This is a genomic window from Capilliphycus salinus ALCB114379 (assembly GCF_047276495.1).
Classification (GTDB): domain Bacteria; phylum Cyanobacteriota; class Cyanobacteriia; order Cyanobacteriales; family Microcoleaceae; genus Capilliphycus; species Capilliphycus salinus.
Map to the genome: position 1 here is coordinate 230,685 of NZ_CP178543.1, position 115,343 is coordinate 346,027.

The 115,343-nt window shown below is 43.3% G+C and carries 94 protein-coding genes, 2 tRNA genes, 1 pseudogene and 1 CRISPR repeat array (1 of these 98 only partly in view); of the genes and pseudogenes, 50 read left to right on the plus strand and 47 right to left on the minus strand.

Annotation, left to right across the window (positions count from 1 at the left end):
• Window positions 1-12 precede the first annotated feature (12 nt).
• The 7 genes from ACL6C3_RS01065 to ACL6C3_RS01095 form a co-directional block, all read right to left on the minus strand.
• Window positions 13-789, minus strand: a complete 777-nt coding sequence (locus ACL6C3_RS01065) for a cysteine hydrolase family protein (protein WP_413164502.1) — start codon at window positions 787-789, stop codon at window positions 13-15.
• A 106-nt stretch (window positions 790-895) separates the two neighbouring features.
• Window positions 896-1,321 carry a response regulator gene (locus ACL6C3_RS01070; RefSeq protein ID WP_413164503.1) on the minus strand — a complete coding sequence of 142 codons (426 nt, stop codon included), beginning with the start codon at window positions 1,319-1,321 and terminating at the stop codon, window positions 896-898.
• Entirely contained in the window at window positions 1,314-4,106 is a 2,793-nt protein-coding gene (locus ACL6C3_RS01075) for a 7TM-DISM domain-containing protein (protein ID WP_413164505.1), read from the minus strand. Before ACL6C3_RS01075 ends, ACL6C3_RS01070 begins: the two co-directional genes overlap by 8 nt.
• A gap of 2 nt (window positions 4,107-4,108) precedes the next feature.
• A complete protein-coding gene (locus tag ACL6C3_RS01080; RefSeq protein WP_413164507.1) occupies window positions 4,109-5,110 on the minus strand; it encodes a sensor histidine kinase in 1,002 nt (333 codons plus the stop codon).
• 778 nt (window positions 5,111-5,888) lie between these two features.
• Window positions 5,889-7,643, minus strand: coding sequence for a vanadium-dependent haloperoxidase (locus tag ACL6C3_RS01085; protein WP_413164508.1), 1,755 nt, complete (start codon window positions 7,641-7,643; stop codon window positions 5,889-5,891).
• 73 nt (window positions 7,644-7,716) lie between these two features.
• Window positions 7,717-8,007: a secondary thiamine-phosphate synthase enzyme YjbQ gene (locus ACL6C3_RS01090; RefSeq protein ID WP_413168461.1), complete on the minus strand. Its 291-nt coding sequence runs from the start codon at window positions 8,005-8,007 to the stop codon at window positions 7,717-7,719.
• 277 nt (window positions 8,008-8,284) lie between these two features.
• On the minus strand, window positions 8,285-8,701 hold the full coding sequence (locus tag ACL6C3_RS01095) for an AbrB family transcriptional regulator (RefSeq protein ID WP_413164510.1): 417 nt from the start codon (window positions 8,699-8,701) through the stop codon (window positions 8,285-8,287).
• A 397-nt stretch (window positions 8,702-9,098) separates the two neighbouring features.
• On the opposite strand from ACL6C3_RS01095, the gene ACL6C3_RS01100 reads away from it, so the two are divergent.
• Complete coding sequence (locus tag ACL6C3_RS01100) at window positions 9,099-9,515, plus strand: hypothetical protein (protein ID WP_413164512.1); 417 nt, start codon at window positions 9,099-9,101, stop codon at window positions 9,513-9,515.
• A 40-nt stretch (window positions 9,516-9,555) separates the two neighbouring features.
• On the opposite strand, the gene ACL6C3_RS01105 is transcribed toward ACL6C3_RS01100, so the two are convergent.
• From ACL6C3_RS01105 to ACL6C3_RS01115, 3 genes are all read right to left on the minus strand, one after another.
• Entirely contained in the window at window positions 9,556-10,479 is a 924-nt protein-coding gene (locus tag ACL6C3_RS01105; RefSeq protein WP_413164513.1) for a M28 family peptidase, read from the minus strand.
• 111 nt (window positions 10,480-10,590) lie between these two features.
• Complete coding sequence (locus ACL6C3_RS01110; RefSeq protein WP_413164514.1) at window positions 10,591-12,027, minus strand: protein adenylyltransferase SelO; 1,437 nt, start codon at window positions 12,025-12,027, stop codon at window positions 10,591-10,593.
• A gap of 105 nt (window positions 12,028-12,132) precedes the next feature.
• Window positions 12,133-13,146, minus strand: coding sequence for a hypothetical protein (locus ACL6C3_RS01115; RefSeq protein WP_413164516.1), 1,014 nt, complete (start codon window positions 13,144-13,146; stop codon window positions 12,133-12,135).
• A 114-nt stretch (window positions 13,147-13,260) separates the two neighbouring features.
• Between ACL6C3_RS01115 and ACL6C3_RS01120 the strand changes: the two genes are divergently transcribed.
• Window positions 13,261-14,178 (plus strand): metallophosphoesterase, encoded by a 918-nt coding sequence (locus tag ACL6C3_RS01120; protein WP_413164518.1) that lies wholly within the window; start codon window positions 13,261-13,263, stop codon window positions 14,176-14,178.
• A 287-nt stretch (window positions 14,179-14,465) separates the two neighbouring features.
• On the plus strand, window positions 14,466-14,900 hold the full coding sequence (speD, locus tag ACL6C3_RS01125; RefSeq protein ID WP_413164519.1) for an adenosylmethionine decarboxylase: 435 nt from the start codon (window positions 14,466-14,468) through the stop codon (window positions 14,898-14,900).
• Between the two features lie 117 nt (window positions 14,901-15,017).
• Here the strand turns inward: speD and ACL6C3_RS01130 are convergent, their stop codons facing one another.
• The 5 genes from ACL6C3_RS01130 to ACL6C3_RS01150 all read right to left on the minus strand — a co-directional run bounded on the left by ACL6C3_RS01130 (window position 15,018) and on the right by ACL6C3_RS01150 (window position 20,783).
• Window positions 15,018-17,495 (minus strand): exonuclease domain-containing protein, encoded by a 2,478-nt coding sequence (locus tag ACL6C3_RS01130; RefSeq protein WP_413164520.1) that lies wholly within the window; start codon window positions 17,493-17,495, stop codon window positions 15,018-15,020.
• A 328-nt stretch (window positions 17,496-17,823) separates the two neighbouring features.
• Entirely contained in the window at window positions 17,824-18,156 is a 333-nt protein-coding gene (locus tag ACL6C3_RS01135; RefSeq protein ID WP_413164522.1) for a low temperature-induced protein, read from the minus strand.
• Window positions 18,157-18,305: 149 nt separating this feature from the next.
• Complete coding sequence (locus ACL6C3_RS01140) at window positions 18,306-19,751, minus strand: hypothetical protein (protein ID WP_413164523.1); 1,446 nt, start codon at window positions 19,749-19,751, stop codon at window positions 18,306-18,308.
• Window positions 19,752-20,189 (minus strand): nucleoside deaminase, encoded by a 438-nt coding sequence (locus ACL6C3_RS01145; protein WP_413164524.1) that lies wholly within the window; start codon window positions 20,187-20,189, stop codon window positions 19,752-19,754.
• Between the two features lie 129 nt (window positions 20,190-20,318).
• The gene (locus ACL6C3_RS01150; protein WP_413164526.1) at window positions 20,319-20,783 is read right to left on the minus strand and encodes a DUF2267 domain-containing protein; all 465 of its coding nucleotides are present in this window, start codon (window positions 20,781-20,783) and stop codon (window positions 20,319-20,321) included.
• A gap of 203 nt (window positions 20,784-20,986) precedes the next feature.
• Here ACL6C3_RS01150 and ACL6C3_RS01155 point away from each other — a divergent pair, with 203 nt between their 5' ends.
• A complete protein-coding gene (locus ACL6C3_RS01155; protein ID WP_413164528.1) occupies window positions 20,987-21,241 on the plus strand; it encodes a hypothetical protein in 255 nt (84 codons plus the stop codon).
• 92 nt (window positions 21,242-21,333) lie between these two features.
• On the opposite strand, the gene ACL6C3_RS01160 is transcribed toward ACL6C3_RS01155, so the two are convergent.
• Entirely contained in the window at window positions 21,334-22,242 is a 909-nt protein-coding gene (locus ACL6C3_RS01160; RefSeq protein WP_413164529.1) for a mechanosensitive ion channel family protein, read from the minus strand.
• A 318-nt stretch (window positions 22,243-22,560) separates the two neighbouring features.
• On the opposite strand from ACL6C3_RS01160, the gene ACL6C3_RS01165 reads away from it, so the two are divergent.
• A complete protein-coding gene (locus ACL6C3_RS01165; RefSeq protein ID WP_413164530.1) occupies window positions 22,561-22,929 on the plus strand; it encodes a WGxxGxxG family protein in 369 nt (122 codons plus the stop codon).
• Here ACL6C3_RS01165 and ruvB read toward each other — a convergent pair.
• Window positions 22,926-24,056: a Holliday junction branch migration DNA helicase RuvB gene (ruvB, locus tag ACL6C3_RS01170; protein WP_413164532.1), complete on the minus strand. Its 1,131-nt coding sequence runs from the start codon at window positions 24,054-24,056 to the stop codon at window positions 22,926-22,928. The genes ACL6C3_RS01165 and ruvB overlap by 4 nt on opposite strands.
• A 90-nt stretch (window positions 24,057-24,146) precedes the next feature.
• Between ruvB and ACL6C3_RS01175 the strand changes: the two genes are divergently transcribed.
• Window positions 24,147-24,680: a hypothetical protein gene (locus tag ACL6C3_RS01175; protein ID WP_413164533.1), complete on the plus strand. Its 534-nt coding sequence runs from the start codon at window positions 24,147-24,149 to the stop codon at window positions 24,678-24,680.
• 73 nt (window positions 24,681-24,753) lie between these two features.
• On the opposite strand, the gene ACL6C3_RS01180 is transcribed toward ACL6C3_RS01175, so the two are convergent.
• The 4 genes from ACL6C3_RS01180 to psb35 form a co-directional block, all read right to left on the minus strand.
• Window positions 24,754-26,259, minus strand: coding sequence for a pre-peptidase C-terminal domain-containing protein (locus ACL6C3_RS01180; RefSeq protein WP_413164534.1), 1,506 nt, complete (start codon window positions 26,257-26,259; stop codon window positions 24,754-24,756).
• A gap of 456 nt (window positions 26,260-26,715) precedes the next feature.
• Window positions 26,716-27,390, minus strand: coding sequence for a phosphoribosylformylglycinamidine synthase subunit PurQ (gene purQ, locus ACL6C3_RS01185; protein ID WP_413164535.1), 675 nt, complete (start codon window positions 27,388-27,390; stop codon window positions 26,716-26,718).
• A gap of 34 nt (window positions 27,391-27,424) precedes the next feature.
• Entirely contained in the window at window positions 27,425-27,703 is a 279-nt protein-coding gene (gene purS / locus ACL6C3_RS01190; RefSeq protein ID WP_413164537.1) for a phosphoribosylformylglycinamidine synthase subunit PurS, read from the minus strand.
• Between the two features lie 114 nt (window positions 27,704-27,817).
• Window positions 27,818-28,030: a photosystem II assembly protein Psb35 gene (gene psb35 / locus ACL6C3_RS01195; protein WP_413164538.1), complete on the minus strand. Its 213-nt coding sequence runs from the start codon at window positions 28,028-28,030 to the stop codon at window positions 27,818-27,820.
• 195 nt (window positions 28,031-28,225) lie between these two features.
• Here psb35 and ACL6C3_RS01200 point away from each other — a divergent pair, with 195 nt between their 5' ends.
• Complete coding sequence (locus ACL6C3_RS01200) at window positions 28,226-28,429, plus strand: DUF751 family protein (RefSeq protein WP_413164540.1); 204 nt, start codon at window positions 28,226-28,228, stop codon at window positions 28,427-28,429.
• A 343-nt stretch (window positions 28,430-28,772) separates the two neighbouring features.
• On the opposite strand, the gene ACL6C3_RS01205 is transcribed toward ACL6C3_RS01200, so the two are convergent.
• Window positions 28,773-29,690 (minus strand): histone deacetylase, encoded by a 918-nt coding sequence (locus ACL6C3_RS01205; RefSeq protein ID WP_413168462.1) that lies wholly within the window; start codon window positions 29,688-29,690, stop codon window positions 28,773-28,775.
• 206 nt (window positions 29,691-29,896) lie between these two features.
• On the opposite strand from ACL6C3_RS01205, the gene ACL6C3_RS01210 reads away from it, so the two are divergent.
• Complete coding sequence (locus tag ACL6C3_RS01210) at window positions 29,897-30,403, plus strand: hypothetical protein (protein ID WP_413164541.1); 507 nt, start codon at window positions 29,897-29,899, stop codon at window positions 30,401-30,403.
• Window positions 30,404-30,418: 15 nt separating this feature from the next.
• On the opposite strand, the gene ACL6C3_RS01215 is transcribed toward ACL6C3_RS01210, so the two are convergent.
• Window positions 30,419-30,898, minus strand: coding sequence for an MEKHLA domain-containing protein (locus ACL6C3_RS01215; RefSeq protein WP_413164542.1), 480 nt, complete (start codon window positions 30,896-30,898; stop codon window positions 30,419-30,421).
• Between the two features lie 170 nt (window positions 30,899-31,068).
• Here ACL6C3_RS01215 and ACL6C3_RS01220 point away from each other — a divergent pair, with 170 nt between their 5' ends.
• Window positions 31,069-31,599, plus strand: a complete 531-nt coding sequence (locus ACL6C3_RS01220; RefSeq protein WP_413164543.1) for a pentapeptide repeat-containing protein — start codon at window positions 31,069-31,071, stop codon at window positions 31,597-31,599.
• A 1,018-nt stretch (window positions 31,600-32,617) separates the two neighbouring features.
• Here the strand turns inward: ACL6C3_RS01220 and ACL6C3_RS01225 are convergent.
• Window positions 32,618-34,705 carry an elongation factor G gene (locus ACL6C3_RS01225; RefSeq protein ID WP_413164545.1) on the minus strand — a complete coding sequence of 696 codons (2,088 nt, stop codon included), beginning with the start codon at window positions 34,703-34,705 and terminating at the stop codon, window positions 32,618-32,620.
• Window positions 34,706-35,243: 538 nt separating this feature from the next.
• Window positions 35,244-39,164: direct repeats of the CRISPR family, unit length 37 nt; unit sequence GTTTCAATCCCTCATAGGGATTATAGATGATTTCAAC.
• Between the two features lie 296 nt (window positions 39,165-39,460).
• On the opposite strand from ACL6C3_RS01225, the gene ACL6C3_RS01230 reads away from it, so the two are divergent.
• The 4 genes from ACL6C3_RS01230 (at window position 39,461) to ACL6C3_RS01245 (ending at window position 44,104) form a co-directional block, all read left to right on the plus strand.
• Window positions 39,461-41,131, plus strand: coding sequence for an ABC transporter substrate-binding protein (locus ACL6C3_RS01230; protein WP_413164547.1), 1,671 nt, complete (start codon window positions 39,461-39,463; stop codon window positions 41,129-41,131).
• Window positions 41,132-41,389: 258 nt separating this feature from the next.
• On the plus strand, window positions 41,390-42,289 hold the full coding sequence (locus tag ACL6C3_RS01235; RefSeq protein ID WP_413164549.1) for an SH3 domain-containing protein: 900 nt from the start codon (window positions 41,390-41,392) through the stop codon (window positions 42,287-42,289).
• Between the two features lie 337 nt (window positions 42,290-42,626).
• Window positions 42,627-43,598 carry an META domain-containing protein gene (locus ACL6C3_RS01240; protein ID WP_413164551.1) on the plus strand — a complete coding sequence of 324 codons (972 nt, stop codon included), beginning with the start codon at window positions 42,627-42,629 and terminating at the stop codon, window positions 43,596-43,598.
• Window positions 43,599-43,804: 206 nt separating this feature from the next.
• Window positions 43,805-44,104, plus strand: a complete 300-nt coding sequence (locus tag ACL6C3_RS01245) for a DUF4377 domain-containing protein (protein WP_413164552.1) — start codon at window positions 43,805-43,807, stop codon at window positions 44,102-44,104.
• Between the two features lie 277 nt (window positions 44,105-44,381).
• Here the strand turns inward: ACL6C3_RS01245 and ACL6C3_RS01250 are convergent, their stop codons facing one another.
• Both ACL6C3_RS01250 and ACL6C3_RS01255 read right to left on the minus strand, forming a co-directional pair.
• Window positions 44,382-44,738 (minus strand): hypothetical protein, encoded by a 357-nt coding sequence (locus tag ACL6C3_RS01250; RefSeq protein ID WP_413164554.1) that lies wholly within the window; start codon window positions 44,736-44,738, stop codon window positions 44,382-44,384.
• Window positions 44,680-45,666 (minus strand): aldo/keto reductase, encoded by a 987-nt coding sequence (locus ACL6C3_RS01255; protein WP_413164555.1) that lies wholly within the window; start codon window positions 45,664-45,666, stop codon window positions 44,680-44,682. Before ACL6C3_RS01255 ends, ACL6C3_RS01250 begins: the two co-directional genes overlap by 59 nt.
• A 168-nt stretch (window positions 45,667-45,834) precedes the next feature.
• On the opposite strand from ACL6C3_RS01255, the gene dacB reads away from it, so the two are divergent.
• Complete coding sequence (gene dacB, locus ACL6C3_RS01260; RefSeq protein WP_413168233.1) at window positions 45,835-47,271, plus strand: D-alanyl-D-alanine carboxypeptidase/D-alanyl-D-alanine-endopeptidase; 1,437 nt, start codon at window positions 45,835-45,837, stop codon at window positions 47,269-47,271.
• Between the two features lie 55 nt (window positions 47,272-47,326).
• Window positions 47,327-48,181: a formyltetrahydrofolate deformylase gene (gene purU, locus ACL6C3_RS01265; RefSeq protein ID WP_413164557.1), complete on the plus strand. Its 855-nt coding sequence runs from the start codon at window positions 47,327-47,329 to the stop codon at window positions 48,179-48,181.
• 38 nt (window positions 48,182-48,219) lie between these two features.
• On the opposite strand, the gene ACL6C3_RS01270 is transcribed toward purU, so the two are convergent.
• Window positions 48,220-50,565: a CHAT domain-containing protein gene (locus ACL6C3_RS01270; protein ID WP_413164559.1), complete on the minus strand. Its 2,346-nt coding sequence runs from the start codon at window positions 50,563-50,565 to the stop codon at window positions 48,220-48,222.
• A 45-nt stretch (window positions 50,566-50,610) separates the two neighbouring features.
• On the opposite strand from ACL6C3_RS01270, the gene ACL6C3_RS01275 reads away from it, so the two are divergent.
• The 7 genes from ACL6C3_RS01275 (at window position 50,611) to ACL6C3_RS01305 (ending at window position 61,979) form a co-directional block, all read left to right on the plus strand.
• Complete coding sequence (locus ACL6C3_RS01275) at window positions 50,611-51,354, plus strand: fasciclin domain-containing protein (RefSeq protein WP_413164561.1); 744 nt, start codon at window positions 50,611-50,613, stop codon at window positions 51,352-51,354.
• Between the two features lie 88 nt (window positions 51,355-51,442).
• The gene (locus ACL6C3_RS01280; protein WP_413164562.1) at window positions 51,443-55,579 is read left to right on the plus strand and encodes a filamentous hemagglutinin N-terminal domain-containing protein; all 4,137 of its coding nucleotides are present in this window, start codon (window positions 51,443-51,445) and stop codon (window positions 55,577-55,579) included.
• Window positions 55,580-55,921: 342 nt separating this feature from the next.
• The gene (locus ACL6C3_RS01285) at window positions 55,922-56,683 is read left to right on the plus strand and encodes a Uma2 family endonuclease (RefSeq protein WP_413164564.1); all 762 of its coding nucleotides are present in this window, start codon (window positions 55,922-55,924) and stop codon (window positions 56,681-56,683) included.
• Between the two features lie 291 nt (window positions 56,684-56,974).
• Window positions 56,975-58,294, plus strand: coding sequence for a DNA (cytosine-5-)-methyltransferase (gene dcm / locus ACL6C3_RS01290; protein WP_413164565.1), 1,320 nt, complete (start codon window positions 56,975-56,977; stop codon window positions 58,292-58,294).
• A 120-nt stretch (window positions 58,295-58,414) separates the two neighbouring features.
• Window positions 58,415-59,287 carry a 2OG-Fe(II) oxygenase gene (locus tag ACL6C3_RS01295; protein WP_413164567.1) on the plus strand — a complete coding sequence of 291 codons (873 nt, stop codon included), beginning with the start codon at window positions 58,415-58,417 and terminating at the stop codon, window positions 59,285-59,287.
• A 128-nt stretch (window positions 59,288-59,415) separates the two neighbouring features.
• Window positions 59,416-61,338, plus strand: a complete 1,923-nt coding sequence (locus tag ACL6C3_RS01300; RefSeq protein ID WP_413164569.1) for a prolyl oligopeptidase family serine peptidase — start codon at window positions 59,416-59,418, stop codon at window positions 61,336-61,338.
• Between the two features lie 308 nt (window positions 61,339-61,646).
• Window positions 61,647-61,979: a hypothetical protein gene (locus tag ACL6C3_RS01305; protein ID WP_413164571.1), complete on the plus strand. Its 333-nt coding sequence runs from the start codon at window positions 61,647-61,649 to the stop codon at window positions 61,977-61,979.
• A gap of 691 nt (window positions 61,980-62,670) precedes the next feature.
• On the opposite strand, the gene ACL6C3_RS01310 is transcribed toward ACL6C3_RS01305, so the two are convergent.
• Both ACL6C3_RS01310 and ACL6C3_RS01315 read right to left on the minus strand, forming a co-directional pair.
• Entirely contained in the window at window positions 62,671-63,870 is a 1,200-nt protein-coding gene (locus ACL6C3_RS01310; protein ID WP_413164572.1) for a helix-turn-helix domain-containing protein, read from the minus strand.
• A gap of 306 nt (window positions 63,871-64,176) precedes the next feature.
• Window positions 64,177-64,758, minus strand: coding sequence for a DUF3611 family protein (locus ACL6C3_RS01315; protein ID WP_413164574.1), 582 nt, complete (start codon window positions 64,756-64,758; stop codon window positions 64,177-64,179).
• Window positions 64,759-64,923: 165 nt separating this feature from the next.
• Between ACL6C3_RS01315 and ACL6C3_RS01320 the strand changes: the two genes are divergently transcribed.
• The 8 genes from ACL6C3_RS01320 (at window position 64,924) to ACL6C3_RS01355 (ending at window position 71,091) form a co-directional block, all read left to right on the plus strand.
• A complete protein-coding gene (locus tag ACL6C3_RS01320; RefSeq protein WP_413164576.1) occupies window positions 64,924-65,175 on the plus strand; it encodes a hypothetical protein in 252 nt (83 codons plus the stop codon).
• 202 nt (window positions 65,176-65,377) lie between these two features.
• The gene (locus ACL6C3_RS01325) at window positions 65,378-66,199 is read left to right on the plus strand and encodes a prepilin peptidase (protein WP_413164578.1); all 822 of its coding nucleotides are present in this window, start codon (window positions 65,378-65,380) and stop codon (window positions 66,197-66,199) included.
• Window positions 66,200-66,214: 15 nt separating this feature from the next.
• Window positions 66,215-66,436: a hypothetical protein gene (locus tag ACL6C3_RS01330; protein WP_413164580.1), complete on the plus strand. Its 222-nt coding sequence runs from the start codon at window positions 66,215-66,217 to the stop codon at window positions 66,434-66,436.
• Between the two features lie 410 nt (window positions 66,437-66,846).
• Window positions 66,847-67,797 carry an acetyl-CoA carboxylase, carboxyltransferase subunit beta gene (gene accD / locus ACL6C3_RS01335; protein WP_413164582.1) on the plus strand — a complete coding sequence of 317 codons (951 nt, stop codon included), beginning with the start codon at window positions 66,847-66,849 and terminating at the stop codon, window positions 67,795-67,797.
• 228 nt (window positions 67,798-68,025) lie between these two features.
• Entirely contained in the window at window positions 68,026-68,223 is a 198-nt protein-coding gene (locus tag ACL6C3_RS01340; protein ID WP_413164584.1) for a translation initiation factor IF-2, read from the plus strand.
• Window positions 68,224-68,493: 270 nt separating this feature from the next.
• On the plus strand, window positions 68,494-68,985 hold the full coding sequence (psbV, locus tag ACL6C3_RS01345) for a photosystem II cytochrome c-550 (protein ID WP_413164586.1): 492 nt from the start codon (window positions 68,494-68,496) through the stop codon (window positions 68,983-68,985).
• A 170-nt stretch (window positions 68,986-69,155) separates the two neighbouring features.
• Window positions 69,156-69,683: a photosystem II cytochrome PsbV2 gene (gene psbV2, locus ACL6C3_RS01350; protein WP_413164588.1), complete on the plus strand. Its 528-nt coding sequence runs from the start codon at window positions 69,156-69,158 to the stop codon at window positions 69,681-69,683.
• Between the two features lie 136 nt (window positions 69,684-69,819).
• The gene (locus ACL6C3_RS01355; RefSeq protein WP_413164590.1) at window positions 69,820-71,091 is read left to right on the plus strand and encodes an aspartate aminotransferase family protein; all 1,272 of its coding nucleotides are present in this window, start codon (window positions 69,820-69,822) and stop codon (window positions 71,089-71,091) included.
• Between the two features lie 267 nt (window positions 71,092-71,358).
• Here the strand turns inward: ACL6C3_RS01355 and ACL6C3_RS01360 are convergent, their stop codons facing one another.
• The 7 genes from ACL6C3_RS01360 to ACL6C3_RS01390 form a co-directional block, all read right to left on the minus strand.
• Window positions 71,359-72,195 (minus strand): phytanoyl-CoA dioxygenase family protein, encoded by an 837-nt coding sequence (locus ACL6C3_RS01360; protein ID WP_413164591.1) that lies wholly within the window; start codon window positions 72,193-72,195, stop codon window positions 71,359-71,361.
• 10 nt (window positions 72,196-72,205) lie between these two features.
• Window positions 72,206-72,709, minus strand: coding sequence for a hypothetical protein (locus tag ACL6C3_RS01365; protein ID WP_413164593.1), 504 nt, complete (start codon window positions 72,707-72,709; stop codon window positions 72,206-72,208).
• Window positions 72,710-73,061: 352 nt separating this feature from the next.
• Entirely contained in the window at window positions 73,062-73,925 is an 864-nt protein-coding gene (locus ACL6C3_RS01370) for a CAAD domain-containing protein (RefSeq protein ID WP_413164594.1), read from the minus strand.
• A gap of 20 nt (window positions 73,926-73,945) precedes the next feature.
• Window positions 73,946-75,388, minus strand: coding sequence for a glutamate--tRNA ligase (gltX, locus tag ACL6C3_RS01375; protein ID WP_413164596.1), 1,443 nt, complete (start codon window positions 75,386-75,388; stop codon window positions 73,946-73,948).
• 281 nt (window positions 75,389-75,669) lie between these two features.
• Window positions 75,670-75,743: transfer RNA gene (locus ACL6C3_RS01380), tRNA-Asp, on the minus strand.
• Window positions 75,744-76,037: 294 nt separating this feature from the next.
• The gene (locus ACL6C3_RS01385; RefSeq protein ID WP_413164598.1) at window positions 76,038-77,177 is read right to left on the minus strand and encodes an esterase-like activity of phytase family protein; all 1,140 of its coding nucleotides are present in this window, start codon (window positions 77,175-77,177) and stop codon (window positions 76,038-76,040) included.
• On the minus strand, window positions 77,174-78,766 hold the full coding sequence (locus ACL6C3_RS01390) for a TM0106 family RecB-like putative nuclease (protein WP_413164599.1): 1,593 nt from the start codon (window positions 78,764-78,766) through the stop codon (window positions 77,174-77,176). Before ACL6C3_RS01390 ends, ACL6C3_RS01385 begins: the two co-directional genes overlap by 4 nt.
• A gap of 203 nt (window positions 78,767-78,969) precedes the next feature.
• On the opposite strand from ACL6C3_RS01390, the gene ACL6C3_RS01395 reads away from it, so the two are divergent.
• Window positions 78,970-80,145 (plus strand): aminotransferase class V-fold PLP-dependent enzyme, encoded by a 1,176-nt coding sequence (locus ACL6C3_RS01395; protein ID WP_413164601.1) that lies wholly within the window; start codon window positions 78,970-78,972, stop codon window positions 80,143-80,145.
• Window positions 80,146-80,179: 34 nt separating this feature from the next.
• On the opposite strand, the gene ACL6C3_RS01400 is transcribed toward ACL6C3_RS01395, so the two are convergent.
• Window positions 80,180-80,253 (minus strand) — tRNA-Arg (locus ACL6C3_RS01400).
• 289 nt (window positions 80,254-80,542) lie between these two features.
• Here ACL6C3_RS01400 and ACL6C3_RS01405 point away from each other — a divergent pair.
• From ACL6C3_RS01405 to ACL6C3_RS01420, 4 genes are all read left to right on the plus strand, one after another.
• Window positions 80,543-81,214 (plus strand): Npun_F0813 family protein, encoded by a 672-nt coding sequence (locus tag ACL6C3_RS01405; protein WP_413164603.1) that lies wholly within the window; start codon window positions 80,543-80,545, stop codon window positions 81,212-81,214.
• Window positions 81,215-81,349: 135 nt separating this feature from the next.
• Entirely contained in the window at window positions 81,350-82,381 is a 1,032-nt protein-coding gene (locus tag ACL6C3_RS01410) for a hypothetical protein (protein WP_413164604.1), read from the plus strand.
• A gap of 119 nt (window positions 82,382-82,500) precedes the next feature.
• Window positions 82,501-83,460, plus strand: coding sequence for a transcriptional regulator (locus ACL6C3_RS01415; protein WP_413164605.1), 960 nt, complete (start codon window positions 82,501-82,503; stop codon window positions 83,458-83,460).
• A gap of 110 nt (window positions 83,461-83,570) precedes the next feature.
• On the plus strand, window positions 83,571-83,783 hold the full coding sequence (locus ACL6C3_RS01420) for an Hfq-related RNA-binding protein (RefSeq protein WP_413164607.1): 213 nt from the start codon (window positions 83,571-83,573) through the stop codon (window positions 83,781-83,783).
• Here the strand turns inward: ACL6C3_RS01420 and ACL6C3_RS01425 are convergent.
• Entirely contained in the window at window positions 83,780-86,122 is a 2,343-nt protein-coding gene (locus ACL6C3_RS01425; RefSeq protein ID WP_413164608.1) for a cation:proton antiporter, read from the minus strand. The genes ACL6C3_RS01420 and ACL6C3_RS01425 overlap by 4 nt on opposite strands.
• A 479-nt stretch (window positions 86,123-86,601) precedes the next feature.
• Here ACL6C3_RS01425 and ACL6C3_RS01430 point away from each other — a divergent pair, with 479 nt between their 5' ends.
• From ACL6C3_RS01430 to ACL6C3_RS01470, 9 genes are all read left to right on the plus strand, one after another.
• Window positions 86,602-87,516, plus strand: a complete 915-nt coding sequence (locus ACL6C3_RS01430) for a M23 family metallopeptidase (RefSeq protein ID WP_413168234.1) — start codon at window positions 86,602-86,604, stop codon at window positions 87,514-87,516.
• A 283-nt stretch (window positions 87,517-87,799) separates the two neighbouring features.
• Window positions 87,800-88,690 (plus strand): LPS biosynthesis glycosyltransferase, encoded by an 891-nt coding sequence (locus ACL6C3_RS01435; RefSeq protein WP_413164610.1) that lies wholly within the window; start codon window positions 87,800-87,802, stop codon window positions 88,688-88,690.
• 115 nt (window positions 88,691-88,805) lie between these two features.
• Window positions 88,806-89,699 (plus strand): glycosyltransferase, encoded by an 894-nt coding sequence (locus ACL6C3_RS01440; RefSeq protein WP_413164612.1) that lies wholly within the window; start codon window positions 88,806-88,808, stop codon window positions 89,697-89,699.
• A 92-nt stretch (window positions 89,700-89,791) separates the two neighbouring features.
• A complete protein-coding gene (locus tag ACL6C3_RS01445; protein ID WP_413164614.1) occupies window positions 89,792-90,685 on the plus strand; it encodes a glycosyltransferase in 894 nt (297 codons plus the stop codon).
• A 69-nt stretch (window positions 90,686-90,754) separates the two neighbouring features.
• On the plus strand, window positions 90,755-91,708 hold the full coding sequence (hpsE, locus tag ACL6C3_RS01450; RefSeq protein ID WP_413164616.1) for a hormogonium polysaccharide biosynthesis glycosyltransferase HpsE: 954 nt from the start codon (window positions 90,755-90,757) through the stop codon (window positions 91,706-91,708).
• A gap of 32 nt (window positions 91,709-91,740) precedes the next feature.
• On the plus strand, window positions 91,741-92,964 hold the full coding sequence (locus ACL6C3_RS01455; RefSeq protein ID WP_413164617.1) for a glycosyltransferase family 4 protein: 1,224 nt from the start codon (window positions 91,741-91,743) through the stop codon (window positions 92,962-92,964).
• Between the two features lie 472 nt (window positions 92,965-93,436).
• Window positions 93,437-93,718 (plus strand): 4a-hydroxytetrahydrobiopterin dehydratase, encoded by a 282-nt coding sequence (locus tag ACL6C3_RS01460; RefSeq protein WP_413164619.1) that lies wholly within the window; start codon window positions 93,437-93,439, stop codon window positions 93,716-93,718.
• A 207-nt stretch (window positions 93,719-93,925) separates the two neighbouring features.
• A complete protein-coding gene (locus ACL6C3_RS01465; protein ID WP_413164621.1) occupies window positions 93,926-95,560 on the plus strand; it encodes an HD domain-containing phosphohydrolase in 1,635 nt (544 codons plus the stop codon).
• Between the two features lie 122 nt (window positions 95,561-95,682).
• Window positions 95,683-97,482 (plus strand): iron uptake porin, encoded by a 1,800-nt coding sequence (locus tag ACL6C3_RS01470; RefSeq protein ID WP_413164623.1) that lies wholly within the window; start codon window positions 95,683-95,685, stop codon window positions 97,480-97,482.
• Between the two features lie 22 nt (window positions 97,483-97,504).
• Here ACL6C3_RS01470 and ACL6C3_RS01475 read toward each other — a convergent pair whose 3' ends face one another.
• Complete coding sequence (locus ACL6C3_RS01475; RefSeq protein WP_413164625.1) at window positions 97,505-98,680, minus strand: response regulator; 1,176 nt, start codon at window positions 98,678-98,680, stop codon at window positions 97,505-97,507.
• A 296-nt stretch (window positions 98,681-98,976) separates the two neighbouring features.
• Between ACL6C3_RS01475 and recQ the strand changes: the two are divergent.
• Together recQ and ACL6C3_RS01485 are read left to right on the plus strand one after the other, a co-directional pair.
• Window positions 98,977-101,168, plus strand: a pseudogene (recQ, locus tag ACL6C3_RS01480) (DNA helicase RecQ).
• A 119-nt stretch (window positions 101,169-101,287) separates the two neighbouring features.
• Complete coding sequence (locus ACL6C3_RS01485; RefSeq protein ID WP_413164627.1) at window positions 101,288-102,223, plus strand: phosphoribulokinase; 936 nt, start codon at window positions 101,288-101,290, stop codon at window positions 102,221-102,223.
• Here ACL6C3_RS01485 and ACL6C3_RS01490 read toward each other — a convergent pair.
• Window positions 102,198-102,383 (minus strand): hypothetical protein, encoded by a 186-nt coding sequence (locus ACL6C3_RS01490; protein ID WP_413164628.1) that lies wholly within the window; start codon window positions 102,381-102,383, stop codon window positions 102,198-102,200. The two genes, ACL6C3_RS01485 and ACL6C3_RS01490, sit on opposite strands and share 26 nt — an antisense overlap.
• A gap of 770 nt (window positions 102,384-103,153) precedes the next feature.
• Here ACL6C3_RS01490 and ACL6C3_RS01495 point away from each other — a divergent pair.
• Window positions 103,154-103,714 (plus strand): hypothetical protein, encoded by a 561-nt coding sequence (locus ACL6C3_RS01495; protein WP_413164629.1) that lies wholly within the window; start codon window positions 103,154-103,156, stop codon window positions 103,712-103,714.
• A 48-nt stretch (window positions 103,715-103,762) separates the two neighbouring features.
• Here ACL6C3_RS01495 and aspS read toward each other — a convergent pair whose 3' ends face one another.
• A complete protein-coding gene (gene aspS, locus ACL6C3_RS01500) occupies window positions 103,763-105,562 on the minus strand; it encodes an aspartate--tRNA ligase (RefSeq protein ID WP_413164630.1) in 1,800 nt (599 codons plus the stop codon).
• Between the two features lie 307 nt (window positions 105,563-105,869).
• Here aspS and ACL6C3_RS01505 point away from each other — a divergent pair, with 307 nt between their 5' ends.
• Window positions 105,870-106,292: a secondary thiamine-phosphate synthase enzyme YjbQ gene (locus ACL6C3_RS01505; protein WP_413164631.1), complete on the plus strand. Its 423-nt coding sequence runs from the start codon at window positions 105,870-105,872 to the stop codon at window positions 106,290-106,292.
• Between the two features lie 282 nt (window positions 106,293-106,574).
• Here ACL6C3_RS01505 and ACL6C3_RS01510 read toward each other — a convergent pair whose 3' ends face one another.
• The 3 genes from ACL6C3_RS01510 to ACL6C3_RS01520 form a co-directional block, all read right to left on the minus strand.
• A complete protein-coding gene (locus ACL6C3_RS01510; RefSeq protein WP_413164633.1) occupies window positions 106,575-108,524 on the minus strand; it encodes an alpha-amylase family glycosyl hydrolase in 1,950 nt (649 codons plus the stop codon).
• Window positions 108,525-108,778: 254 nt separating this feature from the next.
• On the minus strand, window positions 108,779-109,288 hold the full coding sequence (locus ACL6C3_RS01515) for a heme-binding protein (protein ID WP_413164635.1): 510 nt from the start codon (window positions 109,286-109,288) through the stop codon (window positions 108,779-108,781).
• A gap of 83 nt (window positions 109,289-109,371) precedes the next feature.
• Window positions 109,372-110,274, minus strand: a complete 903-nt coding sequence (locus ACL6C3_RS01520) for a thermonuclease family protein (protein WP_413164637.1) — start codon at window positions 110,272-110,274, stop codon at window positions 109,372-109,374.
• 77 nt (window positions 110,275-110,351) lie between these two features.
• Between ACL6C3_RS01520 and ACL6C3_RS01525 the strand changes: the two genes are divergently transcribed.
• A complete protein-coding gene (locus ACL6C3_RS01525) occupies window positions 110,352-111,554 on the plus strand; it encodes an endonuclease NucS domain-containing protein (RefSeq protein ID WP_413164638.1) in 1,203 nt (400 codons plus the stop codon).
• A gap of 271 nt (window positions 111,555-111,825) precedes the next feature.
• Window positions 111,826-112,059 (plus strand): hypothetical protein, encoded by a 234-nt coding sequence (locus ACL6C3_RS01530; protein WP_413164640.1) that lies wholly within the window; start codon window positions 111,826-111,828, stop codon window positions 112,057-112,059.
• Window positions 112,060-112,130: 71 nt separating this feature from the next.
• Here ACL6C3_RS01530 and ACL6C3_RS01535 read toward each other — a convergent pair whose 3' ends face one another.
• From ACL6C3_RS01535 to acs, 3 genes are all read right to left on the minus strand, one after another.
• The gene (locus tag ACL6C3_RS01535; RefSeq protein ID WP_413164642.1) at window positions 112,131-112,643 is read right to left on the minus strand and encodes an SH3 domain-containing protein; all 513 of its coding nucleotides are present in this window, start codon (window positions 112,641-112,643) and stop codon (window positions 112,131-112,133) included.
• 219 nt (window positions 112,644-112,862) lie between these two features.
• Entirely contained in the window at window positions 112,863-113,954 is a 1,092-nt protein-coding gene (locus tag ACL6C3_RS01540) for an ISAs1 family transposase (RefSeq protein WP_413160293.1), read from the minus strand.
• A 516-nt stretch (window positions 113,955-114,470) separates the two neighbouring features.
• A protein-coding gene (gene acs, locus ACL6C3_RS01545; RefSeq protein ID WP_413164644.1) for an acetate--CoA ligase crosses the window boundary here: on the minus strand, window positions 114,471-115,343 show its final stretch. The gene runs 1,095 nt beyond the window's last position; the window shows 873 of its 1,968 coding nt (coding positions 1,096-1,968); its start codon lies beyond the right edge, outside the window; it ends in the stop codon at window positions 114,471-114,473.

A 115,343-nucleotide genomic window follows, 5' to 3' on the forward strand; every position in this document is an offset into this window, starting at 1 on the left:
GGCGATAGATATTTAAAGTTGGGCGATAGCTTGTGAAATTCCCTCGGAGTCGCAGATAAAACCAAAACATTGGTTAACATTATAAATCGTCGCCTGCCAACAATATTCCGGTGAAGTTGTGGCGGTGCAGTCTTTGACTAAAATGCAATCGTAGCCCAAAAAATTGGCATCTTGCAACGTTGTCATCACGCACTGATCCGCATTAACCCCGGCAAAAAATAACGTCGTTTTGCCTAAATTCCGTAAAATACTATCGAGGGGCGTATCCCAAAACCCGCTCATGCGGTACTTATCAACCCGAATATCTTGGGGTTTGGGTTCGAGTTCATCCACAACCGCCGCCGCCCAACTTCCGGCTTGTAAAACCGGTGAATTATTCTTCGGTAATGGGGCGCCCAAACCAACACCATCCCCCGTAGGATTATAAACATGAAGTGTCGCCGGACTCAGATTCAATAAATCCGGCCGATTTCCCCAGTTAACCCAAATTACCGGAACATTTGCCGATCGCAAAACGGGGAGAAGTTTCTGCAAGGGTTCAATGGGTTGACGGGCGGGTGTAACATCGACTCCGATATGACTTAACCAACCGTCTGGATGACAGAAATCATTCTGCATATCAATCACTAAAATAGCGGTTTTTGCCAGGTCCAGTCGCAGGTTTTTTGTTTCTGTGGCGAGGGCGATGGGTTGGGGTTCAACGGTTGGACGGGTGAGATCGGCGATCGCATCCGTCACACCCCAAGCGTTGGGAGGAATACCTAAAGTTCGCAGAGAAGAGGAATTCATTGCCCTAAATTTACCGAAGTTTGCGATCTATTTTACCCGTTCAACTGTGGGGGTGCAAGGTTTCCATTCTTCTACCCCAACTTCAAACCCCCGCTATTATATTTAGTTATTCTTCAATGTTTTGTTGAAACTGCCGAAGTTTTTTACTAATTTTTAACTGATTCTCCACCCGGGCAATAACTTCTTCGGTAGCAAAAGGTTTTACAATATAATCAACTCCTCCCATCTTGAAAGCTTTAACTTTATCCATAACATCTTCTAAACCGCTGATAAAAATTACGGGAATATCACGGGTTTTATCGTTGGCTTTGAGTTGCTGACAAACGGTATAGCCATCCATATCTGGCATTTTAATATCCAAAATAATTAAATCGGGAGCTTCGGCCATAGCGCTATTAATTCCCAATTTTGCACCGGGAGCGATCCGGACGCGATAATCCTGTTCAAATAGGGTTTTGGTTAAGAATTTTAAGACGCTAGGATTGTCATCGATGATTAAAATTGATTTTTTTTGAATGCCGTCTTCAGTCATATGCTTCAACCCGTTCGGTTAAATTTAACAGTTGGTCAAACTCGTAATTGTTCAGCAATTGAGTCAATTTTTCAGCCAAGACTGGATGTTCAATACTAATTTTTATAATCAGTTCTGAAGCCAAAATTATATCACCTCTGAGAATCGTTTTATACATTTGCTCCAACCATGTTTCGGGTAAAGGGGCTAAATCTTCGGGGGAAAGCGCTTCCTCGAAAGTGGGGAATAATGGAGGGGATACCGAAGACTGATAAACAAAACGCACGCCTAAATATTGATGTAAACTGTCAAATATTTCGCTATCTGGAAACGGTTTGCGAATTAATCCATCGCAACCGGCATCGTAAATTAAAGTTTCTTTTTCTTCTAAAACGCTGGCGGTAACGGCAATAATTACCGTCGCTTTTCCTGCGGGTGTGGCTTTAATTTTTTGGGTGGCTTGAAAACCGTCGAGAACCGGCATTCTCATATCCATAAAAATTAAATCGGGATGCCACTCTTGCCAAATTTGAATCGCTTCTTGTCCGTTGGCGGCTTCTTTTAGATCAAATTTTAAGGGCTTCAAGAGTTTCAACAAGAGGAGACGATTGGTGTTGTTGTCATCTACAATTAAAATTTTGTGGCGGGGCTGATTCGGTTCCAAGCCGATCACTTTTTGTTGATCGGGTTGGCACTGGGTTTGGTCGCCATTGACTTCAATCAGTTTGATAAAAAAGCGAAAAGTTGTTCCTTGGCCGACCGCACTTTTAACCGCTATTTCACCCCCCATTAACTTAACAAAATTGCAACTGATTGTCAACCCCAAGCCCGTCCCTTCTTGGGATAGGTTGGAATTTTGGCACTGATAAAACGATTTAAAAATGTTTCCCAGTTCTTCTTGAGGAATACCGATTCCCGTATCCTCGACCTCAAAACATAGCCGATTTTCTTCTCGGGTAACTCCCAAAGATACGCCCCCCGAACGGGTAAATTTAATCGCATTTCCCAGAAAATTAATTAAGACTTCTTTTAATTTGGTCTCGTCGGTTTTAATCCATTGGGGAACGTCGGCTTCCCGGCGAACAGACAGGGTTAAACCCTTCTTTTTTGCCGCGAAGACAAAAACGTTTTTCAAGTCTTCAAGCAGCCCGTAAAAATCGATATTTTTTTGCTCGATCATCAATTTTCCGGCTTCAATTTTTGACAAGTTTAAAACGTGATTGATCAAAGTGAGTAAATGTTCGCCGCTGGAATGAATAATATCAATATTTTCTTGATAATCAGGCGGTAAGTCGTCGGAATTCTTCATCAATTGACTAAAGCCTAAAATTCCATTTAGAGGAGTCCGCAATTCGTGGCTCATATTGGCAATAAAAATAGTTTTGGCTTGGTTGGCGGCTTCCGCTTTTTCTTTGGCTTTTCTTAACTGTATTTCTCGGTTCTGCAATTCTTGAGTGCGTTCGTTAACTTTGGTTTCTAAGAGAACATTTTGTTCTCGAATTAACTTTTCATTTTTTTGAGATGTTGCCAGGGCTAAAGTTAGGGCTTCGGTTTTCTCTTTTTTAATTAAATTAATTCGATCTGCCAACGCTAAAGAAAATAATAGAACTAGAATAACAATAGAAGTTAACTGAGTGTCGAACGTCCAGGAATAAGTAGGAATTATCTGAAAAATTGATAAATTGGAAAAGAAAAAAGAAGCAAAAGGAACAATCATCGCCAATAGATAAAGTCGGGCGGGTTGATATCCTTTTCTATAGACTAATAGACTACCGAAAAACAGCAAAACAATAGATAATAAAACCACAACAGTTTGATGTTTATTGACCCAGTAAGGATCGATAGGTAATAGAGCATATAAAATCAATGAATAACATTGTATCCCCACCGCTATCCGATGGAGGATTAAAAAATTATTTTTAAAATTGAGAAAAATTTTGCTAAACTGTAGGACTACTATTAAACCGGGTATTGAGGTCAAAGGAACTATTATTTTGATTGCATAATCGGGCAATATATACTGTTCAAAAAAACCCTGTCGGATCGCTTGAGTTAAAGTTAAGGCTATCACAGACAGCACATAATAAAGATAGCTTTTATCCTGTAAAAAAATAAACAGAACAAAATTATACCCAATCATAATTAAAAGCATCCCATACTGCCAACCCAAAAAAAATAAATTTTGACTTTCCGCCCTAAAAAAAGCTTCTCTTTGCCAAATAAATAACGGAAAATAAAGGGTGCTAACACTGTGTAATTTTAAATAAAACGTTTTCTCTTCTGGGGTGGCGGGTAAATTAAAAACAAAACTATGATGGGGAACATCTCTGGTTTTAAAGGGAAAAGCTTTGCCCGTTTTTTTGACAATAAAACTTGATGAATTGGGGTCAGGAATATAAAAATCAATGTAACCCATGCGAGCATCATCAAGGACCAATAGCCATTTAATTTCGGGATAGGCTTCGTTTTTTACCGAAAATCTGACCCAGAAATTACTCTTAGAAAAACCAAAGTTAGGTGGTTTTTGAGCGTTGGGGATAAATTGAGTTGAATATTCGGGAGAAGTAACATCTTTTAGGGTTAATTTGCGACTCTTATCTTCTAGAATCTCCAAATTTAAGGCGATGGGATATTTGACCGTATGATTGTTTAAAATAACGGCTCTAACTTCGGATTGATGCTGAATGGCATAAGTTTTATTGTGTCCCCAGTTCAATAACAGAACCAATAAAAACACAACTACAGAAACGATTCGTAATATAATTGTTTTGTAGCTTAGGTTGATTTTATTTGGCCAATCCGACATATTTAAGCCACAGGTAACACCACCGTAAAAGTAGAACCCCGTTCGATCTGACTCGATACAGAAAGTTCTCCTTGATGTAATTTTACACTTTTTTCCACAATTGTTAACCCCAGACCACCTCCAGAGCGTTGGCGGCTATTCGTCGCACAGTAAAAAGGCTGAAAAATTCGTTCTAATTCATCTGGAGGAATACCAATCCCCCCATCTACTACGGTAAAAATCCCTTGCTGGTCTTCTACGTTTACATCGAGGGTGATGGTACTTTCTGCATCGGAGTATTGTAAAGCATTGGTGAGGAGATTTTCAAGAATGTAGCAAACCAACTGGGAATCAACCCGGGCGCTTATACTCAGATCGTAATCGGCTAATATCGGCTCTTGAAAAACGGAAAGAATAATCCTCCGCCCGGTAAATTTTGATGTTAAATTATTAATTATATGGCGGCAAATATTGATAATATCCAAAAAATTTCGGTTCAAAGAATATTTATATGAACTCAAACAGTGGATGAGTTGCAGTTGTTTTGATAGGGATTGAATTTCACCGAGGTCTGCATGACAATTGCTCAAAATTTTCTCTAAAGAACTATCCAATTTCTCGGCGAGTTGAAATAATAGCTCGGACTCAAACCACGACGGGGATGTTGTTGGGGGTTCGGTTGAGTTTTTATTGTCATGTTTTGGCGGCGAATAATTAACCCCTACCGGCTCAATTGTTGCGAGTCTTATTTTTCCGTTTTTTAAACTTTGGTAATGGGATTCTAAAATCGCTCTCGCCGTTTTTTTGGTGACTTTTTCTCCAAAAAGAGTTGACAAGTCCGCCCAAAATTTCGCCCCCACCATTTTCACTTGGGAAACGGAACAATAACAGATTTCTGCGAGTTCTTCGTAGGACTGGTTTAACCAAACTCCCCGCAATAAATTGATTTGAATACTATTGAGATGTTGATTCGTGTGTTGAAAATAAAGTTTATCGACTAGATTGATGGCAGCTTCTATCTTCATGCTGATCTCTGGGGTTTTCGAGGGCTTAAACCCATCTTATCAAAAGAGGTATCGGTTGCTGTTCATATGATCACCAATCCGCGATCCTTTGACTCGGGAATCGAGTCATCGCAGGCTCCGGCAATTCATCGCCGGAGTACCGATGACTTTTTGTACTTTTTAAACTTTTTAGATTTTTTCAACCCGCCCTCTCACCCCAATGTTTTTTTCAGCTATTTTCCATACTTTTTAGCCTTAAATTTATCGATGAATTGTGATAATTTAATGAAAGTAGTTCGATTTTTTTGTCGGGTAAAAAAGTTGACGATCAAAATCAATGCAAGACATTACAGTGGCTTTCCGAGCAGATAATGGCAATTATCTCTCCCGTTGTTCGGGTTGTATTCCCGACTTAAAAGAGGAGAGTTTAGTCAAAAAATTTCGGTGCCTTGCAATGTCCTGATCAACCTTAGCCACCAATTTTCTGGACTCCTCTCGATAGACTTCCTGGAGTTTTTCGAGAGGGTTTTTTCTGTTTTAGAGCCAAATTATTTGACATTGAAAAGAAGTTCGGGGCGATCGCACCGCTTCTATCTGTAGAGCCTGCGTTTCCATACCACAGTAGAAGTTGAGATCTAGAATAGAGGCTCAAATAGACTTATCAATGGATAATTGACAATTGATAATTGATCATTAATTAATTAGGTCTTCAACCTGATTAATTAATTATCCATTATTACTTATCCATTATCCATTATTACTTATCCATTATCCATTATTACTTATCCATTATCCATTATTAATTATCAATTATTGAATCATTTCCCCCATTAATAAACCCTTGGGCTTTATTCCACACGGTTTCCCCAACTTTTCGCCCTAATATTCGGCCGTTTAAGTCGGCATCGCGAAAATGAATTCCGCCATATAACCGAGAAATACCCGCTTCGTCGGCGGCGTCCGAAAAAGTCGGCCAAAACAGGGTTATTTCTTGAGTTGGGGTGATACCGGGTTCAAAGTGGGAACTGCCGGCGGGGGCGGTGTAGGAAGCCCCAAAGCGATCGCTGTCGGTAAACCGTTTTAAGACTTCGGCGGCGGCGGCGCTGTAGCTGCTGTGTCCCGAGACATATTCGGGAAAGGGGGGAGTCGGATCGTTAAGGCGCTGGTAGGGGTGCCACTGGCTGCCGTCGAGGGTTTGTGTGCCTTGGCCGGGGCCTCCCCAAGCTTGAATTTGTCGGCCGTTAAACAGGCTGCGAATGGCCGATACGGGCCGAATATAATCATAATACCGTTTGGATTCCCAGGCGGCAATTCCCGCATCAAAAACGGCGTTGGCGAGGGTAAAAAACAGTTTCACATCTTCATCGAGGCTGTGGTTATCCCGTTGGGAAACGTACTGACCAAAACTCATCCATTTACCGGGCGGAAAAGAGGTTCCCGGGCCGTCTTCCCAATATTCGGCGATCATTTTTTGTTTGTCGGTGAGGTTGGCGCTGTAGTCGATAATTTCTTGGACTCGCTGAAGGTATAGCGGCGTGGAAAACTCGGGCGGGGCGGGGGGTCGAAATTGGGAAGCTGCGGTTAAAGCAAAGGGGGTAACGCTCCCCCAGTGAGGCGTGAGAAAGGTTTGTGGGCGACCGTTGGGGTTGTGGAGGGGGACTCTTAGGGGTTGCCAGCGGTTGGGGTTTTGCAGGGTATCTGGGGCGTTAACGGGTTGATAGTTTGTTGGGTCTGCGTAGTTGTTGAGTTGGTTTGATCCGTCGCTGTGGCGAAATTGTAGCAAGGTTTTTGCGGCTTCTCGTCCGATACCGCTTGGGGTTTGGGGGCTGGCGATCGCGATTTTGGGATCGTAACCCAATTGTTGCATTAAGTTATCGAAGATTTGGGTTTGGGTGGGGAATAGGTCGATCAGGGTGTCATAGGCGGCGTAACTGATCGCCTCGCTTTTGTTGGCCAGGGTATTTTCCTCGGGGGGACGCTGCAAACGGTCTCCGAGTTGGGTACCGATGGCGACGGGATCGTAACTGGCCCAGGCGTCAAACATGGCGGTATGGACCATTGCATAGGCGCGTGAGGCGATCGTTGGGCCGGGCTTCGTGTTGCGGACGGCGCTGCGGGCGGCTTCATCCCAGAGGATAACGGTTTGAGTTGTTAGAGAATGGTCTGATTTTTTTGGGTTAATTCCGGGTTGGGCTGTCCTAACAATTTTTTTAGGATTGAGAGGATTAATAGAATGTATCTTCGGGCAATTGTGGGGGGTAAAACTTTCGTTGTATTGTGCTATTGTTGGGTTTGCTGTAATTTGACCTCCGGGGAGGTTGAGATCAAGTCTTGAGCGATCTTTAGCGGATTCTAGGGCTTCGCTGAAGTGGGGAGATTGACTGAAATCTGTTCGTTGACTCCCGCACAAACCGGGCTGACCGTTGGCAAACTGACCGGGCTGTTGGTTCCTCTCCAGTTTGTAGTCAAACGAACCCTTTTCTACTGCAATGATCGCTTGTGAGTAGGGGAAAGGCAAGAAACTCTGAGCGAACAGGTGGCTGAGTTCCAACATAGAATTTAACCATGAGTCTGATCTCTAGACTTCATAGTTTGCCTATTATTAAACATTTGTCAAGTCTCCGGGTTTATTCTCCCATGATTTGAATCGATACGCTGCGTGTTCGCGGCCCGTCTAACTCTAAAAATAACACCGATTGCCAAGTTCCTAAACCAAGTTTTCCTTCTACCACTGGAATCACTTCGCTGGTACTCATCATCATTGCCATTAAATGGGAGTGAGCGTTGATCGGTTCATCGGGGGGAACGTCTCTTAAGTGGAGATCGTTGTGCAGGTATTTGGCGTCAGGAGGGGCTAGGGTTTTCAGGTGGACTTTTAGATCCTCTAATAACCGTTCTTCATCCTCATTAATCGCCAGGGCGGTGGTGGTGTGTCGCTAGAAAATCAGGACTTGACCGTTGCCGATCTTGCTCGACTCTAAACGGCTAATAATCTCCGGTGTAATATTGTAAATCCCTATCCCCGGCTGGGTTTCGACGGAGATCAGCTGATGAATGATCGCCATGCAACGCTTGTCAAAATTAATCTCGATTGATAGATAAATGAACTGAGTAGCCCATACCCCGGAACTTCTGAGGCAGTTGGGCTACAGATTTAACTGTTCTCTTCAGTCAGAGCGAAATAAATCCGTGAAATTATTCTTCTTCGTCTTCGCTTAACTCTTTACCTGATTTGGCATCAACCTGAATTAGATGTATGTGCTTATGACCCAAGCGAATTTCAAATTGATCGCCCGGTTTTAAGCCCATTGCTTGGGTATAGTTTGCCCCAATAACCAGAGAACCATTCTTATGTACACAAGCCCGATAACTGGCTTCTCTACCCCGTCCATCTGTACGACCCGGATCTAACGAAATTCCCTTCGCTGCTAACAGCGCGTCGTAAAATTCCGTCATGTTTGCACGCATTTGCTCGTCTTTTGTGGTGGTGTAATATCCACAAAGTTTCGCTGTCTCTCGCCGGGGCATATTACCAAGCGACTTCACTTTCTGAAGTAATGCTTTTCCTGTCAGTGGAGTTGTTGAAGGTTTCTCTGTTGCTGATTTTGCCATTAGTCTACTCCGAATCTTAGTTGATCAATCCTAACACGTTACTTCGTTATATTTAACATGATATAACTAGAAAGGCATTTTTGTGTCAGATCTTTTCATAATTTCTGATATCTTTGCCTCCCAACTCTCCCGAAAATCTCTAAAAACTGCGATCGCTGTTCCTACTGTTAAAAGTGTACGCTCATTGGGAACCCGAAATCGCCATATCCTTATTTTGTGACATCGCTATCACCCCTAAAGATTCGCTTTGGGATGATCGAACTTTTCGGGGATGCTGTTACATCCGTCATTAAAATTCCGAACAGGAGTTGACTTAAAAATCAAAAAAGTTTAAACTCAATAGACAATCACGGGTCAGCAGTGGAATTCATCATAATAGTGCTTCGGGAGAACTTCCATGAAACTAACGAAAATTGATTTAAGTAAGATTGTGGCGATCGCTCATAATAACGGTCAATTGGGACTGCTGATCGATCGCGGCATAGAAATCGAGTATATCGAAATTCCGGCGCCAGAAGTCGCTTATGATGGACTGCAACAAGTCTCTAATTTTGCTAACAATAGAGCAATTTTAGGAGGGAATCAAGATCCCATTTTATTAGACGGTTCTCTACCCTTAGATAGATGCGAGGAAAGTCGTTTTTTACCCGATCCAGAAGAAGAGGAAGAAGATGAACCCTTGATTGAATTAGAATGTGATGAAGAAGACGGCGAAGAATATTATTATCCCATCGATGTCGAAGCCGAAGAAGACTCACAAGCAGCCATCCCTTGCGATCAATTGCTCAACGTGCAGGTGCCGGGTTATTCTTGATAAACGCCATTTTCTTTCAGCCGAAAAGCGATCGCGACGGTTAACTGACTAATTCTTCAATCACCCGTTCTAACCCCGCCACCACTCTCGCCAAGCGGTCATAATTAACCTGTTCGGGCGTATCATTCCAAGCGTGATAATAAGGATAGCGAAACATCGCCGTATCTGTTACCATCACCGCCGGATATCCTTGCTCCCAAAAAGACCAATGATCGGAATAACTCACCCCCGTAATCATACCCGGAACCGCTGCGGCTTCGCTCGGAAATTGGGTGTGACGGCGAAACGATCCGACCACTTGACGAACCAGAGAAGTGGATTTTAAATGGGTAACAAAGGCGATATAATTCCCCGTCGAGGGATAAAAATTGCCCAAGGGGAAGGGAAAACGCTGGCTACCGAGTTCATCGGAATAATACCCCATCGTCTCCAAAGACAGCATCCCGACAATATTATCCTGACGCTGTTTACAATAACGGGCGTAGACCAAACTGCCCATTCCGTCTGTCATCGCAAAAGGCGGTTCTTCGTTGACAAATTCAACAAATCTCAAAGTCCGTTTCGGTGTTTTGTTGGCAAATAATCGGGCTAATTCCAAAACCGCCGCCGCTCCCGAACCGTTATCATTGGCGCCCGGACATCCGGCAACCGAATCATAATGACCCCCGATGACAATTATCTCATCCGGGCGAACATTTCCTTTAATTTCAACCGCCAAATTTTCAAAGGTTTGATCGTTAACTTGATAGGCTTGACGTTCAACTTGATAGCCGCAAGCGAGAAACTCCGTTTCTAAAAAATCGGCTGAGGCTCTGAGATTAATATAATTGAGATAGTTTCGTTCGCCGATCTCTTGTGCCAAAATTTTGATATCGCGTTCGAGAGCCATTTGTAGCTGTATTTCTGGGGGCGTTAAGGGAGGCAAAGGCCCCCGATAACTTTCACCGGGCATAGAGGGAATCATAGGGTTTACTGAAGTTTTGCGGCTAAACAGAAGCCGGGGAGAACTTTTCAAAAAATCATGTCGATCATATCATTAAAGTTCCGATTTTTTGCGGTCGGCTATCGGCCGGTTTTAATTGCTCCCGCTCCCTTCTTTAATTTGTTTCAACAGGGTATAAAAAGGCTGCCAATTGTCTTCAACACCTATCGGTTCCCAAACTTTTTCAATTTCCGGCCTCAGGGGGACGACGCTCGGATTATACTGGTGTAATCGAGTTTTCATTTCCTGCATTTGGCTCGGGGAGAGCGTTTGTAGATAATGGTGATAAAGCTGTTGCCAACTTTCTAAGTATAATTTTCGCCATCCTTCAAATTCGGGTAATCCTTCGGCTTGACAAATTAGAGTAGAATCATCTTGCCACTGTTGGCAAAACCCCTCAGTTAACAGAGTAAAAAAGTCGTGATAGCCCAAGTCCTTATTTTGAAGCAAATTTAAAGTAAGTTTTAATAACTCCTCCGCTTCCGGTATCGGTAACTGTTCAAAACCCAATTTATTCATCATCAATTGTCGGTAGCTTTCCCGAAACTGACTATCAAATAAATCCAGCCCCGTCTCCAAATCTTTGGCATCAATCGCCATCGATAACGGTTGCTGCAACCGCTCCAAATTTCCCTTACAAACCCAGGGCTGATTCCCATAACAATACAATCCCCCATAATCAAAATAAGCCGCAGTAAACCGGGGGTTATAAGTCGGTATAAACGAATAGGGGCCGTAATCAAAACTCTCCCCGGTAATCGACATATTATCCGTATTTAACACCCCGTGACAAAATCCGGCGGCCATCCATTGGGCGGCTAACGTGGCGACTCGCTGCACCAATTCGGCATAAAATAAAGCGTAGCGATCGCGATCGGTTTGAAAGTGAGGATAATAGTATTCAATCACATGATCCAAGAGTTTTTCAACTAAATCTCGGCGCCCAAAATAATGTAAACGTTCAAAAGTTCCAAAGCGAATATGAGAGCGACTAAAACGGACCATCACCGATGAACGGGTCGGAGAAGGTTCATCGCTGCGGTAGAGTTTTTCGCCCGTTTCGATTAAACTGAGGGTGCGAGAGGTTTTTACTCCCATCCGGTGCAACGTTTCGGCGGCGATGACTTCCCGGATGCCGCCCTTAAGCGTCAGTCGGCCATCGGCGTTGCGAGAGTAAGGCGTTTGACCCGTTCCTTTGGTCCCGAAGTCGTACAGTTCCCCATCGACTCCCCGCACCTGTCCGTAGAGAAAACCCCGACCGTCGCCGAGTTGCGGGTTGTAGACTCCAAATTGATAGCCGTGATAGCACATCGCCAAAGCCGGACGCACGCTTTCAAATTTGCCGAAGGCTTCGATAAAATGATCGTCGGTGACGCGGGCGGGGTCAAGGCCTAACTGGGCGAGTATTTCATCATTGCGGAAACGGAGAATATGCAGGGGAAATTCTGCTGCGGTTACTGGGTCGTAATAATCACCGCCTAAGGCTTCAAATGCGGGTTCGTATTCCAGGAATAGGAAGGGATTCGCCATGAGAAAATCAGACTGCCTGTTTCAATTGTTATATTCTATAAGTGAAAGTTTGTGCTGTTATCTGGACTACCAAAGAATTTAAGGTTTTGTTCGGCGGTTTCCGGTTTAAGTCGCCGATTTCGTCCGATTTAAAATGATAATGTTTGAGCCAATTACCGCACTGCGAGCCAGGGTTTTTCCGTTCGTCTCTCGGAGTTCGATTTTAGTAAAATCAAAGTTTTGGGCTTGATTAAACAGGATTTCGGCTATTTTGTTTTGTTGTTTTTCTTCGAGTTCGTACCAATTTTGACTCAGTTCAACTCGGAGCAAACCGGCCGAAAAATTCCCCCGCACCGAGACAATAATTTCCGGGCTGATTTTGGCTGTTGCTTCGCTCATTTTAGCCCGGATTTTACTCATTAAATACTGTTCCGGTGTTAATTCTAAACTCGAAGGTGAGGTTAAGTTTATCGGTTCGGGCGGGGCAGTTGCTATAATAAAAATGGGGATTTGATTCTGATTTTCCGGCGGGTTTTCTGCTTCGGGGAGGGGTTCGATTTGATCTTCTTGATCTTCTGAACGGGCGGGGGTTTCTGTTAAAATTGGCACTTCGTTTTCTGGGAGAATGGGTTCGTTGGGTTCGACTTGCGCTTCTAAAGGGGGGGCTTCGACAGGGATTTTTTCTAAAGGTTTTTCTACGGGTATTTCGGCGGGGATTTCTTCTAAAGGTTTCTCTACGATTTCGGTTGGGGTGGGGTTTGATGGGTTGGTTTCCGCGATTTCTGTGGTTGGTTCTTCTTGGGGAAATTCTTGGATAATTTGAGCAAAGATAACAATTAAAATAGCACCGATGGCGATCGCCAAAATCGGATCGGGTAAGATGCGATTCACCGCATCGGGAAGAATTCGCCGGATTGGTGATAAAATTCTAGACAGATGATAGCCTAGAGATCGCTTTCTCCGTTCTCGGCTGCGGGAATTTTCGGCGAAAGAAGGATTTTCTAATTGGTTAACAATCCCTTCGAGTTGGTCAATTAAGCCCCGCAAAACCCGAATGGTCAGATCAATCAAAATGTTGCGTTTGGGGGGGCGGGTCGGCCTTTTTTTTGGCTTGGGAGAAGCGAAACGATCTTCAGACATTTTTTATTCCCGGTTAACCGATAAGCGGTATCAAATGCGTTAAACTAAAATGTGGGATTTGTCATCCTAATGTATCATTTTGTTGTCCGTTTTGAAAAGCTCTGTTGTTTTTAAATGAAACGTCGCTATTTTCTTCTCTCAAGTTTTGTTTTTGGAAGTGTACTAGGTTGGAGTTGGCAGTCGGGGAATTCCACAGATTTAATCGAACCAACTCAGACAACCGTTAATCCCAATAAAATTGTATCAATTCCCACCACAGAACCGCTATTAAGGTTTGTTGCTGTCGCCGATACCGGCACCGGTGAAGCCGAACAATATGCGGTGGCTGAAGCGATGACTCGCTATCACGAAAAACATCCTTTTGATTTGGTAATTTTAGGCGGAGATAATATTTATCCCAACGGCGAAATTGAGCGAATAGAAGCGGTTTTTGAGAAGCCTTATCAAAGTTTACTGGAGCGGGGCGTTAACTTTCAAGCCTGTTTGGGAAATCACGACGTTCGCACCCAAAACGGAGATTTACAAGTTCGTTATCCCGGTTTTAATATGAACGGACGTTACTATAGTTTTCGTCGAGATGCTGTAGAATTTTTTGCCTTAGATACCAACAAAAATGCAGAGTGGTCAAATCAAATGGCTTGGTTAGAGGAACAATTGCGGCGCAGCGATGCGGCTTGGAAAGTGGTTTTTGGTCATCATCAAGTTTATTCCTCGGGAATTTATGGGGTGAGTGAAAAATTGATTGAAACTTTAACCCCGTTATTTAAAAAGTACGGCGTTCAACTGTATATTAACGGTCACGAACACAACTATGAACGGACGGGTTCAATTGAAGGAACCACCTATTTAGTTTGCGGTGCCGGCGCGAAAAGTCGAGCCGTTAAACGTTCGGCTTGGACAGAACATTCAACCCGAGAATTTAGTTTTGCGGCGTTTGAAGTTTACCCCGATCAAATCATAGTCCGGGGGATTAATACCCAAAATCAAATCTTCGATGAGGGTGCGATTGTCCAATCTTCGCTGTCCATCTAACTTGGACATTTTCGCCCCGTTAACCCCCGCCCCGAACCCACCACTTTAACTCACTTTCCCAGTCTGTTAAGCTGAATTGGAATTTTGGCCCCAAAACTTTATCAAAAATTATGTCGAAAGAGTGAACATTTTTCCAAAAAAACCCTAAACTAGATAGAGAAGCAAATTTCAACCCGGTATCGCCGCTGTTCATCCTCAAAACTCACCCTTTTGTCGGAGGTCAGAGGTCACAGGCGTTGGATATGCTGAAAATCATCTAAAATCTAGGGGAGGTGGAACCCGAATAAATGAAAAAATTAGGTACTCATTTGATTCTCGATGCGTGGCAATGTCCTGCCGATCTTCTCAACGATCCCGAACGAATTCGGAACTCAATTCTAGAAGCAATTACAGCAGGAAATGCTACTTTGATCGACTTGTGCGTACACCAGTTTAGTCCTCACGGGGTCACGGCAACCGCCACATTAGCCGAGTCACACATCGCCATTCACACTTGGCCCGAACACGGTTATTTTGCCGCAGATTTCTTCTTCTGTGGTCAAGGAGAACCTCGAAAGGCGGTGGAAGTATTAAAGACAGCTTTGCAAGCCCAAAAAGCTGTGTTGAAAGAATTTAAACGGGGGTTTGAACCCGAGACAGAGGCAGCGATAGACAGCGATCATCTCAACCCGAGTGTGATTTCTGAACCGTTAGTTTCCGAAAAAGAAATCTGTCCGGTTTAATCGAGTTCAATCTCAAAATCTTACGACTTCCTCTTTCAATCTAGGAAGTTAAATAGAGAGGGGTAAGATATAGTTCGTAACTCTTCCCCTCAACAGTTTTATCTAAAATTTGCCCGTTCAAGCTTGGGAAAAGTGAGGCTGAAACTGATTGTGATTTAAAGTCAACAGCGTCAGATTTTTAAATAACCAATAATCGCGATAATCAAATAAAACAATATCCAACGCTTCCACAAGATTCACCTCTAAATCTTTATTTTGGATATCCACAATCATCTGATAAATTAATTCAAAGATAATTCGTTGTTCCTTATCGAGAAACACAAAATTTCCGTTATCTGCATTGCGGAATTTTTCCAGAAATTCGGCGCTTTTCTTCGCCGTAACCAACCCTTCGCGGGCTTCCCGACAGAGGTTAAATTGAATTTCGGGATGATTAATGACCAACTCATTCCAGTTGCGAATTCGGTGATAAAATCGAGATCCGCCCTGATGTAAAAACCCCACCGCAAATTTATGAGTGGCGGTTTGAATGACCAAATGTTCGGGAAGAACCCGTCGCCCCAACCGTAAAACATCGAAATCAAGCGGAGAAATAACAGAAACCAAAGATTCGAGAATCGTCGTTAATTTTCCGAGATCGTCGCTTTCGGTAATAATTTGGGGTTTGCTGTAATTTTCTTCTAAACTCAGACGTTGCTGACTTAAATAGTCTTGAACCTGCAATTTAATCGGAGAATTTGGGGGAATATGAGGGGTAATAACCGCAGGAGGGGCGGATAATATTCCCTTTCCATTTTCCGTCATATTTAACGTTTGGGTAATTTGGAGAATCACCTGTTTCATTTGGGCGACATCTGCGGTTAATTGTTGAATTTGTTGTTCAACTTCCGGTTCGAGGGTAGACGTATTGGAGACAGAAGTTAAACGTTTGGGGAGTGAAATTCCTTCGATTTTATAACGGTAATAATCGGCTGCGGTGTTCAGTGTAGCCCGAATTGAAGCCTGTTCTAAAATGCTTTGAATTTCGTCCCGTTCAAACAGTTCGGAAATAGAAATATCTGCCGTTTGTAGCTTTAAATTTAGCAGTTGGATCAGGTGTTGATTGGCGGGTTTGGATAGGAAAATTTGAGATTGAGAAACCCGATCTACAATTGAACCATCAAAGACTTGTTGGAACTGTTGCCAGCGGTCGGGAAACAGATTTAAAATAATTAAACTGTTGGGAACGTGGGTGAAGATTTCTTTAATGGCTTCTCCAAAACTTTGTAAAAGCGCTTCGTTGTGTTTTAAACCGAGTCCTTCTAGCTGATCAAAAATAATAATTAACGGTTCATCCAGCAAAGACAATTTACTAAAGACTTCTAACGCCGCCAATGAGATTTCTTCCCGACTCCAATCTTCTCCCCAACTTTCCAGTCCAACTTTATCGAGTTCTTCCGATGACAGGTCATTTAAAGCCAACCATTGGGTAATAATTTGACGTCGGTTAAAGTCAGTATAGCCGCAAAAACGAATGATTCCTTTGAGAATTTGTGGGGCGTATCCCGCAGAAGAAAAGTGTCGCAACCACCAATCATAAGCCCGTTTTTCGATATGTTGCCAATATTCTCGTTTGGTTTTGGTTTCTTCTTGTCCTAACTCGGTGAATAGGTTGAGATTTCCGCCTTCGATGACTTGCAAGATTTTTTCGTCTTTTTGAATTTTTGCGGTGGAATAGTAATCTTCGCTTTTAATGATTTTAGCAAAACTATTCGCGAGCAGATGTTCGAGTTGAGTGCGATCGCTTCCGGGAACGTTTTGGATTAAAGACTCTAAAATCCGGCTGTATGTATGGAATAAAACCGCATCTTTGTTATTGGGTTGGCGAATAAATAACAGGCGATTGGTGTTGAGTAAATCTTTGGCAAGACGCATCATTAAATGGGTTTTTCCCGAACCCGGTTCGCCAATGACAACGGCACCTTTACTTTGATGATTGGGATCTTGTTTGATATCAATTATGATGGATTTTAATCGCTCAAATTCATCTTGAAAAATAGAGCGAAAATCCACATGATCTTGAAACGGAGTATCGACCCGACTCGAACCAAAGGGATTGGGTCTTTTATGGAGTCTATCCTTTAAAAATTCATTCACCATTCGTCTGTAGAGTTGATAGGTAAACAGGGCATCATATTTGGCACGGTGGGCGGAATCATTATTAAAAATTTTACCGTCTAATTTCAGGTTTAGATGTTTGCTTAATGCTTCTAAAGAATGGCTACCGAGTTCGGGTAAATGACGTTGAGCCAGTTCAAAACTACACTCAAAAACTAAATGGGGGGTTGGAATTCCGACGGCCCGAAAGCTGTTCCGCAAAACTTCAATATCATGTCTGGCATAGTGACAGATAATGGTTTTAGAATAGGCGAGGTTGAGAAAATCGGTAATAATAGTTTTTAAGGGTTTAGTTTTTGGGCTAATGGCGGGATTATTGGGGTGGTTATCCGCCCAAGCTTCATAAATTAATTGTCCTTGATGATCGACAATCGCAATTTCTCGCAAAATTGGCTGTCCTTCGGTATCTATTACAATAAAGTCGGGATGAAATTTCATAATAGTTTTAAGTAGAATTAGGAGTTATAGAGATTGATGCTGTGTATTCTTCACTCAATCCGGATTTTGACAGCAGCAGGGAAATCCTACACTTCAACCTTAGTTTTATTGTGACATAAGTGGTGACGCGGGCCGCAGGCTGTTTACACATTGCAATGAATAGTGAGGATTTGAGAGCCATAAAAATGAAGATAAAATCAACTTGGGCGGCGCGAAAAGACTCCGTTCAATTCAATTCTATTTTTACACACTAAATAGCACCGCCATCATAGCGGTGCAATTAACAATAGGAAGGACTATTTTATTCTACGTTTATAGAATCAGTCATTTATCGTCCGAAAGTTTTCTTCAAACCTTCGTCAATCTGTTGTTCTACAGAAGTTCCGCTAGAAGTTTGAGGTCGCTTCATGTCGTCGCGATTGGCTTCTCCCTGAACTAAGTTTAAACCCGCAGGCGCATCAGCTTTAGATTGATCTAAAGAACGGGGAGGTGTTCTCAGGACATCTTCTGATTTCTTCTGAATGTCTTTCAGCGCATCTTCCCCTTGATTATTGGTGCTATTAGCCGCAGCCATTGCAGGAATTCCGTGAGAAACCACCAACACGAGACACACACAAACTGCAACGAAAATCCGAGTTAAACGCATTAGAATATTTTTCATTATTGTATTCTCCTAAATCGGCATTACAAAACATTTATAGCAAAAATAACTGAGTTTATAACTCTATCAAAGGACAGAGATTTTCTAAAGAGAAATACGGGGGACTTTTCCCTAAGATATTCTGAAAAAAATTAATGCTTTCCCCCGGATTAAAGCCGACCATCCCCAGTCTCGGGGAGTTCTTGCTGTCGTTCTTCTTCCTCTTGACGCAGTTTTTCCGCTTCTGATAATGTCCGTTCCGGGTCATCTTTACGCGCTCGTTGGACATAGTTGAGCTTCAATTCCTCCAAAAGATCGAACAGCCATATTTGTAATTCGGACTGGGTGACTTCATCCTGAAGTTCTTGACGCAAAACGGATTTAAAATTGTCGCTGAGTTTGTTAAAGAGTTCTCGCCCTTCTGCGTCGGAATAAGAGCTAGACAAAACATCATAACTCGCATTGGCTAAATAGTCGGCGAGTTGGTCGATCACATTCACGGGAAGACCTTTTAATCCGGGGATTTGTTGCAATCCTTGATAGAAATCTGATTTCGTTAATGTGCCTTTTAAACTGTGGCGTAATAAGTCTTCGATATCCGGCTGAACTTTGGGTAAAACTTGATAAATAGAAAGTTGTAAAATTCGATCAATAATCGCGTCTATTTTATCAATTTCGCTGACTTGAATATAGGGATCTGGTTCTAAGATTGAACGCGCCATATCTCCCGTTTTTACCGAATCTTTGGCTTGATTAATTAACTGCACCATGATAAATGTTGACACGCGATCGGCCAAATAAGCTGCGGGTTCGTGAGTAATTTGGGCTAAGATTCGTTCTAAATTAAATAAACCCGATTTATGAACTCGCACCGATACGGGTATGACTCGCAACCACCGCCAAGTCGGAAGCAAAAACAGCCAATCATACCAGCGCCGCAGCATCGCATCGAACCAACTCACTCCCGGTTGTCGCCTGGAAATCATCAGGGTTCTACCGAGAAAATCAACCCCTAAAAATAGGATAAAATAAATATCCAGTTTCCAAAAATTATCGACATATTGACCATTTTCATCCACCGGTCTAAAGTAATTGACTTCTAAAAGAGGACGAATTCTTTCGTCAAAAAAAGCTAAAGCCTCTACAATTCCAACTTTCGCTAAATAGTCTTGACTCCAAAATTGGGTAAAGGCTTCTTGAGCGTAGGGCGTCTCAACATGATATTCCATCCGCCGCTTCAGTTTGGCAAACGTTCCAAATTTATTGGCAACATCATAGGGATTTTCTTCGATTATACTTTGACTTTGTTGACGCAAATTTGCTAAAATATAATCGGTTTGTTCGGACTTTAATCCCGATTGGCTGAGTTCCGACTTCAACACTTCAACCGTCTTAATATAATGGGTGGTATCGGGATGGGGTTCAATTTCTTTGACCGGATCGTACAGCTTGACGACAATCGGCAAATGTTTGATATATACATCTCTTAACGGAATATAGCTAACATTGAAAATCACTAAAACCAGATTAATAAGAGCAACAAAAGCAACCAGTTTACTCCACCATTGGGCGGGAAATTTCGATTGAAAATCTTGGGGTTGATTGAAAGAAGTCATTTACTTGAACAATGCCAGACAGTCTTCAGCGAGAATACCTTGAGTGATTTTAATATCTTGAAATCCTTTTTGAACAATCGCTTCGCAGGATAAATCAATTTGCGGTGAACCCAATTTAATCAGTTGTTGAGTGGAAGCCCCAAAGACAATTTTAGAGACACCCGCCCACACACAAGCCGACGCACACATCGGACAAGGTTCACAAGTGGTATACAGCGTATAACCGTTTAAAATATCTAGAGAATAGCATCCTTTTTTTAACGTAAATTCGCGCAAAACATTAATCTCAGCATGGGCGGTAACATCATTATCTCTTTGGGCTGTATTGTGTCCCCGCACAATAATTTCATCATCTTTTACTAACACCGCACCGTAAGGCATATCTCCTTTCTTGGCTTCTTCTAGGGCAATTCTCATGTAATCTTCATCTGTCATCATTTTAAAAATAGAATAGGTTAAAATTCAATTGAGTTGAGAACCCTAGAAGGGATAATGGGTGTTTAAATTTAGGGTGTTTAAATTTCAAAAATCCATCTAGGGTTGTTCGTCAAATTTTTCTAAGAATCTTTAAGCTTGTTGCCACAGTTCTTTAATTTTACCGGGCATAAATCCGGCGATTTCTTGGATTCGTTCTTGAGAAAGTTCATCTTTTGTTGCTGCAAAAACAGCCTCAATAATCGTTTCACCCGCCATCCCTTTGGGCGCTCCTCCTTCTTGTTTAATCCGAAAAATAAATGTGTTATCATCAAATTCCAAAGGGGGACGAACTCGACTCAGCCAAGCCACAATCGGATTTGTATCTTTCCACAGCGTTGAAATTTCTGATTTGAGTGTTTTATCCTCTGTCGGTTGAGCGTCTTCGTGAAGTTCAGATGCAACCCGATCCGCCGCTTCGGTCGTCATCAAGTCCCGCATCGTGCGAAACACAATTTCACTGAGATCTCTGGCTTCATACAAGTCATTGAGTCCAGCTTTGAGTTGAACTTTTTCTAGGAACGCTACGTTTGATTGAGAAATTTGAGGGGTTTGCATTTTAGTCTGATCTAAAGCCTAATTTAATCAGGTAGTACAACGCTATAGTTTATCACAGTTTTATACATCCTTCCCCAGATGAATTTTGAAAGGGCAAATTAACTCGATATCCGTTTTAATCTCTTTCTTACGATAGAGGATAATTTTGAGTGAAAATGAAATGATTGATAAGGAGATATTGTAGATTTTAAGGAGTAGCTTTCATGGCTCAGACTGAACCCCTAAAAGGAACGGAATTGATTGATTGTGCTAAAGCCTGTGCCAATTTAGGCTTAAAACAAGCGGCTGAAAACTGCGGTTATGGTGAAGATCTAGATGGCTTTAAAACGAATCTTCAACAAGCGGGCGATCGCATGGGTATTCATATTAATGATTTGAGCGACCTCGTGACTCCCCAACAGCAAGTTAAACAAGGGCGAGGTATAGAAATAGCACCGGATAGTAAAGATTCTCTCTAAAAAATTTGAGTTTATAAAAGATAGATTTATCAGATAATTTTGGGTGAGCTAGGAGAGAAAAGCTCACCCAATTTTATCAATGTTAACCTCTATTAAAGGCGCACTCCATCTTCGGAACGATTATCAGAATTAGCGCTCGGAATATAATCATTGTACTGATCCTGATTGTAAAAATAAAGCGTCCGAATCGGATAAGGAATATTGATATCCGCCCGATCAAAAGCTTCTTTAATCGCTACAATAGCCCGAGTTTGAACCCGTCGCACTATCTTTTGTTGGGGTCGAGTCCAATAGCGAACCAAAAAGTCAATCGAACTATCCCCAAAACTCACCAAATCAATTTCTATTTCCGGACTCTCCAGCACCCCTTCAACCTGAGAAATTGTTCGTTCTAACAGTTGAGAAGCCTGACGCAAAGGCGTATTATAATCAACACCAACCGCCAAATCAGTTCGTCGAGAAGCAAAAGCCGTCCTCACCTGAACCGCACTGGTAAACACATTGGCATTGGGAATTAAAATTCGTTCTCCTTGATAATTCCGAATTTGTGTTGTGCGAATATCAATTTGTTCTACCGTTCCTTCGTATTCTCCAATAATCACCTGATCGTTAATTTGAAACGGTTCTTGAACCAGCAATAAAATTCCCGCTAAAAAGTTTTTAAAGATATCTTGAAAGGCAAAACCAATCGCCACAGAAGTTAATCCCAACGTGGCAATAATATCACCCAGACTTAAGCCGGGAAACGTAATAATACAAGCAAAAAGAACCCCGCCAGTCCAAACGCCAATATGACTCACTTTGCTGACGAGTAACTGTAAAGATTGGCTGCGAATCGTTTTGCTACTGACTTGCTCAACAATTTTTTGTACAAATTGAGCCGCATAACGAGTTAAAAAAAGAATAACCAGAGCCATCAAAATTGCCGGAATCAGTTTGACTCCACTGGCAACTAACTCCTGTAGACTATCTTTTACGGTTTGAAACAATTGATCCATCATTAGAGAAAAATTGAGCTTTGATTTTGAGTGTTTTTAAGTTCACCAACTGAGTAGATGCCTGCAATCTCGCGTTGTCTGTGTGAATTTTCAATTTCCCATTCAAAATTTAAGCTCGTTTTTAGAGGTACACAGCAAAACGCACTACAGATTTTACTCGTCTTGTGATTTTTTTGAATCTATCTTAGGGTAGAAGTTGAAAACAATACCTCGGTTTACTTCCTCAGATAGAAGCCAAAAAAACATTAAATTTGATAACATTTAACCAAATTAAAAATAAAAATTTTTATTGACAAATCTAGAGATTAAGACCAAAAAACCATGAAAAAATATCTTTTTTACAAAACTTTCGCAACCAGTTTGATAGCAGTAAGTCTACTTCTTTCCCCGTTCCATCGCCCCGCTTTGGCTCAGAATAATGCCCAAGACAACTTAGATCGGGCCGGAGAAAATCTCGAAGACGCCGGACAAAATCTTCTCGAAGCCACCGACGAAGCCACCGCAGAAGCCCAACAAGAAATCGCAGAAACCGCCGAAGTAATTGAACAAAACGCCAACTGGGGATGGTTGGGATTGCTCGGTTTATTCGGTTTATTCGGCTTAAAAGGTAGACGCAAAGAAAAAGTCGTCCATCACTACGAAACCGACCCCAATGTAATCAGAACACCCTCAACCGATTATCGACGTTAACGAAACAAAGATAACTGTTCATCAGGAGGCGAATACCCCAAATGTTTCCACGCCGAAGCCGTTGCCAACCGCCCCCGATGGGTGCGTTGTAAAAAGCCAATTTGCATCAAATAAGGTTCATAAACCTCCTCAATCGTTTGGGCATCTTCCCCCGTTGTCGCCGCCATCGTTTCCAACCCAACCGGGCCGCCATTAAAATTTTCAATCATCATTTGTAACAGGTGGCGATCTGTCCAATCTAACCCCATCGGATCGACATTAAACAGTTCTAAAGCCACCGCCGCAATTTCCCCCGTAATCGGCCCGGACGCTTTCACTTCCACATAATCCCGCACCCGTTTTAACAGGCGATTGGCAATTCTAGGAGTTCCCCTTGAACGACGGGCAATTTCTTCGGCCCCATCGGGATTAATCGGCGTATTTAATAACTTGGCTGTTCGCTGTACAATTAAACTTAATTCATCCACTTCATAAAACCGCAACCGTTGAATTAATCCAAACCGATCGCGCAGAGGAGACGTTAACGCCCCGATGCGAGTCGTCGCCCCAACAATCGTAAAAGGCACCAACGGAATACTCCGAGTTTTTGCCGATCGCCCCTGACCAATTGTAATATCAAGGCGGCAATCTTCCATCGCCGGATAGAGAATTTCTTCCGCCATTTTTGATAAGCGGTGAATTTCATCAATAAATAGAATTTCCCCCGGTTTGAGATTCACCAACAAACCCGCAATATCACGCGGTTTTTCAATCGCCGGTGCAGTGGTAATCTTACAACTGACCCCCATTTCCGACGCCAAAATTAACGCCATCGTCGTTTTTCCCAACCCCGGAGGCCCATAAAGTAACAAATGATCCAGGGGTTCATTGCGAGACTTGGCCGCCGCGATCGCAATTTCCAAAACCTCTTTTAAATCCTTTTGACCGATATAATCGCAGATCCGTTGAGGTCGGATCGATTCGTCCTGTTTGGGGTTAATTTGCTCATCGGGCGTTTCTTCGGCTTCCAGCAGATAATCCTCCGCCGATCGAGACGCGGAGTATTTGGCCGGTTGTGAACGCACAGAAGCACGCTTTTTCGGGGAATTCGGGTCGGTCGGTTGGGAAGAAGAAGAAATAATCGCCATGACGGATTAATTGTACTCTACCGTCGCACTCCTTTATTGTGGCACAATGCTGTTATCCTCAAAAACGATATTTCATTCTCAGCCTTTTTTATGACTTCTCCCTCTACCGAGTCCACCTCTGAAGATCTCACCTTTGAACAAGCGATCGCCCAGACTCAGACCCTACTCGAAAATATGGCCGCCAACGACCTCTCCGAGTCGGAAACCTCAGCCGCGATCGCCAACTTAGTTAAAACTCACAATGGCGCCAGAGGGTTTTTTGTCACCTATCTCACCGATCCCCGTGCATTTGTCGATCGTCCCTCAGAAGCCGTTATCCAAGGGTTAAAAGCCTCAGAAGAAGTCCCCGACTTGTTGATTAAAAATATGGCAATGTCTGCGGCGATGGTCGTTCATCACCGTCGCAACCAACACGAAGAAATGGCCGCCAGTTCCGATCGGGTGCGATCGCGATCGGTTCATCTGATTCAATCTTTGAATCTTCCCGTTTTGGATACAATGGTCAAGCAACTTTTAGAAACCGCACAAACCGGAGTTGGGGAATACCAAAGTTTTCTCGACCGTTGGGGGTATGATGCCGAACAACGAGAAGCGATCGTACAGGCAATACAACCTTTGATTTAACTTGATCTCACAATACCGATCGCGATCGCATTCAAAATTACTCTCAAGTCCCGTTTTTTAGACTGTTAATTCTTTAAACCCCTGGTTTGGCAAAGAAAGAAATTCCCTCCAGTCTAAAATCAGGTAGCGAGTCCGCATATAGGGCTTGATTGAAATCGACAGTGTAGAAATGACCGTTTGTGTCTAAATTAAAAGCCCGATAAACCGGCAGTGTTCCCGGTTGCTGACTTGAATAGACTTCAATCGGTACCGCCGCAGGATCGGCCCGCCATTCCTGCAACGTCTGTACAAAAGCAATTTCACCCGGGTTGCTGGCGTAGAAATAGCCCCCTTTAGTGTTCACATAACGTTGTAGGGTGACATTTCCTTCCGAGCGGAATTCAAACCCTTCGTTATTATATCGGGGATCTGCATTCCTGATTTGTTGCTCTGTCAGATCTGCGGTAAAAAAGTGTGAACCGGCTGTATTATCCCAGTAACGGGCCACCCGCTCACCCGATCCGCCGGACGAGGATGAATCTAAAATTGTTAGAGTAGCACTGTTTTGAGGACTCACCCCATAACCGGCCGCCGCTTGTAAACCAATTTCAATCGTTTCATTCAAGTCGGCAATACCATCATTAACCGGGTTGATCGTAATATTGGCACTATTTTGTCCAGCCGGAATAATCACCGTTCCGTTGCCACCGCTGAACGTGCTACCGATCTGATTGTAGTCAATTCCAAAAGTAGCCGTTCCTCCGACAGTAAAGTTAACCGTCAGCGGAGTTGTTGTATCTCCCGTCCGCCAGATTTGAAATGTACCCGGAGTTGGACCCATTTCTGACGGATTTCCCAATGCACTCACCGAAACTGATGGCTGTTCCATCGTTCCGGGAATAATCTCTAAATTGTAGCGAGTTGATGTCGCACCCGCATCGCTCAAGTTAGAGCCATTTGGGGCATTAGAAACTTGAACAAAATAAGGTTGGTTGGCTTCGAGAGGAACTTGTAATTGTTCGTTTGCTGTCCCCCCATTAAGGCCCTGACTTAGCACCGCCAGAGACCCGCCTCCATAGTCTCGAACTATTCTTAAATCAGCATTATCTACTAAATTTGAGAGGTTGAACGTGAAAGTTCCTCCCGTTGGCGGTGCAACAAATTGATACCAATCCTGATCGTCGCTGCGACCCACAAATCCATTTAGGCTTCTAGAGGTATTGATAATACCTTGGGGTTCCGCACTGACCGCAGTATTATTAAAAGTTTCTGCACTCACTTCAAACAGAAAAGGTCCTGTATTCGCAAACGAGCTTACTCGTACAACGGCGCCTTCTCCTACGGGAAATCCGTTGGGAAATCCTAACGTTTCAGGATTACCATTTCCGGCAAAGTCAATATTTGTATTCGACGGAAAACCGAGTACATTTGCCTCCGGCGTAAACTGAATATTAAGATTAGGAGTCAGACCCGGCGCCGCACCAATGGGGTAGGCTGTAAATGTAATCGGTACGTTGGGTTTGATCTCCGATGGCGCTACGTTAATTTGGACGCTTGCTGACGGATTATTAATTGCGTTTGCATATCGTTGACCTGACATTTTTTTTCTCCTGCACAATAGATTCTTCTACCAAATCCGTCTGTCACGATGGTATATTCAATGTTTATTTAATTGTTGTTATTGTCTTTTCTCTACCTTAGCAATCCATTTATAGCTAAACCGGATTTGGTGTAACCAACATAAATTACCCTATCTCTTTACTAGGGTTGCTCTCGAGAATTTATGCTTGATAGTTTTTATTATAACTTCGGCTTTTTTGGAAGTTAAAAGTTCATTACAATATTTTCACTCAAACCACTCATAAAAATCTTGAAAATAATCGCGATGAAATCCCGTTGCTTTGACCTTGGTTCCTCTGGGCTGCAATACCTTTTAACCTATGATATCCGTCTTGGGGGAAAGGGTTTTTGTTGTCGGAGTTGGGTATTTTCTAACTTTAAATTGCTCGAACTCTTGAAGATTTAATAAAATTTTTATTTTAATTTTCTTGACTTTTTATAATAAACCTTTAAATAACTTCATCCCATCCGTCTGTCCTAAAGTCGGATCGGATGCTCTTTCCGGGTGCGGCATCATTCCAATAACATTGCCTTTGCGATTACAAATTCCCGCAATATTATTCAATGAACCGTTGCAATTTTCTGACTCATTGGGACTCGCAGTTGAACCGTAGCGAAAAATAACTTGATTATTATCCTCAATTTCTGCTAAAGTATCCTTATCAGCATAGTAGCATCCCTCCCCATGTGCGATCGGCAGGTTAATCACTTCGTTGGGAGAATAGGCAGTCGTCCAGGGGGTTTTATTATTGACAACCGTTAACGGCACGCGATCGCAAATAAAGTGCAAATCCCGATTTCTCACCAGCGCCCCCGGCAATAATCCCAATTCCGTTAACACCTGAAAGCCGTTACAAATACCAATCACAAACTTTCCTTGATTGGCGTGTTCCACCGTCGCTTGCATCACCGGCGAAAACCTCGCGATCGCCCCACATCGCAAATAATCGCCGTAGCTGAACCCCCCCGGAATTACAATTACATCAATATCGGAAATATCAGTATCTTGATGCCAAATCATCCGCGTCGGTTGACCCAAAAGCCCCTGAGTCACCCAAACCACATCGCGATCGCAATTAGAACCGGGAAAAACAACAACACCAAATTTCATGGGAAATTATAAAATATAAAAATATAAATTAAGTTTAAGTCGTTTTGACTTCCTCAGAAACCGGAGTCAAATCAAATCGATAAGTTTCAATCACCGGATTAGCTAACAGCAAATCACAAATGCGATCAAGTTCAGTTTTCGCCTCATCTTCGCTATTGGCATTCAGCGTAACTTCGATATACTTGCCAATTCGCACCTGTTCAACATTATCATAACCCATCTGTTGAATTCCCGATCGCACCGCTACCCCCGCCGGATCGAGAACAGAAGGACGAAGCGTGACATAAATTTGAGCGGAATACTTTTGAGTCACAATCAAGTCCAGTTTAACCAAACAATCCTATTATCCATCAAAGTGAGATATTCAGATCAATTCACTCAAAAAATTGATCGTGGGCGTATACCATACGCCCCTACAAACCGATAACTACTCACCCGGTTTATTTTTGTCAGCGTCTACCTTGGGAACCCAACCGGGCGCATCCGCATCTTCCCAACCCGCCGGACGCTTAGAATTATACCAGGCGATCGAACCAATAATCGTAGCCGCCAAGAATCCAGCCGCCAGAATTCCCAGTAACGCCCACTGTACATAATTTTGATAAGCCGAGTTTGTCGTCACTTCCATTAAAATCGTCATAGGGGTATCAATGTTTGATCAAGAAAGCCAGCAAACCCTAGATTACCACCTTCGTTCAACCGACTCCAATCCCCATTCTCCATTCCCCATTCCCCCTTCCCCCTTCCCCCTTCCCCCTTCTCCTTGCCCCTTGCCCCTATTCCCTCTTGAGAACAGCGATTTGAGATAAGATCAAAGGATTGATTAACCCAAACCATGAAAGACTTTTTAGACAACCTTTCCCGCTATCCCCGTTACTTTATCACCTTTACCTTGGGGATCTTTTTCTTTCTGTTTGATATCTTAAAGCCCTACTTGGAGAGACCCCTCACGGCGATCGCCCTTGTGGGTTTAATGGGCGGTATTTTTGCCTTTACGTTTTTTACTCTACGAGCTATGTTGGGATTAAGTCCAGTTTAGTTGGTGGCAACTGGCAACTTTTAGACATTGGGAGTCGGAATCATGGTCAAAATAAAAGCCGACTCCTATTTTCTTAAGTTTTTAACAATTGTATCGGTACAATAGCCAGAATTACTCCACAACCTTAGCTTTTTTCACGTTTTACACCCTGATGCTTCAAAAAACGCGACTTTGTGACTGCTGAAACGGAAAAAGGCGAACCCATCTCCACAAAACTTAACACCCTGAATCTTTTAATGCAACCCCAAAGGGGTCAACCGCCGTTATCTATACTTTCTATAAAAATTGTAAAACGAGGTTGTACACTTGTCGAGACTCTTTGTTAACAATTGTGAAAAAAGCTTCAGAGTCGATATTGGCGATAGACTTGAGCCGCAACCCGATGTAAAATCGAATGGCGATAAACTAAACCACTCAGATCGTCGCTATAGCCGCCCCCGATAATTCCCGCCACCGGATAGCCCAAACGAACACAAGTGCTAAGAACTAACATTTCCCGTCGCCAAAGTCCCGTATCGCTTAAAGCCAGTTTCCCCAAGCGATCCTCAACATGAGTATCCACCCCCGCATCGTAAAAAACCAAATCCGGTTGTACCTCGGATATTATATCCTCTAGATACTTGGCTAAGATCCGCAAATAAGCCTCATCCTCCATCCCCACCGGCAGCGGTACATCCAAATCACTTTTTTGCTTGCGGGCCGGAAAATTCGCCTCACAGTGCATCGAAAAGGTAAACACACTCGGATCATCCTGGAAAATAAACGCCGTCGCATCCCCCTGATGAACGTCTAAATCAATAATTAAAATTTTTTGCGCCAGTCCCAACTGTTGAATCGTCCGGCACGCGATCGCGATATCATTAAAAATACAGAATCCCGTTCCTAAATTGGGGAAGGCGTGGTGAGTCCCTCCAGCGGTATTGCAAGCCAGTCCGTGAGTCAAAGCCAGTTTAGCCGTTAAAATTGCCCCACCCACCGCGATACAAGTCCGGTTGGCTAAAGCTTGACTCCAGGGTAAACCGATACGACGTTGTAATTTGGGATCGAGAGTCCCCCGACAATAGGCTTCGACATAATCGCGATCGTGAACCGATTCTATCCATTCTAAAGCCGGAAGTTCCGGAATGTGAACCTGAGACGGTTCGATCACCTCATCAGCCAGTAACATTTGATAGAGTCGCCTAAATTTTGACATCGGGAAACGATGACCCGGTGGTAAAGGGGCGACATAATCACAATGATAGACAATCGGTAAATTCATAGTTGGGTGAAAGGCTAAAGTAGAAAGTAGATGACAACTGAGATCTTGCATGACATCTCACCAAACCGGGTTTCTGGCTAGTCGTTTTAGCTGATAGCCTCTATTTTTCCTTAAAAAACCCGGTTTCTCAGGTCTTGTTGATCCGCAAGATATACAGTAGAAAGTAGATGACAAACAACTCCATCACATTGGCTTGGGAAAATATTATGACATCAACAATCACTTGGCAGTATGGCAGCAGCAACCCCGAGAATGCAACTCACTTAGAAACTATTCGTCAGTGGTGGGGAGATCTCGAAGGACAGGAGATTACTTGGCAACAGCGCTTAATTCCAGAAAACGGAGATTTAAGCCAGATTAATTGGGAGTCTCAAAAGTTCGATGAAGTGTTTTTGATTGTTCATCCTCAACTGCGAGGAATTACCTTATATTGGTCGAAGATTGGCAGCGAACAAGAACGCAGTATTACAGTCAGTAAGTTAGAGTTAGATATCCCCCGTCAGCAGTTGTACATTTTTTCTCAATCTCAAACTAATATTGTGATTCGGGTGGAATTTCCCAAAGTAAAATATCAGATGATTGAGATGAACAATCCCGAAATCGCCGTCGGGAAAAGCGGCATCATTCTTCTGCGAGATTATCAGCAATTGTTGGAAATTAAAGTTACTCTCACCCCCGAAAAATTAGAACAGTTGAAGCAAAAGTTGCTCTAACTTGCACCCAAAACTTTACAAAAATTCCCAAGTTTTGTAAGTTGCACCCTGACCGCAATATTCGGCACTTTCATCGATGATATTCCAAACCGTGACATTGGAAATCAAAAACTGTTTTCCCGTTCTCGATTGACGAATTCCCCGATAATTCTTAGTGTAACCTTGAGTTCTTACTTGGTCAAGCATCTGCTGACGTTCGCCGATTTCTTGGAGATTTATCGCCGTTTGAGAAGAAGGGGTTTGAATAAATTCTTCCCAACTTATTTCCCACAATTCTAAAGCCGTGCGATTACCATAATTAAAAATAGGATTGGCTTCGGTTCCATGAGAAACTAACACAAACGGGGCGTTAAATAAAGCTTCTGCTATTTCTTCGGGGGTGCCATTAAGATCAACTAAACTTTCGCCCGTCCAGTGTTTAAAACTCTTGAACAAACGTAAGCTCTGGAGAATTACAGGGTCTTGTTTCCAAGGATAACTGTTGAAACTTGTCATAACTCATCGCCAAACAATCAAAATAAAACCTAATTATAGTTAAAAACTATTCCGTTGGAGGTTGATAATTTAAACTTTTTTACCGGGGCAAAATTGCGAAACTCGATACAATCATAATCAACACTGGGTTATAACAGAATAGATCGTCAATTCCTCATTGTAAATTTTATATGATCGACCAAGACAACAATCCCACAAACGGTGTCAAGAGTGCCAAAGAACTGATCAAACGTTATGCCGCAGGAAAACGGGGTTTTATTGGCGTAGAACTTCCCGGCATCCAATTGCAGAATGTGAATTTACCGAGTATATTATTATGGCAGGCAAATTTGCAAGGCGCCAACCTCAGTCGAGCTAATCTCAAAGATGCTCATTTATTTGCAAACTTGAGTAACGCTAACTTATCTCAGATTGACCTCACCGGCGCCAAACTCATTTATGCCGATTTAAAAGCCGCCAACCTCACCGGCGCTAAACTGTTTAAAACCAACCTCAAAGGCGCCGACCTGCGGGGGGCTAACTTGAATGATGCTAAACTCATTTATACCGATTTAAGTGAAGCCGACTTGCGGGGGGCGAGCTTAAAAGGTACCATGTTCTATAAGGTTAATCTCTTTAAAGCCAACCTGCAAGACACCGATTTAAGTCAAGCCTTGCTACTCAATACCGAACTTTGGCAAGCCATTCTTTCTTCTTATTAATTCTCAGTCCTTTCTACTCACTTTCCCCCATGCACTTTCCCCTATTCTCTCGGGAAAATCGGCGCCAAAAAGATTGACAATTTCCGGCAATTACTCTACAATTAAAAGTGAAGCTTATCAGGGTTAATTCGTCTAAATACTTGAATTTTTATTCAATACCCGAAACCGGGGCGGGTTTATACAGTGATCAGTGACCAGTGACCAGTTTACAGTGAACAGCGGTTTCCGCCGAGAGCGCTTGCCTCCGTTGCTCTGGTTCTCAGAGTTGAAGCGCTCCCCTTGCGACAGGCGCCCAATAGTCGAGAGCGCAAAGTGCGGTAAGATCGTGTTTCGCGCATGAGCAACGATGCCACTAGAGCAAAGTTTGCGCATAGAGTAACCAGTGATAATTGTAAAAACTGTACACTGTAAACTGTAAAAGCTGATAACTGGTAACAAATAACTGATCACTGCTTAGGGCGGGTGGATGTCAATTATTTCTCAAAAAAAATACATCGATCGCAGTCGGCCGGCGCCAAAAAAATTGACAATTTCCGGCAATTACTCTACAATTAAAAGTGAAGCTTATCAGCGTTAATTCGCCTAAGCACTTGATTTCTTATTCAATAAACTAAACTGGGGCGGGTGGATGTCAATTATTTCTCAAAAAAAATACATCGATCGCAGCCGGCGCCAAAAAAATTGACAATTTCCGGCAATTACTCTACAATTAAAAGTGAAGCTTATCAGCGTTAATTCGCCTAAGCACTTGATTTCTTATTCAATAAACTAAACTGGGGCGGGTGGATGTCAATTATTTCTCAAAAAAAATACATCGATCGCAGCCGGCGCCAAAAAAATTGACAATTTCCGGCAATTACTCTACAATTAAAAGTGAAGCTTATCAGGGCTAACCTGAATATACGCTTGATTTTTTATTCAACAAAAAAACACTTAAAAACAGTAAAATCGAGTTCAACCGATGTCCGATCGATCTAATCTTAATCAAGAAAAAATCAACCGGACAACCGATCAATCATTAACCATTGCCATTGCCATTACCATTACCATTGCCATTTTCCGAATCAGCATAAGTCGCCAAAACCTTTTCAGCCAACTTATCGGGAACCTCTTGGAGATGATCGTACTTCCAATGAAAATAACCCACACCCATCGTCAGCGATCGCAATTCTACAATCAAATCTTGCATCTCCGACATCGCCAAATAAGCGGTAATTTTATCCCAACCTTTCCAACCCATCATCACCTCATAATTTAAAACCTGTCCCCGACGTCCGGTAATTAATTGGAACAACTGAGACGAAAACTCATTGGGAGCCGAAATTTCCACCCAGGCGATCGGTTCGAGTAAAATCGGATCGCAGTTCGTCATCCCCGTCTGCATCGCCAACCGTGCCGCCTGTTTAAACGCCTGTTCAGAACTATCAACCGAATGATAAGATCCGTTAGTCAGCGTCACCGCCACATCAACAACCGGGAAGCCCAACGGCCCGTGTTCGAGAGATTCCCGCACGCCCATTTCCACACCCGGAATATACTGTTTGGGAACCACACCGCCAACAATAGTATCACTAAAATTAAACCCTTCACCCCGTCCCAACGGTTGAATATCGAGATACACATCCCCAAACTGTCCGTGTCCGCCGCTTTGGTGTTTGTAGCGTCCGTGAGAATTGGTAGTTTTGCGAATCGTTTCCTTGTAAGCAACACGGGGTAAATGAGTCGTCATCGGTAAATTATACTTGCGGCGCAGACGATCCAACGTCACTTGCAGATGAATTTCCCCCTGACCCCACAAAATAACCTCGTGAGTATCGCCGTGTTGTTCCCAAGCCAACCCCGGATCTTCCTCCAGCATTTTACTTAAAGCCGACGTCAGCTTCACCTCATCCTTGCGCTTTTCCGGGGCGATCGCCAACGCAAACACCGGCGGTAAAACCTGCGCTTTCGGTAACGGCTTCACCTCTTGCGGTTCCGTTGAAAGCGTGTCCCCCGTTTGAATGGTATCCATCCGGGCTAACGCTACAATTTCCCCCGTTTTCGCCACCTGGGCGCCTTCAGTTTGCTGACCCATCAAACGGTACATTCCCGCAGCCCGGACGCCGTTGAGAACAATACCTTCCGTCAGTTCACCCTGCCAAACCCGCACCAAAGACAGTTTACCGCCTTGGGGCGTGTAATAGGTTTTCAACACTTGGGCGATGGGAACATCCGCTTTCGGTTTCAGTCCGCGACGGTGGGCGGTAACAAACGGTTCCGGCGCTTCCCGGACCATCGCATCCAACAAACTACGCACACCATACTCCGCCTCAGCAACCCCCAAGAACACCGGAACAATTAAGTCGGCCCCCAGTTCCATTTTCAGGTCTTTAACAATTTCTTCTTGGGGCGGTTCGATATCCTCCAACAGTTCTTCGAGGAGATGATCATCAAAATTGGCTAATTCCTCCAACATCTCTTGGCGGGCGAGGTGTTCGGCCTCTTTCAGGTCTTCGGGGAGGGGAACCGGGTCAGACGGCGCACCCGGATGATAATGATAGGCCTGTTCGCTCACCAGGTCAATAAAGCCCACCAGTTCTTGGCCCTTGGCGATCGGGTATTGATGGGGGACAACCGGACGGGAAGACACCGTTTTCAAAGCCGCCAGAAGTTCGGTATAGTTGGTTGTGCAGCTTTCCTCGTCCGTGAACGCCCGATCCATTTTATTAATAAACACCAGATGGGGAATTTCCCAGTCATCGAGGAATTTGAACAGCGGCGACAGCGTTAAAATACGGCTAGCCTCCGGTTCGCACACCACAACCGCCAACCCCGCCCCAACCAAGGCGTTGTAGGTTTCTTGGGCAAATTCCACCGACCCCGGACAGTCGAGGAAAGTAAAACGAATGCCGCCGTACTCGGTACTGGCGGCATTCACTTCAACGGTCATATTGCGGTCTTGGGCTTCCGGTGCGGTGTCCCCAACCCGGTTGTTCTCTTTGGCTGTCCCTTTACGGGTCGTTGCCCCCGTCACATAGAGAATGCTTTCGAGTAAAGCGGTTTTACCGCTGAGATAGGGGCCGACAATAGCCACATTACGGTTGTCTGAGGGGATATGTGTTTTCATCGTCTCGTCTCCTGTGTTCGTTTTTGTAGGGGCGCATGGCAATGCACCGGTGTCCGTTTCTCAACCAACAAAGCCATTTAACAGCCCGGTTGGTATCGATTTCTAATTCAGAAGTTTGTCCGAAAGATTAAAAATTTAAGAATGTTTTTAGGTTTAAACTCAAGCTCGATTTTGACAGAAAACAGCATTCTCACACTTGGATAAACGTTGAGTTCAATTCCTTGTTCTTTGGGTTTATCTCGAACTTACAGATAAGAATCGACTGAAAGGCTATCCAATCGAAGATGCTAGCGGTTTTTAGCGATCGCTTCAATCTCTCGAATGTTCGATCCTCAATGCGTCTGAGATCTCAGTTCGCTATTCTTTTAATTTATAATCTTTTGGTCGCTAGTTAACCTGTGCTTAACTAAAAAATACAATATTTCTTTTCTGATACTTTTGTAACTGATTGTTGCAACCTCCCGGTCTCGGGTCTCGGGTTTGCGGAGTTGATTTCAACCCGAACCGAGTGATAGACTTTCAAATCCTTATCGTAATAGTTTCAATCTGTGATATCGAATCTAGATGATTTCAACCCGAACCGAGTGATAGACTTCCAAGTCCTTATCGTAATAGTTTCAATCTCTGGTATCGATTCTAGATGATTTCAACCCGAACCGAGTGATAAACTTCCAAGTCCTTATCGTAATAGTTTCCATCTCTGATATCGATTCTAGATGATTTCAACGATAACCGAGTGATAAACTTCCAAATCCTTATCGTAATAGTTTCAATCCCTCGTAGCGATTCTAGATGATTTCAACTCGCTGGCGATCGCGAACCAACATCTAAAACTGGCTGGTTTCAATCCCTCATAGGGATTATAGATGATTTCAACTCAATCTGATTTTTCCAAATTTGCCGATGAACTCAGGGATTTAGGGTTTCAATCCCTCATAGGGATTATAGATGATTTCAACCTTGAAAACAAGCACCAACACCACTACCAGTAGTGTTTCAATCCCTCATAGGGATTATAGATGATTTCAACAAACCAGAGACTATTGTGCCTCTGAAAATCTTGAGTTTCAATCCCTCATAGGGATTATAGATGATTTCAACCTTAGAGCGGATAGTCGAGCTGTACGGGTTAAGTGTTTCAATCCCTCATAGGGATTATAGATGATTTCAACATAGGCGGTTGCTGCGGTTGAAAGGAGACTCAAGTTTCAATCCCTCATAGGGATTATAGATGATTTCAACGTATCAGACGTTTTAGTTTTACAGCAAAATGGATTAGTTTCAATCCCTCATAGGGATTATAGATGATTTCAACTCTGCATAAACTTCTTTAATATCTTTAGTATCTATTATCTTTGTTTCAATCCCTCATAGGGATTATAGATGATTTCAACTTGGTAGATGCTGGATGGCTTTTTGTTTATCATTTGTTTCAATCCCTCATAGGGATTATAGATGATTTCAACTCGTTGAAATTTTTCGTCTTTCGGGATTTAAGAGTTTCAATCCCTCATAGGGATTATAGATGATTTCAACCTGATCATCGCGCTCAAAAAACCAAACGGTGGCGAAGTTTCAATCCCTCATAGGGATTATAGATGATTTCAACAGAGAATCACCCCGAATGGTTCAACCAACTGTTCAAGTTTCAATCCCTCATAGGGATTATAGATGATTTCAACCAAATATTTCTGTAAGTATTTTTAGTGATCACATGTTTCAATCCCTCATAGGGATTATAGATGATTTCAACTCTGGTACACATTTGTAAGTTTAGGTGTTGTTTTATTATTGTTTCAATCCCTCATAGGGATTATAGATGATTTCAACTTGTCGAGGTTGATACCTGGACGGGGAATTTTAAGTTTCAATCCCTCATAGGGATTATAGATGATTTCAACGAGACTAAGTCCTATCCTTGCAAGCCGACAGCAAGTTTCAATCCCTCATAGGGATTATAGATGATTTCAACTGGTAGTAGCCAAAAACGGCGAATTCAGCCACGCCCATTACTTTGTTCGTGTTTCAATCCCTCATAGGGATTATAGATGATTTCAACTTACGTTGTATGTTTCCATAGCTCATAATTGAATTGATTGGTTTCAATCCCTCATAGGGATTATAGATGATTTCAACTTCTGGGTTTTCCCAGTCTTCGAGTTCGGCTACCAAGTCAGTTTCAATCCCTCATAGGGATTATAGATGATTTCAACCGTACAGTGTTCACGCCTTCGTGAACTGATGAACATATTAGTTTCAATCCCTCATAGGGATTATAGATGATTTCAACGATTTTTAGATTATTTTAATCAAATCGAAAAAGATGTTTCAATCCCTCATAGGGATTATAGATGATTTCAACAAAGATGGTGCTGGTTCGCTTAGATTCCGGCGTCGTTTCAATCCCTCATAGGGATTATAGATGATTTCAACCATGTAAGTCTAGGCGTACAAGGTGCAGTCAGTGTTTCAATCCCTCATAGGGATTATAGATGATTTCAACGAATTTTCCTTTACTTGAATCACCGAAGCGATCGTTTCAATCCCTCATAGGGATTATAGATGATTTCAACAATGGGGCGTTTCACATTAAAAAAGTGGTTCCAAAGGTTTCAATCCCTCATAGGGATTATAGATGATTTCAACCTTTAAAGACAGCCTCAGGATGAAGTAGGTAAATTGTTTCAATCCCTCATAGGGATTATAGATGATTTCAACGAGCGACCGCACCGACGCTCTTGCAAACCCCTGCCGTTTCAATCCCTCATAGGGATTATAGATGATTTCAACGTGGAAAAACGAACTGCCCTTGTATTCTTTGGGCCAATTGTTTCAATCCCTCATAGGGATTATAGATGATTTCAACCCTGTCCGATCTGTTCGCACTCTTGGATGAGTTGTTTCAATCCCTCATAGGGATTATAGATGATTTCAACAAGCAAGGGGAAATTGGTTGGGCTAGTCGGGCTACCGGTTTCAATCCCTCATAGGGATTATAGATGATTTCAACGAAGTATTTTTTGCTCAAAAATCTGGGGGAGAACTTTTGTTTCAATCCCTCATAGGGATTATAGATGATTTCAACCAATGTGCCGATTTTCGCAGGAGCCATTGTATAGGAGTTTCAATCCCTCATAGGGATTATAGATGATTTCAACAAGCCACCACCTTCTAGAGAAGGGTTGATTTTCACGTTTCAATCCCTCATAGGGATTATAGATGATTTCAACTTAACGACTGTGTAATCCGTGACCCATCTGCCAAGTTTCAATCCCTCATAGGGATTATAGATGATTTCAACTGGGTAGGTGTAACCCTCATCAATTTGTCAAACTATCAAGGTAAGTTTCAATCCCTCATAGGGATTATAGATGATTTCAACGAGTGTTAGAAATTGCTACGGGTAGACTTCTAGGTTTCAATCCCTCATAGGGATTATAGATGATTTCAACTTGACCCATGAACAATCCCTCGTTGAGAGTGTGAAGTTTCAATCCCTCATAGGGATTATAGATGATTTCAACTCGTACATTTAAATCTTGGCGGAGGAACCTCCAGTTTCAATCCCTCATAGGGATTATAGATGATTTCAACCATTTGGAAATAATGGAGTTTAGTTCTTCTGGGACTGAGTTTCAATCCCTCATAGGGATTATAGATGATTTCAACTCAGCCATCCGTGTCTCAATCATTTCTTGTAATGTTTCAATCCCTCATAGGGATTATAGATGATTTCAACACTGATGTCTTTCGGTAAAGCCATCTCATCTGCAGTTTCAATCCCTCATAGGGATTATAGATGATTTCAACTAAGAGAGGGAACTAGAGACGGGTTTTTAACGCGGTTTCAATCCCTCATAGGGATTATAGATGATTTCAACATTGTAGGGATAACTTCCCGTGCCAGTAGTAAACGTGTTTCAATCCCTCATAGGGATTATAGATGATTTCAACAAATAACCTACCCACATCTAGGAGAGAGACACCATGTTTCAATCCCTCATAGGGATTATAGATGATTTCAACTCGGTAATCGCAGACCTCAGGAAAGTTGTTGACACTTACGTTTCAATCCCTCATAGGGATTATAGATGATTTCAACTTACTCAACTTCAAAACCATGCAACAATTGAGTGTTTCAATCCCTCATAGGGATTATAGATGATTTCAACACTATGTCTTATGAGGAATGGCAACGGTCAGTTCAAGAAGTTTCAATCCCTCATAGGGATTATAGATGATTTCAACTGAGGACTTGCACTTTTCGTGGAGTAGATGGATAGTTTCAATCCCTCATAGGGATTATAGATGATTTCAACGTTGTTGTTGGAGTTTACCACCGAGGAAATCTAGTTTCAATCCCTCATAGGGATTATAGATGATTTCAACAAACCTCCGTCGCTGTTATCCTGAAAAGTTCCTGTTTCAATCCCTCATAGGGATTATAGATGATTTCAACAATGCGGCATCCTGAAAGCCCTAGTATATTGAGTTTTCGAGGTGCAGTTGCGCCAGGTGCGACTAAAACAATCATACCCGATCGCCAAAACTTTGTCAAAAACCCTGAAACCCTTACACAGAGCCATGCGCCCGCCCCTCAACCGACAAACAGACTCCAAACCCAGACCCCATCATCATTTCAGACAATAATCCCCTAACCCAAAAATTAACACCCACCTGGGGGCGCAAAATAGAAAGACCCGGACATTTATCGGCTATCATCGAAAGTTCAGAATTGAGAAGGTAGAAAAGCCCATGTTCGCAACAGACCCGAGAACAACCCAACACAGGAAATGGTTTTCACGCCGTCGAGGTCGGTCTATCCTACAGTTTATCAGTTTATTCTGTATGTGCTGGTTTTTGGCGGTAAGCTGCACGCCTAGCCAAACTCAAACCAACACTCCCGCTTCCCAAACTAACCCCGGACGAATTACGATGGGAACCACCCTGAAAATTCGCACCCTCGACCCGGCCGACGCCTACGACGCCCTCTCCAATGATATCTTTTACAATGTCGGCGATCGCCTCTACACCTACGAACTCGGAACCAGTACCCTCATCCCCCAGTTGGCCACCGCCTTACCAACGGTTAGCGAAGATGGCTTAACGTACAAAATTCCCCTCCGTCAAGAGGTAGTCTTCCACGATGGCACCCCGTTTAACGCCGAGGCGATGGCGTTTTCCCTGAAACGGTTTATCGAAAATGGCGGACAACCGGCTTTTTTACTCGCCGATACGGTTAAGTCTGTCGAAGCCAGCGGCGACAACGAACTCACCATCACCTTAAAACAGCCTTTTGCAGCCTTTCCCAACCTGCTGGCGGTGGCGGGAACTATGGCGGTGTCTCCCCAAGCCTACGAGTTGGGGACGGGGAAATTTCAACCCCAAACCCTCGTGGGAACTGGACCCTACCAACTCGCCGAATACGGGGTGGATGTTGTTCGTTTGGATGTTTTCGATCAATATTGGGGTGAAAAGCCACAAAACCAGGGAGTTGATCTTCAGCGCTTTTCGAGTCCAGCAAATTTATTTAATGCGTTTCGCAGCGATGCCGTTGATATTGCTTATCTGTCTTTAGATCCCGATCAAGTTAATAGTTTACAGGCCGAAGCCGAAAAGGGCAAATGGCAGATGATCGCCGCCGATGGAAATACGGTTAATTATATGGTGTTGAATCTCAATTCTGAACCTTTGAATAAGCCGGAAGTTCGACAGGCGTTGGCGGCAATTGTTGACCGCAATTTGATTAATCAAAGAGTCTTGCGCGGACAGGGAGAACCCCTTTATAGTTTGATCCCCACCACGTTTGACGGCTATAAACCCGTATTCAAAGACAGTTATGGTGATGCCAATGCGGAGAAGGCAAAAGCTTTGTTGGAACAGGCTGGATATACCCCAGAAAATCCCGCAGTGGTTGAGGTTTGGTATGCCTCGGGAAATAACAAACGGGCAACTTTAGCCAATACTTTAAAAGCCCTGGCAACTGAACAGTTGGGCGGGGCGTTACAGTTGGAACTCAAAGGCGTAGAAGCAACAACCGCTTTTGAGAATTTGGATAAGGGTGTTTATCCGACTTTTCTGTTAGATTGGTATGCGGATTTTTTAGATGCCGATAACTATTTGCAACCCTTTTTAGATTGTGCCGAAGGTTCCCCAGAAACGGGCTGCAAACTGGGCGCGAGTCAATCTCAAGGGTCGTTTTATTATAATGCTCGCGTGAATGAATTGATTGATAAACAGCGTCAAGAACAAAATCCCCAAGCCAGACAAGCGATATTTGATGAGTTGCAAGCGATCCTCGCCCAAGATGTTCCTTATATTCCCCTTTGGCAAGATAAAAACTTCATCTTTGCCGACAATAATATTGGCGGTATTCAACCCCAAATTACCCAACAATTGCCCCTGTGGACGATGAGTAAATCTTAGGGATTCCTAAACAATTACTGTAAAATCGAATCGGATTTTGATCTCGTTCTTCCCCTCAAGGAACAATCCGGAAAACAGGTCAGTCAAAATGTAGGGATGATCTGCTAGATAACGTCCGGAAACTTTGGCACAAATCATCCCTCGGGGGGAGACAAATTCACCAGTTTGGATCGTCCAACTGAGGGAAGTCAATCGCTCTTTCGGACGATATTCTAAAGGTAAATTGAATAAAATTTACAGAACTTTGGGGGAAGAGAGATGAAAATCAAATCGGTATTAATGACAGCCTTTTGTTCGCTGGTTGTCGGGGGAATGGGTAACGTTATTATTGAACCTCTGACCGCTAACGCTCAAATTTATCGCGATCGCACACCGACAGAGGTTTATGATGGCGAAGGGGTGCTAACTGATCGCGATCCGAATGGGAGAATTAATTTACGCACCGACCCCAGTTGGCGATCGCGGGTCCGCGGTTACGGTAGAGTTGGCGATCGCGTGGAAATTCTCCAAGAAACCCGATCCCGTGAGGGCGAAATGTGGTATGAGGTGGAGTTTCTCGACTCCGGGGAGATCGGTTGGATACCGGGTGAAAATATTCGGGTCGCTGATACCGGTTCGGGTCGGGGAGAGTCGATCCGGTTGTCGCAACGGGGACAGGGATCGTTTCAAATTTCCGGACGTCCGGACTGGGAAATTACCCTGGTGACGGTGAATGTGGATGAACGGGATCAAGCAGAATTGGCGTTTCGTTTGGATGATAATCGTTTAATTCGTTTGAGTGGAGATCTCGATCGCCGGGATGCTTATACCTTGAGGATCGATATCGAAGGATCGGGAAATGCGAATGCTTCGGGAACCGTTGATATTGAGTATGGGGCGAATAATTCCATCAATCAAATTTATGGGGATGGTCGTCTCGATGGTCAGCCTTTTTCGATTAGTTTTGATGGCGATCGCCGCAGTGATAATTATTATGATCCCCGTCGAGAGTTTGTGGGTGAAGATATCAATAATGCGGTCCGTCGTTTGCGATCGCAAGGTTGGAAGGTGGTCGAAAGCGATCCCGGTATGATTAAGTTAGATCGGGGTCAAATGGGAATCGATCTTCAGTTTAACCCCAGAACTCGCCGAGTGACATCAGTTCGCACGATTGATTGAATTGATTGAATTGAGTTGGGGTTGTGTGGGGGATGAAAGTGAGTGAAAAGCCTGATAAAATCAGGGTGCTAAAACCAATTTTCTGGAAATCAGTCATTCAAATTCAGGAAATTTTTATCTAATATGATATTCGACTAATCAATGATTGTAACGTAGGGGCGGGTTCTGTATTAATCTTGAGGATCATTCCCAGATTGAGTGAAACCCGCCCAAACCCCATAACAGGCATTAATCAAGCGGATATCATCTAAAATTTACAAGATGGGCGGATTTATCTGCAAGTCATTTGAAGGAAACTACAAGAAGCTTGAGTCAGGGAGGATTTAAAACGTCTAAGATGAACAATTACAGGTTAAAACTGGGTCAAAGTTTAACGGGTTTACTTGTAATCATTGGACTGTTTGGCGGGTTGGCGATCGAGAGCAAAAAGCCGATTTTAGCCTCGACCCTGCTATCGGAAAATCCCACCGCTTCCGCTTCACAAATGGGTTTAGAGGGTACATCTTGGATTTTACAAGAATGGAGGGATGAAAACAACAGCAACTCTTTAGAAACTGGCGAACCAATCACAGCCAATTTTGTTAATGGTCAGGTGAAAGGGAGTGCAAGTTGCAATCGATATATTGCATCCTATAAGATAGAAGGCAATCAACTCCAAATTACACCGGCTGCGACCACTCGCAAAGCTTGTATGGGAGAGATTATGGAGCGAGAATTTGCCTATCTCGCCGCATTAGAGGGAGTGCAGCGCTATGAAATTAACGATCGGGGTCTGGAAATTTCCTATACAACAGAAGAGGGATCGGGAATAATGACGTTTGTACCTCAAGCGAGTGGTGAGTTAGAGAATAAAACTTGGGTTTTGGTGTCTTTGGAAGATGGAACAGTTTCGAGAGTTCCCTTGAAAGGAACCGAAATTACTGTTAACTTTACAGAAGATCAGGTCAGGGGTTTTAGCAGTTGTAACCAATATATGACCACATATACAAAGGAGGGCAATAAACTTAGTATTAATGCTTTAGCGACAACACGCAAAGCCTGTCCGCCAGAGGTTATGCGACAAGAATTTCAGTATCTAACCGCATTAGAGGAGGCTCAATGGTATGAAATTAGCCCTCAAGGTCAACTGAAAATTTCCTACAAAACACAGCGAGGATCGGGTGTGATGGTGTTTGCTCCCCAAGAAAATACAACGTTGACAAATACGACGAAGATGTTAACATCCAAGCAGGATTATGTTGCTCCAGAAATGCCAATGGAGGGAACTCAAATGAGGGCAATTTTTGCAGGCGATCGCCAACACCAATGAGTCCGGTTGCAACCGATACAGTGGAGTTTACCCAACAAAAGGTAAAACAGTGAAGGTTACATCTGTGGCTACAACAGCAAGAGGTTAGATACCGAAAATTTTGGATCAAGAAAGATAGTATTTTCAACGTTAGAGGGGGCAGATCTAAAGAGAGTAAGGTTCACAATCAACTGCAAATTTAATGTAAAAAGCGAGGTTCTAGTTCAATGACATTTCAAAGTGAACAAGTCAAAACCATGAGTTCAACAACAGAAGAACGAGTTGTTTATGTGGACTCAAAAATAGTTGCCTGTAGTGGAGTTGCTCCCCAAAAATGTTTACAAGTTCGAGAAAGTCCAGAAGATGAGTGGACATTGTTTTATGATGGTATCAAAGGATTTGATTACGAACCCGGTTATGATTATAAAATTCGGGTAGCTGAAAAAATTGTTGATAATCCCCCTGCGGATGCTCCTTTATTTCAATGGAGTTTGATAGAAGTTCTCAGCAAAACCGCTGTGAATTAACGAATAAAAGTTTGACCTCTCGACCAACCCCCCTTTTTAAGGGGGGATATAGGGGGGATCTAAGGGAGGCAGGGGAGATAAAATCGCTCCCTTTCCATTAATTAATCGTTAATTAATAGTCCCCGACGGGATACCTTTTTCCTCTCCACCCCTCTATAATCTCCCCTACAAGGGGAGATACAATCGTTCCCTCTCGATTAATTAATAGTCCCATAAGGGACACCTTTTCCCTCTCGACTAATAAATAGTCCCATTAGGGACACCTTTTCCCTCTCGACTAATAAATAGTCCCATAAGGGACACCTTTTCCCTCTCGACTAATAAATAGTCCCATTAGGGACACCTTTTCCCTCTCCTGGTAGGAGAGGGTTAGGGAGAGGTAGGAGAGGGTTAGGGAGAGGTAGGAGAGGGTTAGGGAGAGGTAGGAGAGGGTTAGGGAGAGGTAGGAGAGGGTTAGGGAGAGGTAGGAGAGGGTTAGGGAGAGGTAGGAGAGGGTTAGGGAGAGGTAGGAGAGGGTTAGGGAGAGGTCGAAGGAGGAGAGGTGGCGAGGGGAAATTAATGTTTTAAAAATCCCTTTAAGTCCAAGCCCGGAAAAAAGTATTTTCTTGCCAAGCCACAGCAGTTCGTTTTTCAATCGCTGCCATTTCTTCAGAAGTTAGCGGTTTAAAAGCTTGAGCGACTTTAAAATTAGATTCTAATTGCTCAACATTTTCTGCGGCAATAATACAACAATGCACGCCCGCCAAAGACAAAACATAGCCCATAGCTTGGTGCATTCCGTCTAAAATACCGCTGCGAATTAATCGCCCATAAGCGGGAACTTTCATCGCAATAACCCCGACATTTTTTTCTTGGGCAACGGGTAAAACCGTCTTAGAAAACGGTCGGGGATGGTGAATATCGGCCGCATTAATTGACACTAATGTGGTATCAAAAGGATAGCGACGCAAACCTTCGGCGATAATATCCGGTTCGTGATGTCCGGTAATGCCAGTATATTTAATAATACCCTGTTCTTTGGCTTCTTCGACCGCTTTAATTGCCCCGTTTGCACCAAAAATTTCATCCAAAGTTTCCGAGAAAGAAACGTGATGCAATTGCCACAAATCAAGGTAATCTGTATTTAAACGTTTTAACGATCGCTCTAATTCTTGCCATGCCCCATCGCGATCGCGTTTGGCGGTTTTGGTCGCCAGAAAGATTTTTGAACGATAACCGGGTAAAATTTTCCCCATATTATCTTCGCTTGGCCCGTAACTGGCGGCCGTATCAAAATAGCGAATTCCTAACTTTAATGCGGCTTCAATTTGGGCGATCGCTTCGGCTTCTCGTCCCGGTTTGGAAAGGGGCGTTTGTCCGGCGCCTCCCAAGCCAAAAATCGGCAAAGTCACCCCCGTTTTCCCCAAAACTCGCTCGGGCATGGTGGCGGTGTTGGGGACTTGAATGGCAGATTTAGCCGCCATTTGCGACTGCTGTTGCTGCAATGCCGCACTCCCGACGATCCCCCCCGCAACAGCAACCCCCGTCATTATAAACTTGCGTCGTGTGGTTTTACGTGTCATATTTTACAGTTATTGGTTAACAGCAATTTCAACGCGGTCAGACTCTCACGGTTGAGAATTCCTAGTTTATTTTACCTGTATTTTTAATCTAGATTTATAAAAGTGGCAACCTCAAGCTTTAATTCTTCGTTAAAATCGGTCATTAGAGGGATATTTTCCCCTTTTGGGCTGAAATCTATTTTAATTAGCCTAGTTATTCTATTTGGGTTGAATTTAGCCGCCCTCAGCCAGCCCTCAAACCTCAAACCCCAGTCCTCATCATTGCTGTGTCAAAGTCAATTAAACGCTCAAATTGATGAAATTATCAACCGCCCCGAGTTTCAACGTTTTCGCTGGGGAATTTCTGTTAAAAGTTTGTCTCAAGGTGAAAAAATTTATAGTCGGGATGCAGAATATTATTTTATTCCCGCCTCAACCGTTAAGTTGATGACCACAGCGGCAGCTTTAGTTAAACTTACCCCAAATTATCGCATTTCTACTTCTATTTATGGAGATAGCAAAGGAAATCTTTATTTGGTTGGGCGGGGCGATCCGAGTTTAACAGCAATTCAGTTAGAAGATTTAGCCCAACAGCTTAAAAATAAAGGGATAAATCGGGTTAATGAATTGATTACAGATGAGGGATATTTTCCTGGGTTTGCCGTTCATCCCAATTGGGAATGGGAAGATATTCAAGCCGGATATGGTGCGCCTGTTAATAGTTTAATTTTACATCAAAATTCGATAGATTTAATCTTATCACCGCAACGAGTCAATCAACCCTTAAAAGTAACTTGGGTTCGTCCTCAGCAAGCCCAAGGATGGCAAATTGAAAATAATACAATTACCGTCGCAGAAAATGAACGAGAGTTTGTGGAAATTGGGCGAGATTTAACCCGATCAATTGTTTATGTTTCGGGACAGTTAAGAGTGGGTTCGGAACCGGAACCGGTTTATGCCGCAGTCGTTGAACCGACGGAAAATTTTATTCGAGAATTTAGACGGATTCTTGAAGCGAAAGGAATTCGAGTCTTAAAAACCAGTATTGTCTCGAATTCACCATCTAATTTACCGGAATTAGCGAGGGTTGAATCTCCGCCAATTTCGGAATTAATTCAAACCGTAAATCTAGAAAGTAATAATGTTTTTGCCGAGGCGTTACTGAGAACTTTGGGAGTACAGGAACCGAGTTTAGATGCGGTGGAAACCGGGTTAACGGCGATTAAAAAAATATTAAAAAAGTTGGGGGTTGAACCGGAAAGTTATATTCTAGTCGATGGTTCCGGTTTGTCTCGTCAGAATTTAGCCAGTCCAGAAGCGTTAACTCAAACGTTAATCGGGATGGCAAATTCACCGCTGTTTAATGTTTATCAAAACTCCCTGCCATTGGCGGGAGAAACGGGAACGTTAAAAAGGCGGTTTCGAGATACAACAGCAGCGGGAATTGTTTATGCAAAAACGGGAACGTTGACGGGAGTTTCCGGTTTGGCTGGATATATTTATCCGCCCCATTATCAACCGTTGGTGTTTAGTATTTTGGTGAATCACTCCAATTTATCGACTTCTGAGTTAAGAAAGGCAATTGATGAGATTGTGATTTTGTTAAGTCAGTTAAAAGCTTGTTGATATTTGAGATTTTATCCGAGATAATTTATAAGACTCTATAATTTTGCAGATTAACATGAATTCACCCACAGCAACCATACTGTTATCTTGTCCCGATCAACAGGGTTTAGTCGCAAAAATTGCCAATTTTATTTACTCTAATGGCGGCAATATTATTCACGCCGATCAGCATACCGATTTTGCATCAGGAATCTTTTTGACTCGGATAGAATGGCAATTAGAAGGATTTAACTTACCCCGAGAAGTAATTAACCCGGCATTTGGGGCAATTGCTAAACCGTTAAATGCCAATTGGCAACTCCATTTTTCCGATAAAATCCCTAGAATTGCCATTTGGGTGACAAAACAAGATCATTGTTTATTAGATTTATTGTGGCGATGGCAAGCCAAAGAAATGGCGGTAGAAATTCCAGTTATGATTAGCAATCATACCGATTTAAAACCCCTCGCCGAACAATTTGGAATAGAATTTTATCATATTCCCATTACAAAAGACAAGAAAAAAGAACAGGAAGCCCAACAGTTAGAGATTTTAAAGCAGTATCAAATTGATTTGGTGGTTTTGGCGAAATATATGCAGATTTTGAGTTCGGATTTTGTTGCTAAATTTCCCAATATTATTAACATTCATCACTCATTTTTACCCGCATTTCCCGGTGCAAATCCTTATCAACGGGCGTATAAAAGAGGCGTTAAAATTATTGGGGCAACGGCTCATTATGTTACCGAAGATTTAGACGAAGGACCGATTATTGAACAGGATGTTGTGCGGGTGAGTCATCGAGATGCGGTTGTCGATTTGATACGCAAAGGCAAAGATTTAGAAAGATTGGTGTTGGCGAGGGCGGTCAGATTGCACTTACAAAATCGGGTGTTGGTTTACAACAACAGAACCGTTGTTTTTGAGTAAAAACAATTAAGTTTTATGGCAAACAAAACCTTTTAATTTTATTGAACTCCCGGTTGACCTATCAATAGAAATCCCGCCCATTCAAGAGGTCTGGGATGTTTTTTCATGGTTTCAATCATCGCTTGTCGCAAGGCGTAAGCTTTATCCGAAGTGGTTTGCATCTGGCGATAAAACTCAATCATTAAGTCAGCAGAAGGATTATCAGGAATGTACCACAAAGAGACAATTACACTGGGAACACCTGCGGAAATAAATGCACGAGACAAGCCAATCACTCCGTCTTCTGTTATTTTACCCCGCCCCGTGTTACAAGCGCTTAAAACGACCATTTCTGCTTTTAATTTAATGTTAAAAATTTCATCGGATGTGAGTAAACCATCGGAGTTGGCAGTTGGGGTTAGGGCTAATGCACCGGGAATTTTTAAGCCCAAATGCTTTAATTCGTTGAGTAAACCATGAGTTGCCAGATGAATAATATCGGCATCATTCATTTGTTTAACAACAGTTTCTTCGGTCGCTAAATCTCCGATTATCGCTTCAGTTTTTAACATTTTAGCAATCGCCAATGCTTCTCGTTCTGTTCCGGGGAGAGAACTTAAAGGCTGAGGTTGTTCGCCAAGTTGAGAGGCAATACTGGGCATTTTAGGATTCCCAATGACTACAGTTTTTGGTTTCTCTGGTTTGACCAAAGATTTTTGATGTTGATAAGTTAAATCTAAGACTTGAATTGAAGGTGCAATTAAAATTGTATGCTTTTCAATCAAATAACTTCCTTGTTCATTTTGTAAAGCGGCAAAAGGAACTAAAAAAAACTGTTGATGAGGAATAAAAATTACATTAGAATCGGGATTATTAGGGAGTAAATCAGCAATGGGTTCGATGAGCATTCTATAATAAGCTCTCGGGTGAAATAGATTTCGAGAAGTTATAGAAAACGAACTCATATCAACCGTCCGAAATGCAACGGAACCTTCCGGAGAAATTACCCAAATATAAAGCAGTTCACCTTCACTGACAATTGAATATTCAACCAGAGTCGAATTTTGTTGTCGAGCAATTTCTTGAATTTGTTCAAATTTTAGCGGTGGTGGCGAGACATCAGACTGATTAAATCGAGATGCTAATAACTCAATAAATGCCCTCGCTCGACCTCGTTCTGAAACTTCTAAAGCCGCTTCAATTTGATTTTGAGCAATTAACGCTTGCTGCAACCAACGATAGGTATCTGCTTGGCTATCCATCAATGAAACTTTATTTTCATCACTCAGTCCCGGATGCAAAGATTCCCAAATTTCTACAGCTTGAAAAAGTTGGTTTGTGGCTTCGACTTCTTGACCGGATTTGAGAAGGGTTAAACCAATATTACTGAGGGTTTCTCCTTCTTTGGGACGAGCCTGAATTGTTCGGGCAATTTCTAAGGCTTTTTCATAATATCTTAGGGCGATTTCATACTCACCAGAATCTCGATAAACAGTACCTATATCGTTTTGAGTGGTATGTTCTCCGGGTAAATCTTTTAAGTCCTGACGAATAACTAATGCTTTTTGTAAAGAATCTAATGCCCGTTGACTTTCACCCAATTTACTGTAGACCAAACCCAAATTATTGTAAATACGACCTTCGGTAATGCGATTGCTATCTTGTTCGGCAAAAGTCAAAGCTTGTTGATAGGAATCTATGGCTTTTTGATACTGTTCAAGTTCGGCGTAGTTCAAACCAATATTGGTTAAAATTGTTGCTTTCCAACCCACATCTTGAAATTGTTCGAGAATCTCTAAGGCTTGTTTATACAAGTTTAAAGCTTCTTGATTTTGATTTAATTTTTTATGAATTGCCCCCATATTATTGAGAATTTCACCCTGCTTTTTTAAATCGTTCAGTTGTTGGGCGATGGCGAAAGCTTGTTGATGAGATTCTAATGCTTTTTGATACTGTCCAACCTCACCATAAAGCACACCTATATTTGTTAAAATTGCTCCTTGTTCTTGCTTTTGTTCCTGTTGAATATAGATATTTAATGCTTCTTGAGAAGACGCGAGAGCTTTTTCATATTCCCCCAAATGATAGTAAGCATAAGCAATTTGGTTCAACGTCCCCGCTTTGGCTAAACGAGCATAATCGTCGCTGAAATCTTGAACGGTTTTTAAAACTTCTTTAAAAGTATCTAAAGCCGCTTGAAATTCACCAGAATTCAACAATTCTGTCCCCTGTTGATACAAAAGTTCGATAACTTTCCTTTTGGCATCGGGAGCCGCTTCCATCTGGGCAATCGGTTCAACTTTTGATACAATTAACCCAGTCGGGGTGACAGCGCTAGAAGTTGTTGAACAAACCAACATTAGGGTTGCCACTGCCAAAATCAAGTAATAGGGTCTGAATTTCATAGTCAGCCTTCTTTTCAATCAATCTTTATTGGAAACAGCAGATATATGATGACTTTTAAACACAAAAATAAGTTTAATCTATTGGCAATATTTGCAATAATTTTAACTGTTAATTTTGGAATAATCAACAATATTTTAGCACAGTCAGATTCGGAAAAAACGCCCGAGCAATCAGAGGAACCGGCGGAGCAAGATCGGGGTTTGCCCGGTACAGTTATTCCCGAAAATTTGCCGAATTCTGATTCGATACCCACTCTACAAATAGATTCAAGTCAAAGTTCTTATGAGAACCCTTTTGCGCCTAACGTTATCCAAGGAACCCCCCGTCGTACCAGCCCTAATGATATTCTTAAAACCCTCGAAAATGATAACAAATTTCAAACCCTCATTTCAATATTACAGCTTGCCGATCTCGATAGCGATCTCGAAAACCAGGAATTTTTAGTCTTATTTGCTCCTACAGAAGAAGCATTCGACCGTTTAACACCGGGATTATATGATCGCTTGATTTTACCCGAAAATCGCAGTCAACTTTTAGAATTTATCAAAAATCATTTTGTGAGCGGAGAAATTCAAACCGCAGATTTACAAAATGGGGAATTTAAAATGATTAGCGGTCGGCTAGTTCGTGTTAAAATTAACTCGGATAAACAAGAGGTACAGCGTAATGAAATTACTGTAAAACAAGGTGAGTTTATCGGCACTCAAAATGGTTTAATTGTTCCCATCAATCGTGTTTTGTTTGCACCGAATTTGGACATTGAAAGCTCAACAAGTGAAAACCGATAAACATTTTGCTAAGAAAAGATAAGAAATCCCGATTTTCAATTCCGATGAGGTATAGTGTAGCCGACGCCTAAACAGTTAATCTATTGAGATGAAACAGGTTCAGCGATCGCAGTTATACCCCGTTTTTTCCTTAGTCAGTGTGTTTTTGAGCGGTGGCTTACTCCTAAACTCAACCGCAACCGCTCAAATTGTACCCGATACTACGCTCGGTTCGGAACGTTCAATTATCAGAGAAAATGTTAATATAAATGGCAGTCCCGGCGATAGAATTGAGGGCGGTGCATCGCGGGGAGCCAATTTATTTCACAGTTTTCGAGAGTTTAATATTCCTGAAAGTGGACGAGTTTATTTTGCTAATCCCGCCGGAATCGAAAATATTTTAACTCGGGTAACGGGAGATAATATTTCTAACATTCTCGGCACATTAGGCGTAGAAGGAACGGCGAATTTATTTCTAATTAATCCCAATGGGATTTATTTTGGACCGAATGCACGCTTGGATGTAGGCGGTTCATTTTTTGCGTCTTCTGCGGATAGTATTGTGTTTGAAAACGGGATAGAATTTAACGCAACAAACCCGGCAACTCCCCCTTTACTTACGATTAATATTCCTCTCGGTTTACAGTTGCGAAATAACCCCGCTAACCTACAAGTTGATCGATCTCAACTCGGGGTTAAAGACAGTCAAACTTTAGCCTTAGTTGGGGGAAATATTAACATCAATGGCGCACTTTTGCAAGCCAGAAGCGGTCAAATAGAACTCGCGGGCGTCAACGGGGGAATCGTTGGAATTGAAGAAAATCGCTTAAATATTCCCGCAAATATTCAACGTTCAGACGTTCTATTGAGCGATAATTCTAACCTGCAAGTGATCGGAAACGGACGGGGAAATATTAACATTTTTGCCCGCAATATATCTATTGAAAATAACGAAATCGCACTCCGAGCCGGAATTGCTCAAAACAATCAAAGTCCAGAAGGTTCAACGCCCGGAAATATTCAAATCAACGCTACAGAATCCGTTAATATTATCAATAGCAAACTCTCCAATATTGTCGATCAAACCGGCGTAGGGAATGGCGGTCAAATCATCATTAAAGCCAACAATTTAACGATGAGGGAGGGGGCCGCACTTGATAGCCGTGTTATCGGTTCTGGAGCCAATAATGAACGTATAGCCGCCCAAGGAAATGCGGGTTCAGTCCTGATTGATGTGGCCGGAACAGTTAGCCTAGATCGCAGTTTTATTAATACCAATATTGGTAGAAATGCAATTGGAAATAGTGGAGATATTAATATTCAAACGGGTTCGCTGATTTTAAGCAATTCATCTCAACTGAATACCGTTACTTCTGGGGGAAATTTAGCACAACCTTCAAAAGCCGGAAATGTTAATGTTAATGCTCGAAATAGTGTTAACATGATCGGAGTGGGCGGCATCGATGCAGAGCAACAAACGGGGATTTTTACTAAAGTTGATCAAGGTGCTATTGGTCAAGGTGGCGATATCGAAATTCAAGCGGGTTCTCTATCTTTAAATAATAGCGCCGTTCTCGATAGTCGGGTGATCGGTTCGGGAGAAAATAACGAAAAAATTGCCGGACAAGGAGATGCGGGTGCGGTTCGTTTAAATATTTTGGGTGCGGCAAATTTTGAGAACCAAAGTAGAGTAAATACGAACGTCGGGGCTAGAGTGTTGGGCGATAGTGGAACGATTGAAATTATCGCGAATTCTCTAAGTTTTCGCAACGGTTCCGAACTGAATACCGGAAACTCTGGGCTTGGTTATTCCGGCGATATTACCATTACAATTACAGGCAATTCTTTATCCTTGAGTCAAGGTTCAAATCTCGATAGTCGAGCCTTTAGAGGAGAAGAAGAACGTCCCGGAAATGCCGGGAATATTACCATTAATGCCGAACGTGCTGTTGTTACTCTCAACCAAGGTTATATTATTACAACCGTTGGGGATAGGGTGTTAGGAAATAGCGGAGATATTAACATTCGGGCGGGTTTTCTTTCGGTCAATAATGGCTCAAGAATTGAAGCCAATACTTCCGGTGGAAATACAATTCAACCCTCAAAAGCGGGTAATATAACCCTTAATGTTCGCGATCGCATTGCTATTGATGGCGTTAATAATGTAGAAGAAATTGACCCCAATATCGCCCCAAAATCAAGCGGAATTTTTAGCCAACTCGCAGAAACAGGAGTGGGAATTGGTGGAAATATCGACATTCAAGCCCGCTCGCTGACCTTAACCAATGGCGGACAATTAAGTGCGGATACCTTTGGAATTGGCGATACTGGATATATTAATATTGAAGTCGAAGATGCAGTTGAAATTGCTAAAACCTTTAATAATGGTGTGAATATTCCTCAGTTGACTGGCATCTTTTCAAGAGTCAATAACGGTGCGGTGGGTAGCGGTCAAGAAATTAGAATTCAAGCGGGTTCACTGTCTATTTTAGAAGGAACAGTTGACAGCAGAGTTCGAGGTTCGGGCGCAAATAACGAACGTTTAGGCGGACAAGGAAATGCGGGTAATATTAGCTTTAATATTGCGGGTTCAACTGTTTTAGATAAAGCCTACATTAATACAAATATAGGCAGAAATGTTTTGGGAAATAGCGGCTTCATTGAAATTGAATCTGGTTCGTTATTAATGAGGGGAGGTTCTCAACTCAATTCTAATACTTCAGGAGGCAGTTTTGAGCAACCTTCCCAAGCCGGAGAAGTGAGATTAAAGATTCGCGATCGCCTCAATTTAGAAGGACTCGGAATGACTGTAGATCCCGCCCAACAAACTAAAATTACCACCGAAGTCGATAACTGGGGAGTCGGGGAAGCCGGACAAGTTAAAATAGAAGTAACAAACGGCTCTTTTATCATTAATAATAATGCCGCATTAGTCACCCGAGTTCGTCGGGCGCAAACCGATGAAAATACCGGAGAAATTATCATTCCAGCCGGACAAGGTAACGGGGGAGATGTTAATATAAATGTACGGGATGATGTGATTTTTGATAGCAATAGTTTGATTTTAACAACCGTTGGCGATGAAGTTTTGGGGACTCGCAGCGGCAATGTTGATATTGAATCAAATTCAGTTTATTTAAACAATAATTCTAGAATTATTACGGCTACCGGGGGAAGTCCCAACGCTTTGCAAACGCCCTCAGTGGCAGGTAATATCTCCTTGCAAGTGAGTGATTTGGTTTACTTAAGTCAAAGTCAAATTATTTCTTCAGCCACCCAACAAGCCACCGGCGCCGATGGTGGAAATATCAATATTAACGCCCAATCAATTTTTCTAGAAAATAGTGCAATTACAGCCGGAAATGGTACACTCAACCCCGTAGAAGAAAATAGTGCAGGTCAAATTGTTGTTACCGCCCCAAATCTTCGTTTTAATACGGGGATATTGCAGGCAGATACTCAACGCGATCGCACAGAAACCGCCAGTATTACTGTTAATAGCCAAGACTTGCGTTTACAAACTGAAAGTAACTTTACCACCAATGCAAATGAAACGGACGGGGGCAATATTACCATTAATACAGAAACCTTAGTGGGTTTAAAAAATAGTGATATTACCGCCAACGCCGATGGCGGTGCAGGTGGCGCAATTTTGATTAATGCCGAGGGAATTTTTGGGTCAAATCCTCTCACTCGACAGCAAGTAGAAGAACGTTTGGGAGAGGAACAAATTCAAGGAAATCCTCAATTTAGTCAAGATTTATTGCAAAATACCAGCGATATTGTTGCCATTTCAACCACCGATGCCGCCCTCAGCGGAACCGTCGATCTTAATAGTGCGCTTGACCCGTCAAAAGGATTAGTTGAATTACCCCAACAAGTGATAGATCCGGCCGCATTAATTGCACAAGATCCCTGCAAACAAGGGGATGAAAGCGAGTTAATTCTAACCGGACGGGGGGGAATTCCAAGCACACCAGATAATCGATTTACCGGGGAAAATGTGCGGGTAGAATTGGTTGAACCGAGTCGGGTTGAAGACGAACTAATCGAGGTTCAGCAACCCGTTAAAGAACAGGTTTCAAGTGCTAATATTATTCCCGCGAGAGGGTGGATACGCACGGCTAACGGTGAGGTAATTTTGGTGGGTTATGACCCAACTCGCAGTGGAATTCAGCGTCAACCTCGCAACTCTCCGACTTGTTCGCCCCCTTCTGAAAACTCAGAAATTGAATCAAAAAATTGAACTTTTTCGTCAATCTTCCCGTAAAATAAGCATTAGGGGTAAGATACTGAGGGGGAAAATGACTCTGGCGTTCTTTGACAATGTTGGTTATTATCTAGCTAACGTAAATTCCGATCTTGTCAGCACAAAACTACTGCCTAATAGAAATGTGATATTATGTCAAATTAATCGATTCTGATTCTGTAGGGCGGATTCTAGACTATCTTTAACACTCGCTATTAAACTTAAATAAACCCGCCCATCCCCATAACAGAATTATCAGTCGGACATAGTACAATTGTTCTATGATTGTGTAGGATAGTCTGAACGAAGATTAAACAAACCCCCAGGAGATTTATCTAAATGTCTTTAACAAAATCCTTTAATAGTGCTTCATCTAACAACTTTAATTTAACTGACAATTCTTTAACACCCGACCAATTTGAACTTTATCAATCTCATTTATTAGAATCAACTTTTATTCCGGCAAATTATCCCTCTGAACAAGTTTTTGCAGGAAGTGGTATCAATCTTTTTTTCGATCCCCGTCGTCCCCAAGAGTTCAAATGTCCTGACTGGTTGGGGGTTGTTGGGGTTGATAAACTCTATCAAAGTCAACACATTCGTACCTCTTTTGTGACCTGGCAAGAACGTTTTAACCCCTTTGTTGTGATTGAATTTCTATCTGATGAAACCACCAACGAAGATTTAGGTCAAACTCCGATTGGTGTGGATGCTATTCCCACAAAATGGGATGTTTATGAACGGTTTCTTCGCGTTCCCTATTATATTTTGTTTGAGGCAAAAACGGAGAAATTAGAAGCGTTTCATCTGGTTGGAAGTCGCTACGAACAACTCGAACCCACCCAACAGGGAATTTGGATACCGCATTTAGAATTAGGCTTGGGGTTATGGAAAGGCGTTTATCAAGGGATTGAACATCAATGGTTACGCTGGTATGATGTCGGGGGAAATTGGATAGAATTTCCTAAAAATCAACAGTCAATTCCTCAACCCGAGTCTCAACGAATTCAACACCGAAAAAAGGTTGATAAACAGCAAAAAATTGGCAAGAACTTAAGCGAACGTTTGAAAAAAATCGGCATCAAAGTTGATTTAATTTAATGATTTTTGTTTGAACAATTTGATGGGTTACAAGTCGCGTTAACCCATCCTACTAACTCAAATAACTTGATGGGTTACAAATCGCGTTAACCCATCCTACGGTTTTGGGTGGAATATCATATGATATCGGTTGATTAATGCCTGTTATGGTTGCGGGGCGGGTTTATTTCAATCTTGGAGTAGTCGTTAAAGATATTGACTGAACCCGCCCCTACGGTTTTGGGTGGAATATTAGTTCCGGTGACAATCAGCTATGCTACAATAACTTTTGAATGAATTGCTGCTGACAACGTGCTGAAGTTTGTAGATTTATTTGCTGGAATTGGTGGTTTAAGATTGGGGTTTGAACAGGGGATAAAATCTCTCGGGTTGAGAGGTGAATGTTTGTTAGCCAGCGAAATTGATGTAGAAGCAAGTCAAGTCTATTCTCAAAATTTTCTACACGTTCCCCAGGGAGATATTCGTCAGATAAATTCTTTACCCAAACATGATATTTTGCTGGCGGGTTTTCCCTGTCAGTCTTTTTCCTATGCGGGAAAAAAACAGGGTTTTGGAGAAATTCGGGGAACGCTATTTTTTGAAATTATGCGGCTTATTGATACCCAGAAGCCGAAAGTTTTAATCCTTGAAAATGTCCGGGGATTAACCACCCACGACAGCGGTAAAACCTTCGCCACCATTGAACATGAGATTCAATTAAGGGGCTACAGTTTTTATAAATTTCTTCTCAATAGCGTTAACTTTGGTTTACCTCAAAACCGGGTCAGAGTTTATCTGGTTGGAGTCTTAAACGCCTCGCCTCAATTTAACCTGATTTCCGATTTGGGGCCGAAAGATTCCCACGCCTATAACGCCGTTCAGCTTAACCTCTTTAGTTTACAACATTTTCCGCCAAAGGTCAAAGATATTCTCGAAGAAAATCCCGATACATCCTTTGATTGTTCCCCGGAATTTGTAAACGCTTTAAACAAAGTTGTTGGGGGAGATTTTAACAAATTACATGGCGTGCGGTTAATAGACTATCGGGGTGGAAATTCTATTCATTCTTGGGAGTTGGGGTTGCGAGGGAAATGTGGCGAAGACGAAGTTAAATTAATGAATTTGTTGATTACCGAAAGACGCAAGAAAAAATTCGGTCAACATCAAGATGGTAAACAACTAACTTTTGAACAAATTTATAGTTTTTATCCCCATTCAAAATTAACTCAAATCCTGGAATCCTTGGTAAACAAACAGTATTTAAAACATCTCAACGGACGCTACAAACCGGTTTCGGGGAATTTCTCCTTTGAAGTGTATAAATTTCTCGATCCGGAAAAAATTTCTGTCACCTTAGTCGCCAGCGACGCCAACCGTATCGGAATTTATCATAATAATAGAGTTCGCCGAATTACTCCCAGAGAAGCCGCCCGTTTACAGGGATTTCCGGATACTTTTAAATTGCATCCCAACCCTAGCAAAGCTTTTTATCAATTGGGAAACTCGGTGAGTATTAATGTCATTTCCGCTATTACTCAAGAAGTCATTGGCAAGGTTTTTCATAAAAATTATCCTGAATTTACCCCAGAAAAGAAGAATAGTAATCGTGCAAGCTTTGTTGTTGGGCTTTAGCCCAATAATAATCCCAGAAAAAGCACTAAAGTACAACAACGAACAGTAAATAGAAGTAGATATTGCCGAACCTAACCCCCTTATGCCATGATAGATACAAACTCAGAACTTGGTGAAAAGATGGCTAACGATATCGTTTCGGTTGACCGACTCAAACAGTTAACCAACCAATCCATAGAAACCTTAGAATCCCTGTTAAAAAGTCCCGATATTTCTTCCCAACAAAAAGCAGAAATCGCCTTTAAAATCTTAGAAATGGTAGGAGTTTCGCCCGAAAACCTCACATCTTCTGCGGTTTCCGCCCCAACCAACGGCTTTTCACCCAAACCCGAAATAAAAACCGATCCGATACCCGAACCCGACTATCAATCCGTTATTCAAAAAGAATCGCTATTTTTAGCCGGCGATCATGTTTTTATCGAAAACTTTTTACCCTTAAAAGATAACAGAGAAATCTTAAACATCGCCTTTAGCAAAAGCGATCAGTTTGTCGGTTCAACCACCACAACCCAAGCCGTAAACTACCGCCAATCTTCGATTTTATACGCCACCTTATTTCCCGAATTTTATAACCTAATGAGAAACAAAATCTTAAAAAGCTTACCCGAAATCTTACCCAAACTCAATCATCAACCCTTTGACGTTTCCCAAGTGGAAATGCAACTCACCGCCCATAACGACGGATGCTTTTATAAAATCCATAACGACTCGGGAAGCGAAAAAACCTACACCCGCACCATCACCTACGTCTATTATTTCCATCAAGAACCCAAACAATTTTCCGGGGGAGAATTAAGACTCTACGAAACCGAACTCAAAAACGGTTCAGCCATCAGTCACGGCAAATATAAAACCATAGAACCCCGCAATAATAGTATTGTCTTTTTTGATAGTCGCTGCAAACACGAAGTCATGCCCGTTCGCTGTCCGTCCCGACGCTTTGAAGATGGACGCTTCACCCTCAACGGTTGGTTACGGCGTCCGGAAAATTAACCCCTTCCCAACCCCTCCAAAAAATCTACTCCCAGAGGAAGATCTTAAAATAGACTCAATAGAAGAATCCTTCTCGGAGCAATCTAGGCTAAAATACCCTGTGACCTGCAATTAACATCACCAGACCGATGACGGATCGAACTGTGGCCCCCTATGGATCTTGGAAATCTCCCATTACTGCCGATCTAATTGTAGCGGGAACGGTTGGACTCGGAAGTGTAGCTTGGGATGGGGAAGATATTTACTGGCTGGAAGGACGTCCCTCAGAAGGAGGGCGCTATGTATTGGTGCGACTCACCCCCGATGGTCAACAACAAGACGTCACCCCAAAACCCTTTAACGTGCGAACACGGGTTCACGAATACGGTGGCGGCTCCTATACTGTTTATCAAGGAATCGTCTATTTTTCCAACTTCGCCGATCAACGTCTCTATCGCCAGGTCATTCACAACAGCAGCACACCTCAGGACGTCACACCCGAACCCCTGACACTTGAGGGAAATTATCGCTACGCCGATGCGGTTATAGACACCCAACGTCAACGGTTAATATGTGTCCGCGAAGACCACACAGGCGAGGGAGAACCGGTTAATACCCTTGTGAGTATCAACCTCAATAACCCCGAAGATATCAAAATTATCGCATCGGGGATGGACTTCTACGCCTCCCCCCGTCTCAACGCCGACCATTCCCAACTCTGTTGGATAAGCTGGAACCATCCGAATATGCCTTGGGACGGTACCGAACTCTGGTTGGCAACTGTCGAAGCCGATGGTTCCCTGTCGAATGCTAAACTGATCGCAGGCGGAAAAGAAGAATCAATTTTTCAGCCCCAATGGTCGCTCAGAGGAGAACTCTATTTTGTCAGCGATCGCTCAAACTGGTGGAACTTTTACCGTTATCGCTCCGGTCAGGTCGAACCGCTTTATCCCATCCCCGCCGAGTTTGGCTTACCCCAGTGGGTTTTCGGAATGTCTACCTACGGTTTTGCGACTCCCGACGGCATTATCTGCACCTACACCGAAAAAGGGAACTCCTATCTGGCAACTCTCAACACCCAGTCCCGCCAACTGCAACAGTTTGACATTCCCTACACCTCAATTTCTGGAATAAAAGTCTCGGGAGGGCGTATCCTGTTTATCGGGGGTTCCGCAACCGAACCGAGTGCGGTGGTTAGCCTCAACTTCTCCGATGGGGAAATGTCGGTGTTGAAGCGTTCAACCGATATCGACGTGGATAACGGTTATCTATCGATACCGGAAACCATAGAATTTCCCACCGACAACGGTCAAACCGCCTACGGTTTCTTCTATCCCCCCACCAATAAAGATTACACCGCCCCCGCCAACGAAAAACCGCCCCTGTTGGTAAAAAGTCACGGTGGCCCAACTGCGGCGACTTCCAGCAGTCTCAGTTTCAAAATTCAATATTGGACGAGTCGCGGGTTTGCGGTATTGGATGTTAACTATGGCGGAAGTACCGGTTACGGCCGCGAATATCGTATGCGGTTAAACGATAATTGGGGTATCGTGGATGTTAATGACTGTGCAAACGGGGCGAAATACCTGGCACAACGGGGTTGGGTTGATGGCGATCGCATGGCCATAACCGGCGGAAGTGCGGGGGGTTATACGACTTTGTGCGCCCTGACGTTTACCGATGTGTTTAAAGCCGGGGCGAGTTACTACGGGGTCAGCGACCTAGAAGCGCTGGTTCGAGATACTCACAAGTTTGAGTCTCGCTATTTGGATAATTTAATCGGCCCCTATCCCGAACGCCAGGATATCTACATTCAGCGATCGCCCATTCATCATACCGAACGTTTGTCCTGTCCGGTGATATTCTTTCAGGGGTTAGAAGATAAGGTGGTGCCGCCCAACCAAGCCGAAACGATGGTTGAAGTGTTGAAAGCCAAGGGGTTAACCGTTGAATATGTGCCGTTTCCCGACGAACAGCACGGCTTTCGCAAGGCGGAGAATATTAAACGCGCGATCGCCGATGAGTTTTGTTTCTATGCTAAAGTGTTCGGGTTTGAACCGGCTGACTCCTAAAGTTGCCTGTGGGTAGACAGGATTTTTGATCTGTTCAATAATTATTCTGTAGGGGCGGGTTCTACAATATCTTTAATTACGACTGAGAGATTTACATAAACCCGCCCCGCACCAGAACACGCATTAATCAACCGGACATTATATCAGTCAGACTTTCCAATGCTTAATTCCCCGCAAGGGGATTGAAACCGCGAGGCGACAGCTTGGAGGTGTGAAAACTATTACGACTTTCCAATGCTTAATTTTCCGCAAGCAGGTGGAAACATAGAGGCGACGGTTGGAGGTGTGAAAACTATTACGACTTTCCAATGCTTAATTCCCCGCAAGCAGGTGGAAACCCCGAAGCGACGGTTGGAGGTGTGAAAACTATTACGACTTTCCAATGCTTAATTCCCCGCAAGCAGGTGGAAACCCCGAAGCGACAGGTTGGAGGTGTGAAAACTATTACGACTTTCCAATACTTAATTTTCCGCAAGCAGGTGGAAACCCCGAAGCGACAGGTTGGAGGTGTGAAAACTATTACGACTTTCCAATACTTAATTTTCCGCAAGCAGGTGGAAACCCCGAAGCGACAGGTTGGAGGTGTGAAAACTATTACGACTTTCCAATGCTTAATTTTCCGCAAGCAGGTGGAAACATAGAGGCGACAGGTTGGAGGTGTGAAAACTATTACGACTTTCCAATGCTTAATTTTCCGCAAGCAGGTGGAAACATAGAGGCGACGGTTGGAGGTGTGAAAACTATTACGACTTTCCAATGCTTAATTCCCCGCAAGCAGGTGGAAACCCCGAAGCGACAGGTTGGAGGTGTGAAAACTATTACGACTTTCCAATGCTTAATTTTCCGCAAGGGGATTGAAACAAAAAGAAAATACAGGAGTTCAGGAGTTAGTGCGTTCGCTATCGGAAGCTTCGCCTACAGAATTTCACCACAATGAACCCATCCGTTAGAATATTTATAAGATAAAATTCGTCGTAACAAAATAGAATCACCCGAACAGTTTTGGTGCTAAAGCACTACAACGAACGGGCTAAAAATTACCACTGAGGGAATTGAAACAACCATACAGCAAGCAATTTCTCAAAAAATTATATTAGTTAATCCTCAAATAAAAATAACTTTGCAATCGAAAAAATAGCCAATTTTTAGTTGTCTTGAGACAGCTTTTTTGATTAGCTACAGAGTTGATTGACTGACTAAAAAACTAACGAACAAACCAACAAACCAACCTCATAACTAATAATAATATTTTTAAAGAACAAAACTCAAAGTAAAAAAACCAATAATAGCACCCAAAAAAAGGGGGAGAAGAAACTTCCCCATTCTCCCCTTTTATCCTTCCGGTTGATAACTGCTAAACCCCATACTCGTCATTTCCTGAGGCATCCAATCCCCATCCATCGCTTGCGGGGGAGCAATATCGGCGCCCAAAACCACACCCATTTCACCCGACGACTGTAAACCCGGCTTCGAGGCGCCTTCAGTATCCGACTCATCTTGACGGGACTCAGAACTATTTTCCGGTTGCAGAAGCTTTTGCATCTCGGGAGGAATCGTCGTTTCCGGCGCCGACTGTTGAGACAGCCAAGCAATCCCTCCCAAAGACCCCGCTAAAATCGCCGCATAACCCAAATACAGATGAACCGAATTCAGATAAAAATTCGAGTCCACTTCCGCCTTTGACCAAGTGGGAACCAGATGTTGCAACGGGTCGGGCGTCGGAATAGAAGCCGCCATCGCCGTACCATTTAGCCCCAAAGCATTCCCCAAACGACAAATGAACCCCCGCAGGTAGACATCTTCCGGGAGTTGGTCAATTTGACCCGTTTCCAACGCCCTCAGGTGAGACAGAGGGATCATAGTTTGACGGTGAAGTTGGGTCAGAGACAACGATAGCGCTTCGCGGGCTTGTCGCAACTCCTGACCCACCTGACGCAGACTCGCCTCCCGTTTTTGGGTCGCTTGTGCGGCTAATTCGGCTTTGCTGGGTCTTTTTCTCGGTTTTTTCGGCATCTCCGTCCAAGTCTCCTCCGTTGGGGAGTTGGAGTCGGGCGGCTTTTCCGATGAGGTTTCATCCGAAGAAGAAGTCACAGCCATTGCGTTCATCGTCTGAGAACCCTTTTCTTCGGGCGAGACAACCGCTATTTTTCCCCCCGAGTCCGACTTCAACGGCACCGCAGGAGAAGACTCCCCAATCTCTGTAGACCCCTGTTCCTGGGATATTGAGGAAGAGGGGACTGGAGGACTGGAGTTGTCTTTTGGAACCGTTTGTACTATAGTTTGAGTTTGATGAATTAGTAATTGCTTCAAAGACAGTTGAATCGCTTCGCGGCCAACAGCTTTGATTAGAATTTCGCCTTTCGGGGCTGCATCTCCGAGAATTTTTTGCAGATTAGCCAGCGCAATCTGATAGACTTGACTGTGGTGCAGTTCAGTCTCAATCTCACTTAACAGCGATCGCAAGCGTTCCGGTGAAACTTCAACGGCGTGCGGCTCTGCAAGACCGACACCGATTAAGGAGTTTAGTTCCATATTGAATCGTTTGTTCTTACTCAGTACAATACCATCTGAGTCACATTTTCTATTGCTTGCTTCTGATTCCGGATGCGGACACCACCATTATAAAAGAAAAGGGGAGTCCCGGAGGTCAGGAAAATAAAAAAAATGAGGAATTCAGGTCAAGGATTTCCCCGAGGGTTTCATCCGTCGGGGAGTTAGCCCTCTGCTATCGGCTCGCAGTTCGGCTATTATCAACACACTTCAAGGTTTTTTCACCCAAAACCGAAAAACTCGGCCAAGAGCTAACTCCGCTTCGGCCAACCGTCAACCCCAATTGTCTCAATCTTTATAGATTTGTTCGATTAACCAAATCGCGCTCACAATCCCCACAAAATGAGCCACAATCGCGTGAGTATTCGCCAAAACGATAAAAATATCCAGAGGTTGAATAAAGTCTCGTAGGTTCACCGAAGCGTCTAAAAAAGCACCTCGGGGTTGAGAAATCGCCTTCGCCAATAAAATCCCGCTAATCGCTTCGGCCCCCAACAGCGTTAACACCATCCCCACCATATTGGAAATTAGACTCACCCGCATCTGCTTCATCGTTTCCCCCCGACTGGGCCGCCCCGGAGTCGGGCCACGCAGTTGTTGACTGAGGCGAGTATGATAAAAAGCCCGATAGGTACTAAATCCCAATACCCCCAAGCCCGCCAGCGCCAAAAATAAGCCGCCTTCTACCCCCGAGCTTCCACCTTGACCCGGAGTTTGACTGGCAACTAAAATCGCAAATAATAAAATAATCCCAGAAACAACAGCTAGCACTAGCTGAACCCAAAAACTAATCCAACCCGCTCGACGCAGAGCAAAGGCGACTCGGCGCACGGGAGTTGGTAAGGGTGAAGCGTCAGATTGATTGGACATCGGCTTAGAGAAATGGAATGTACGGGGGAAAAATCAGCAACCCTCTGGGTCGATAACAGTCTTTTATTAGGATAATTGAAAATCCTCCTATGATTTAATAATAGAATTTTCAACTCCCGTCTAACCACATAACACATTAACACCCGGAATACTCTCCTGTGGTCTATGCTTCTCAGCCCTGAACGTCCTCTTGCTCCTCAATCTGATCAAAGCTGGCTCGACGCTGACTTATTACGAGTCGCTCGAGAAATTTACCACGCTTATCTGCGGGTTCACGTCAGACAAATGCGCCGACCTTCGGGAGTGGTCATCCATCCCAAGACCTATCGCGGTTTGTTGGTCTTTTCCTCTCGACCCATCTTATTACCCCAGGAGCGGTTTATTCCCATCGACTATATTGACTCCGAACTCTCCTAAACGTTCAGGAGTCGGGAGGAAAGAAGTCGTGAGGTCGTGATGTCAGTCGTCAGAAGTTCAGGAGGAAACAAGTTCAGGAGGAAACAAGTTGCTGTGTTCAGGAGTTTAGAATTGCCTTTTCCCTTCCCCCTTACCCTTTCCCCCTTACCCTTTACCCCTGTTGCCTGTTCCCTGTTCCCTGTTCCCTGTTCCCCATTCCCTCATGGATATCATTCTGACAAGTCTAATTAACTTGATAGTATTCGTTCTCGGTGCTGCCATCGGGAGTTTTCTCAACGTCGTCATTTATCGAATTCCGGCGGGTTTATCCCTGCTGTATCCGCCTTCGCGCTGTCCCCATTGTTTAACTCGCCTCAGTCCCTTTGAAAATTTTCCCGTCTTCGGTTGGTTGTGGCTGCGAGGACGCTGCAAACATTGTCAGGCACCCATTTCTATCCGCTATCCCCTCGTAGAAGCCGCCACAGGCTTGCTGTTTTTGGTGGTGTTGTGGAATACAGCCAACCCGGTAGAAATGATTGGATACTGGGCTTTATTGAGTTGGTTGGTTGCTCTGGCGTTTATCGATCTCGATACCCTGACTTTACCCAACAGTCTCACCCAATCTGGATTAGTTGTCGGACTCGGTTTTCAAATCGCTCGGGGGTGGGATAATGGGTTAAATCCGGCGACGGTGAGTCACGCTTTGATGGGGGGAATTATCGGGGCGGTTTTGGGGTTGTGGTTATTGGATATTATTGCTTTTGTTGGATCGATCGCTTTGGGACAAACCGCGATGGGCGCCGGAGACAGCAAATTAGCCGCCTTGATGGGTGCCTGGTTGGGCTGGAAATACTTGCTCCTGGCGGGGTTTATCGCTTGTTTCCTCGGCGCTTTTGTCGGGGGTGGGGCGATCGCCCTCGGTTGGCTACAACGGCGACAACCCATGCCATTCGGCCCATTTTTAGCCCTGGCTGCTGGCTTAACCGCCCTTTGGGGTGAGACAATACTAAATGCTTACTTCAACCTGTTTTTCCCCACTTGGTAAAAGAGTAAACTCGTCATGTCTTGGATTACCCTCAGAACAACCGCCATGCGATGGGAAGCCGAGTTAATGCAGCAAGTGTTAGCCGCTCACGGCATCCCGACTCGAATTGTCGATTTGGGTCTGACTTCATACATGGGTATGGGGAGTCCCGCTGCACTGCAAGTTGACTCGGTGCATCAGTGGTCTGCCCGTTTGCTGCTCAGTCCGATTGAGGAGGAATCGGAATCGCCCGATTAAATCAAGAAACTTATTAAGGATACAGATCGTTATATTATAGATGATATTTTAGCATCAACGGCAAGAAACCTCACATCGTAATCTTTGATTAGATGTTGAGATCAATTGCCTGCGTCGTGATTGAATGACACACAACTCGACACGGCGAGAAGTATAGCGATAACCAAGCTAGACTCATAAACATAATTGATGAAAACCGTGTATTTTGACCTGCGGGACGCGGGGCAAAGCCTGTCGCCAGAATGTAAGACTAGCTATTGCTTGTAATAGAAAGCTATTCTTTGGGCGGGAAGCCTACCGGATAATCTATTGATTTGCTGTAGGTAGTTCACACAGAATAATGAGGTAAACTGAGAGCTTCAGACAGCCTCAAGCTTGAGATCCAAAATCTAACCGAAAAAACTCTTTTAATGTCTCTATTTGATTGGTTTGCAAATCGACAAAAATCAGTTCCCATCGGTCCGGAACGACAAGAGCGGGAAATCGCCGATGGACTCTGGGTGAAGTGTTCTCATTGCGGTGCATTGACCTACACCAAAGATCTGCAAGTAAATCTACGGGTTTGCTTAGAATGCGGTCATCATATGCCGGTAAACAGCAACGAACGCATTCAGCAGCTTATTGATCCTCAGACTTGGATGCCGCTCAATGCCAAATTATACGCGCTCGATGCCCTGAAATTCCGCGATCGCAAATCCTATAGCGATCGCCTGCGAGATTATCGCGAAAAAACAGGGCAAATGGATGCAGTACAAACCGGTATGGGTTTACTCGACGGTGAACCTGTGGCTTTGGGAGTGATGGACTTCCGGTTTATGGGCGGAAGTATGGGTTCGGTGGTCGGAGAAAAACTCACCCGCCTGATCGAATACGCCACCCAAGAGCGCTATCCGGTGGTGATTATTTGTGCTTCCGGGGGAGCGCGAATGCAAGAAGGAATGTTGAGTCTGATGCAAATGGCGAAAATATCGGGGGCGCTAGAGCATCACCACTCGGCTAAACTGCTGTATATCCCCGTTTTAACTCATCCGACCACCGGAGGGGTAACGGCGAGTTTTGCCATGCTTGGAGATGTGATTCTGGCCGAACCCGGAGCGACGATCGGCTTTGCGGGGCGACGGGTGATCGAACAAACCCTCAGAGAAAAGCTTCCTGAGAATTTTCAGACCTCGGAATATCTGTTAGCTCACGGCTTTGTCGATCAGATCGTTCCTCGGACTCAGCTTAAGAAAACTTTAGCTCAATTCATTCGCCTTCATCGTCTCCCTCAAAAACCCGCTCATTATACCGCTCGCCCAGAAGCTAAACCTTTAAGTTCGGCGCTCAGTGAGCAGCATCATTCTCTCAGCAGCGACATTTGAGGGGCTGAGTTGATCTGCGCTCGTAGATAGGTAAGAGTTGGACAGTGTTGAAAAACAAGAATTTATCGGTGGATTCTCTCCAGGTATTGAGTAAAAATATCTAGGCAATCCCCAAAGAAGTCCAACTCTCAACCCTCCAAGTCGGGCTTGAAACAGCCGAGTAGGTTTTCAGAGTTACCAAGAGTTCCTATAATTAATTTTGATTAAAATCTGTTGGAACCAAATTTCATGGGTTTTGCAGACCTGTCCATAGCAGAAATAGCGGAAGATTACGATCTCCCCGTAGAAGCGGTACTCAATCTGTGCGATCGGTTGGGAATTGCCTACAAACATCCTCAAACCCGTTTGGCGTTGGAGGATGCCAAGGCGATTATGTCAGAAATTACGGCTAGCCGCCAACAAGAAGATTCGACACAGCAAGATTAATCCCTTGCTGAACTCGCAAATTCCGTCAGACAGAACCTGCGATCGCGTAAGGAACGGGGTGGGAAAAATCACGCGGAAACAGGCTATCCCCGCTCAAATAGACTCATGGCGATCAAACCTTTTGACCAAAAAGACATCCTAGAGGATGATTGATCCATGACATTTAATTGTTGGCTGTCGCCGATCCCCCGATTGAGACGATACCAACACTTTTAGATGAGTCAATTTGTATTACAAGGTTCCATAACTAGCACAAGGTTAAGGAGAATTATGCTCAAAAGATACATTTGGCTGGCTGTAGCCACTGTATTTTTCACATTTCAAATGTTTGTCAATAGTGCCAACGCTATCGAACTCACCGAAGACCTGCGGACATTTCCCCTCAACGAACAAGGGGAGCAAACTGTCCTGAGTTTAAAAGAGGTTAGACAGGGTAAAGAACTGTTTAACTATGCTTGCGCTCAATGTCATGCCTTAGGTGTAACCAAAACCAATCCAGACGTCAACTTAAGTCCTGAATCGCTCGAAGGTGCTGTTCCTTCTCGCAATAATATTGAGGCCTTGATAGACTATATGAAAAATCCCACCACCTATGATGGGTTTTACGAAATTGCCGAACTCCATCCGAGTACCAAGAGTTCAGATATTTATCCGAAGATGAGAAATCTCACCGAGGATGATCTCTACGCGATCGCGGGTTATATTCTATTAGAACCCAAAATTCGCGGCGAACAGTGGGGCGGTGGTAAATACCTGCGTTAATTTGAGATAATCACCGGGTGCGTAGACTTCGGATTTTGGGTTTTAGAGTTAGGTTGCTTTTCTCGATCGGATGGAGTCATTTCGGCGAAAAGTTGGCTAATCTCAGATCTAAAGTCTGAAGTCTGAACCACCTGATGTTCTAAGGAAAACTTAACTTAAATCTTTACTCAATGCGATTTCTAATTCAAAAACTTTTCAACTTATTACTCGTTTTTTTAGTGATTGGACTCGGCGTTTTAACGGCTTCCAACCCCGTTTTAGCCGAAGGGGTCGATCCTTATGTTCGCCGCTATTTAGCCAGCCAACCGATAGAAATTCCCGCCGATAATCAAGGCCATACTCAGCAATTTTCTCCCGAAGATCTTACCACCGGTAAAGGACTGTTTGAAGCCAGTTGTCTCAACTGTCATGCGGGAGGCGTGACCATCCCTTACCCAACCGTTTCTTTATCTCTCCAAGACCTGAAAGCCGCAACTCCCCCTCGGGATAATATTAAAGATTTGGTTAGTTATTTTCGGTATCCTATCAGCTTCGATGGCAGCGATACAAACTATTGGTGTCGTCAAATTCCCGAAACCTGGCTCCCTCAAGCCCAAGCTGAGAAGTTAGCCGCCTATATTATCCGTTCAGCAGAAGCCGCACCGGGATGGGGACAAATGCGAGATCCCAATGAACTCCCGCCCGAATTTAGAATGTAACTTATCGGTATAAATGCGGAGCGCAGCCCTTAACGATCTTAAGCATTTTACAATCTATTGTGACCCCATTAACCGAGGTTTTTCACCTAAAATCAAGGTCAGGATAGAAACTAATGCTAACGTTTAGGAGTTTGCTGTGAGCTTAGAAACCCTATTTAAAGACTCTACAAGCACCGATACAACGCCCTTCAGCCCCGATGAGTTTAACGCTCACGTGATGAATACCTACGGGCGTTTTCCCCTCGCTCTAGAACGGGGTGAGGGATGCCGCCTGTGGGATACCGACGGACGAGAATATTTGGACTTTGTAGCCGGAATCGCCACTTGTACGCTCGGACACGCGCATCCGGCTTTAATTGATACCGTTACCCGGCAAATAAAGACCCTCCACCACGTTTCCAACCTGTATTATGTTCCCCCCCAAGGAGAACTCGCCAAGTGGCTCACGGCTCATTCTTGCGCCGATAAGGTGTTCTTTTGCAACTCCGGCGCCGAAGCCAACGAAGGGGCGATTAAACTAGCCCGCAAGTACGCTCACGATAAGTTAAATATTGCCGATCCGGTGATTGTAACCGCCCATTCTAGCTTTCACGGCCGCACTTTGGCAACGATTACCGCCACCGGACAACCCAAATATCAAAAAGGCTTCAGCCCCCTCGTTCCGGGGTTTGTCTACGCGCCTTACAACGATATTAACGCCTTGGAAGCGACCATTGCCGAAGTCGATGCCGGTGAACGCCGAGTCGCGGCTATTATGCTTGAAGCGCTGCAAGGGGAAGGGGGAGTTCGTCCGGGTGATTTGGCTTATTTCCAACGGATTCGGGAAATCTGCACCGAAAAAGGAATTTTGTTGATTCTCGATGAAGTGCAGGTGGGAATGGGTCGCAGTGGTAAACTCTGGGGATATGAAAACCTCGGAATTGAACCGGATATTTTCACCTCGGCTAAAGGTTTGGGTGGTGGAATTCCCATCGGGGCGATGCTGTGTAAGTCGTTTTGCGATGTGTTTGAACCGGGAAATCATGCGAGTACCTTTGGCGGAAATCCCTTTGCTTGTGCGGTGGCGTTGTCTGTTTGTCAAACCGTAGAAAAAGAGAATCTTCTCGCCAATGTTCAGCAGCGGGGAGAACAACTTCGCAGTCAACTTCAGTCTATTGGGAGTCAATATCCTGAGTTAATTGTAGATGTGCGGGGTTGGGGTTTAATTAATGGTTTGGAAATTAATTCAGAGGCGGAATTAACTTCGATTGAAGTGGTGAAAGCGGCGATGAATGAGGGTTTGTTGTTGGTTCCGGCTGGCCCGAAAGTGGTGCGGTTTGTTCCTCCTTTGATTGTAACAGAAGCGGAAATTAATCGGGCTGTTGAAATGTTAAAAACTGCATTGTCAAAGTTGCTGTCTTCCAACTAGACTATTGATTTTTGTAGGTTGGGTTAAGTGCTAACGCAACCCAACTTTATCGGTATTAGCGTAGAAGAAACCGGGTTTTCTTACTCAACCCAAGCGACTACAAGCCAAAAACCCGGTTTCTTTAATCATAGACAGGTTTTCTTACTCAACCCAAGCGACTACAAGCCAAAAACCCGGTTTCTTTAATAATAGACAGGTTTTTTTACTCAACCCAAGCGACTACAAGCCAAAAACCCGGTTTCTTTAATAATAGACAGGTTTTTTTACTCAACCCAAGCGACTAGACCATTGATTTTTGTAAGTATCAATAAATCTTTGAAAAAACAATTGTTGGCGAGGGGTTAACTCGGCAAATATATTTTCTTGTAAAAAACAGGTGGGAGGAGGAGTATACCAATCGGGAATTGTACCATAAATAATATCAAAGGTTCGGCGAGGAATTTCTGCAATATAATTCCCCCGATGAATTCCCCAAGCATTAAAAAATACCGCATCTCCAACATCAAGATAAATTCGAGTAGAATTGGGGATATCCTCCGAATTTTTGGGTTTACCGTTTAAACCTTTGCGGATGTTTAATTCTTCAGAACTATCCCAACGACAATGTGAACCGGGAATATATTCTAAATTGTTATCGGGTAAAAAGGCAATATGAACGTGTATTCCAACGGTATTTTGCATTCTTAACCGTTCAATTTCTTCCGTTTTTGCATCAAATTGTTGATCGCGATGCCAATCTCCCATTCGCGTTTTATTGGCGGGATTAAAAAAGTATTGGGTATTGTGAAATAATAGGAGAAAATCAAAAATATATTCGAGAATGTCCAGAATTTTATCCGAAGAAATTAGATGTAATAATTGAGTCAATTGTTGGGGATATTCTGAAAAATAACGGGGTTCGGTGAGAAAAGCCATATTGGTTAAATTGGCAGTTTCTTCGGGGTTTTTAGATTGAATAATCCACCGATTTAAAATGCGGTCGCAGATAAATTTTAACTCTTTTACTTCGGACAAATCTAACAACTTCCGAACGATAAAAAACCCGTCTTTATTCCAATTCTGTTTAAAATTTTCCGGATTCATTAATTCATAAAAATCGGTCAAAATTTATCCTTTATTCTTGTTGTTGGTCGGTAATTTCCAAAACGTAAGGATGATAACTATCCGGTTCATAGGAACCGACCCAAATTTCATAAGTTCCAGACATCCACTGACCGACGATACCGGGGTTCATATCCAGATAGTCATCGTTACACCAACTTCCCCCGGGTCCGCGAACCACCAAAACCGTATCTTCACTACTTTGAACCCGCAGACTGAGATACTTAAAAAAATCGGTTAAAACAATTTTGTGATCGGGTTTTTCATCCACAAAACCCATACAAGCACCCGTCGGAGTTTCTTGACGACCTGCGGTATTTTCAGCAGAAATTGGCCCTCCACTCAACCCTCTCACCGTCAGCGGAGAGGGGGCAAAATTAGGAGAAAGCTTAACATTTTCAAACATCGGTGTCGTTTTATATTGCAGGGGTTGCGCCTGCGTGGGAAGATGAAGTAACAACCCAGTAATCGTAAAAATCGCTCCCAAGACGAAATTACGGTTTTGATCCTTTGTCATCGATCGCCAATTAATGGTGAATTTGAGGAGATTTTAACCCACTAGAATTGTACATGAATTCTCTTGAAAGGCAAGCTTTCACCTCCGAAAATCTAAACTTCCCTCAGCCAAGCCCGGGGAATCAATTCTGAGTGAGAATTGAGAACGCACTAATGAGACAGAAGTCGTGAAAAAACCCGGTTTTTTCTGAATCTACAAGCGTTAAAATCTGCCCGTGAACTTCACAAACCGGGTTAATAGGTCAGTCCTGTTGGTTCTAACTTCTCAATTCAAAGAAAGTCGAATCTCCCTCTAAATTGTCCCTATTGAAAACCCAAACGTCAACAGAAAATTTCCGAGGAGATCGAAAACCCTACAATGAATCTTCTTCGCCCAAAAATTCCGCTTTCCAAGACTGAAACTTAGCCAGCAATTCTTGACGAGTTTCCGAACGCAACAGATAGCGATAAACAAACCAGACCGAATATCCCATCCCGACAATTTCCAGGGTAGACTTGACCAAAGGAACATCATTGACCGAATCCAATACCCCGACTAAAGCTTTAGCCGTAATAATGATCAAAATAATTCCAACCACCGTCCACAAAGGACGTTGATACTCGGAAAAGAAATTACTGAAAGCCTCAGGAAGATCGGAAATGACATTCACGACTTTATCCTTAAGTGCTTGGATATCAAATTGAGACGTTTCAAGCATTGCAGGTTCTTCTTCGACAATTACCGGTACAGTCGGCGCTGTTGTCGGTTCGGCTTTGGTTTCTGCGGGGGGTTTAACCACGTTGATCGGCTCCGGTTTTACTTCTGGGGGTTTCATCGAATCGCTCATGGGTTGAGGTTTGGTTTCTTCAGTCGGAGGCTTCACCATATTAACCGGTTCGGCTTTGGTTTCTGCGTTCAGTTTAACAGCACTAACCGGTTCGGGCTTCGGTGCAACCTCCGGCTGCGTGGCGCTGACCGGTTCCGACTTCGGCTCGGGCGGTTTGGGCGATGGAACTTCCGGCTTTACGGGTTCATCGGCTGCAACCGGAGAAACAGAAATGGACTCGGTGGGAACTTCCGGTTCCGATTTTTTCGGTTCGGTTTTTTTGGCATCCGTCATTTCTGGCGCTTTTTCGGCTTGAGAAGACTCAGATGCTTTAGACTCTGGCTCATTATCGGTTTTTTGGAACCCAACACCTTGAGTTTTAGAGGTCTGTTTTTTGGAAGAATCTGTCATAATATTATCCTCAGAAAAAATTAACTATTCAAGATTTTTTCAAAGCGAACCCGATCGACCCCTTTTTGATGGAGAAGGACCCAAGATTCGGTTAAATCCGGGCCGTGAACTGCTCCGGTTAAAGCGGCTCTGAGCGATCGCATAATTAGCCCTTTCTTCAATTTCGTTTCTTTTGTCACCGCTTTAATCACTTCTTGAGCGCTATCAGCAGTTAGGGCTTGATCGAAATCCACTTTGTCATAAATCGCTTGCAAAACTGTTAATGCTCCCTCTTGTTGTAATTGAGCTTTGGCGTCTTCATCCGCTTCTACAGTGGGAGAAAAGAACAATTTAGCTTCAACGATCGCATCTTTTAAACGAGTTAAACTCGGGCCGATCAAAGCGGTAAGCTGTTCTAACCAGGGGCGATCGCTTTCGGGATCGAACTCATATCCGGCCTCTTGCCAATAGGGAATTAATAAATCCGTCAGTTCTCCTGCGGGCATATTATGAATATATTGGCTATTCAACCAGTCCAATTTATCCCAATCAAATTTGGCGCCGGCTTTGTTGACCCGTTCAAAACTAAACTGTTTCGCCGCCTCATTGAGGGAGAAAATTTCTTGAGTCGAGTCGGGCGGAGTCCAACCCAACAAACTCATATAGTTTGCCAAAGCCGGGGCGGTAAAGCCCATCTGTTGAAAGTCAGAAATTGAAGTTACACCGTCTCGTTTTGAGAGTTTCCGCCCATCTTGATTTAAAATCAGCGGCGTGTGGGCAAATTCCGGCACTTTGGCTTCAAATGCTTCATACAGCAGAATTTGCTTGGCTGTATTGGCAATATGGTCTTCTCCGCGAATCACATGGGTAATTCCCATATCAATATCATCGGCGACAACGGCTAAGTTATAAAGCGGTTGGCCCACTTCCGTCCCGCTAGAGGCCCTCGCGACCACCATATCGCCCCCGAGATCGTTCCCTTTCCACACCACTCGACCTCGCACCGAGTCATTCCAAGCAATTTCGCGCGCGTCATCAATTTTGAAACGAATCACGGGTTGGCGTCCTTCGGCTTCAAATTCGGCTTGCTGAGAGGGCGTTAGGTTGCGGTGGCGGTTATCATAGCGGGGGGCTTGACCTTTGGCTTTTTGAGCCTCTCGCATTTGCTCTAGTTCTTCCGATGTGCAGTAGCAGCGATAGGCTAAACCTTTATCCAGTAAGCTTTGAATGGCTTTTTTATAGAGTTCTAAACGTTTGGATTGAAAAAACGGGCCTTCATCCCAGTCTAGTCCTAGCCACTGAAGTCCATCGATAATATTTTGGGTGTATTCGGGGCGCGATCGCTCGATATCGGTGTCTTCTATTCGCAGGATAAACTTACCGCCCTGGTTGCGAGCAAATAACCAATTAAATACAGCCGTTCTCGCTGTACCTATATGAAGATTTCCGGTTGGACTGGGGGCAAGACGAACTCTGACACTCATACTTATTTAATCTGTATTTTCTAGATTTTTGGTACAATTCAATCGATATAATTGCCAAGATGAGCCACTGTGAAGGCGTTGACAAATAATCCTTCTGCTTGGGTCAAAGGCCTGCGATCGCGCCTATCTCCATCTCATTCTACCAACTCTGTGTGCTTGTTCTGGCTTAATCTTGTTGAGTTGAGAAGATTTTGCTCAAAACCTCTCTAATGGTAGATTTATGATGAATCCTGGCGATCGCAGTCCGTTGACTGCTATCATTTCTAACTCTATCTTTTGAACGGGACTGACGGGGCTCGAACCCGCAACTTCCGCCGTGACAGGGCGGTGCTCTAACCAATTGAACTACAGTCCCTTTTTTTGACTAAATTCTATTATGCACGTTCTCTGGGAAGTTGTCAAGAGGTTGATCAAATTTTTTTTTCGATCTCGACAAAAACCCGGTTTCTGCGCTGGACCCTTCTACAAAAACCCGGTAACTCATAAGAAACCGGGTTTTTTGCTTGTGGGTTGATGTATCTGGAGAAAAACCCGGTTTCTGCGCTGGACCCTTCTAGAGTCTACAAAAACCCGGTAACTCATAAGAAACCGGGTTTTTTGGTTATCCCGGTTTCTGCGCTGGACCCTTCTAGAGAAAGAAACCCGGTTTTTAGTCTTTGTCGTGCAGTGTATTATCGTCTACGGCTAAGGCTAAAATTTGGGTAATTTGTAGGGCATTGAAATTATTATCGCTGACTAGGATAAGCGATCGCCGACCATCGGATAATGTTGGCCCAAAGGTCAAACCTTCGATATTGTCTACAGGAAAATTTAATGTGCTTAAATTTAACAGCAAAGTCTTCCGAACGGGTGAAAGATCTCCTATTTCACCTTTGAGGCGATCGAGTCCTTGAATGCGATCGGCAGCTTCTAAAGACACTTGAAAGAATTTTATCGTATTTCCGACACCGATCGCAAAAGAACGTTCTAAAGCGAGTAAATGATTTTCATCGATAGCCAACAAGTCTACCAAACCATTAATTTGAAAAGTGCTTGGAAAACGGGGTGCTGTAACAATGGGATCGGTAATATAGAGAAATTCTTGATCGGGCTGACCTGTTTGTAGATTATATCGTAAAATTCGACAGGGACTTCCTTCTGCTGGAGTGGCGGCTTTTCCATCTTGAACCAGTGCATTTTCTGTTGCGGTAAATAGATAGCGTTTATCGGGAGTTTGGGTTAAACTTTCCAAGGCTAAGTTATTGCGAATTCCCCGTTTTGATTCTTCGGAAGTTGGGAGAAATTTATCGGGAATGGGAAAGCTTCTAAGTTCTTGTCCGTCGAGGGAGAATTCTTTAATAAAAGGCGGTTGTAAACGCTTGACATCTCCTTCGGAAGAAACGAATACACTTTCCCCAGTAAATGCAATTCCTTCGGTATCTAAACTCATTTCAGGAAAAGGTTCACCAGCGGAATTGAGTAAGGTTGTTTCGTCGATAATTTCAACGCCATTTTCCAAAAGTTGATCGGAACTCAAGTCAATTTTTAGAGTATAAAACCGAGCGGGTGCTTTGCTGCTGCGATCATCAGAAATTGCATAATAAACTTGTCGGTCGGGGTTGTAACTAATTCCTGATAATCCCCCGACTTCGGTTTGTTGAAATAAGAACCCCGTCGGAAAGGTCGCTTTTCCGATAAAATCAAACCCATTTTCTGTGGATAAAGTGTTCTTTGGCTGATTGATAAAAATAGAAATAAAAATCACCCATCCACAGATGAAAATTAGAACTTTTATCGCGTTAACTTTCATTGAGTCTGTACTTCAACTTGAGAACCCTCTACATTTTCTAAAAAGTTGGTCAACCATTCTTTTACATGAAAAGTCGCTTGACAATCATCTTGATTATAACGGACAATAGTATCAAGCAAAGTGCGATCGCCTGTTTTTAACCATTGTTCGTACCAGTAAACGCACTGGGCGCCATTCGCACTCGGATCGTTCCACTCAAACCCCATCCACCGAGCAATAGGTTTTAAGGCGTAACTTTCAACCGGAAGTGTAACGAGTTGGGTAACTTGTTGATGAATATCAATTAACCGTTTGAGCAAAGGTTTCCAAAGATAATCCGGGGTATTGTAAGCTTTGGCTAGGCGTTTAATGGTTTTAGATTCATAGTCGCAAAAATGAAAAATCGGTGCGATGGGATAAGTCCAAACCAGGTTTAAAAATTCCAGCCATATTTTTTCTTCTTCCGCTTGATTTTCGGCTAAAAACGAATATAACTTTTGGCTATTGTTACGTCTGTCAACTACCAAAACCCCGTGCAGATAATCCAAGTTTAACTCGGGTTGCGCTTCGAGATCAAAATAAAGTTCTATCGGCGAACGTCTCAACACATTGGGTAGGGGATTAAAAACAGATTGAAGTCTATTTTGTTGAAGATTTTCTTCAGTTGGAAGATTGATCGATTTGCCATTATTGAGATTTTCAGAAGTTGAACGAAGCACCGCTTGATTATTTAAAGTTGCACTGGCTTGTTGAATAATTTGCGCGGCTATCCCTTCATTAAATTCGGGATAATTCAACAGAAATTCTAGGGAAGTTTCCGCCAAAGCCGCAACACTTGTGATGTTTAACGCTTGCAAACGGCTGTAACGACTGGGAGTAACACCGGGAAGCAAAGAGAGATGATTTTGAGATTGAGCGATGGTATAACATTGATTGTACCACTGACACAAATTACATTTTTGACGTGCAATAAACACTTCCGGTTCTTGCTGTTTTTCCAGCATTTGGATACAGTCTTGTAAAATATCCTGCATCTGAGGAAGACGTTGATTTAAGTTGACCTCATAAACTCCTTTAGTCCGTAAAATTAGGCGGGATTTTTCCGGTTTTGTTCCTTGAATTTGTGATAAAACATAAGCGTGAAACGCCGCCACAATTTGATAGTCAAGTTTGGGACGTTTACCGAGTCGAATATCGGTGGGAATATAAATCCAATCGCCAAAATTAGACTCGCCCGGATGCTTAACTAATAAATCGGGATAACTGAGTAAAACCACTTGCGGAGAATGTTCAATCGACTGAAAATTAGATAGAATATTTTCGATGGGTTCTTCGCTAAAAAGCAATACCCCTTTATGAATTTGTTCAAACCCTTGTTTCATCAAGTTGAGCGTCTCTTGCGCGGCTAAAATCCAATTTCCTCTCGGAAAATCCGGTTGTTGATAAGAGCGGTCGGCTAAAATAGTTTGCTGAAAGTCAAAACTATCTTGCATCAATTTCAGTAAAAAATCGCTCGGGGGATCTTTTCGGGTAAAATCTCCATAAACATCAAGATAGGTGCGTCTAGAACACCGTTGGAAGAACAAAAGTTGTTGGTCGGTAATCAACATGAAATCAAAATTGAAGTGATGAAATTAAAAGCAATTTGGAGAAAAGCGGGAAACGAACAGAAAGTAAAGTTGTTAAATCCTTTCCCTTCTGAAGCAATTCCCCCTGTTATTCCTTCCGCATGAATGATGGGTGAAGTCCAGCTTCGTGGTATAGGGTATAAAAGGCAATAACAGATAACAACTGACCACAGATTAAACTAATTATGACAAATTTGACATTAGAAAGTTACCGACAACAGTTTCCCGCTTTAGCAAACAAAGCCTATTTTAATTATGGCGGACAAGGGCCGCTCCCTGAGGTGTCTCTCGATGCAATTTATCAATCTTACAAACAAGTCCAAGAAAAAGGGCCATTTTCCGTGAAAGCGGGAAGTTGGGTAACAGACGAGTCAAACCAGATGCGGGAGTGTATGGCGAATGAGTTGGGGGTGAGTGCGGAAACCATAACTTTAACCGAAAATGTCACCGTAGGCTGTAATATTGCCCTGTGGGGAATGGATTGGCAAGCCGGAGATCATGTGTTACTCTCAGATTGTGAACATCCGGGTATAATTGCGATTGTTCAAGAATTACAACGGCGTTTTCAGCTAGAGGTGTCGGTTTGTCCGCTGCGAGAAACGTTGAACCAAGGCGATCCGGTGGCGGTGATTCAAACCCATTTACAACCCAATACTCGCTTATTGGCGATCAGTCATATTTTATGGAACACCGGTCAAGTTTTGCCATTGGCTGAGATTGTTAAATGTTGTCACAACCACCGAGAAGGAAAGGTGAGGGTGTTGGTGGATGCGGCGCAGTCTGTGGGGGTTTTACCGCTGAATTTAACGGCGTTGGGGGTTGACTTTTATGCCTTTACCGGTCATAAATGGTGGTGCGGCCCGGAAGGTGTGGGCGGGTTTTATGCCAGTCCTGAGGCGTTAACAACTCTTAATCCCTCTTATATCGGTTGGCGGGGGATTCAATACGACAAAAGCGGATATCCGGTAGACTGGAAACCGGACGCCAGACGCTATGAAGTGGCGACTTCCGCTTATCCCTTGTTTGCGGGTTTGAGACGTTCAATTTCCCTGCATCACGAATGGGGAACGATAGAGGAACGTTACCAACAAATCTGTAATTTGAGTCAATATTTGTGGGAAGGACTATCGGAATTATCTCACGTTCATTGTTTAAGAACTTCTCCCCCAGAGGCGGGTTTGGTGTCGTTTCAACTGACGAATGGTTTAGTTCATAAAGCGGTTGTTGAGGCAATGGAAACGGAGAATATTTGCGTGCGAACGATTTTAAATCCCGATTGTATTCGCGCTTGCGTTCATTATTTTACCGAAAAATCCGAGATTGAACGGTTAATTATTGCGATCGCCGGAATTAATTCTTAATAAATCGGCTAAATCGTGTGAAATCAAGATTTAACGGGTGTGGTAGGACTCGAACCTACGGCTCGCTGCTTAGAAGGCAGCTACTCTATCCACCTGAGTTACACACCCAAGATTGCAATCAATTGCTATATTATAGCTGATCAGAGTCAAAGATAAAGTTTTCTGTTCAATTGTGGCGATCCGATCGCCATCATCAGGAAGGTTCAGCAATTGAAACCCAATCCTTGCAACCGAGAGTGGACAAGCTTGCCTGAAACCGGGGAAGATCAAAGGTTCACTCGTGTTATTCTGGGATGAAGCTGGAATCCCCCTATTATGCTTCTAGTCGGAGGTCAGTGTTAGAGACTAAAATAACAGACACAGCCTCCAGCCCGATCCAGGAGTAGGTCAGAGTGTCATGTTTATTCTGAAACGGCAGGATGTTGAAATTAAAACAATTCAACACCCAAATCGGGATCAGCAGATTCCCATTTTGAATTATCAGGGACAAAGTTTTCGCCTGATGAAAGTGTTTACCGCCCAACAATCGGATGAAGCCAGAGCTTTTTGGCGAGATCTAACCGATAACCGAGGCAAAGCCTGTGTATTGCTTGAAGAACCTGATCGGTATAGCGTTTGGGGGAAGGTTCGCCCGGATCAACTCGTTGGCGATGGTGTCAGCAGCAGCGATAATAAACAGTCTGCACTCATTCAAGCGTGTTTGCTGGTTTTGCAAGCCGTTTACTTTGATGTCGAAGACTTATTAGGCGCTCGCCAAGCAGGGTCTTTTGAAAAAGATTTAACCCAAATTTTTCACAAAGCAAAACTGCCCCAGACGGAAACTCCAGAGGCGGTGAAAACCTTGCTGAAAAAAGACCCCCTCGACGACCTTCAGGTTCCCCCCTGGCATGAAGATCATCTCAAGACTTTGTTAGAAGAACTTTATCAACTCGCCAAACAATATTTTGGCAATACTAGCTTTGCGGAGGGAATAGATGAAGTGTTAGAAGAAATGAACGGCGACGATCGCGCTTACTTTATTAGTTGGCTCAATCAATCTTCTGTGGGTAAACTGTGGGCAATAGGTTAAGGAATGTTGAGAAAGACTCGTCGCCGTGTCTCGGATATGGGACGCTGAACTATAGACCCTACTCAAAAGTCTGGCCGGCCTGATAGGGCATCAAATCATAATCTTTCATGTTAATTTGTCTGATATTTTATCCCTATGAGTAGCACTTCACAAGAAAAATCGCTGTCGCTCTCCTCTGTGTTTTCGGCTCAGAATCTCGTGATTTTCGGCATGATCTGGGCTGTACTGGCATTACTGTTCTTTCTACTGTTTAGTGTCACCCCCCAAGGGGAGGAGCTACCGTTATGGTACTCCATAGGTACTTACGTCTTTGAACTGGGCGCTTTTCTCGGGGCGGCTTTAGTGTGTTATCGCAACTGGCAAAGCCCTCAAATGGTGAGCGGACGTAATGTCTGGTTGGGCTTTGGTTTGGGGTGTTTCTTTTACTTTATTGCCGGGGTATTGTTTGGAATTTGGGAATTAGTCTGGCATTTAGATCCCGATGTTTCCCTGGCCGATTTACCCTATATCTTGAGTTACTTATTCTTGGGTTGGGGGATGGTTTTAGCCGTGACCTCCAAACGCTTGAATTTAGAAATTTGGCAGTGGGCGGCAATTTTGGGCGTGGCGGTGGCGGGTACGGCTTTGGCGATTTGGGTCGCCGATCCGTCGTTTTTTGGCTTAATTGGCTCCGAAGAACCTGTCGCCATCGAACAAGTCGCCCCAGAAGCCACCGCGACGATTAACGCTCAAAATCCTGGGGCTTCTGCACCGAACTTAGCCCCCGCCGCAGAGGAAGAAGCAGAAGAAGAAACCACCGCTCCCAGTTGGATCGTTGCTCTCGATCGCCAATTAGAGCCGCTGGCGACCTGGGTGAATCTGTTTTACATTATCGGTGATGTTTTTCTGTTGATTTTGGCAACAGCCCTGATTTTGGCTTTTTGGGGCGGGCGTTTTTCTCAATCTTGGCGAATGATTGCCTTTGCGACTTTCTCGCTGTATGTAGCGGATATGTATTTCAAATGGACAGATGCTCGGGTTCAAGCCGAATATGAAAGCGGGGGATTATTAGAAGTTTTCTTCGTGTTTACCGGGATTTTATTTGGTATTGGTGCGGTTTTAGAATACGACATTTCCACCCGCTCTCGTCAAAGCAGACGGGGAAGACGGGGTAGCGCGAAAAGCTAAAATAGAGAGAACTGGACAAGCTCAGGATTCGTGTTTAAGACCTCTGTTTTTGAGGAACGCTCCCCTATCGATACCCAGTTTCTGATTCTCGATTCTCCGATCTCAAACCCCAAAATAGAATGTCATCCTCCAAATTATCTGACCCAGAAAAACAGGAAATTATTGAGTTGTATCAGCAGATGCCAGAGGAGACAACTATTACTCTGGCCGATCGCTATGGCGTGAGCAGTTCAACCGTTAGGCGGGTTCTGCAAAGTGCTATCCCCAAGGATACTTATGAGAGACTAACTCAACAAAAACAACGTTTGCATCGCACAGGTAAACGTTCGACCCGCAATGCCGAAGACGCCGAAGAAACCATCTTCACCGCAACCGTTGAACCGGACGAGGACAACGACCCGCCTCAAGAAGAAGAACAATTTGAAGAAGCATCCCCTTCGTCAGATTCTTCTCCTAGCTTGAAGCGACGGCGCAAACGGTCTTCTGCTAGCGAAAATGGTGAATCGTCAGAATCAGCAAGTTCGACGACGCCGACACCCAAGCCGATTATTAAATCATCCGAAGATCAACCCTCCAACTCCTATTCTTCCGATCCCCCTGGTATTGGACTGATGGCTGAGGACTTTTTGCGAGAAGAATTCAGCGAGTTTGAACAGGAGGAGGACGACAACGACGAAGACGAGGACGAGGACTATATCGAGGATGATACCGATGACGAGGACGAAGGAGAACAGTTCTTTTCTTCCTCTTTGTCAATGGCTCGATCGGCTCTGGTTAAAATCTTACCCCTAACGGAAGCCGAACTCCCCAAAACCTGCTATCTGGTCATTGATCGCTCGGCGGAATTGGTTGCTAAACCTTTAAAAGCCTTTAGCGAGTTAGGACAAATTCCCCCGGATGAGGTTCACGAAAAGACCTTACCCGTGTTTGATAATCATCGGGTCGCCAGTCGCTTTTCAGCCCGCAACCAACGAGTGTTTAAAGTTCCGGATACTCGTTTGCTGCAAAAAGCGGCTCCTTGTTTGCAAGCTAAGGGAATTACTCGACTGTTAATTGATGGTCAAGTTTATCGATTTTAGCCTTTTCCTCGCCCTAAATCTAGGATTCTAGGGCGGGTTTATCTTTCTATTTTCCGATTTGTGGAAACGTTTTGTGACTCTAATCTTTCACCTCCAACCTAAGAGCGATCATGTCTGATTTTGATACGGGTTTACCGAGTATTCGCCAAGTACAAACCTATACCCAAGATAAACAACCGATCGAAGTTAAACTGTTAACTAACGATCTCCTCGTCGGTACGGTATTTTGGCAAGACAATAACTGTATTTGTCTGCAAGATGAACAGCAGCAACCGATCCTGATTTGGCGACAGGCGATCGCTTACATCAAACCCAAAAGCTAAAGGGTAGCCGGTTGTTTGGTTTCGCTAGGATTGCTTTCAACTTTTGTAGATGATTTAGAAGATGTTGCTGTTTTAGCATTCCCGGAAGTGGTAATCGGAATCAAATCGCAACGAACCTGATTGAGATTTTGAAACCCTCCGCAAAGTAACAAATGATCCCCTGTTTGTAAGTCCATTGTCGGATGAGGCCAACGCAAGAATTTTCCCTGACGGCGTAAAGCTTGCACCTGGACGCTGTAGCGTCTGAGTAAATCAATTTCGGCTAAAGTTTTCCCGACTGCGGGACTATTTTCGAGGATAACTAACCACTGACAAGACACACTTTCAGAGGGAAGTTTAACCTCTCCTTTTGCCAATAAATCTAAAATATTTAAAGCTTCCGGTTCTCCCACTAATAACAGGCGATCGCCTTTTTTCAGCGTCGTATTACTATCAGGATAATCGAATTCTTCCCCGTTTGATCGACGAATTGCCATCACACTCACCCCGCTGAGATGGCGCAAATCGGTTTGTTGAATGGTCATTCCTTCTAAGGGAGAATCTTCCGGAAGATTATACCATTTACTGTTCATATTTTGCGCCGCTTGTTGTAAATTTCGAGAAATTTGTACGGGAGATGCTTCCGGGCGCAAATCGAGGTAATGACTGTTGCGAATTTTCTGGGTTTGCTGTTGAATATGATTGAGCGCCAATCCCATACTCAATAACAAATGAGTCGATAATTCTAAACTAGCTTCAAATTCCGGTTGTACCACTTCTTTGGCGCCCAAATGATACAACAGTTCAATATCTTTATCTCGATAAGCAACAACGGTAATATCCAAATCCGGCGAATATTCTAGCGATCGCTTCAAACAAAGTCGAGTATTCATCGGGTCGGAAAGGGCGATCGCCACTGCACAGGCGCGATCAACTCCGGCAGTTTCTAACACGTGAGAACTCGCTGCATTCCCATATAAATAAGGAATTTTTGCCGCGCGTAATTCTTGAATTGTTCGTTCGGAATGATCGATAACCACAACCGGATAATTATGATTTCTGAGGATTTGTACCAAATTTCGTCCGACCCGTCCGTAACCACAAACAATCACATGATTTTGTTGGGGTAAATCATCAGAAATAGCAATCGGTAAAGACGTTTCTTCTAAAAGCGCAAACAACCAAGGCACATTTTCCATCCAATCTAACAGACGGGGAATCAGTTGTAAAACAAAAGGCGTAATCACTAAAGTCACGGCCGTTGTTCCTAAAATCAGGAGATAAACCCGACGAGAAACTAAACCTAAACTCTGACCTGCACTGGCGAGAACAAAGGAAAATTCACCGATTTGAGCCAATCCTAAACCCGCAAGAATTGAACTTTTCAGCGTATAGCCAAAAGTGCGAACAATCGGAATAATGAGTAAAGATTTTCCGATCACAACCAGAAACACTAATCCTAAAATCAGTTCTAAATGTTGCCACAGAAAAACCGGATCAATTAACATCCCAACCGCAACAAAAAATAAAGCCGCAAAAATATCCCGCAGGGGTTCAACATAAGTCAGAGTTTGATCGGCATATTCAACCTCCGAAATCATCAAACCCGCCACAAAAGCGCCCATTTCAATAGAAAAGCCCAAATGTTCGGTTAATAAGGCAATTCCCAAACATAAAACCACCACACCCAATAAAAACAATTCTCGGCTTTCGGTGCGAGCCAAAAAACGCAATAATGAGGGAATCACCCAAATTCCGGCCGCCACCGCACCGAGGGCAAATAAGCCAATCAGTAACAGACTTCGCCCCACTGCCAAACCGATGGCTTCAACGGGTTGATCTAAAGCCGGAAGAACGGCTAACATTAGCCCCAAGGCTAAATCCTGCACCACCAAAATTCCTAACATGACTTGACCGTGAGGCGTGGTGGTTTCGTTGCGTTCCATCAAGCATTTGAGGACAACCGCAGTGGAGGACAGCGATAAAATTGCCCCCAAAAAGATCCCTTGAACTGGAGAACTGACCCAACCCATGACCCCAGAAACAACGGTTGTGAGAAGCATGGTTAGGATAATTTGTAAACCCCCTCCCCCCAAACTGATGGCTTGGACTTTCTTGAGTTCGGCAAAGGAAAATTCGACGCCCAAAGCGAACAGCAGAAAGGCGACCCCAAACTGGGCAAGGGTTTCGACTTGTATTAATTCTTTGATCACACCCAGTCCAGAAGGGCCGATGATCATACCGCCAATGAGATAACCCAACAGGGCGGGTTGTTTCAGCAAAGAGGCGAGCAAACCCCCGGCGGTGGCGGCGGCGAGTACGAGAACTAAATCAACAATTAATCTAAAGTCTTCTGGCACGGATTTTAAATAAAGCGACAAAATGTAACAGCGTGTTAATTAAATATTAGAGTAGCAACTTTAAGATGGGACTGCTATTTGAACAGGGAACACCGGAACAGGTGTCGGGTGTCGGGTATCGGTGTAGGGGCGGGTTCTGTAATCGGCGTTTGTTACCCACAGACAACTGATCTAAACCCGCCCCGGTTGTAGGGGCGGGTTCTGTAATCGGCGTTTGTTACCCACAGACAACTGATCTAAACCCGCCCCCTCCTCAGAAGAAATTGTGAGGTTACTGATAACTGCTAACTGTAAACACTGGTGAGGTGGTGAGGTGGTGACTGTAAAGGGGCGGGTTTATGTAACTTATTTTGTGGGTAACATAGATTTACTCACCAAGCCGCCCCTACAAAAGTATTACCTCTAGCAAGATTGTCTGTTGCCTATTCCCTATTGCCTATTGGCTAATAAGTGCTGAGTGTAAAGAGGTTTGAATGGAAATGTTAAATTTATTGGACTTTTCTGCTTTTGGAATACAGAGTTGGAGAAAATGGCGCTGGCTGAAAAGCTTGATGCTAGCTTTGATTACGCTCAGTTTGGCGATCGCGCTTCCGGCGACGGCTAGTTTTCAAGTTCAGGTGAAACCGTCTTCTCCGCAGTTGGGGGATACGATCTCGGTAAGTATGAATGCAACGGGAAATTTACCGAGTTCTAACCCAACGGTTGTTTTAAATGGCAAGACTTATCCGATGTTTTCCGTCGGTGGAAACCGCTATCGGGCGTTAGTTCCGACTACACCGTTGGAGCGGGGGGGATCTCGACAACTGATCGTTAGCGACGGGAGTCAACAACAGAATGTTAGCGTACAGGTACGCGATCGCAGTTTCCCTACCCAGTCTATTTGGCTCTCAGACGATAAGAATAGCATTCAGGGGACTGATTATGAGTTTGACCGAGTTGATGCGTTTAAAGCCCTGGTAACGCCGGAAAAATACTGGAATGGGCCGTTTCTGCGACCGAGCGAGGGTTATGTCAGTACCATTTATGGGGTGCGTCGCTATTATAACGGTGAATTTGCCGAAGATTATTATCACCGAGGGGTTGACTATGCGGCGGGTACGGGAACGCCAGTGGTGGCGCCGGCCGGCGGTCGTGTGGCGTTGGTGGGGTTGGAGTCCCAAGGTTTTGAACTGCATGGAAATACGGTGGGGATCGATCATGGTCAAGGGGTGGCGAGTATTTTGATTCATCTCAGTCGGGTTGATGTTAAAGAAGGGGATATGGTGCAAGCGGGTCAAGTCATCGGTGGAGTGGGTTCGACGGGCATTTCCACCGGGCCGCATTTGCACTGGGGGTTATATGTTCACGCTCAGGCGGTCGATCCGGTACCTTGGCGATATGAAGGGGTAGAGTAGGAGAAGATACTGGGGAGTGATTGCGATGGGCAGATGTTCGCTCCCAATCAAGAATCTTAACGCGATCGTAGAAAATGTTTTGATAAAATAGGGTTAATCGCAATTACGACCCCCGCAGCCATTTTTAATGGGTTTCCCCGTCGTTAATCACGGGGAAAATTGGCTGTTAGTCGTTGCTCGTTCGGGGTTCATGGGTATAGCCCGTCAGGAACTTTGAACCCCTAAAATGGAAGATTTCAGGGTGCGGGCTTGTTGGGTAATTCTTGATAAACTCAATGGTTAAATGAATACTAGAAAAGCCGATTTTCCCCAGAAAACCAACCCGGTAAGCGACAGTTTAACCACTGCAAATCGGTTCGCCGATGGCATTGGCAAAACTTTTATTATTGCCTACAAAGAGAATACGGATCAGTTAGAGTCTATTCTCAAACAAGAGGGTTTTGATTGTCAAGTCATGCGGCAACAACATCGGCCAGAATATAAAGACTATTCTCCGAGTTATCTTTGCTTGCTCAATCATAAAAGTGTTTGGGAAATCGCCAAAACTCAAAGCAAACCGACGTTAATTATTGAGGCGGATTTTGTTCCGGTTATCGGTTTGGGAAAACTGCCTTTTCCTTTCGATCTCGATCAAAGTGATGTGGGCGTTTGCTGGATTTATACTTGCGCTCCTCAGCTTTATAGCGTTACTCCCAACGGTTACGGCGAAGGGTTTTCGGTTTCGACGGTTGCTTATATTGTTACTCCGAAAGCGGCGGAGTGTTTGCGGTCGTTGGAAGCCCAAAAACGAGAAAATCCGGGGCCTAAGAGTTATTCAAGTTGGGATTCGGAATTAGATAATTTTTTGCGCCAGCAGGGTTTTAAAAATTATATCGCATTTCGCAATTACGGCGAACACGGAGGAAGACCGAATTTAGAACATCATCAACGGGGTTTGAGTAAAGTTCATCGGGCTGATGTTCTTTATGGTCAGTTAGCTTTTACGCCTCTATATCTTCAGGATGAAGCGAATAGTAATGTTAAGCTGCAATTTGCCAGGTTGAAAGCAAGAATCAAGGGTTTGGGTCGTTTGCTCCTGGGTAAGTTTTTACGAATTCCTGTTGTTAGCCGATCCAGTTACCCGATGAAGTTAATTAGTTTTGCACTTCGCCGACAGTTAACGTTCCGAATTTAAAACAAAAGTTTAAGTCAAGTTGGAGAGGGACGGGGCGATCGCTTTGACGGGAATAAAAATTCAGAGAAAACTTTAAAAGTTTGTCGATTAATATTCAAATCGCATCAAAAAAATTATGAGCGAAAATTATCAACCTTTGGTTTCGGTAATTGTTCCGGTTTACAATAACTCGGAACTGTTAAGAAAGTGTTTAACGGCTTTAGAAAATCAAACCTATCCCCAAGAACGTTATGAAGTTATCGTGGTAGATAACGCCTCCCAGGAAGATATTAAAAGCGTTGTCAGTGATTTTAAACAAGCCAAGCTGACTTTTGAGAGTAAACCGGGTTCTTATGTGGCTAGAAATCAAGGAATTTCGATAGCTAAAGGGGAAGTAATCGCATTTACAGATTCCGATTGTATTCCGGCTAAAGATTGGATAGAAAGCGGGGTAAAAAATTTAGTAAAACTTGAGAACTGCGGTTTTATTTCGGGTCGAGTAGAGTTTATTTTTCAAAATCCAGATTCCCCGACAGCGATTGAATTTTATGACAGCTTTTTTCTGAATCAAAAAAAATATATTAGAGAGCAATTTGGGGCTACGGCTAACATTTTTACTTATGCTAGCGTATTTGAAAAAGTCGGATTGTTTAATCCTAACCTGAAATCAAATGGCGATCGCGATTGGGGAAACCGAGTATTTGCAGCAGGTTATAATCCGAGTTATTGTAGTGAAGTCTGCGTGCAACATCCGGCGAGAAATTCTTGGCATCAAATGTATACAAAAGCGTCAAGGGTCATGGGGGGAAAATTTGATCGCATTAAACAAGAAGCGACTTTTTTAACTTATACCCGGGAAATTGCGACGCTAATCAAACCGCCGGTAAAATTTTGGATCGCTAATATAGGGAATAAAAAACTTAAAGGAAAGCAAAAATTTATGTTAATTATAGTCACGATGTTTGTTCATTATTCAAAGGCTTTAGAAGTATTACGCCTTCAATTTGGGGGAACTTCTAAGAGAAACTGACTTGAGAACATGATTAAAGCAATTTGGGTTTGGGCAAAATATGCAGAATCTATCAATGATTTATTTATCTGTTTTCAAATCGGAGAAAAATTATGAACAAAAATTATCAACCTTTGGTTTCGGTAATTGTTCCAGTTTACAATAATTCAGAACTGTTAAAAAAATGTTTAACGGCTTTAGAAAATCAAACCTATCCCCAAGAAGGTTATGAAATAATTGTGGTGGATAACGCCTCCCAGGAAGACATTAAAAGCGTTGTCAGTGATTTTAAACAAGCCAAGTTGACTTTTGAAGGTAAACCTGGTTCTTACGTGGCTAGAAATCAAGGAATTTCGATAGCGAAAGGGGAAGTCATAGCCTTTACAGATTCCGATTGTATTCCGGCGAAAGATTGGATAGAAAGCGGGGTAAAAAATTTAGTAAAAATTGAAAATTGCGGTTTTATTTCGGGTGCAGTTGAGTTTATTTTTAAACATCAAGATTCTCCGACAGCACTTGAATTTTATGATAGTTTTTGTATCAATCCCAGAAAGCACATTGAGGAAAAATATGGGCCTACGGCTAATCTTTTTACATATGCCAGCGTATTTGAAAAAGTAGGATTGTTTAATCCTAACCTGAAATCAAATGGCGATCGCGACTGGGGAAACCGAGTATTTGCAGCAGGTTATAATCCGAGGTATTGTAGTGAAGTCTGCGTGCAGCATCCGGCGAGGGATTCTTGGCATCAACTGTATAAAAAAGCGACCCGGGTAATCGGCGGGATATACGATCACAGCAAAGAAGAAGCGAGTTTTTTAACTTATACTTGGGAAATAGTGACGCTGATTAAACCCCCGGTCAGATTTTTTAAAGGAAGGTTGGCCGATCAAAGACTAAAAGGAAAGCAAAAATTAATGTTTGTTTTAGTAACTTTGTTTGTCAACTATTCAAAAGCTTTTGAGTTGATCAGACTCATGCTAGGAGGTAATTCCCAAAAAGAATAGTACCGAATAGATCGCCGATATTCATGTAGTTTTTGAGATAGATATGTACATTCAATACTTAAAATGACAATGAAATTTACTGTAGCTATCTGCACCTATAACGGACAAGATCGAATTCCAGAAGTTCTTGACGGCTTGCAACAACAAACCAATCCGGAGGGCATTGAGTGGGAAGTCGTCGTGGTAGACAACAACAGTAGCGATCGAACAGCAGAAGTTGTCTCTCAATACTCAAAAAACTGGCGTGGTGATAGTCAACTCAGGTATGTATTTGAAGCAACTCAAGGAGCGGGTTATGCGCGTCAAAGAGCGATCCAAGAGGCAAAAAGCGATCTGATTGGGTTTTTAGATGATGATAACTTACCTAAAGAAAATTGGCTGGTGGAAGCTTATCGTTTTGGTCAAGAACATCCTCAAGCGGGAGTCTATGGGGGTATTATTCACCCGAAATTAGATGTTCCTCTACCGCCCTATTTTAATAAAATTAAAAGCCTCTTGGCAATTAATAATCCAGGTTCTCAACCTTTTCGCTACCAAAGAAATGATAAACCTAGAAAAGTTCCCGCCGGTGCGGGTTGTGTAGTCCGACAACAAGCTTGGAAAGAGCGGGTGCCGAAGCAATTACAATTGCAAGGTCGGGATGAAAAAAATAAGAAGACTCTGCTCATCGGTAACGAAGAAACAGAAGCTTTTTTTTATATCCAAAATAGTGACTGGGAAATCTGGCATAATCCTGCTATGGAGATCTGGCATCATCTGCCCAGCAAACGTTTAGAAAAAGAATATTTGCTGAAACTTTCCCGAGGTTTTGGTTTAGCCAATCATAAATTAAGAATGGTTCGACTCTACCCCTGGCAGCGACCTTTGATGATTTTACTAACTCCTTTATATTTGCTGTCAGACGGTTATAAACTGGCTTCTTACTATTTACGTTATCGCCACGAATTTGATTCAGATTTAACGAAAGCTTGCGAATTACAAGCAAGAATTGGTCGGTTTATGAGTCCTTTTGTCAGGGCTTAATCCGTTTACTTAACCTACATTCTATCAAAAAAGTGACCCAATTAAAAGTTTTACTGGTGCCGGATTACTTAACTTGGATTCTGGGAACTTGGGCGAAACAAATTGTCCGGGTCGGAACCCAACACGATTATTATTTCTTCTCCCAACAGATGTTACCCTACCATCAAAAAGAGTGGGAATCTTTAATTAAAATAGTCGATGTAGTTCACGTTTTGAGCGATTTTGATTTCGAGAAATTGACTCTACCTGACTCTCTCCCGTTGGTGGGTTCGATCCATCACGTTACCAATTGGCCTAAGCTAATTCCGATCGCAGAAAAAAGCGATGCAATTATGATGGTTGCCAACGAATGGAAAGAATTTGTTTGTCAACAGGGAGTTTCCGAAGATCAGTTATTTTTGTTTAATAATGGGGTGGAACAATCTAAGTTTTATCCTCTGAACAATCGCCTAAAAGCCCGGAAACAATTGGGGATAAATTCCGAGACTCCTTTGATCGGATACAGTGCTAAATATACCAGCAACACGGATGGAAGAAAAGGGGTAAATATTCTTTTAAAAGCCTTAGAAAAGTTGGGAAATCAAGGAGAAAAATTCGGAGTTTTAATCACGGGACCCGGTTGGGATAAAGTGGTTAAGGAAATTAAAACTTATGGAATTAATGAAGTCTATTATTTTCCGTTTCTGCCCGATAGATTGATGCCAATTTGTTATAATGCTCTCGACCTTTATGTGGTCACTTCAAAAGTAGAAGGGGGGCCAGTTCCGGTTTTAAATTGTATGGCTTGTGGTGTTCCGGTCGTCACCACACCGGTCGGAATTGTTAAAGATTATCTCGAAGATGGGGTAAACGGTTTAATCGTACCAAAAGACGATGCAGAAGCGACGGCTAATGCTATTTCTCGCCTGTTAAAATCGGAAAAATTACGCGAGCAATTAGCGAAAGCGGGTCTGGAAACGGTTGATAATTATTTAACTTGGGATAAAACCTTGGCGGGAATTGAAGATTTATATCAGCAAGTTTGGGAAGCAAAAGCCGATAAAAAAGAACCGACAAAAACCGATATCAACCCGGTGAAACAGCGGGAAAGGGCGTTAAAAATCGATTCTTATTTGTGGAATTTAAAATTAGCCGCCAAAGGTCATCCCCTAGAAGGTTTGCGGGGGATGGTGGAAGGGGGTTTGGGAGTGGCGGTGAGCGAAACTCCGAGACTGGCGATCGCAGAAATTCCCAAGTTGTTCAAACCGAAGGGTTGACCTCCTCCGTGCGGTTGAGGGGCTGGCTGGCCGAACCGAAACCCGAAACCCGAAACCCGAAACTCAAGCCCCATAACCTTTTCAGACTTTTTTTCCAAAAGGGTTGCACAAATCCCCCAAGTGTGTGTTATGCTAGCAAGCGTTGATGAAACAACAAACCGTACAGGGAAAAAGGAGGTGATGCCCATGATTGATAGTAGTAAACGCATGGGTCACCTGATTGGAAAATGCCGGCTGCGTGCCGGGGCTGACTACTAGAGTCAGGCTAGATCCCATCTAGAATACTCAGTATTTTAGAAGGACTGGCTGCTCTAAAGAGTTCTTCCGGCAGTCAGGTTCCAATTCAGATGACCCGCTAGACCGCTCTCATCCACAAAATGCCAAAGCCAAGTGCTGAAGCTATCCCGGATGAGAGCGGATAGTTATTTGAAGAAAGAATGAACCTCAAAAGTTGAGTTGAAAGAGGCTAAAGATGGCTGAAGTTTTAAACGAAACAGAAGTTAAAAAAATGGCCGCCGAAGTTCCCGACTGGCAGGTTGAGGGAAAGGAATTAAAACAAGTAATGAAATTTAAGGATTTTGTTACCGCGATGGCGTTTGTTAACAAGTTGATCGAACCGGCCGAAGCTGCGGGACACCATCCCGATCTGGAAATTTCTTATAATAAAGTCACCATCAGTTTAACCAGTCACGATGCGGGGGGTTTAACGGAAAAAGATTTTGCAATGGCGAAGCAAATTGACGGGTTGAAGTAAATCTTCCTCAAATAATCTTCCTTAAATAACTTTACAGAAATTTCGGCGGGGTTTTCTCGGATTTCGGTTAAAATTTAGAGGAGTAGAGATGTTGTCTGCAAGGTCTCTACATTGGCTCACCAATAACCGATAATGGTTTGAGAGTAGTGTTGCAGTCTGAGCAACTCGATTTGATGTGATGACCGCAGTTCAGCACCTACGACCCCTATGATTTTTCAGAATCCAGAATATTTAAAAGAGTTAGCCGAACAAGCAGAATTAATTGAAAAGCTATTAGATATCGGCGCCGCCTTGTCGAGTACCCACAACTTGAGTACCCTGCTCAATTTGATTTTAGCCAAGAGTCGGGAAATTACGTGCAGCGATGCGGGTAGCGTGTATTTGGTAGACGCCAGCGACAATACACCCAAGTTGCTGTTTAAAGTCGCTCAAAACGTCTCGCTTCCCAACCTGTCGTTTCGGGAGTTTGCTATACCTCTGACCGATAGAAGTTTGGCGGGATATGTGGCGTTGACGGGTGAAACGTTGAATATTCCTGATGCTTACGAGTTACCCTCAGACAAACCCTATCGCCTCGATAGCAGTTTTGATCGCGATATCAGCTATCGGACCCGTTCGGTGTTGGTTCTCCCCATGCAAAACCGTCAGGGAGAAATGATCGGGGTGCTTCAGTTGATCAACCGCAAAGTTAAACCCGATGTGATGCTGGTGCCTGAAAATACCCTGGAAATGACCCAACCCTACGGGGAATGGGAAGAAAGAATTTTGCGAAGTCTGGCTTCACAGGCAGCGATTTCCATTGAAAGAAATCACTTACAAGATAGTATTGAATCGCTTTTTGAAGGATTTGTCAAGGCGTCGGTGCAAGTGATCGAACAGCGAGACCCCTGCACTTTTGGTCATTCTGAACGGGTAGCCCAGTTAACGGTTCGTTTGGCCGAAGAAATTAATACAATCACAACGGGTTCTTTGGCCGAAATTAACTTTAGCGATCGCCAAATTCAAGAAATCCGTTATGCTGCATTATTGCACGATTTTGGTAAAATTGGCGTTCCCGAAGCGATTTTAACCAAGTCGAAAAAACTATATCCCCATCAATTAGAAGTGATTCGTCAACGGTTTGCTTTGGCGAGGCGAACTTTAGAATGGGAATGCAGCCAAGCCAAATATGAACTCTTGCTCAAAAATACCCATCAAAAATCCACCAACTCGGAAGATTTACCCCTTTACACTCTCGAACAATTAGAGGCGAATTTAAGCAAAGCCGTTCAGCAGTTAAACGATTGCTGGAATTTGCTTTTAGAAGCGAACGAACCGCAAGTTACCGAGGGAAAACCCTTAGATAAACTGTTAGAATTAACCCGGATTACCTATCGGGATATTGACGGGGAAACCAAGCCGTTAGTGACTCCCGAAGAAATGAATCAACTGTTGGTTAAACAGGGAAATCTCACCCCAGAGGAACGGTTAGTCATTGAGTCTCATGTCACCCATACTTATAAATTTCTGGAGAAAATTCCCTGGACTAAAGATTTACAAGAGGTTCCAAAAATTGCTCACGGACACCATGAAAAACTCGATGGGACTGGCTACCCTTTGAAGTTAAAACAAGCAGAAATTCCCGTCCAAGCCCAAATGATGGCGATTGCGGATATTTACGATGCGTTAACCGCAGGAGATAAGCCTTATCAACATGGTTTACCGACGATAACGGCGTTAAAAATATTACGAAAAGAAGCCGCACAAAACAAAGTTAACCCCGATATTTTACAAGTCTTTGAGGAACGTCAGGTTTATCAAGTCATCGGACATAGTTTAGATGTGGTGATGAAACTGGCGTAAAATCTACAGGTCAAATACCGGGATAAAATACGGGTAGAAAATCCCGTGATGTTTTTTCGATCAGGGTGGAAAAATTGTGATGAAATAGAATTATTCGCTTTAAAAATAATAAGGAGAGCAGGATGAAGGCGGAAAAGGGAATCGTCGGGTATGAACACCCGGTATCGCGGGTCAAATTAGGGCAATTTCTGCTGATTTTTTGCTTATCTCCTGTCTTTTTAATCGGAAGTTCGAGTCTGGTTTTCGCTGAATCTTCTGATCGCGATTTAGATGAGATATATCCTGATTATACTTTACAACAACTCCAACGTTACAGTCAAGAAGGACGCAGAAACACTTCATTAAATCAAGTGACTTCTGTTTCCCAACTGTCCGATGTTCAACCGACAGACTGGGCGTTTCAAGCGTTACAATCTTTGGTGGAACGGTTTGGCTGTATTGCGGGTTATCCTGACGGTACATTTCGGGGAAATCGTTCGTTAACCCGCTACGAATTTGCAGCCGGTTTGAACGCTTGTTTGGAACGAATTAACGAGTTATTAAATACCGCAGTTGAAGATAGTTTAACCGAAGATGAATTTATCGCCTTACAACGGTTACAAAATGAATTTGCAGCCGAATTAAGTTTACTTCGGGGTCAAATTAACGACCTAGAAGACCGCACAGAAGTTTTAGTCGCCAATCAATTTTCAACGACAACAAAACTCACCGGAGAAGCGATTTTTGCGGTCACACAAGCTTTTGGGGATGATATCGCTTTTCAAGGAACGGAAGACAACCGCAATCAAGTTGTTTTTCAAAACCGAGTTCGTCTCAATTTTAATACCAGTTTTACCGGGGAAGATTTACTCTTAACTCGCCTGCAAATGGGAAACGCCGAACCGTTTAATTTGGGGTTTACTCGCCAAGGAACACAAACCTTTAATTTTCGCGGAGATACCGAAAGTCGAGTCGAATTAGAACGTTTATATTATCAGTTTCCAATTAACAATCAACTCCAGTTAACCTTAGCCGCAAAAGGCGTAACTTGGGATGATTTTGTCCCGACAGTTAACCCCTATTTAGATGATAGAGATGGCGGAAATGGAAGTTTAAGTACCTTTGGTCAGCGCAACCCGATTTATCGCATTGGTGCGGGTCGCGGAATGGGTTTGCACTACCGCTTTAACGAACAGTTTTTAAACGGAATTTTTGGGTCAACTTCGGTTTCTGTCGGCTATCTTTCTGCGAGTGCGGGAGATGCGAGTCAGGGAAACGGTTTGTTTAACGGAGATTACGCAACTTTGGCGCAAATTACCGTAACGCCGAGGGATAATTTACAGTTTGCTTTTACTTACAATCACGCCTATTCAACGCCGGGAAATTTTGGCTTTGATAACGGTTTAAGGAATGGTTTAGTTGTTGACCGTCAAACGGGAAATATTGATAGTAATGCGTTAAATGGAGTCACCGGGAGTGGAATTGCGAATTCTATTTTAGGGTTAAGTGAGGGAATTAATGCGGGGGGAATTGCGTCAGGAGTTGTTAGTAATTCCTACGGGGTACAAGTTTCGTGGCGAATTAATCGTAAAATTGTTTTAAGCGGTTGGGGAGGTTATACTGATGCGAGGGTGATTAATCTTGGCGACGGTCAAATTTGGAATTTTGCGGTAACTTTGGCTTTACCGGATTTATTTAAAGAGGGAAGTTTGGGGGGAATTGTTATCGGTCGAGAGCCTTATTTGAATGATATTGATGCGCCGGATGAATTAAAATTTGAGTTTCCCAACGACCAATCTTGGCATTTGGAGGCGTTTTATCGCTATCCGGTAAATGATAAAATTTCGATTACTCCGGGGATTATTTTTATTACCAATCCCAACCAAGATAGCCGCAATGATGATATCCTGATTGGGACGTTAAGAACAACGTTTTCTTTTTAATGCAACTTAGGTTGTTTTCAGCTTAGAATAGGGGTAAGGTAAACCAAAAGGAGGCACCAGAATTTTCGTTGGGAATAACGCCAATTTTACCCCCATGTGCGTTAATAATTTGCCGACACAAATACAAACCCAAACCCAATCCTTTGATTTTTCCAACGTTTTTCCCCCGCTTGTAGAGTTCAAACAGTTCGTCTGCTTCTTCGGATTTAACGCCAATTCCATCATCGGAAATGGTGTATTTTATCCATCGGGTATAACTCTTGCTTTTTGCCTTTTTTTCTGATATAATTTCAGCAGATAGAGTTAACGTTAATCCGGGTGGATTGTATTTGATCGCATTGGAAATTAAGTTATCAAAAACTCGCCAAAGTTGAGTTGAGTCGGCTTTAACTGCGGGTAAATTCGAGGGAAGTTCATTGTTTAGGCTAACTCTATTTTTGGCAAAGATGGGCTGCCATTCTGCGATGAGTTGTTGCGTGAAATTAACCAAGTCTAAGGGTTGACCATTGACAGAAATTCCCTGTAAACCCATATCGCTAGTTTCAACTAAAGAATGAATCAAATTCAGTTGGCGATCGCAACTATTCGCCATTTGTTCTAAAATATGAGTTGGAACCATCAAAGTAGAGGGAGATTCCGAAGATTTTTTAGCGAGTAAATTCTTCAAAACGATTAACATTCCCGTCACCGGATTTCTTAAATCGTGAGAAACGGCATGAATATAAACCCGCAAAGCCGACTCAACCTTTTGTCGTTCTTTAATTTCTTGTTGCAGCTTTTGGTTTTGTTCTAGCAGTTGTTTTTGCTGTTCTCGCAGTGTAATTTGAGTTCTCACCCGCACCAAAACTTCCTGAACTTGAAAAGGCTTTGTAATGTAGTCAACTCCCCCCACATCAAAAGCCAAAACTTTATCCATTAACTCATTGAGCGCACTCAAAAAAATAATCGGAATCTCGCGAGTTGGGGGTAAAGCTTTGAGATGTTGGGCAATTTGATAACCGTTCATTTCCGGCATCATAATATCAAGTAAAATCAAATCCGGAGCCTGGGCTTCTATCGCTTTTAACGCTTGTTTGCCATTGGTTGCTTTGCGAACTTTATAGCCCTGTTCTGCTAACATCGAAGAAAGCAGTCGTAAATTTTCAGGAGTATCATCCACAATTAAAATATCAGCTTGCAGCACCGAAGACTGAATCATATTTGTACTCCTAATTTTTGATGCTCGATCAAGGGTAAAAATCAATTGAAAAAATCAATTGTGAAAATCTGAAGCGGAGGAATGCTATCATTAACAGATTGCCGAGATATTCCCCCAAAATCGGATTGAGGCGATCGCGAATCAATTTTTTTCAGACAACATCAGAAACACCATAATTTGAGATTCGGGTCAAACGGTAACATTTTGTCAGATATTGGCTATTGTAGCGAGAATCAAGCGATGGGGAACAGATTTTTCTACAATAGTAAAGAAGTCCATCTATCTCGTAGAAATCAATGTCAGGGCTATTTGTATCCTCTTTCGCCCAGCCCCAATCCCTTGAACAGTCCCTCAAGCACTTTTTTGGCCACGACTCCTTCCGCCCCGGACAGCGAGAAATTATTGAACAAGCCCTCCAAAAGCGAGATTTGCTGATTGTCATGCCCACAGGGGGCGGAAAATCCTTGTGCTTCCAGTTACCTGCACTTTTGAAACCGGGGATAACGGTGGTGGTCTCGCCCCTGATTGCTTTGATGCAGGATCAAGTCATTGCCCTAGAGGATAATGGCATTGCAGCAACCTTTCTTAATAGTACACTGTTACCGGAGGAATTGCGATCGCGGTCTGCGGCGATTCTTCAAGGTAAAATTAAACTCGTTTATGTCGCCCCCGAGAGAGTTTTGGGGGAGCGATTTTTATCGTTTTTAGACTTGGTAAATACACGGGTCGGGATTTCCGCTTTTGCCATTGATGAAGCCCACTGTGTTTCGGAATGGGGGCATGATTTTCGGCCGGAATATCGACAGTTACAACAGTTACGACATCGCTATCCTCAAATTCCAATGATGGCGTTAACCGCAACAGCAACTCCGCGAGTTCGAGAGGATATTATTGAACAGTTAGCCTTAAATCAACCGGGGATTCATATTGCCAGTTTTTTGCGTCCAAATCTCTCCTATGAAGTGATTCCCAAACATACCCACAGCTTCAACGATTTATTAAAGATTATTCAGAAAGCACAAGGCTCGGGAATTATTTACTGTCTCACCCGAAAACGAGTAGAATACTTGGCGTTTAGACTGCGAGAAAAAGGGATTCCTTGTTTGCCCTATCACGCCGGATTAGCAGACGAAGAACGGCGAGAAAATCAAATGAGTTTTATTCGAGATGATGTGCAGGTGATGGTGGCGACGGTGGCGTTTGGGATGGGGATAAATAAGCCGGATGTTCGGTTTGTAGTTCATTATGATTTATCGCGGAGTTTGGAGAGTTACTATCAAGAAGCGGGGCGGGCGGGGCGAGATAACGATCCGGCAAAATGTATTTTGTTTTGGTCGGGAAGTGATATTAAAACTATCGAATATTTGATCGCTCAAAAACCCCAAGCGGACGAACAGCGAATGGGCCGCCAGCAACTCCGACAAATGATTGATTATGCCGAGTCAACCGAATGTCGCAATCGAATTATTTTAAGTTATTTTGGGGAGCAGTTTCCTGACAATTGTGGGCGATGTGATAATTGCCTGGAAAGCAAGCCTATCGAAGATTGGACGGTAGAGGCGATGAAGTTTTTGTCTTGTGTGGCTCGCTGTAAAGAACGCTACGGGATGAGTTATATTATCGATGTTTTGCGGGGTTCAAAAAGTCAAAAAATTCTTGAGCGGAAACACGATAAGCTGTCAACTTATGGAATCGGAAAAGACCGCACGGTTGAGGAGTGGAAAAACTTGGGGCGAGCGCTAATTCATCAAGGTATACTTGACCGAACCACCGATGGTTATGGTATCTTAAAATTAAATCCTCGCAGTTGGGAAGTGATGGGGCGTCGGCGACAAGTTGAAATTGCGATCGCTCAAAAGCGGAATATCGACATTCAAACCCGTTCTTTGGCGGCAGAAATAGAAATGTTATTCGATCATTTGCGCCAACTTCGCAAAACCATAGCCGACGAACAATTGATTCCCCCATATATGGTTTTTCCCGATGCTACACTGCGAGCAATGGCACAACAACGTCCGGTGACGCTAGAGGCTTTATTAGAGATTTCAGGTGTCGGAAATCATAAATTGAGTCGCTACGGGAAACGATTTGTCAATGCGATTCGCAACTATTGTGAAGAACAAGGTCTTTCTGAGTGAGCAACACCTTTCAAAAATTTATGATTCCCAATTTCGGTTCATTAACAGATAGCCAAATGTATACTCTACAATTGCACCAGCAGGGGTTGAGTCTTGAGGAGATCGCCGCCCACCGAAATCTACCCAAAACGGTGATAATTGAGCATTTGATTAAGTTGATTGGGATGAGCCAAGCGGTTGATATTAATCGTTTGGTTTCATTTCCCCGACAACAAGCGATTCTTCGGGCAATAGAAACCGTCGGAGATACGGGAGTTGAGATCATTTATGAATATTTGGGCGAACAATATAGTTATGATGAAATTCGCCTGGTTAGGGCGGCTTGGCGACAGTATCGGATGGAGTTTTAACGGCTTTAATTTGACAGAAACCGAGAACAAAATGTCCCCGACTTTTTTGAGGGCTTGATTTGGCCGAGCTTCCCCCATAAAATGATCGCATTAGGCTAGCATTCGGTAGAGGGGGCAAGATGAGCCATCGTCCGATTATTTTAGGTATTGTTGGGGATAGTGCCGCCGGAAAAACCACATTAACACGGGGAATTGCCCAGGTTTTGGGGCCAGAAAATGTCACCGTGATTTGTACAGATGATTACCATCGTTACGATCGCAAACAACGAAAGGCATTAGGAATTACAGCGCTGCATCCCGATGCGAACCATCTCGATATCATGCAGCAGCATCTAACCCTGTTGCGAACCGGACAACCCATCCTCAAACCGATTTACAGTCATCATACCGGCAGTTTTGAACCGCCCGAGTATGTCAAGCCCAACCGCTTTGTGATTGTAGAAGGATTACTGGGCTATTCGACTCGCGGCGCCCGCGACTGCTATGATGTGCGGGTGTATCTCGCCCCGCCCGAGTCCCTGCGGACTCAGTGGAAAATTAAACGGGATACGATGAAGCGAGGCTACACCTCTGAAGAAGTTCTCGCCGCCTTGCAACAGCGCGAACCCGACTCGGAGGCGTTTATTCGCCCGCAACGCAAGTGGGCCGATGTGGTGGTGACGTTTTATCCGCCCGATAATGGAAATACCGACAGTTCCAGTTTAAACGTCCGTTTGGTGTTGCGTCCGACCATTCCCCATCCCGATTTTACCGAGATTCTCGACCAAAACGATCGCTATCGTCTCTCGGCTGTTCGTTTGGGATTGGATCGAGATATGGGTAAGCCGGTGGATGTTTTAGAAATTGATAGTCATGCGACTGTCGATCAGGTGAATACTTTGGAGATGATCTTGTGCAATGATTTTCCCCACTTAAAAGATTTTTGTAGTGTGGGAAATCAAGAACTGGGTAAATTGACTGGAACCACAGGAGAAATTCTGCAAAGTTATCCCTTAGCTCTTACCCAATTATTGATTGCTTATCACATGATTAAGGCGACCAAAATGGTGCAGTAAATGACACAAATTCCATCACAGGTGGAATGATTAAGGGGTCTTGAGGAGCCGGAATCATTTCGCCTCTAAAGTCGAGCAGCGACACTAATAAAAGATAAGCGATCGCTAAAATCACTGAAATGGCACCGGTGATATAGGCTACCAATTTGGAGCGTTCCATAGGGATTGTTTACATTTAATTAAGTTTTATCTTTTTTAAATTAACAAATCCCTGACAATTTCTCAAGGGAAGAATCCCTCTTGAGGCAGAGAAAACCTAGAAATCTTGTCCGTTTTGCAGGAGAACAGACTGAAATAGGGGGACTAACCCCCCTATTTGAAGATCTCCTCATCTGGGATATAATAGGATCACCTAGTATTCTAAGAAAAGGAGATGCGCCCTGATGGTAGAACACCCAAACTGATCAAATGGTTCAGCATATAATCCCTTAATCGGGGATCGATGGACAACTTTAGGACACTACGGACAAGTCACATTTCATGCTTTTGACCAATCAAGGTGTGCGAGTCTATATTCAGATTATTGCAGTTGGGTTTGAAGAAATTCAAGAGGTCTATTGCAATTACCCACTTTTTGACAAAAGCAATGAAAAATCTGACGCAGCAATAGAGGGTTTAACCCCCTGAAGTCTTCGGCTAAGATTTCTAACTTGTTCTCCTCCGAGTTGTTAAGGATGCTCTCGATTTTGATCGAAGCCGCCATTCAATGTTTTAATGGTATACCTTACTCCTTTGAACGAACCAACATAGCGTTAAGCTAACCGATCTATCGGTGCCAGATGGAGAAAATCAGCCGGATCACCTGCCCATAAAGGTTAAGGCGGTAACAGGTTTTCCCCGAACTCTGGCGGATTTTATCCAATGTGCATTGGATAGAGGTGTTGCAGTTCAGGGGAGAGTCCTCCAGTAAAGACTAACGAGTAAGTCCAGATGACAGCAAGAAGACCAAGGAGAGCAACCAACACCCTCGTTCGACGCCAAGCCACCCCCAAAGAGCGACAGCTAATTCACCTGTTAGCCAACTTGGGCTGTTCCTTGGTAAGATACGGAATGGAACACGCCAAAACCAAGGGGATCATTTCCGCCTGCGAACGCAAACAACTCGCCGAATGGCATTACTTACGACTCCAACAAATTCGCCGCGTTGAACGGAGTTTAGAACCGCCTGTTACCTTAAAACGAGTTTATTTCAAGAGCGAACTGAGTCCCCGGAATCTGAAATCTCTGAAGTTACTCTGGATCGATGAAGAAGGGAAAAGTCGGGTCAAGCGAGTCGATCCCGAACTCGATGAAATCCTCAGCGAGACTTTAGACAAGGGCGATACCCTCAAACAAATCTTTCACACCGCAGAGGTGGGAGAACGACAGTTTGCTCGAACGGTTGAGAAGGGAAAAGTTCCCCTTTGGGTCCAAGAATGGGAAGACTCGAATTATGATATCGATTTCTTTCCGCCGGCTTTCTCTGCTTGGGTTAATCTTGTAGACGATTAGGAAAATAGGAAAATGGGGAATCCCCATTCTCCTGTCTGTTTTCACGAACTAACTCTTTTGTTCGGATTTCGGCTTGTAGGTAGAGGCGACGTGCAGTTCTTTTAACTGTTTGTCGTCTACCTTTGAGGGAGCATTGGTTAACAAACACCGGGCTTGTTGGGTCTTCGGAAACGCGATCACATCCCGAATGGATTCTTCTCCGGCCAACAACATCACCAACCGATCCAAACCGTAGGCAATCCCCCCGTGTGGTGGCGTACCGTATTCAAAAGCATCTAATAAAAAGCCAAACTTACTATAAGCATCCTCCATTGATAATCCAATGGTTTCAAACACCTTTTCTTGAACATCTCGCTGATAAATCCGCAGACTTCCGCCCCCAATTTCATACCCATTTAAAACCAAATCATAAGCCAATGCCCGGGCGGTTTTTAAGTCGTTTACATCATCGGGATGGGGTGCGGTAAAGGGGTGATGCAAGGCTTCATAACGCTTTTCGTCGGCGTTCCATTCAAACATCGGGAAATCAGTCACCCAAAGAAAATTCATTTTATCTTCGGGAATTAATCCCAATTCTTCCCCGACAACCAACCGCAAACGGTCTAAAGTTTTATTAACCGTCATCGTCTCTCCCGCCCCAAATAATAGCAGAAAACCGGGTTTAGCTTGGGTGCGCTTGATAATTTCTTGCTTTTGGTCTTCACTCAAATTATCTTTAATCGCCCCAATTGTATCGAGTTTTCCGCCTTCTTTGACGCGAATATAAGCCAAACCTTTGGCGCCGGCTTCGCTGGCTTCTTTAAACAAGTCGCCGCCGGGTTTAATTCTCACATTAGAAAAGGCTTCATTTCCCCCCGGAATCGGTAAAATTTTCACAATTCCGCCCGACTGAACCGCCCCGGAAAACACTTTAAAACCGCAGTCTTTCACCAGATCGGAAACATCGACCAATTCCAAACCAAAGCGGGTATCCGGCTTGTCACTTCCGTAGCGATCTAGGGCTTCTGCGTAGGTTAAACGGGGAAAAGAAAGGGGTAATTCCGTTCCTTTTACCGCTTTAAAAATATGGGCAACTAACCTTTCGTTTAAGGCGATAATTTCTTCTTGAGACATGAAACTCATTTCCATGTCCAGTTGGGTAAATTCCGGTTGGCGATCGGCGCGTAAATCTTCATCGCGAAAACACCGGGCAATCTGATAATATCGATCCATCCCCGATACCATCAACAGTTGCTTAAATAATTGCGGAGATTGGGGTAAAGCAAACCATTCTGCGGGGTTAACCCGACTGGGGAGAATATAATCTCTCGCGCCTTCTGGGGTGGAACGAGTTAAAATTGGGGTTTCAATCTCGATAAAGTTTTCTTCGTCTTCGAGAAAACGACGCATCGCTTTGACCACCGCATGACGGAGTTGCAGGTTGCGGGTCATGCGATCGCGCCTGATATCGAGATAACGATATTTTAAGCGCAATTCTTCTTTGACCGATTCCGGTTCTGCGGTGGAAATTTGAAACGGAAGTTGTTTTCCGAGGGCGTTGAGAAGTTCAATTTTCTCGGCGTAAATTTCTACCTCTCCGGTGGCGAGTTTGGGGTTTAGCGACTCCTCAGGACGTTGAGAGACTCGACCCGTAATTTTAACCACATATTCATTTCGCATCGTTTCGGCGATGTTGTACGAGTCGGGAGTGCGTTGAGGATCGCTGACAATTTGAACTAAACCGGTGCGATCGCGCAAATCCAGAAAAATCACTCCGCCATGATCTCGACGACGATCTACCCATCCGCAGAGTGTGACCGTTTTTCCGATATGAGCGCTTCTGAGTTGTCCACAGTAATGGGTTCGCATGGCTGTTGATTTTTCGTTCTGGATTCACATATTAGATTAGCAAAATACCAGTATATAATAGGTGAGCAAAATTGCCGACTTAATTTTTATTTTATTTTTCCCCGGTCACTCGGGGGAGACGGGAGTGAAATCTACCCCAAAAACCCCCTAACTTTTGCGATCGCTGTTTTCTTCCCTTGAGGGGTTAACGTTGCCAGAATGTTAAATCTGCTTCGGATCAAAGAGGGGTGACGCGACCGAATCACTCATCCTACAATGGGTGAGACTGTTCTGTGAAAAAATTGTACAAAGTTGACCATTCACTGTTATGACTCACTATCAACAATTAATTCGAGTTTCTACCACTCCAAAGTCTCTCGTCCGAGTCACCCATCAAGTTGAAGATGCTGTCGGTAATTCCGGCGTGAAAACGGGTTTATGTACTCTTTTTTTGCGTCATACTTCTGCCAGTTTAATTATACAAGAAAATGCCGATCCCGATGTATTAGTTGATTTACAAAATTTCTTATCCAAATTAGTTCCCGAGGGCAATCATTACATTCACGATGCCGAAGGCCCCGACGATATGCCTGCCCATATTCGCAGCGTTTTAACTCATACTTCCGAACAAATTCCGGTTTCTCAAGGACGGTTAGTGTTGGGAACTTGGCAGGGGATTTATGTTTGGGAACACCGCAATCATCGACATAATCGAGAACTCATGGTTCATATTTCGGGAGATAATTATTAATTGAATATCTGTACGTTGGGTGACAACGTTAAAGCAATTGCAAAGATCAAAAATGTTGGTGATGTTCTTGTTGGGTGGGTGACAACATTGAACCCATTGCAAATATCAAACAAGATTTGTGATGTCACCCACCCTACTTTTTTCGGGTGACAACATTGAACGGGTTGCAAATATCCAATAACATTTGTGAAGTCACCCACCCTACTTTTTTCAGGTGACAACATTGAACCCATTGCAAATATCAAACAAGATTTGTGATGTCACCCACCCTACTTTTTGTTGTTAAGATTCTCGACCGGAAGCCCATCGATCGCGCCATTTAACAATCCCTTCGCTAGCAATAACCCAACGTCGAGAAACTAAATTTTCTCGCAGGGGGGATTGTCCTTCTCGCAGCATGGCATACTTATAATTGATCAGTTTGCCCGCACTTTCATTAAAGGGAATTTCGGCAAACCAAGTGTTACTATTAATATATTCTAGAGGATAAGCTTTGCCAATATCCCAGTTTCCAAGTTCGGGACAATCTCCGATTACAACAATCGTTTCGCCGGGAAGGGTTTGCACGCCATTTAACTGGACTCGAACAATGGTTTGGGCTTTTAATCGTTCTCCGACGTGAGAAAGGACAATAATTTGTTTGGAATCTAACTGAAGATTGTGTATTTTTCCATCTACAACTTCATATTTATTGGGTGACATGACATCGGTATGTTCTCCATCGGGTAAACCGGTTTCTACCGCTTCTAAAACAACATTTTCTCCCCGGTTCATTGCCACAAAAACTCTCGAATCTCGATAACGACGGGTATAACAATAAATATCCGGGGTAATGTATTTTTGCCATTGACCTCCCATTGATACCGCAGGATTGAGTCGTCGCACTCCCGAAAGCAGTCGAATTTCACGATAAAGGGGGCTATTTTTATCCCATTTTTCCATCATCGGACGGTTGTAGGGATCGTTATTTCCGTAGGGGTTTTGATCGCCATTAGTATCATCGTGAAGATATTGTTCGCTACCGTAATAAATGCAGGGAATTCCCCGAGATGTCATAATTAATGCGATCGCCATGTGGAGATAACCGGGGTCGGGATTTAAGGTTTGAAAACGGTGCATATCGTGGTTATCAATGAAGGTAATTAATTCGGTTGCACCGTCGTAGTAATGATCTTTATCGAGTACATCTTTGACTAGGTAAAAACCACCTTCTTCACAGTTTCCTAACGCCCGTCGAATGGCTATACACAATCCAAAATCTAAGATTGACATTCCCGAATTATTTGCAAATTCCACAGAACGTCCATCATCCGGGCTAGAATAAATCCATTCTCCAAAGATAAAAATATCGGGTCGATAGGTGGTAATATCGGCGATAAATTCCTGCCAAAACCAGATCGGCATATGCTTCACGGTATCAATTCGTAAAGCATCAACGCCCCGATCTATCCATTGTTTAATCGCTGATTTAATATAGTTTCGATAGTCTGTATTGTTTTCGTTAAATGAAGCCAGTCCCGCCAATTCACAGTTTTGAACTTGCCATTCATCTTCCCAGTCTGTGACTTCGCCATAGTGATGGTACCAATGATTTTCGTCATTATGAAAATCGGCTATTTTTACCCCATCATCATAAAGGGCGCCTTTTTCTCCGGCGACATCGGGACTGCTGTGGTTGCAAACGATATCAAGAATTAGCTTCATATTTCGTTTGTCTAATTCTTCGATCAACCGATCAAATATGGTATTTTTGCCTTCTTGAGTTTGGTTGATTGAGGGGTTTTCATCCACTCCAATAAAGCGGGGATTAATCCGTTTAAAGTCTTTTGTCCAATATCCATGAACGGCTGCACTTTCAAAGAATAATCCTTCGACTTGTTCAAATAATGGCGTTAACCACAAAGACGTTACGCCTAAGTTTTTAAGATAATCTAACTGGTCAATAACCCCTTGTAAATCTCCCCCCCAATATTTTCCCCATTCTTGTTTTTCTGGATCGTAAAGTTCGGGGTTTGGGCCTTCATTATTATCGGGATCGCCATCATAAAATCGATCAACAACAATAAAATAAATGGTTTCTTGTCGAAACTCTATATCTCGGGTGTACAGAAACTCTAAATCAATATCTTGTTCGGTGGGGGATTCAACGGTTTCTTCTATTTTTTCAATGGCTTCGTCTTGGCTAATGCGATCGGGAATCGAAAGTTTTTGTGTGGGAAGTTGAGAACTCATGGTTAACAATACTTTGGATAAATTTGAGGAGAATAGGTCAACAGTCTAACAGGCTCGTCTCCTGTACCCTGGATTATGTTGTTGTGAGAATACCTGAATTGAGGATAAAAGTCAAGTCAGTTTGGGCTGATTTTAGCTATTATTAATTTAGATTAATATTATTCAAGTTTACACACAGATACTTCTCGAAATTAGCATTTTTGGAGATTTCAAAAATCTATCTGGAGAGAGATATATGAGCGGGTGTAAATTTGCTAAGATTCGGACACTTTTTTAATGGCGATTTGCACTTCGCTGTATTTGAGTGATTCCGGTGTCATGGGTGAATTATAAAACAACCGTCGGGGGGAATCAACGGCTTGATATTCCGGATGTTGCTGCAACCAATTCTGAAGTTTTTGAAGATGGGTTTCGTAGCTTTCCCAAGTATAGGCCCCTTGAATTCCAATGCTAACCACCATCATTTCTTGAGTATCAACAACTTGAACATCGGGTTGAACTTGTTGGGGAGAAATATTGGGACTTGAATATAAAAACGAAACATCCGCCCGAGAAGCGTCTTGATAACGGGCTTCTACGGGTGTGGTCATGGCTATATTATTACTGCTAATATGCTGAAATAACGGATTAAATGCGGCTTTTGTCGCTTGAGTTAAATCTCCGCTATGAGAATAAGTTACCCCTCGATAAGCCGGATAATATTTAATTTCAATGACTCCGGCTTGAGTGGGTTCGGGAAATCCTTCTGGTAAAGAAGTTGGCATGGCTTACACTCTATTTTAAGGTATCATACTAATAGTTTAACCGGTTTAATTATCTTTTGCTCGGCTTTGCCAAGCCTCTCCTTTTAAGGGGGAAAAGTTGGACAAAAATCGGAGATTTGTTTGAGATCCGTTAAGGTAATCTCGGGTTTGTCGCGATACATCACGGCTTTTCCACTCACATAAACGTAGCCCCGTCCTAAACCTGCATATCGTTTTTGAATCAATTGAACGATGGGTGCATTTTTATCATTTTTCGCCTCGGGAATCCACAATTTTAAGATATGATCTTTTGAACCGGTATGAATTAACGCCCCGCTTCCTATCCATTTGGTGACGCCATCTTGCAAATCACAAAAGATAGTAATCCATTCTTCTTCTGCGGCTGCGGCGAGAATTTTCGGATAATCTAAACGCACCGAAAGCACTCCCGCCCTTATTCCATTTTGTCGATAATCTTGAATAATGGAGTCTCGCAGCGTCCACCAAGACATCAATAATTCGTAGTTGCGAAAGGCACCATTTTGGTTCGTGTGCGGGTCCCAAATAATTCGATGATACGCTTGGGCTTCGGCTTCGGCTTGCATCATTTGTTGATGATAAAAAATCGAACGCCCATATTTAATAAAGTAGGGACTCCAACCTTCTCGAATTAACCAAGTATTGTAGTTTTCTCCCTCTTTATAGACATAGCAAATAATTCGCCCATGAGTATCTCGATATTTTTCTAAGCAGACTTCTAAGGGTTCATCCCCATCAAATTCTACATCGACTTGAGTGAGTTCACCCTGAGAATTTGTAAAGTATTGAATTGCCATTTCAGACGCCGCTATTCCTGCATTGGTAACGGGTTTTGTTCCACAGGGAAAAGATTCTTCGGTGTCCACACAATGCAACCTCAAAAATTCCCGTTGACCATTCAACATTACTTTGAGAGTATCTCCATCAACAACTCTCGTAACTTGTACGTTTTTAATCCAAGTTCCCACTTTTCTTTAAATAAATATTTTTGAGCTAGAAGTGATGGATATGATATCATAATTATAATCAGAATCCCGTTATAGAAATGCAAAGTTTTGTCACTTTAAGGAAAACTGGCTCATCTTGGGAATTTGAGAGTGAGGAAGCGCTAGAAGATTTTCTCTTTTCTCATCTCGATCAAATACTGGGTTGGACGGTTATCCAACGTCAATATATTGTTAACGGTCAACGTTGTGATCTTTTGGCTACAGACAAAACGGGACGGTTGGTGGTAATCGAGTTAAAAAATGTTGAAGATAGAGGCATTGTTCAGCAGCTTACTCGATATTACCATGCTTTGTTGGAAGAAAAGCCGTTTCGCGATCGCATTGATTATGACAAACCTGTGAACTTAGTCGCCATTGCACCCAGTTTTCACCGGGATAGTTTAATTGATCGCCAATATCATCAACTTGAATTTGAGTTTTTTCAGTTTTCTATTGTTGAAGAGGATAACAAGTTTTACCTGGTCTTGAAAGATATTGATAGGGAAATCACTTCACAACTACAAATTTTTTATGAGGATGCGAGAGAAAGTAATCTTCCGAGTCCACCTCAAAAGCTTCTGAAGTTTATTGCGGATTTTGAACCGAGTCAAAAAGAGACGATTTTGAGAATAAGAGAGAAGATTCTTAGTTTTGATTCTCGAATACAAGAAGTTGCAAGTGCAGGAAGTATCAAATATGGAAATGGTACGACAGCAAGTAGTAAATATTCTGCCGAGTTTATTTTAGATAAAAAGTATTCTCTGGTATTGTTTTTGTGGATACCGTTTAAAGGTGGTGAAAGTAGTCGTATTGGACGGGCGAGAATTTGGACTGATTGGAATGAAAAAGCGTTAATTGAGGGTTATGTTACCAGTGGGATAGGAACGGAGATTAATAAACAGAAAAGATTGATCGAAAATTTACATGAAAAATTTAAAATTCAGTATTATAGTCAAGGTGAGAATTATTCTAAACCATATAGGAGAATGGACAAATACATGAAGATGGATTACAGACGTCATGGTGTTTTTTTGAAAGTAGATCTACAACTTCAAGATAAATATTTTAAGGAGAAAGACAGAATTTTAAAAGAAATTAACAATAGAAGACCTATTACTTATGAAGAAATGCAATTTATTGATTTTCATAAAGAGTGGTTTGAAGAAAGCACAGGTATCTCTGTTACAGTTGAACCTTCACCTTATAAAAATTTAGACTCCTTAATTGACTTAGCCTTAGACAAATGGCTAGAACGAGTTTAAAGTCCATGTGCGATCACATAATTTATTCAATATTTTTCCGATCTAATTTATGGGTTTTGATAATAATAAGAGAGGGCGCATTGCCATGCGCCCCTACATAGAAAAATGGCGGGAATGGGTTTAAATTCAATGTGCGGTCGCATAATTTATTTAACGTTTTTCTGATATGATTTACAGGTGTTGATCACAAGAAGATAGGCCGCAAGCAATATCACCCCGACGTTTTTTTTGTTTTACGGTATTATAGAATTAAGGATTAGGAGTTAAAAATATGGATTGGCAGGAATTACGGAAAGAAGCCTATAACTTACCCGTCTATGAACGTCTGTTATTGGTTGAAGCCATTATTCGTTCGCTTTCTAATGAACTTCGACCTAAAGAACCCATACCTGATGAAGTTTGGGAACGTTTGCGAGGAGGACTCAAAACGGATAAACCTTCACCGGAAGATGAAGATATAGAAGCAATGAAGTACGAAAGACTCTCGGAGAAATATCTAAAATGAGAGTCTTGCTAGATACAAATATTATACTGGATCACTTGAATGATAGATGAGCAAGAACAATAGCAATTCTTTCATCTGGGTCCGACAAAAGTTCCATCGGGGTTACAAGAGGGATCGGCAACTAACGGAGCATATATATATCCTACCGTACCGCTACCATCTTCTAAACGAACTTTTAACCATTGGTTTCTGTTTCCTTCTATAAAAGTCAAAGGAGTTCCATTGCGAACTTGACGAATAACAGATCCATTGGGAGACTCTCGCAAATTCACATAAGTATCTTCTAAGTCCATCGCATAAAGTTTTGTACTTCGCCACAATAATTCTTTTTTCATAAACCCGGTGATACTATTAAAGCGACTATCAAAACTCACTTTATACCAGCCACTTTGTTCGCCCGTTACAGACGTTTTAGACCCGTTAGGAATTCCCCGAATAATATTACCATTCGGTGCGGTTCTCACGTTAACAAAAGTATCATTCGGATCGTAAATCACATAAATATTACATTGTTGTTGACCGAAAGCGGGAATAGCAGTTAAATTCGCCATCAAAACAAGAGGAATAAATTTAAAAAGTTTCATGGTATTTTTTAGAAATCAAGTGATTTTGACCTCTCGATCCCCCTTAAAAAGGGGGGTGCCGCAGGCGGGGGGATCAGGAGGTTGGTGGGGGTTATATACCTCTCAATCCCCCCTGCCCCCCTTAAAAAGGGGGGTGCCGCAGGCGGGGGGATCAGGAGGTTGGTGGGGGTTATATACCTCTCAATCCCCCCTGCCCCCCTTAAAAAGGGCAGGGCCGTTTCATTCTAACAAAATCCAAAGCCTAGACCACCTGTTATTAAGCCATCTTTGACCCTCTGTAATTGACACAAAGCCTAAAAGTCTAAAAAGATTAATTGCAATAGTTTGAAGAATCGATAAATTCGTTCGTGCTTGAAAGTGAGCTATAGAAGAATCATCTTCTTTGAAGATCACATCCTTGACCCAATGCAAGCGATTTTCAATTTGCCAATGACCTTTTATTTTTTCAGAAAAATAATCGGCTTTTTCCCAAACGCTACTGATGTAGTAAGCGACTTGATGATAGTCCTTTTTACCTCTTTTACCCCATCTTTCAACTCGGATTAAGCTTTTAATTTCATACCAACTAGATTTCAGGGAATCTATACTCTTGAAGACAGCTACTTGGCGTTGAATTTGGCGACCATGACTTTTATCTTGCTCTATCTTGATACTCAAAGGCTCTTGATTGTGGGCGACAGACTCTAGAGCTTGATACAATTTTTTTTGATTCTTTTTGACGGTGATTAAGTAGTGATTTTTTGATTCAATAATTTTTTTAACGGTTTGCTTTTGGCAGTGCAAAGCATCCAGAGTAAATACTTGATTCTTCAGGGGAAAATCTTCGATGATTTCTTGGACTTGCTTAATTTCTGAACAGCGTTTGTTCTCAAAGCAATTTAATCCCAATACAACTTGATATTCTTGACTGTACAAGGAAACAAATGAAACAAAGTTTTGATGAGAGTTGCCAAAATTGTCTACAGTGCTGCCTAAGCTTTTGCCATCAATACAGACCCAATCCCTCAAATCATCAGATTCACATAGACTACTAGACCATTGATTAAAAATGTCCTGAAGATTTGACCAGTCTACTCCCATCAGAACTCGTCTTATGGTTGATGAAGATGGAACTTTTGGGGATGAAATCTTAAATTTTTTAACAATTAGCTGTTGATTGGCTTTGGCAAAATCTCCCATCGCTCTATACCCTAAGTATCCCTGCATCGCTGCCAAAATTACTATCAATAGCACCAACCATAATGGATGCCTTCTGCCCTGGCGGCGGCGAAAGTCCTTGACTTTTTTAAGTTCTTTAATTAGACTATCCATAGATAAAATTTAAGAAAAAACTGGCGATTGCTATCATTTTACATCCGGCGCGATCGCCAGTTTTATTGTTCAATTCCCGCCTTTAAGAATCAGAGTGGAACAAGCCGTTTGAGTCAGGCGATCGCTATGTTTTTCTAAGATTTTAGGTGTTCTGAAGAAAAAAGGGGTGAAACTGCTTCCAATTTTAGCTCCTCGCGATCGCAAAATTTTAGAATGAAACAGCCCTGCCTTAAAAAGGGGGGTGCCGCAGGCGGGGGGATCAGGAGGTTGGTGGGGGTTATATACCTCTCAATCCCCCCTGCCCCCCTTAAAAAGGGGGGTGCCGCAGGCGGGGGAATCAGGAGGTTGGTGGGGGTTATATACCTCTCAATCCCCCTGCCCCCCTTAAAAAGGGGGGTGCCGCAGGCGGGGGGATCAGGAGGTTGGTGGGGGTTATATACCTCTCAATCCCCCTGCCCCCCTTAAAAAGGGGGGTGCCGCAGGCGGGGGGATCAGGAGGTTGGTGGGGGTTAAACTTTACGCACCGCCCCGCAATTTTTCTAACACGCTGCGATCTTGTAAAGTAGAAGTATCGCCACTAATTTCTTGACCGGCTGCCAAATTTCGCAACAGACGCCGCATAATTTTACCCGATCGCGTTTTCGGTAAATCATCAGTAAACCGAATTTCACCGGGACGGGCGATCGCCCCAATTTCATTAACAACGTGTTGCTTCAATTCCTTTTCTAACGCCTCAGTGGGTTGATTTTCCCCTTCTAAGGTCACAAAAGCAACAATTTCTTCGCCTTTGACCTCATCCGGCTTCCCAACCACTGCGGCTTCGGCAACCATCGGATGAGAAACCAGCGCCGACTCAATTTCCATCGTACCCAAACGGTGGCCGGAAACATTAATCACATCGTCAACCCGACCCATCACCCAAAAATAGCCGTCCTCGTCTTGGTGGGCGCCATCTCCGGCAAAATAGATGTATTCGCCGTTTGCGGGTCGTAGATGTTCCCAATAGGTGCGTCGGAAGCGATCGGGATCTTTATACACCGTCCGCATCATTCCCGGCCAGGGATGCTTAACGACCAAATATCCCCCGCTTTGGTTGGTTACAGGTTCGCCGTCCGCATCGACCACATCGGCTATAATTCCAGGAAAGGGTAACGTTGCCGAACCCGGTTTGGTTGGTGTCGCCCCCGGTAACGGCGTGATCATAAACCCGCCCGTCTCGGTTTGCCACCAGGTATCGACGATCGGACAGCGATTACCGCCAATTACCCGATGATACCAGATCCAAGCTTCCGGGTTAATCGGTTCGCCGACGGTTCCCAACAGTCGCAGCGATGACAGGTCTCGGGCGTTGGGATGGTGTTCGCCCATCTTCATTAAAGCGCGAATGGC

Excerpts from the sequence above, each read along its gene's own strand:
- ACL6C3_RS01490 (WP_413164628.1), bottom strand. The coding sequence starts at position 102,383 with ATGGAACGCTCCAAATTGGTAGCCTATATCACCGGTGCCATTTCAGTG.
- ACL6C3_RS01205 (WP_413168462.1), bottom strand. The coding sequence starts at position 29,690 with ATGAATTTACCGATTGTCTATCATTGTGATTATGTCGCCCCTTTACCA.
- ACL6C3_RS01310 (WP_413164572.1), bottom strand. The coding sequence starts at position 63,870 with ATGGAACTAAACTCCTTAATCGGTGTCGGTCTTGCAGAGCCGCACGCC.
- ACL6C3_RS01460 (WP_413164619.1), top strand. The coding sequence starts at position 93,437 with ATGGCTGAAGTTTTAAACGAAACAGAAGTTAAAAAAATGGCCGCCGAA.
- ACL6C3_RS01160 (WP_413164529.1), bottom strand. The coding sequence starts at position 22,242 with ATGATGGATCAATTGTTTCAAACCGTAAAAGATAGTCTACAGGAGTTA.
- ACL6C3_RS01275 (WP_413164561.1), top strand. The coding sequence starts at position 50,611 with ATGATGACTTTTAAACACAAAAATAAGTTTAATCTATTGGCAATATTT.
- ACL6C3_RS01105 (WP_413164513.1), bottom strand. The coding sequence starts at position 10,479 with ATGATTCCCTCTATGCCCGGTGAAAGTTATCGGGGGCCTTTGCCTCCC.
- ACL6C3_RS01445 (WP_413164614.1), top strand. The coding sequence starts at position 89,792 with ATGAACAAAAATTATCAACCTTTGGTTTCGGTAATTGTTCCAGTTTAC.
- ruvB (WP_413164532.1), bottom strand. The coding sequence starts at position 24,056 with ATGGCGATTATTTCTTCTTCTTCCCAACCGACCGACCCGAATTCCCCG.
- ACL6C3_RS01120 (WP_413164518.1), top strand. The coding sequence starts at position 13,261 with ATGAAACGTCGCTATTTTCTTCTCTCAAGTTTTGTTTTTGGAAGTGTA.
- ACL6C3_RS01525 (WP_413164638.1), top strand. The coding sequence starts at position 110,352 with ATGCAAAGTTTTGTCACTTTAAGGAAAACTGGCTCATCTTGGGAATTT.
- ACL6C3_RS01325 (WP_413164578.1), top strand. The coding sequence starts at position 65,378 with ATGGATATCATTCTGACAAGTCTAATTAACTTGATAGTATTCGTTCTC.
- ACL6C3_RS01225 (WP_413164545.1), bottom strand. The coding sequence starts at position 34,705 with ATGAAAACACATATCCCCTCAGACAACCGTAATGTGGCTATTGTCGGC.
- ACL6C3_RS01175 (WP_413164533.1), top strand. The coding sequence starts at position 24,147 with ATGACTTCTCCCTCTACCGAGTCCACCTCTGAAGATCTCACCTTTGAA.
- speD (WP_413164519.1), top strand. The coding sequence starts at position 14,466 with ATGAAAAAATTAGGTACTCATTTGATTCTCGATGCGTGGCAATGTCCT.
- ACL6C3_RS01385 (WP_413164598.1), bottom strand. The coding sequence starts at position 77,177 with ATGAAAGTTAACGCGATAAAAGTTCTAATTTTCATCTGTGGATGGGTG.
- ACL6C3_RS01110 (WP_413164514.1), bottom strand. The coding sequence starts at position 12,027 with ATGGCGAATCCCTTCCTATTCCTGGAATACGAACCCGCATTTGAAGCC.
- ACL6C3_RS01475 (WP_413164625.1), bottom strand. The coding sequence starts at position 98,680 with ATGATTCAGTCTTCGGTGCTGCAAGCTGATATTTTAATTGTGGATGAT.
- ACL6C3_RS01330 (WP_413164580.1), top strand. The coding sequence starts at position 66,215 with ATGTCTTGGATTACCCTCAGAACAACCGCCATGCGATGGGAAGCCGAG.
- ACL6C3_RS01215 (WP_413164542.1), bottom strand. The coding sequence starts at position 30,898 with ATGACAAGTTTCAACAGTTATCCTTGGAAACAAGACCCTGTAATTCTC.
- ACL6C3_RS01230 (WP_413164547.1), top strand. The coding sequence starts at position 39,461 with ATGTTCGCAACAGACCCGAGAACAACCCAACACAGGAAATGGTTTTCA.
- ACL6C3_RS01085 (WP_413164508.1), bottom strand. The coding sequence starts at position 7,643 with ATGTTGGAACTCAGCCACCTGTTCGCTCAGAGTTTCTTGCCTTTCCCC.
- purQ (WP_413164535.1), bottom strand. The coding sequence starts at position 27,390 with ATGAAATTTGGTGTTGTTGTTTTTCCCGGTTCTAATTGCGATCGCGAT.
- ACL6C3_RS01255 (WP_413164555.1), bottom strand. The coding sequence starts at position 45,666 with ATGACACGTAAAACCACACGACGCAAGTTTATAATGACGGGGGTTGCT.
- ACL6C3_RS01370 (WP_413164594.1), bottom strand. The coding sequence starts at position 73,925 with ATGACAGATTCTTCCAAAAAACAGACCTCTAAAACTCAAGGTGTTGGG.
- ACL6C3_RS01285 (WP_413164564.1), top strand. The coding sequence starts at position 55,922 with ATGTCTTTAACAAAATCCTTTAATAGTGCTTCATCTAACAACTTTAAT.
- ACL6C3_RS01395 (WP_413164601.1), top strand. The coding sequence starts at position 78,970 with ATGACAAATTTGACATTAGAAAGTTACCGACAACAGTTTCCCGCTTTA.
- ACL6C3_RS01295 (WP_413164567.1), top strand. The coding sequence starts at position 58,415 with ATGGCTAACGATATCGTTTCGGTTGACCGACTCAAACAGTTAACCAAC.
- ACL6C3_RS01270 (WP_413164559.1), bottom strand. The coding sequence starts at position 50,565 with ATGAAATTCAGACCCTATTACTTGATTTTGGCAGTGGCAACCCTAATG.
- accD (WP_413164582.1), top strand. The coding sequence starts at position 66,847 with ATGTCTCTATTTGATTGGTTTGCAAATCGACAAAAATCAGTTCCCATC.
- ACL6C3_RS01210 (WP_413164541.1), top strand. The coding sequence starts at position 29,897 with ATGACATCAACAATCACTTGGCAGTATGGCAGCAGCAACCCCGAGAAT.
- ACL6C3_RS01145 (WP_413164524.1), bottom strand. The coding sequence starts at position 20,189 with ATGATGACAGATGAAGATTACATGAGAATTGCCCTAGAAGAAGCCAAG.
- psbV2 (WP_413164588.1), top strand. The coding sequence starts at position 69,156 with ATGCGATTTCTAATTCAAAAACTTTTCAACTTATTACTCGTTTTTTTA.
- ACL6C3_RS01320 (WP_413164576.1), top strand. The coding sequence starts at position 64,924 with ATGCTTCTCAGCCCTGAACGTCCTCTTGCTCCTCAATCTGATCAAAGC.
- ACL6C3_RS01510 (WP_413164633.1), bottom strand. The coding sequence starts at position 108,524 with ATGAGTTCTCAACTTCCCACACAAAAACTTTCGATTCCCGATCGCATT.
- ACL6C3_RS01245 (WP_413164552.1), top strand. The coding sequence starts at position 43,805 with ATGACATTTCAAAGTGAACAAGTCAAAACCATGAGTTCAACAACAGAA.
- ACL6C3_RS01530 (WP_413164640.1), top strand. The coding sequence starts at position 111,826 with ATGGATTGGCAGGAATTACGGAAAGAAGCCTATAACTTACCCGTCTAT.
- ACL6C3_RS01075 (WP_413164505.1), bottom strand. The coding sequence starts at position 4,106 with ATGTCGGATTGGCCAAATAAAATCAACCTAAGCTACAAAACAATTATA.
- ACL6C3_RS01485 (WP_413164627.1), top strand. The coding sequence starts at position 101,288 with ATGAGCCATCGTCCGATTATTTTAGGTATTGTTGGGGATAGTGCCGCC.
- ACL6C3_RS01235 (WP_413164549.1), top strand. The coding sequence starts at position 41,390 with ATGAAAATCAAATCGGTATTAATGACAGCCTTTTGTTCGCTGGTTGTC.
- ACL6C3_RS01155 (WP_413164528.1), top strand. The coding sequence starts at position 20,987 with ATGGCTCAGACTGAACCCCTAAAAGGAACGGAATTGATTGATTGTGCT.
- ACL6C3_RS01220 (WP_413164543.1), top strand. The coding sequence starts at position 31,069 with ATGATCGACCAAGACAACAATCCCACAAACGGTGTCAAGAGTGCCAAA.
- ACL6C3_RS01140 (WP_413164523.1), bottom strand. The coding sequence starts at position 19,751 with ATGACTTCTTTCAATCAACCCCAAGATTTTCAATCGAAATTTCCCGCC.
- ACL6C3_RS01505 (WP_413164631.1), top strand. The coding sequence starts at position 105,870 with ATGACTCACTATCAACAATTAATTCGAGTTTCTACCACTCCAAAGTCT.
- ACL6C3_RS01065 (WP_413164502.1), bottom strand. The coding sequence starts at position 789 with ATGAATTCCTCTTCTCTGCGAACTTTAGGTATTCCTCCCAACGCTTGG.
- ACL6C3_RS01465 (WP_413164621.1), top strand. The coding sequence starts at position 93,926 with ATGATTTTTCAGAATCCAGAATATTTAAAAGAGTTAGCCGAACAAGCA.
- ACL6C3_RS01515 (WP_413164635.1), bottom strand. The coding sequence starts at position 109,288 with ATGCCAACTTCTTTACCAGAAGGATTTCCCGAACCCACTCAAGCCGGA.
- psbV (WP_413164586.1), top strand. The coding sequence starts at position 68,494 with ATGCTCAAAAGATACATTTGGCTGGCTGTAGCCACTGTATTTTTCACA.
- ACL6C3_RS01365 (WP_413164593.1), bottom strand. The coding sequence starts at position 72,709 with ATGACAAAGGATCAAAACCGTAATTTCGTCTTGGGAGCGATTTTTACG.
- ACL6C3_RS01095 (WP_413164510.1), bottom strand. The coding sequence starts at position 8,701 with ATGGCAAAATCAGCAACAGAGAAACCTTCAACAACTCCACTGACAGGA.
- ACL6C3_RS01165 (WP_413164530.1), top strand. The coding sequence starts at position 22,561 with ATGAAAAAATATCTTTTTTACAAAACTTTCGCAACCAGTTTGATAGCA.
- ACL6C3_RS01115 (WP_413164516.1), bottom strand. The coding sequence starts at position 13,146 with ATGTCTGAAGATCGTTTCGCTTCTCCCAAGCCAAAAAAAAGGCCGACC.
- ACL6C3_RS01410 (WP_413164604.1), top strand. The coding sequence starts at position 81,350 with ATGAGTAGCACTTCACAAGAAAAATCGCTGTCGCTCTCCTCTGTGTTT.
- ACL6C3_RS01420 (WP_413164607.1), top strand. The coding sequence starts at position 83,571 with ATGTCTGATTTTGATACGGGTTTACCGAGTATTCGCCAAGTACAAACC.
- ACL6C3_RS01300 (WP_413164569.1), top strand. The coding sequence starts at position 59,416 with ATGACGGATCGAACTGTGGCCCCCTATGGATCTTGGAAATCTCCCATT.
- ACL6C3_RS01470 (WP_413164623.1), top strand. The coding sequence starts at position 95,683 with ATGAAGGCGGAAAAGGGAATCGTCGGGTATGAACACCCGGTATCGCGG.
- ACL6C3_RS01130 (WP_413164520.1), bottom strand. The coding sequence starts at position 17,495 with ATGAAATTTCATCCCGACTTTATTGTAATAGATACCGAAGGACAGCCA.
- ACL6C3_RS01135 (WP_413164522.1), bottom strand. The coding sequence starts at position 18,156 with ATGAAAAATATTCTAATGCGTTTAACTCGGATTTTCGTTGCAGTTTGT.
- psb35 (WP_413164538.1), bottom strand. The coding sequence starts at position 28,030 with ATGACGATTTTAATGGAAGTGACGACAAACTCGGCTTATCAAAATTAT.
- ACL6C3_RS01415 (WP_413164605.1), top strand. The coding sequence starts at position 82,501 with ATGTCATCCTCCAAATTATCTGACCCAGAAAAACAGGAAATTATTGAG.
- ACL6C3_RS01540 (WP_413160293.1), bottom strand. The coding sequence starts at position 113,954 with ATGGATAGTCTAATTAAAGAACTTAAAAAAGTCAAGGACTTTCGCCGC.
- ACL6C3_RS01080 (WP_413164507.1), bottom strand. The coding sequence starts at position 5,110 with ATGAAGATAGAAGCTGCCATCAATCTAGTCGATAAACTTTATTTTCAA.
- ACL6C3_RS01440 (WP_413164612.1), top strand. The coding sequence starts at position 88,806 with ATGAGCGAAAATTATCAACCTTTGGTTTCGGTAATTGTTCCGGTTTAC.
- purU (WP_413164557.1), top strand. The coding sequence starts at position 47,327 with ATGAATTCACCCACAGCAACCATACTGTTATCTTGTCCCGATCAACAG.
- ACL6C3_RS01340 (WP_413164584.1), top strand. The coding sequence starts at position 68,026 with ATGGGTTTTGCAGACCTGTCCATAGCAGAAATAGCGGAAGATTACGAT.
- ACL6C3_RS01435 (WP_413164610.1), top strand. The coding sequence starts at position 87,800 with ATGAATACTAGAAAAGCCGATTTTCCCCAGAAAACCAACCCGGTAAGC.
- gltX (WP_413164596.1), bottom strand. The coding sequence starts at position 75,388 with ATGAGTGTCAGAGTTCGTCTTGCCCCCAGTCCAACCGGAAATCTTCAT.
- ACL6C3_RS01390 (WP_413164599.1), bottom strand. The coding sequence starts at position 78,766 with ATGTTGATTACCGACCAACAACTTTTGTTCTTCCAACGGTGTTCTAGA.
- ACL6C3_RS01535 (WP_413164642.1), bottom strand. The coding sequence starts at position 112,643 with ATGAAACTTTTTAAATTTATTCCTCTTGTTTTGATGGCGAATTTAACT.
- ACL6C3_RS01070 (WP_413164503.1), bottom strand. The coding sequence starts at position 1,321 with ATGACTGAAGACGGCATTCAAAAAAAATCAATTTTAATCATCGATGAC.
- ACL6C3_RS01315 (WP_413164574.1), bottom strand. The coding sequence starts at position 64,758 with ATGTCCAATCAATCTGACGCTTCACCCTTACCAACTCCCGTGCGCCGA.
- ACL6C3_RS01180 (WP_413164534.1), bottom strand. The coding sequence starts at position 26,259 with ATGTCAGGTCAACGATATGCAAACGCAATTAATAATCCGTCAGCAAGC.
- ACL6C3_RS01280 (WP_413164562.1), top strand. The coding sequence starts at position 51,443 with ATGAAACAGGTTCAGCGATCGCAGTTATACCCCGTTTTTTCCTTAGTC.
- ACL6C3_RS01100 (WP_413164512.1), top strand. The coding sequence starts at position 9,099 with ATGAAACTAACGAAAATTGATTTAAGTAAGATTGTGGCGATCGCTCAT.
- ACL6C3_RS01150 (WP_413164526.1), bottom strand. The coding sequence starts at position 20,783 with ATGCAAACCCCTCAAATTTCTCAATCAAACGTAGCGTTCCTAGAAAAA.
- ACL6C3_RS01240 (WP_413164551.1), top strand. The coding sequence starts at position 42,627 with ATGAACAATTACAGGTTAAAACTGGGTCAAAGTTTAACGGGTTTACTT.
- ACL6C3_RS01405 (WP_413164603.1), top strand. The coding sequence starts at position 80,543 with ATGTTTATTCTGAAACGGCAGGATGTTGAAATTAAAACAATTCAACAC.
- hpsE (WP_413164616.1), top strand. The coding sequence starts at position 90,755 with ATGAAATTTACTGTAGCTATCTGCACCTATAACGGACAAGATCGAATT.
- ACL6C3_RS01495 (WP_413164629.1), top strand. The coding sequence starts at position 103,154 with ATGACAGCAAGAAGACCAAGGAGAGCAACCAACACCCTCGTTCGACGC.
- ACL6C3_RS01305 (WP_413164571.1), top strand. The coding sequence starts at position 61,647 with ATGCTTAATTCCCCGCAAGCAGGTGGAAACCCCGAAGCGACGGTTGGA.
- ACL6C3_RS01200 (WP_413164540.1), top strand. The coding sequence starts at position 28,226 with ATGAAAGACTTTTTAGACAACCTTTCCCGCTATCCCCGTTACTTTATC.
- aspS (WP_413164630.1), bottom strand. The coding sequence starts at position 105,562 with ATGCGAACCCATTACTGTGGACAACTCAGAAGCGCTCATATCGGAAAA.
- ACL6C3_RS01430 (WP_413168234.1), top strand. The coding sequence starts at position 86,602 with ATGTTAAATTTATTGGACTTTTCTGCTTTTGGAATACAGAGTTGGAGA.